This is a genomic window from Acrocarpospora sp. B8E8 (assembly GCF_039871605.1).
Lineage (GTDB): Bacteria > Actinomycetota > Actinomycetes > Streptosporangiales > Streptosporangiaceae > Acrocarpospora > Acrocarpospora macrocephala.
Map to the genome: position 1 here is coordinate 113980 of NZ_JBDPLV010000003.1, position 113639 is coordinate 227618.

Annotated in this window: 109 protein-coding genes (1 of these 109 running past the window's edge); 62 read left to right on the forward strand and 47 right to left on the reverse strand. The window is 68.2% G+C overall.

The features are described 5' to 3' along the window. Window positions 1-169: 169 nt before the first annotated feature. Window positions 170-865, forward strand: a complete 696-nt coding sequence (locus tag ABGB08_RS04620) for a dihydrofolate reductase family protein (protein ID WP_347586604.1) — start codon at window positions 170-172, stop codon at window positions 863-865. A 71-nt stretch (window positions 866-936) separates the two neighbouring features. Here ABGB08_RS04620 and ABGB08_RS04625 read toward each other — a convergent pair whose 3' ends face one another. Then, window positions 937-3159 carry an MMPL family transporter gene (locus ABGB08_RS04625; protein ID WP_347586606.1) on the reverse strand — a complete coding sequence of 741 codons (2223 nt, stop codon included), beginning with the start codon at window positions 3157-3159 and terminating at the stop codon, window positions 937-939. 104 nt (window positions 3160-3263) lie between these two features. On the opposite strand from ABGB08_RS04625, the gene ABGB08_RS04630 reads away from it, so the two are divergent. Further along, window positions 3264-3878 carry a TetR/AcrR family transcriptional regulator gene (locus ABGB08_RS04630; RefSeq protein ID WP_347586608.1) on the forward strand — a complete coding sequence of 205 codons (615 nt, stop codon included), beginning with the start codon at window positions 3264-3266 and terminating at the stop codon, window positions 3876-3878. Window positions 3879-3960: 82 nt separating this feature from the next. Here the strand turns inward: ABGB08_RS04630 and ABGB08_RS04635 are convergent, their stop codons facing one another. After that, the gene (locus tag ABGB08_RS04635) at window positions 3961-4785 is read right to left on the reverse strand and encodes an alpha/beta hydrolase (RefSeq protein ID WP_347586610.1); all 825 of its coding nucleotides are present in this window, start codon (window positions 4783-4785) and stop codon (window positions 3961-3963) included. Between the two features lie 176 nt (window positions 4786-4961). On the opposite strand from ABGB08_RS04635, the gene ABGB08_RS04640 reads away from it, so the two are divergent. The 5 genes from ABGB08_RS04640 to ABGB08_RS04660 all read left to right on the forward strand — a co-directional run bounded on the left by ABGB08_RS04640 (window position 4962) and on the right by ABGB08_RS04660 (window position 10599). Beyond that, a complete protein-coding gene (locus ABGB08_RS04640) occupies window positions 4962-7694 on the forward strand; it encodes an AAA family ATPase (protein ID WP_347586612.1) in 2733 nt (910 codons plus the stop codon). A gap of 82 nt (window positions 7695-7776) precedes the next feature. After that, window positions 7777-8601, forward strand: coding sequence for an alpha/beta hydrolase (locus ABGB08_RS04645; RefSeq protein WP_347586614.1), 825 nt, complete (start codon window positions 7777-7779; stop codon window positions 8599-8601). A gap of 12 nt (window positions 8602-8613) precedes the next feature. Next, window positions 8614-9447 carry an alpha/beta hydrolase gene (locus ABGB08_RS04650; RefSeq protein WP_347586616.1) on the forward strand — a complete coding sequence of 278 codons (834 nt, stop codon included), beginning with the start codon at window positions 8614-8616 and terminating at the stop codon, window positions 9445-9447. Between the two features lie 26 nt (window positions 9448-9473). Further along, window positions 9474-10253 (forward strand): MBL fold metallo-hydrolase, encoded by a 780-nt coding sequence (locus ABGB08_RS04655; RefSeq protein WP_347586618.1) that lies wholly within the window; start codon window positions 9474-9476, stop codon window positions 10251-10253. Window positions 10254-10311: 58 nt separating this feature from the next. Continuing rightward, a complete protein-coding gene (locus ABGB08_RS04660; RefSeq protein WP_347586620.1) occupies window positions 10312-10599 on the forward strand; it encodes a hypothetical protein in 288 nt (95 codons plus the stop codon). 176 nt (window positions 10600-10775) lie between these two features. On the opposite strand, the gene ABGB08_RS04665 is transcribed toward ABGB08_RS04660, so the two are convergent. The 6 genes from ABGB08_RS04665 to ABGB08_RS04690 form a co-directional block, all read right to left on the reverse strand. Further along, entirely contained in the window at window positions 10776-11786 is a 1011-nt protein-coding gene (locus tag ABGB08_RS04665) for an alpha/beta fold hydrolase (RefSeq protein WP_347586622.1), read from the reverse strand. Window positions 11787-11830: 44 nt separating this feature from the next. Then, window positions 11831-12595 carry an SDR family oxidoreductase gene (locus ABGB08_RS04670; protein ID WP_347586623.1) on the reverse strand — a complete coding sequence of 255 codons (765 nt, stop codon included), beginning with the start codon at window positions 12593-12595 and terminating at the stop codon, window positions 11831-11833. Continuing rightward, a complete protein-coding gene (locus ABGB08_RS04675) occupies window positions 12592-13611 on the reverse strand; it encodes an NADP-dependent oxidoreductase (RefSeq protein ID WP_347586846.1) in 1020 nt (339 codons plus the stop codon). Before ABGB08_RS04675 ends, ABGB08_RS04670 begins: the two co-directional genes overlap by 4 nt. 5 nt (window positions 13612-13616) lie before the next feature. After that, window positions 13617-14774, reverse strand: coding sequence for a serine hydrolase domain-containing protein (locus ABGB08_RS04680; protein ID WP_347586624.1), 1158 nt, complete (start codon window positions 14772-14774; stop codon window positions 13617-13619). 96 nt (window positions 14775-14870) lie between these two features. Then, complete coding sequence (locus ABGB08_RS04685; RefSeq protein WP_347586625.1) at window positions 14871-15014, reverse strand: acyl-CoA dehydrogenase C-terminal domain-containing protein; 144 nt, start codon at window positions 15012-15014, stop codon at window positions 14871-14873. 56 nt (window positions 15015-15070) lie between these two features. Beyond that, window positions 15071-15658: a QsdR family transcriptional regulator gene (locus ABGB08_RS04690; protein ID WP_347586626.1), complete on the reverse strand. Its 588-nt coding sequence runs from the start codon at window positions 15656-15658 to the stop codon at window positions 15071-15073. Between the two features lie 127 nt (window positions 15659-15785). Between ABGB08_RS04690 and ABGB08_RS04695 the strand changes: the two genes are divergently transcribed. Together ABGB08_RS04695 and ABGB08_RS04700 are read left to right on the forward strand one after the other, a co-directional pair. Then, complete coding sequence (locus ABGB08_RS04695) at window positions 15786-16463, forward strand: haloacid dehalogenase type II (protein WP_347586627.1); 678 nt, start codon at window positions 15786-15788, stop codon at window positions 16461-16463. Window positions 16464-16745: 282 nt separating this feature from the next. After that, window positions 16746-17495 carry a zinc-binding dehydrogenase gene (locus ABGB08_RS04700; RefSeq protein ID WP_347586628.1) on the forward strand — a complete coding sequence of 250 codons (750 nt, stop codon included), beginning with the start codon at window positions 16746-16748 and terminating at the stop codon, window positions 17493-17495. Window positions 17496-17587: 92 nt separating this feature from the next. On the opposite strand, the gene ABGB08_RS04705 is transcribed toward ABGB08_RS04700, so the two are convergent. Further along, the gene (locus ABGB08_RS04705; RefSeq protein ID WP_347586629.1) at window positions 17588-18010 is read right to left on the reverse strand and encodes a PIN domain nuclease; all 423 of its coding nucleotides are present in this window, start codon (window positions 18008-18010) and stop codon (window positions 17588-17590) included. Then, complete coding sequence (locus ABGB08_RS04710) at window positions 18007-18222, reverse strand: type II toxin-antitoxin system VapB family antitoxin (protein WP_347586630.1); 216 nt, start codon at window positions 18220-18222, stop codon at window positions 18007-18009. Before ABGB08_RS04710 ends, ABGB08_RS04705 begins: the two co-directional genes overlap by 4 nt. 202 nt (window positions 18223-18424) lie before the next feature. Between ABGB08_RS04710 and ABGB08_RS04715 the strand changes: the two genes are divergently transcribed. The 3 genes from ABGB08_RS04715 to ABGB08_RS04725 all read left to right on the forward strand — a co-directional run bounded on the left by ABGB08_RS04715 (window position 18425) and on the right by ABGB08_RS04725 (window position 21357). Beyond that, entirely contained in the window at window positions 18425-19606 is a 1182-nt protein-coding gene (locus tag ABGB08_RS04715; RefSeq protein ID WP_347586632.1) for a cellulose-binding domain-containing protein, read from the forward strand. A gap of 257 nt (window positions 19607-19863) precedes the next feature. Next, window positions 19864-20358 (forward strand): peroxidase-related enzyme, encoded by a 495-nt coding sequence (locus ABGB08_RS04720; RefSeq protein ID WP_347586634.1) that lies wholly within the window; start codon window positions 19864-19866, stop codon window positions 20356-20358. Between the two features lie 114 nt (window positions 20359-20472). Beyond that, window positions 20473-21357 (forward strand): hypothetical protein, encoded by an 885-nt coding sequence (locus tag ABGB08_RS04725; RefSeq protein WP_347586636.1) that lies wholly within the window; start codon window positions 20473-20475, stop codon window positions 21355-21357. A 3-nt stretch (window positions 21358-21360) separates the two neighbouring features. Here the strand turns inward: ABGB08_RS04725 and ABGB08_RS04730 are convergent, their stop codons facing one another. The 3 genes from ABGB08_RS04730 to ABGB08_RS04740 form a co-directional block, all read right to left on the reverse strand. Continuing rightward, a complete protein-coding gene (locus ABGB08_RS04730) occupies window positions 21361-22764 on the reverse strand; it encodes a HAMP domain-containing sensor histidine kinase (protein WP_347586638.1) in 1404 nt (467 codons plus the stop codon). Then, entirely contained in the window at window positions 22761-23453 is a 693-nt protein-coding gene (locus ABGB08_RS04735) for a response regulator transcription factor (protein WP_347586640.1), read from the reverse strand. Before ABGB08_RS04735 ends, ABGB08_RS04730 begins: the two co-directional genes overlap by 4 nt. A gap of 61 nt (window positions 23454-23514) precedes the next feature. Continuing rightward, the gene (locus ABGB08_RS04740) at window positions 23515-24039 is read right to left on the reverse strand and encodes a hypothetical protein (RefSeq protein ID WP_347586642.1); all 525 of its coding nucleotides are present in this window, start codon (window positions 24037-24039) and stop codon (window positions 23515-23517) included. A 207-nt stretch (window positions 24040-24246) separates the two neighbouring features. Here ABGB08_RS04740 and ABGB08_RS04745 point away from each other — a divergent pair, with 207 nt between their 5' ends. Together ABGB08_RS04745 and ABGB08_RS04750 are read left to right on the forward strand one after the other, a co-directional pair. Continuing rightward, the gene (locus ABGB08_RS04745; RefSeq protein ID WP_347586644.1) at window positions 24247-25143 is read left to right on the forward strand and encodes an ABC transporter ATP-binding protein; all 897 of its coding nucleotides are present in this window, start codon (window positions 24247-24249) and stop codon (window positions 25141-25143) included. After that, entirely contained in the window at window positions 25140-26729 is a 1590-nt protein-coding gene (locus ABGB08_RS04750; RefSeq protein ID WP_347586646.1) for an ABC transporter permease, read from the forward strand. The genes ABGB08_RS04745 and ABGB08_RS04750 overlap by 4 nt, the downstream gene beginning before the upstream one ends. 26 nt (window positions 26730-26755) lie before the next feature. On the opposite strand, the gene ABGB08_RS04755 is transcribed toward ABGB08_RS04750, so the two are convergent. From ABGB08_RS04755 to ABGB08_RS04765, 3 genes are read right to left on the reverse strand one after another with little or no spacing between them, the layout of a single operon-like run. Beyond that, window positions 26756-27235: a nitroreductase/quinone reductase family protein gene (locus tag ABGB08_RS04755; protein ID WP_347586648.1), complete on the reverse strand. Its 480-nt coding sequence runs from the start codon at window positions 27233-27235 to the stop codon at window positions 26756-26758. A 4-nt stretch (window positions 27236-27239) separates the two neighbouring features. Then, entirely contained in the window at window positions 27240-28211 is a 972-nt protein-coding gene (cydB, locus tag ABGB08_RS04760) for a cytochrome d ubiquinol oxidase subunit II (RefSeq protein ID WP_347586650.1), read from the reverse strand. An 8-nt stretch (window positions 28212-28219) separates the two neighbouring features. Beyond that, window positions 28220-29599 carry a cytochrome ubiquinol oxidase subunit I gene (locus ABGB08_RS04765; protein ID WP_347586652.1) on the reverse strand — a complete coding sequence of 460 codons (1380 nt, stop codon included), beginning with the start codon at window positions 29597-29599 and terminating at the stop codon, window positions 28220-28222. A 198-nt stretch (window positions 29600-29797) separates the two neighbouring features. Between ABGB08_RS04765 and ABGB08_RS04770 the strand changes: the two genes are divergently transcribed. The 4 genes from ABGB08_RS04770 (at window position 29798) to ABGB08_RS04785 (ending at window position 32537) form a co-directional block, all read left to right on the forward strand. After that, window positions 29798-30841, forward strand: coding sequence for a zinc-dependent alcohol dehydrogenase family protein (locus tag ABGB08_RS04770; protein WP_347586654.1), 1044 nt, complete (start codon window positions 29798-29800; stop codon window positions 30839-30841). Between the two features lie 75 nt (window positions 30842-30916). Then, window positions 30917-31345 (forward strand): hypothetical protein, encoded by a 429-nt coding sequence (locus ABGB08_RS04775; protein WP_347586656.1) that lies wholly within the window; start codon window positions 30917-30919, stop codon window positions 31343-31345. An 11-nt stretch (window positions 31346-31356) separates the two neighbouring features. Beyond that, window positions 31357-31572 carry a helix-turn-helix transcriptional regulator gene (locus ABGB08_RS04780; protein ID WP_347586848.1) on the forward strand — a complete coding sequence of 72 codons (216 nt, stop codon included), beginning with the start codon at window positions 31357-31359 and terminating at the stop codon, window positions 31570-31572. After that, window positions 31569-32537: an NAD(P)-dependent alcohol dehydrogenase gene (locus tag ABGB08_RS04785; protein WP_347586658.1), complete on the forward strand. Its 969-nt coding sequence runs from the start codon at window positions 31569-31571 to the stop codon at window positions 32535-32537. Before ABGB08_RS04780 ends, ABGB08_RS04785 begins: the two co-directional genes overlap by 4 nt. Before the next feature lie 2 nt (window positions 32538-32539). Here the strand turns inward: ABGB08_RS04785 and ABGB08_RS04790 are convergent, their stop codons facing one another. After that, entirely contained in the window at window positions 32540-32671 is a 132-nt protein-coding gene (locus ABGB08_RS04790; protein WP_347586660.1) for a hypothetical protein, read from the reverse strand. Window positions 32672-32978: 307 nt separating this feature from the next. After that, a complete protein-coding gene (locus tag ABGB08_RS04795; protein WP_347586662.1) occupies window positions 32979-33530 on the reverse strand; it encodes a helix-turn-helix domain-containing protein in 552 nt (183 codons plus the stop codon). A gap of 57 nt (window positions 33531-33587) precedes the next feature. Between ABGB08_RS04795 and ABGB08_RS04800 the strand changes: the two genes are divergently transcribed. From ABGB08_RS04800 to ABGB08_RS04820, 5 genes are all read left to right on the forward strand, one after another. Further along, the gene (locus ABGB08_RS04800) at window positions 33588-34340 is read left to right on the forward strand and encodes a glucose 1-dehydrogenase (RefSeq protein WP_347586664.1); all 753 of its coding nucleotides are present in this window, start codon (window positions 33588-33590) and stop codon (window positions 34338-34340) included. Between the two features lie 20 nt (window positions 34341-34360). Beyond that, window positions 34361-35998, forward strand: coding sequence for an FAD-dependent oxidoreductase (locus tag ABGB08_RS04805; RefSeq protein ID WP_347586666.1), 1638 nt, complete (start codon window positions 34361-34363; stop codon window positions 35996-35998). 178 nt (window positions 35999-36176) lie between these two features. Beyond that, window positions 36177-37088 (forward strand): GNAT family N-acetyltransferase, encoded by a 912-nt coding sequence (locus tag ABGB08_RS04810; protein WP_347586850.1) that lies wholly within the window; start codon window positions 36177-36179, stop codon window positions 37086-37088. 63 nt (window positions 37089-37151) lie between these two features. Next, window positions 37152-37376 carry a hypothetical protein gene (locus ABGB08_RS04815; protein WP_347586668.1) on the forward strand — a complete coding sequence of 75 codons (225 nt, stop codon included), beginning with the start codon at window positions 37152-37154 and terminating at the stop codon, window positions 37374-37376. A 575-nt stretch (window positions 37377-37951) separates the two neighbouring features. Next, complete coding sequence (locus tag ABGB08_RS04820; protein ID WP_347586670.1) at window positions 37952-38800, forward strand: hypothetical protein; 849 nt, start codon at window positions 37952-37954, stop codon at window positions 38798-38800. Between the two features lie 60 nt (window positions 38801-38860). On the opposite strand, the gene ABGB08_RS04825 is transcribed toward ABGB08_RS04820, so the two are convergent. The 13 genes from ABGB08_RS04825 to ABGB08_RS04885 all read right to left on the reverse strand — a co-directional run bounded on the left by ABGB08_RS04825 (window position 38861) and on the right by ABGB08_RS04885 (window position 52952). After that, window positions 38861-39106, reverse strand: coding sequence for a cellulose binding domain-containing protein (locus ABGB08_RS04825; protein ID WP_347586672.1), 246 nt, complete (start codon window positions 39104-39106; stop codon window positions 38861-38863). Continuing rightward, complete coding sequence (locus ABGB08_RS04830; RefSeq protein WP_347586675.1) at window positions 39103-39609, reverse strand: hypothetical protein; 507 nt, start codon at window positions 39607-39609, stop codon at window positions 39103-39105. Before ABGB08_RS04830 ends, ABGB08_RS04825 begins: the two co-directional genes overlap by 4 nt. Window positions 39610-39658: 49 nt before the next feature. After that, window positions 39659-40093 carry a hypothetical protein gene (locus tag ABGB08_RS04835; RefSeq protein ID WP_347586677.1) on the reverse strand — a complete coding sequence of 145 codons (435 nt, stop codon included), beginning with the start codon at window positions 40091-40093 and terminating at the stop codon, window positions 39659-39661. A gap of 5 nt (window positions 40094-40098) precedes the next feature. Further along, entirely contained in the window at window positions 40099-40407 is a 309-nt protein-coding gene (locus ABGB08_RS04840; RefSeq protein WP_347586679.1) for a hypothetical protein, read from the reverse strand. A 194-nt stretch (window positions 40408-40601) separates the two neighbouring features. Then, entirely contained in the window at window positions 40602-41444 is an 843-nt protein-coding gene (locus tag ABGB08_RS04845) for a DeoR/GlpR family DNA-binding transcription regulator (RefSeq protein ID WP_347586681.1), read from the reverse strand. Next, the gene (locus tag ABGB08_RS04850) at window positions 41441-42874 is read right to left on the reverse strand and encodes an alpha-glucosidase/alpha-galactosidase (RefSeq protein ID WP_347586683.1); all 1434 of its coding nucleotides are present in this window, start codon (window positions 42872-42874) and stop codon (window positions 41441-41443) included. The genes ABGB08_RS04845 and ABGB08_RS04850 overlap by 4 nt, the downstream gene beginning before the upstream one ends. A gap of 41 nt (window positions 42875-42915) precedes the next feature. Beyond that, on the reverse strand, window positions 42916-44415 hold the full coding sequence (locus ABGB08_RS04855) for a glycoside hydrolase family 36 protein (RefSeq protein WP_347586685.1): 1500 nt from the start codon (window positions 44413-44415) through the stop codon (window positions 42916-42918). A gap of 52 nt (window positions 44416-44467) precedes the next feature. After that, a complete protein-coding gene (locus tag ABGB08_RS04860; protein ID WP_347586688.1) occupies window positions 44468-45799 on the reverse strand; it encodes a sugar ABC transporter substrate-binding protein in 1332 nt (443 codons plus the stop codon). A gap of 69 nt (window positions 45800-45868) precedes the next feature. Further along, window positions 45869-46780: a carbohydrate ABC transporter permease gene (locus ABGB08_RS04865; protein WP_347586690.1), complete on the reverse strand. Its 912-nt coding sequence runs from the start codon at window positions 46778-46780 to the stop codon at window positions 45869-45871. Between the two features lie 8 nt (window positions 46781-46788). Beyond that, entirely contained in the window at window positions 46789-47718 is a 930-nt protein-coding gene (locus ABGB08_RS04870; RefSeq protein ID WP_347586692.1) for a sugar ABC transporter permease, read from the reverse strand. Beyond that, window positions 47715-48518 (reverse strand): DeoR/GlpR family DNA-binding transcription regulator, encoded by an 804-nt coding sequence (locus ABGB08_RS04875; RefSeq protein WP_174900166.1) that lies wholly within the window; start codon window positions 48516-48518, stop codon window positions 47715-47717. Before ABGB08_RS04875 ends, ABGB08_RS04870 begins: the two co-directional genes overlap by 4 nt. A 159-nt stretch (window positions 48519-48677) precedes the next feature. Next, entirely contained in the window at window positions 48678-50738 is a 2061-nt protein-coding gene (locus tag ABGB08_RS04880) for a DUF4832 domain-containing protein (RefSeq protein ID WP_347586695.1), read from the reverse strand. Between the two features lie 18 nt (window positions 50739-50756). Further along, entirely contained in the window at window positions 50757-52952 is a 2196-nt protein-coding gene (locus tag ABGB08_RS04885; RefSeq protein ID WP_347586697.1) for a DUF4832 domain-containing protein, read from the reverse strand. A 228-nt stretch (window positions 52953-53180) separates the two neighbouring features. On the opposite strand from ABGB08_RS04885, the gene ABGB08_RS04890 reads away from it, so the two are divergent. Continuing rightward, window positions 53181-54551, forward strand: a complete 1371-nt coding sequence (locus ABGB08_RS04890) for a DUF4832 domain-containing protein (protein ID WP_347586699.1) — start codon at window positions 53181-53183, stop codon at window positions 54549-54551. Window positions 54552-54759: 208 nt separating this feature from the next. Here ABGB08_RS04890 and ABGB08_RS04895 read toward each other — a convergent pair whose 3' ends face one another. Together ABGB08_RS04895 and ABGB08_RS04900 are read right to left on the reverse strand one after the other, a co-directional pair. Then, on the reverse strand, window positions 54760-55767 hold the full coding sequence (locus tag ABGB08_RS04895) for a hypothetical protein (protein ID WP_347586701.1): 1008 nt from the start codon (window positions 55765-55767) through the stop codon (window positions 54760-54762). Next, window positions 55676-57127, reverse strand: a complete 1452-nt coding sequence (locus tag ABGB08_RS04900; protein ID WP_347586703.1) for an NACHT domain-containing protein — start codon at window positions 57125-57127, stop codon at window positions 55676-55678. Before ABGB08_RS04900 ends, ABGB08_RS04895 begins: the two co-directional genes overlap by 92 nt. A gap of 263 nt (window positions 57128-57390) precedes the next feature. Between ABGB08_RS04900 and ABGB08_RS04905 the strand changes: the two genes are divergently transcribed. After that, window positions 57391-58428 carry a DUF6777 domain-containing protein gene (locus ABGB08_RS04905; RefSeq protein ID WP_347586705.1) on the forward strand — a complete coding sequence of 346 codons (1038 nt, stop codon included), beginning with the start codon at window positions 57391-57393 and terminating at the stop codon, window positions 58426-58428. Between the two features lie 194 nt (window positions 58429-58622). On the opposite strand, the gene ABGB08_RS04910 is transcribed toward ABGB08_RS04905, so the two are convergent. After that, on the reverse strand, window positions 58623-59069 hold the full coding sequence (locus ABGB08_RS04910) for a hypothetical protein (RefSeq protein ID WP_347586707.1): 447 nt from the start codon (window positions 59067-59069) through the stop codon (window positions 58623-58625). A 261-nt stretch (window positions 59070-59330) separates the two neighbouring features. On the opposite strand from ABGB08_RS04910, the gene ABGB08_RS04915 reads away from it, so the two are divergent. The 9 genes from ABGB08_RS04915 (at window position 59331) to ABGB08_RS04955 (ending at window position 71822) form a co-directional block, all read left to right on the forward strand. Next, window positions 59331-59468, forward strand: coding sequence for a hypothetical protein (locus tag ABGB08_RS04915; RefSeq protein WP_347586709.1), 138 nt, complete (start codon window positions 59331-59333; stop codon window positions 59466-59468). Between the two features lie 173 nt (window positions 59469-59641). Next, the gene (locus ABGB08_RS04920; protein WP_347586711.1) at window positions 59642-63967 is read left to right on the forward strand and encodes a cation-translocating P-type ATPase; all 4326 of its coding nucleotides are present in this window, start codon (window positions 59642-59644) and stop codon (window positions 63965-63967) included. 192 nt (window positions 63968-64159) lie between these two features. Next, a complete protein-coding gene (locus tag ABGB08_RS04925) occupies window positions 64160-64753 on the forward strand; it encodes an SRPBCC family protein (protein ID WP_347586714.1) in 594 nt (197 codons plus the stop codon). Next, on the forward strand, window positions 64740-66353 hold the full coding sequence (locus ABGB08_RS04930; protein WP_347586716.1) for an FAD-dependent oxidoreductase: 1614 nt from the start codon (window positions 64740-64742) through the stop codon (window positions 66351-66353). Before ABGB08_RS04925 ends, ABGB08_RS04930 begins: the two co-directional genes overlap by 14 nt. Before the next feature lie 33 nt (window positions 66354-66386). After that, window positions 66387-67892: an aldehyde dehydrogenase family protein gene (locus tag ABGB08_RS04935; RefSeq protein WP_347586718.1), complete on the forward strand. Its 1506-nt coding sequence runs from the start codon at window positions 66387-66389 to the stop codon at window positions 67890-67892. Window positions 67893-67933: 41 nt separating this feature from the next. After that, window positions 67934-68932, forward strand: a complete 999-nt coding sequence (locus tag ABGB08_RS04940; RefSeq protein WP_347586721.1) for an ABC transporter permease — start codon at window positions 67934-67936, stop codon at window positions 68930-68932. Beyond that, a complete protein-coding gene (locus ABGB08_RS04945) occupies window positions 68919-69845 on the forward strand; it encodes an ABC transporter permease (protein ID WP_347586723.1) in 927 nt (308 codons plus the stop codon). The genes ABGB08_RS04940 and ABGB08_RS04945 overlap by 14 nt, the downstream gene beginning before the upstream one ends. Further along, a complete protein-coding gene (locus tag ABGB08_RS04950; RefSeq protein WP_347586725.1) occupies window positions 69842-70849 on the forward strand; it encodes an ABC transporter ATP-binding protein in 1008 nt (335 codons plus the stop codon). The genes ABGB08_RS04945 and ABGB08_RS04950 overlap by 4 nt, the downstream gene beginning before the upstream one ends. Continuing rightward, a complete protein-coding gene (locus tag ABGB08_RS04955) occupies window positions 70833-71822 on the forward strand; it encodes an ABC transporter ATP-binding protein (protein WP_347586727.1) in 990 nt (329 codons plus the stop codon). Before ABGB08_RS04950 ends, ABGB08_RS04955 begins: the two co-directional genes overlap by 17 nt. On the opposite strand, the gene ABGB08_RS04960 is transcribed toward ABGB08_RS04955, so the two are convergent. Further along, window positions 71819-72607 (reverse strand): IclR family transcriptional regulator, encoded by a 789-nt coding sequence (locus ABGB08_RS04960; protein ID WP_347586730.1) that lies wholly within the window; start codon window positions 72605-72607, stop codon window positions 71819-71821. The two genes, ABGB08_RS04955 and ABGB08_RS04960, sit on opposite strands and share 4 nt — an antisense overlap. A 355-nt stretch (window positions 72608-72962) precedes the next feature. Here ABGB08_RS04960 and ABGB08_RS04965 point away from each other — a divergent pair, with 355 nt between their 5' ends. From ABGB08_RS04965 to ABGB08_RS04985, 5 genes are read left to right on the forward strand one after another with little or no spacing between them, the layout of a single operon-like run. Beyond that, window positions 72963-74207: an alcohol dehydrogenase catalytic domain-containing protein gene (locus ABGB08_RS04965; protein WP_347586732.1), complete on the forward strand. Its 1245-nt coding sequence runs from the start codon at window positions 72963-72965 to the stop codon at window positions 74205-74207. Window positions 74208-74230: 23 nt separating this feature from the next. Further along, the gene (locus ABGB08_RS04970; RefSeq protein ID WP_347586734.1) at window positions 74231-75853 is read left to right on the forward strand and encodes an ABC transporter substrate-binding protein; all 1623 of its coding nucleotides are present in this window, start codon (window positions 74231-74233) and stop codon (window positions 75851-75853) included. After that, entirely contained in the window at window positions 75853-76842 is a 990-nt protein-coding gene (locus ABGB08_RS04975) for a PhnD/SsuA/transferrin family substrate-binding protein (RefSeq protein ID WP_347586736.1), read from the forward strand. Before ABGB08_RS04970 ends, ABGB08_RS04975 begins: the two co-directional genes overlap by 1 nt. 8 nt (window positions 76843-76850) lie before the next feature. Next, window positions 76851-77573, forward strand: coding sequence for an SDR family oxidoreductase (locus ABGB08_RS04980; RefSeq protein WP_347586738.1), 723 nt, complete (start codon window positions 76851-76853; stop codon window positions 77571-77573). 37 nt (window positions 77574-77610) lie between these two features. Next, complete coding sequence (locus tag ABGB08_RS04985) at window positions 77611-79221, forward strand: NAD(P)/FAD-dependent oxidoreductase (protein ID WP_347586740.1); 1611 nt, start codon at window positions 77611-77613, stop codon at window positions 79219-79221. Window positions 79222-79313: 92 nt separating this feature from the next. Here the strand turns inward: ABGB08_RS04985 and ABGB08_RS04990 are convergent, their stop codons facing one another. Continuing rightward, window positions 79314-80111 carry an IclR family transcriptional regulator gene (locus ABGB08_RS04990; protein WP_347586742.1) on the reverse strand — a complete coding sequence of 266 codons (798 nt, stop codon included), beginning with the start codon at window positions 80109-80111 and terminating at the stop codon, window positions 79314-79316. 127 nt (window positions 80112-80238) lie between these two features. On the opposite strand from ABGB08_RS04990, the gene ABGB08_RS04995 reads away from it, so the two are divergent. From ABGB08_RS04995 to ABGB08_RS05010, 4 genes are read left to right on the forward strand one after another with little or no spacing between them, the layout of a single operon-like run. Further along, window positions 80239-81408, forward strand: coding sequence for an FAD-dependent monooxygenase (locus tag ABGB08_RS04995; RefSeq protein WP_347586744.1), 1170 nt, complete (start codon window positions 80239-80241; stop codon window positions 81406-81408). 18 nt (window positions 81409-81426) lie between these two features. After that, window positions 81427-82497: a cupin domain-containing protein gene (locus ABGB08_RS05000; protein WP_347586746.1), complete on the forward strand. Its 1071-nt coding sequence runs from the start codon at window positions 81427-81429 to the stop codon at window positions 82495-82497. Further along, window positions 82494-83285, forward strand: a complete 792-nt coding sequence (locus tag ABGB08_RS05005) for a fumarylacetoacetate hydrolase family protein (RefSeq protein WP_347586748.1) — start codon at window positions 82494-82496, stop codon at window positions 83283-83285. The genes ABGB08_RS05000 and ABGB08_RS05005 overlap by 4 nt, the downstream gene beginning before the upstream one ends. 2 nt (window positions 83286-83287) lie before the next feature. After that, the gene (locus ABGB08_RS05010) at window positions 83288-83992 is read left to right on the forward strand and encodes a maleylpyruvate isomerase family mycothiol-dependent enzyme (RefSeq protein ID WP_347586750.1); all 705 of its coding nucleotides are present in this window, start codon (window positions 83288-83290) and stop codon (window positions 83990-83992) included. On the opposite strand, the gene ABGB08_RS05015 is transcribed toward ABGB08_RS05010, so the two are convergent. Further along, window positions 83970-84398, reverse strand: a complete 429-nt coding sequence (locus ABGB08_RS05015; RefSeq protein WP_347586752.1) for a hypothetical protein — start codon at window positions 84396-84398, stop codon at window positions 83970-83972. The two genes, ABGB08_RS05010 and ABGB08_RS05015, sit on opposite strands and share 23 nt — an antisense overlap. Before the next feature lie 97 nt (window positions 84399-84495). On the opposite strand from ABGB08_RS05015, the gene ABGB08_RS05020 reads away from it, so the two are divergent. The 3 genes from ABGB08_RS05020 (at window position 84496) to ABGB08_RS05030 (ending at window position 88135) form a co-directional block, all read left to right on the forward strand. Then, the gene (locus ABGB08_RS05020) at window positions 84496-85485 is read left to right on the forward strand and encodes a GlxA family transcriptional regulator (RefSeq protein WP_347586754.1); all 990 of its coding nucleotides are present in this window, start codon (window positions 84496-84498) and stop codon (window positions 85483-85485) included. A 201-nt stretch (window positions 85486-85686) separates the two neighbouring features. Further along, window positions 85687-86865, forward strand: coding sequence for an FxsB family cyclophane-forming radical SAM/SPASM peptide maturase (locus tag ABGB08_RS05025; RefSeq protein WP_347586756.1), 1179 nt, complete (start codon window positions 85687-85689; stop codon window positions 86863-86865). A 10-nt stretch (window positions 86866-86875) separates the two neighbouring features. Next, window positions 86876-88135 carry an HEXXH motif domain-containing protein gene (locus tag ABGB08_RS05030; RefSeq protein ID WP_347586758.1) on the forward strand — a complete coding sequence of 420 codons (1260 nt, stop codon included), beginning with the start codon at window positions 86876-86878 and terminating at the stop codon, window positions 88133-88135. 3 nt (window positions 88136-88138) lie between these two features. Here the strand turns inward: ABGB08_RS05030 and fxsT are convergent, their stop codons facing one another. Next, complete coding sequence (fxsT, locus tag ABGB08_RS05035) at window positions 88139-90682, reverse strand: FxSxx-COOH system tetratricopeptide repeat protein (RefSeq protein WP_347586760.1); 2544 nt, start codon at window positions 90680-90682, stop codon at window positions 88139-88141. 146 nt (window positions 90683-90828) lie between these two features. Between fxsT and ABGB08_RS05040 the strand changes: the two genes are divergently transcribed. From ABGB08_RS05040 to ABGB08_RS05055, 4 genes are all read left to right on the forward strand, one after another. Then, window positions 90829-90984, forward strand: a complete 156-nt coding sequence (locus ABGB08_RS05040) for a hypothetical protein (RefSeq protein WP_347586762.1) — start codon at window positions 90829-90831, stop codon at window positions 90982-90984. Between the two features lie 100 nt (window positions 90985-91084). After that, a complete protein-coding gene (locus ABGB08_RS05045) occupies window positions 91085-93082 on the forward strand; it encodes a tetratricopeptide repeat protein (RefSeq protein ID WP_347586764.1) in 1998 nt (665 codons plus the stop codon). A 39-nt stretch (window positions 93083-93121) separates the two neighbouring features. After that, window positions 93122-94528 (forward strand): MFS transporter, encoded by a 1407-nt coding sequence (locus ABGB08_RS05050; protein ID WP_347586766.1) that lies wholly within the window; start codon window positions 93122-93124, stop codon window positions 94526-94528. 61 nt (window positions 94529-94589) lie between these two features. Further along, a complete protein-coding gene (locus ABGB08_RS05055) occupies window positions 94590-97316 on the forward strand; it encodes a P-loop NTPase fold protein (RefSeq protein WP_347586769.1) in 2727 nt (908 codons plus the stop codon). 36 nt (window positions 97317-97352) lie between these two features. Here ABGB08_RS05055 and ABGB08_RS05060 read toward each other — a convergent pair whose 3' ends face one another. From ABGB08_RS05060 to ABGB08_RS05070, 3 genes are all read right to left on the reverse strand, one after another. After that, the gene (locus ABGB08_RS05060; RefSeq protein WP_347586771.1) at window positions 97353-98102 is read right to left on the reverse strand and encodes an SDR family oxidoreductase; all 750 of its coding nucleotides are present in this window, start codon (window positions 98100-98102) and stop codon (window positions 97353-97355) included. Window positions 98103-98178: 76 nt separating this feature from the next. Next, window positions 98179-99336, reverse strand: a complete 1158-nt coding sequence (gene chrA, locus ABGB08_RS05065; RefSeq protein ID WP_347586773.1) for a chromate efflux transporter — start codon at window positions 99334-99336, stop codon at window positions 98179-98181. Between the two features lie 83 nt (window positions 99337-99419). After that, window positions 99420-99722 carry a PadR family transcriptional regulator gene (locus ABGB08_RS05070; protein WP_347586775.1) on the reverse strand — a complete coding sequence of 101 codons (303 nt, stop codon included), beginning with the start codon at window positions 99720-99722 and terminating at the stop codon, window positions 99420-99422. 209 nt (window positions 99723-99931) lie between these two features. Here ABGB08_RS05070 and ABGB08_RS05075 point away from each other — a divergent pair, with 209 nt between their 5' ends. Next, a complete protein-coding gene (locus ABGB08_RS05075; RefSeq protein WP_170322459.1) occupies window positions 99932-100633 on the forward strand; it encodes a DUF433 domain-containing protein in 702 nt (233 codons plus the stop codon). Beyond that, complete coding sequence (locus tag ABGB08_RS05080) at window positions 100608-101039, forward strand: hypothetical protein (RefSeq protein WP_347586778.1); 432 nt, start codon at window positions 100608-100610, stop codon at window positions 101037-101039. The genes ABGB08_RS05075 and ABGB08_RS05080 overlap by 26 nt, the downstream gene beginning before the upstream one ends. Window positions 101040-101310: 271 nt before the next feature. Here the strand turns inward: ABGB08_RS05080 and ABGB08_RS05085 are convergent, their stop codons facing one another. Continuing rightward, on the reverse strand, window positions 101311-102153 hold the full coding sequence (locus ABGB08_RS05085) for an aldo/keto reductase (protein WP_347586780.1): 843 nt from the start codon (window positions 102151-102153) through the stop codon (window positions 101311-101313). A gap of 67 nt (window positions 102154-102220) precedes the next feature. On the opposite strand from ABGB08_RS05085, the gene ABGB08_RS05090 reads away from it, so the two are divergent. Continuing rightward, window positions 102221-102847, forward strand: coding sequence for a helix-turn-helix transcriptional regulator (locus tag ABGB08_RS05090; protein ID WP_347586782.1), 627 nt, complete (start codon window positions 102221-102223; stop codon window positions 102845-102847). Here ABGB08_RS05090 and ABGB08_RS05095 read toward each other — a convergent pair. Beyond that, entirely contained in the window at window positions 102842-103282 is a 441-nt protein-coding gene (locus ABGB08_RS05095) for a MarR family transcriptional regulator (RefSeq protein WP_347586784.1), read from the reverse strand. The genes ABGB08_RS05090 and ABGB08_RS05095 overlap by 6 nt on opposite strands. Window positions 103283-103462: 180 nt before the next feature. Here ABGB08_RS05095 and ABGB08_RS05100 point away from each other — a divergent pair, with 180 nt between their 5' ends. Both ABGB08_RS05100 and ABGB08_RS05105 read left to right on the forward strand, forming a co-directional pair. Then, window positions 103463-103711, forward strand: a complete 249-nt coding sequence (locus tag ABGB08_RS05100; protein ID WP_347586786.1) for a hypothetical protein — start codon at window positions 103463-103465, stop codon at window positions 103709-103711. A gap of 155 nt (window positions 103712-103866) precedes the next feature. Then, the gene (locus tag ABGB08_RS05105) at window positions 103867-104958 is read left to right on the forward strand and encodes a DUF5685 family protein (RefSeq protein WP_347586788.1); all 1092 of its coding nucleotides are present in this window, start codon (window positions 103867-103869) and stop codon (window positions 104956-104958) included. A 13-nt stretch (window positions 104959-104971) separates the two neighbouring features. Here the strand turns inward: ABGB08_RS05105 and ABGB08_RS05110 are convergent, their stop codons facing one another. After that, on the reverse strand, window positions 104972-105421 hold the full coding sequence (locus ABGB08_RS05110) for a lamin tail domain-containing protein (RefSeq protein WP_347586790.1): 450 nt from the start codon (window positions 105419-105421) through the stop codon (window positions 104972-104974). Between the two features lie 373 nt (window positions 105422-105794). Here ABGB08_RS05110 and ABGB08_RS05115 point away from each other — a divergent pair, with 373 nt between their 5' ends. The 5 genes from ABGB08_RS05115 to ABGB08_RS05135 all read left to right on the forward strand — a co-directional run bounded on the left by ABGB08_RS05115 (window position 105795) and on the right by ABGB08_RS05135 (window position 108473). Then, window positions 105795-106262, forward strand: a complete 468-nt coding sequence (locus ABGB08_RS05115) for a hypothetical protein (protein ID WP_347586792.1) — start codon at window positions 105795-105797, stop codon at window positions 106260-106262. Beyond that, on the forward strand, window positions 106259-106693 hold the full coding sequence (locus tag ABGB08_RS05120) for a MerR family transcriptional regulator (RefSeq protein ID WP_347586794.1): 435 nt from the start codon (window positions 106259-106261) through the stop codon (window positions 106691-106693). Before ABGB08_RS05115 ends, ABGB08_RS05120 begins: the two co-directional genes overlap by 4 nt. 56 nt (window positions 106694-106749) lie before the next feature. Next, window positions 106750-106992 (forward strand): hypothetical protein, encoded by a 243-nt coding sequence (locus ABGB08_RS05125; protein WP_347586796.1) that lies wholly within the window; start codon window positions 106750-106752, stop codon window positions 106990-106992. 4 nt (window positions 106993-106996) lie between these two features. Further along, window positions 106997-107329: a YnfA family protein gene (locus ABGB08_RS05130; RefSeq protein WP_347586798.1), complete on the forward strand. Its 333-nt coding sequence runs from the start codon at window positions 106997-106999 to the stop codon at window positions 107327-107329. A 100-nt stretch (window positions 107330-107429) separates the two neighbouring features. Beyond that, the gene (locus ABGB08_RS05135; RefSeq protein ID WP_347586852.1) at window positions 107430-108473 is read left to right on the forward strand and encodes an acyltransferase family protein; all 1044 of its coding nucleotides are present in this window, start codon (window positions 107430-107432) and stop codon (window positions 108471-108473) included. A gap of 4 nt (window positions 108474-108477) precedes the next feature. Here the strand turns inward: ABGB08_RS05135 and ABGB08_RS05140 are convergent, their stop codons facing one another. After that, window positions 108478-111288: a CHAT domain-containing protein gene (locus ABGB08_RS05140; protein ID WP_347586800.1), complete on the reverse strand. Its 2811-nt coding sequence runs from the start codon at window positions 111286-111288 to the stop codon at window positions 108478-108480. A gap of 87 nt (window positions 111289-111375) precedes the next feature. Between ABGB08_RS05140 and ABGB08_RS05145 the strand changes: the two genes are divergently transcribed. Both ABGB08_RS05145 and ABGB08_RS05150 read left to right on the forward strand, forming a co-directional pair. Next, the gene (locus ABGB08_RS05145) at window positions 111376-111897 is read left to right on the forward strand and encodes a SigE family RNA polymerase sigma factor (protein ID WP_347586802.1); all 522 of its coding nucleotides are present in this window, start codon (window positions 111376-111378) and stop codon (window positions 111895-111897) included. Window positions 111898-111920: 23 nt separating this feature from the next. After that, a complete protein-coding gene (locus ABGB08_RS05150) occupies window positions 111921-112751 on the forward strand; it encodes a hypothetical protein (RefSeq protein WP_347586804.1) in 831 nt (276 codons plus the stop codon). Between the two features lie 52 nt (window positions 112752-112803). Here the strand turns inward: ABGB08_RS05150 and ABGB08_RS05155 are convergent, their stop codons facing one another. Together ABGB08_RS05155 and clpB are read right to left on the reverse strand one after the other, a co-directional pair. Next, window positions 112804-113007: a DUF418 domain-containing protein gene (locus ABGB08_RS05155; RefSeq protein ID WP_347586854.1), complete on the reverse strand. Its 204-nt coding sequence runs from the start codon at window positions 113005-113007 to the stop codon at window positions 112804-112806. Between the two features lie 222 nt (window positions 113008-113229). Further along, on the reverse strand, window positions 113230-113639 hold the end of the coding sequence (gene clpB, locus ABGB08_RS05160; protein WP_347586806.1) for an ATP-dependent chaperone ClpB. The gene runs 2158 nt beyond the window's last position; only the last 410 of its 2568 coding nucleotides appear in the window; its start codon lies beyond the right edge, outside the window; the stop codon is at window positions 113230-113232.

Consider the following 113639-nt stretch of genomic DNA (forward strand, 5'->3'; position numbering starts at 1 on the left):
CGCCGTACGCCACTCGGATTCCGGCCGCAGCCCGGAGACGGCCACCGTACGAGGGCCGCGTAATTCCCGCACACGCGACGGCGCGCATGTAGAGATTCGGTCCGCGGTTCCGACTCTCCCACTGAGTGGGCCCCAACCCAGGGGCCGCCAGAACAGGAGCGAAGCGAACATGACAAAGGTGACGGCACAGATGTCGGTGTCACTCGACGGCTTCTACGCCGGTCGGCAACACAGGGGCGAGGCGGCGGATTGGATGGAGTCGGCGGAGGCTGCGGGCTTCTTCCGGGTCACTCGATGGGTGATCGACGCCATGGCTTGGCGGGAACGGCAGGGCTTCGCGGGCGGGGAGCAGAACGTCAGTTCTGACGTCATCGCTGAGACGTTCGAGGCCGCAGGGGCGTACGTCATGGGGCGACGCATGGCGGACGGTGGTGAAGTTCCTTGGGGTGACGAGCCTCCGTTTCGGGCGCCGGTGTTCGTCGTGACCCACCGGCCCCGCGAGGTACTGGTGCGACAAGGCGGGACTAGCTTCACTTACGTGACCGACGGTATCGCCAGCGCCGTGGAACAGGCTCGCGCCGCCGCGGGGGGCAAGAATGTGGCGGTCGCCGGAGGGGGCAGCCTGCTCCGCCAGGTGATCAAGGCCGGGCTGCTGGACGAGCTGGAACTGCATATCGTCCCGGCCGTGCTCGGCACGGGGATGCGCCTGCTCGATGCCGACCTCGACCTCGCCGAGAAGGAAGCGATCGAGCTCACGCCTACCCGAGTGATCCACACCCCTGAGGTCACGCACATCCGCTACATCGTCAATGGACGGGCCGCCCTCGTCCTCGACGACCGCGGCAGTGGAACCGACGCACCGTAGCGAAATCGCCGCGAACGCCGGGGAGACTCCGACAGGTCTCCCCGGCCGCGACATCTGGGTCCGAACCGGAGTTACCCGACAGTCGGGGAGGTGCGTTGCCGTCGAAGGTCCTTGCCGGTGGACGGGGGGATGGAGGCGTGCGGGTCGATCCGGCGGTGAAGCCGGCGCAGCGGAGCGGGGGCCCACCAGTTGGCTCGCCCGGCGAGGCGCATGACGGCCGGTACCAGCACGGCGCGGATGATGGTCGCGTCGACCAGGATCGCGATCGCGACGCCGATGCCGATCATCTGGAGATACATGACGCTGCCGGTGGCGTAGAGGGAGAACGACACCGCCAGGATGGCGGCCGCAGAGGTGATCAGGGGAGCACTGCGCTGCAGCCCTTCCAGGACCGCACGCGTGTTGTCGCCGGTGGCCTCGTACCGCTCCTTGATCCGGGACAGCATGAACACCTCGTAGTCCATCGATAGTCCATACGCCACGCAGAACATCAGGATCGGGAAGGCTGGGTCCAGCGTGCCGATCGGGGTGAAGCCGAGCAGCGACGAGAACGCTCCTTCTTGGAAGACGAACACCAGCGCGCCGAACATGACCGAGAGGCTGAGCAGGTTCAGCACGGTGGCCTTGACCGGGATGAGCAGGCTGCCCGACATCAGAAACAGCAGCACGAACGTGATGGCCAGGATCAGCGCGGCGACCAGCGGTACCCGCTCCATCAAGGTGGACCGGAAGTCGGTCAGCTCCGCCGGATACCCGCCGACCAGCACACGCGCGAACGGCGCCGGCTCGGCCCTGACCCGCTCGACGAGTTCGGAGACCTCGGTGCCGGCGAGCACCTCGCGGGTCGGGATCGCCTCCAGGCGGGTGCCCGCCGCACTGGTCAGCCGCTCCGGGTGGGGCGCCTGGCGCACCAGCGCGCCGTCGACAAAGACGCCGGCGGCCGAGTTGACCTGGGCGATGCCGTCGATGCGGGAGAGTCGGCCGGCGTACGGGGCGGCGGCGTCCGGCCGGCCGGCCGGGGCGACGATGTGAATGGCGTCGTTCGGCTCCTGGGCGAAGTTGGCCCGTAGCTCGTCGTACGCCTGCCGGGTAGACGCCGACGGCGGCAACACTCGGTCGTCGGGCAGGCCGATCCGCAGCCCCAGTGCCGGTGAGCCGAGCACCGCGATCAGGACGAGCCCGGCGGTGGCGAACCACAGCGGCCGGCGCATCACCCGGGAACCGAAGCGGTGCCAGCGCCGCCCACCGGCCGCGTCTGGCGCTGTTCCCCGGCGGAGCGCCCGGGGGCCGAGCGCGGCGAGCGCCGCGGGCAGCAGGGTCAACGAGCCGAGCACCGCCATCGCGACGACGAGGACGCCGGCGTAGGCGAACGAGCGCAGGAACGCGTATGGGAACGCCAGCAGCACCGACAGGGAGGCGGCCACCGTGAGCCCGCTGAAGATGACGGTACGACCAGCGGTGCGGACCGTCGTCACCACCGCGTCCGGCACCCGCGCGCCGGCGGCCATCTCCTCGCGGAACCGCGCGATGACGAACAGGCTGTAGTCGACGCCGAGACCGACCCCCATGACCAACGTGATGTTGGCCGCGAACGACGACACCTCGGTAAATCCGGCCAGAAGCCGGAGCCCGGCCAGGGTGCCGGACACAGCGAACAGCCCGATGCCGAGGGTCAGCAGGGCCAGCCGCACTCGCCGGTACAGCGCGAGGAGCAGGACGACCATCAGGGGAATGATCAGTATTTCCGCTCGGACGAAATCCGCCGTCGCCTGCTCGCTGATCTGAGCAGAGACCGCCTCCGCGCCGGCCACCCGCACATCGATCGTGGCTGAGGTGCGCGTGAACGCTGGCAGCAGCCGTTCCCTGATCTCCTCGCGCGCGGTTGTGGCGTCCCCCTCGACGTGGGCCAGGACCAGCGCCTGCCGTCCGTCCGAGCCGCGCAGCATCGGGTCATCGCCCTCCGACCAGTACGACCACACGTCCCCGACGAGCGGCCGGCCCCGCAGGTCCCCGGACAGCTGCTGACCAGCGGTGCGGACCACCGCGCTGTCCACGGTGCCGGTGCGGGCGGTGACCAGCAGGATCAAGTTCGCGTTACCGGTGCCGAAGTCCCGTCGCAGCAGCTCATGGGCCTGCACGGAGTCGGTGCCCGGTGCCTCCCAACGGCTGAGCACCAGGACGCTCATGGCACCGGCTCCGACGACGGCGAACACCAGGGTCACGATCAGACCCGTGACGAGCGTGATCCGATGACGTCGGGCGACGACAGCGCCTAGCCAGCGCAATCCAGACATGGGCATCCTCTGCTACGGTCGGAATACGAGCGATCGCCCGTATTTTCAAAATACGATTGATTACTCGCATTCGTCAACGCCGTCCGCATCGCAAGGAGCTAGGGGTGACTGAGGCACGTCCGGTCAAGCGGCAGGCGCGTGGCCGGCAGCGGATCGCCGATATCCTCGACGCGGCGCTCGCCCTGTTCGCCGAGGCTGGGTATGAGGCGACGACCACTAATGCGGTCGCGGCCCGCGCCGGCATCTCGCCCGGTTCGCTGTACCAGTTCTTTCCGAACAAAGAGGCAATCGCGGAGGCACTGTCCGCCCGGCTGGTGGAGCAGATGCAGGCGGTGCACTCCTCGGCGTTCGACCTGGCGCAGGTCACCGACCTGACGTTGGACGAGCTGATCGACAGGATGCTAGACCCGCTGATCGCGTTCAACCTGGCGAACCCGGGCGCGAAGGCCCTGTTCGGGAACACCGACATGCCGGCCCGCCTGGCAGGGGCGGCGCGTCCGCTGCAGGAGGCGGTGGTTGGCAGGGTGGCGGCCATCATCGGAGCCCGCTTCCCCCGACTCCCCGCCACCGAACGGAATCTCGCCGCCCTGGTGACGGTGCGCATCGTCGCGGCCATGATGCCGCCCATCGTGGCCGCACACGGCGTCGACCGGGACGCGCTGATCGCCGAGCTCAAGAAGGCGCTGCGCGGCTACATCGCCCCGCTCGACGCCCACTGAGGAGGGCTATGACGTTGGCTGATGTGTACCAATCGCGGCCAAGCCGTCCGGCACCGAGCGTGCCCGGTGCCGGACGGCTTGGTTAGCGGGCCGCCCGCAGGATCAACTTCGTCACCACGTCGGGGTGGCTCATCATCGCGACGTGTGAGCTGTCGATCTCGACGGTCGTGGCGCGGGCTCGCTTCGCCATCGCGCGCTCGGCTTCGGGCGGGATGATCCTGTCCTGCCGGGCGACGAGGTACCAGCTCGGCACCGATTTCCAGGCCGGTGGACCGGACGGCGTGACGAGCGCCGCCAGCGCTCCGGGCCGCTGGGTGGCGGCCATGATGCCGGTGGTGCTCCGCGGCAGATCCTGCGCGAACAGGCGGTGGAAGTAGGCCGGGTCGATGTAGGCGTCCCCGTCTCCAGGAGCGGCGCCCGGGTAGGGCCGCACGATGAGATGGTTGGTCACATCGGTGTGGCCGCCGCCCAGCGCGTTCGCCGCGGCGACGCTCTCGCCTTCGTCGAGGGCGTACGCCGCCACGTAGACCAGGGCCTTGACGTTCGAGTTCCCCGTGGCGCCGTTGCTGATCACCGCCCCGCCGTAGGAATGGCCGACGAGTACGACCGGACCGTCGATGGCGGTCAGGAACTGGCGGAGGTACTCGCCGTCCGCCTGCGGTCCGCGTAGCGGGTTGGAGAACGAGACCACCTGGTAGCCGGCCGCGAGCAGCCTGCCGGCGACCGCGTTCCAGCCGCTGGAGTCGGCGAAGGCGCCGTGGACCAGGACGATCGTCGGCTTCGCCGTTGACGTTCGGTCCGCGTGTCCGGCGACGGCGCGGAGATCGGAGGACGCGTTCGCGGAGGTCGTGGACCCGGTGAGAGCGAGCCCGCCCATGAGGACAGTGGCGGCGATTGTCTTGAGCAACCGGCGACGCGGACGGGAGCGCACAGGGGGACCGGAGTTGTGGGATGCCATAAGGAACTCCTCAAGTCGATGAGACCCGCACATCGTCGACTGGTAGACGTGAGCACCGGACCACGTGATGTTCGTAGTTTTCTCACGCTGGTGCTGTCCGCGCCGCGTGACCTAACGTCGTCCATATGACCAGAGGGCTCTTCGGTCGCGATGACGAGCGGCGGCGGTTGGGTCTCCTGCTCGGCAATGCGCGCAACGGTCGCGGTGGATCGCTGTTGATCACCGGTGAACCTGGAATCGGCAAGACGGCGCTGCTTGAGGCATCCGCTTCAGGCGCGGCCGGCCTGTCGATGCTCCGGGTCGACGGTTTCGAGTCGGAGATGACGCTCCCCTTCGCGGCCATCCAGAGGCTGACCATCCCGCTAAGCGAACATTTGCCCGCCCTGTCCGAGCGTCAGCAGCAGGCGATCCAGGTCGCCTCGGGCCTTGCCGAAGGCCCGCCACCCGATCGTTTCCTGGTGGGGCTGGGAGTGCTCGGACTCCTTACCGCGGCTGCCGCCCAGACGCCCGTCGTGTGTGCCGTGGATGACGCACACCTGCTGGACCAGGAGAGCCTGAACGTGATGGCGTTCGTGGCTCGACGTCTCGCCGTTGAGCCGGTCGCGATGCTGTTCGCCGCCAGGGACGAGAAAGAAGTCGCCGCTCGCTTGGGCGGCGTTCCCGAGCTGGTGCTCGCGGGGCTCAATCAGGAGTCCGCCATCGCTCTGCTCAGAAGGTCCCTCGCCGCTCCCATCGACCCGGCCTCAGCGGCCGCGATCGCCCGGGCCACGGGAGGAAATCCGCTCGCGCTCATCGATCTCGCCGAGGACCTGTCCACGCGCGGGCTCGGCGGGCTCGGCCTCGGCGACGATCCGATCCCGGTGGGCCGTCATCTCGAGGCGCACTACGCACGGCGCGTGCGGCAGATGGACACCCAGGTCCAGCAGTGGGTTGTGCTGGCCGCCGCGGACACCACAGGCAACGTCGACCTCATCACCTCCGCGGCACACGCGATGAATCTGGGTGATGACGTCGTCGATCAGGTCGAGCACGCCGGGCTGGTGGAGCTGCGGGAAACGGTCCGGTTCCGGCATCCACTGGTGCGGTCCGCCATCTACAACGCGTCCTCGGGCGCGGACCGCAGGCGAGCACATCGAGCCCTCGCCGAAGCCGCTGACCAGCTCGGGATGATCGAGCTTGAGGCATGGCATGCCGCGAAGGCCACGCTCGGAACGGACGCGCACGTGGCCGACCGGCTGGAGCACACGGCGGACCTCGCCGCGCGCCGTGGTGGCTTCGCGTCTCGGGCGAGCATCCTCACCCGTGCCGCGGAGCTGACTCCGCCCGGCCGCGTCAAGAACTCTCGCCTGGTCGGCGCGGCAGAGGCCGCGCTCGCTGTAGGCGCCGCCCAGATAGCCCACGAGCTGCTCGAAAGGATCGATGCGGGCTCCGCCGATCGGGTGGATCGAGGGCGCATGATCGTCGTTCGCTGCGCGCTCGGCATGTTCACCGCGGATCCAGCCGTCCTGCTCCCCGCGCCAGCCGAACTCGTCCGCGCGGCGGATGACTTCCACGGACTCGACACTGAGCGGGAACAACGAACACTCATCAAGGCCTTCGAGTTCTGTGCGACCGTCGACCGGCTCATGCAGGGCGTCTCACAGGACGCCTTGGGCCGACGTTTTGAGGCGGCGGTGACGTTGCGGAGCGGAGTGGACGCGACCATCCTGGCCGGCCTCGGATCGCTCATCCTGAAGCCCTACTCGGAGGCGGTTCCCCGGGTCCGGGCAGCATTCGATGCGATCTTGGAGCTGCCGGACCACGAGATGATGCACATGGGCACGGCGATCGCGTCGCTGGGGACCTTCCTGTGGGATGAGGCCGGTCGCAGGGCCGGGCTCGCCCGGGCCGCCGCGGCGGCCCGCGACCACGGGGCGCTTCAGGCCCTCGACTTGTTGATGTGGGCTACTTCGCTCGCTGAGCTGACCGGCGGGACCGTGAAACGTGCCGAGGAGTCCATCCAGCAAGTACGCGAGGTACGGCTCGCGATGGGCTATGACGCGGAGAACGTGATCAACGCCGCCTTGATGGCGTGGACCGGTTCGCCGCGCCATATCGTCCTGGCCATCGCGGACGGCGCCAACGCCGCCGGCTTCGGTGGTGTCAGCGCTTCCGCGATCGCGGCCGTTGGCCTTCGCGACCTCGCCGAAGGCAACTACCGCGACGCCTACGACCGCCTCCAGCCGCTGGTCAAGAACCCGTTTCTGCACGTGACACCCAACCAGTACCCCGACTTCGTGGAAGCGGCGGTCCGGAGCGGACACGCGCACGAGGCACCGCCATACGTCGACCTGCTCCTCGACCGGGCCGCGGTGAACGGCTCCCTGTGGTGCCATGGAGTCGCCGCCCGCGCTCGCGCGTTGATCAGCGAGGACTCGGCGGCGGAGCCCCACTTCGTGGCCGCGATCCAGGCGCTCGATCAGACCGGCGCGGAGATCGACCTCGCAAGGGCCCATCTGCTCTACGGCGAGTGGTTGCGGCGGATGAGACGTCGCCGTGACGCGGGCGAGCAGCTGCAGCTGGCGGTCCAGCACTTCGAACGTAGCGGCGCCTTGATGTTCCTGCAGCGGACCCGCGCCGAGCTGGAGGCCGCCGGCATGAAGCCGGTGGCCCACCGCGACTCCGGCACACCCGATCTGACCACTCAGGAGCTGACCATCGCCCGGCTGGCGGCGGTCGGACGCACGAATCCGGAGATAGCGGCCAATCTCTTCATCAGCGTGAACACGGTCGACTACCACTTGCGCAAAGTGTTCCAGAAGCTCGGCATCTCCTCACGGCGTCAGCTCGCAGACAGGCTGACGGCCGCCGACCGCTGAGCGACTACGTGAATCACGTGGTCCGCGAGTGCGGGCGCGGGCGGCAGGCTCGGTCCATTCCATCGAGCCAAAGGAGGCCACCGTGCCCTACGTCACCGCCGACGACGGAGCCCGGATCTTCTACAAGGATTGGGGGATCGACGGATCCCCGGTCCTGCTCAGCCATGGCTGGCCGCTCAACTCCGACGCGTGGGAAGCGGCCGCTCTCTTCCTCGCCAAGCACGGGCACCGTGCCATCGCTCATGACCGGCGTGGCCACGGCCGCTCGTCGCAGACCTGGCACGGCAACGAGATGGACACCTACGCCGACGACCTGGCCTGTCTGATCGACCATCTCGACCTGCGGGACCTCACCTTGGTCGGGCACTCGACCGGTGGCGGGGAGGTCGTGCACTATATCGGTCGCCACGGCAGCAACCGCGTCTCGAAGGTGGTCCTGGTGTCCGCCGTACCGCCGCTGATGCTGCGCACCGGCGACAACCCCGAGGGGCTCCCGATCGAGACCTTCGACGCGATCCGCGCGGGCGAGGTCGCGAATCGGTCCCAGCTCTACCGGAACCTGGCCGACGGCCCGTTCTTCGGGCACAACCGCAGGCAGGACGTCGATCAAGGCTTCCGGGACGCGTTCTGGCTGCAGAGCATGGCATGCGGGCACCGAGCCGCGTACGAGTGCATCGCCGCCTTCTCGGCCACTGACTTCCGGCCGGATCTGGCGAAGATCGACGTCCCTACCCTGGTCATCCACGGCGACGATGACCAGATCGTGCCGTTCGAGGTCGGGGGGAAGCGGTCGGCCGAAATGATCGACGGCGCCATCCTGAAGGTCTACGAGGGCAGCGGACACGCCTTGCCCGACACCGACCGCGACCGCCTGCACGCCGACCTGCTCGAGTTCATCGAAGCCTAAGGAGCCCTCATCATGGACCACCGCTTCCGTCCCGACACCGTGGTACTTGTCCACGGCCTGTGGATGACACCCCGCAGCTGGGAGAACTGGGTCACGCACTACGAGGCCAAGGGCTTCACCGTGCTCACCCCCGCCTACCCGGGCTTCGAGATCGAAGTCGAGGCACTCCGCGAGAACCCGGACGTCATCGCCAAGCTGACCGTCCCCGAGACCGTCGACCACCTGGCCGCCGTCATCGAGGCCGTCCCGACCCCGCCGATCATCATGGGCCACTCCTTCGGCGGCACGCTCACCCAGCTGCTCCTGGCCCGCGGACTGGGATCAGCGGCGGTGGTCATCGACTCCGCGCCCACCGAGGGAGTCCGGGTCAACCCGCTGTCGCAGGCGAGGTCGCTGTTCCCCGCGCTGAAGAACCCGGCCAACCGGCACAAGGCCGTCGGCTTCACTCCCGAGGAGTTCCACTACGCCTTCACCAACACCCTCACCGAGGAGGAATCGCGCAAGGTGTGGGATCGCTACGCCATCGCGGCGCCGGGCCACTGGGTGTGGGAGTACGGGCTGTTCGCGAACTTCAAGCCCGGCCACCAGGACACCTGGGTCGACTACTCCGCCGACCGTGCTCCGCTGTTGTTCATCGGCGGTGAGAAGGACCACATCATGCCGCCGTCGGTGAACAAGTCGAACGCCAAGCACTACCAGAAGTCTCCCGCGATCACGGAGTACTACGAGTTCGAGGGCCGTGACCACTGGACCTGTGCCGCGCCCGGCTGGGAGGCCGTGGCCGACTACGGCCTGGCCTGGGCGCTGGAGCACGCGACGTCCCGCGGCACCCACGCGGGATCCTGATCCATGTGGACAAAGGTGGCCCGCCCATGACGACCCTCACCCACGTGGGCGGGCCCACCGTCTTGCTGGAGCTCGACGGCTGGCGCGTCCTCACCGACCCCACCTTCGACCCGGCAGGACGGCGGTACGGATTCGGGTGGGGCACCTCGTCCGTCAAGCAGCGTGGCCCCGCCCTGGCGGCCGAGGACGTCGGCCCCGTCGACGTCGTTCTGCTCAGCCACGATCATCACGCCGACAACCTCGACGACCTCGGCCGGACCCTGCTCCCCAGCGCGGCGACGGTCGTGACGACGAGGTCCGGAGCTCGCCGCCTGGCCCTGCCCAACGCTCGCGGCCTTGCGACAGGCGGGACCACGCGCCTCACGGCACCGGGAAAGCCACCGTTGACCGTCACCGCCACCCCCTGCCGGCACGGACCACCCCTGAGCCGTCCCGTCGTCGGAGCCGTGGTCGGGTTCGCCCTCACCGTCGGCGACCGGCCGGGCGTCGCGGTGTGGATGACGGGTGACACCGTTCTGAACCGGCCGCTCCGCCGGGTCGCGCGCGAGCTGGACGTCGACGTCCTGCTCCTCCATCTCGGCAGCGTCCGCTTCCCGCAGACCGGCCCCCTGCGCTATTCCATGGCCAGCCGGGACGCCGTCGAGCTGCTTGCCCTGTCGCGACCGCGGGTGGCTGTTCCCGTCCACTACGAAGGATGGTCGCACTTCTCCGAACCACCGGAACACCTGCGCAGCACGCTGGCCACCGATCCCGGTTCGCGTTCCGTCGTCCGCTGGCTCGAGCCCGGAATCCCGATCGGCCTGTGAACGTGAGTGGCACGAGTGACCGCGTCAGCCGGCTGCTGGTCATGCCGCGCAGCGCGAGGTGGCCGGGCAGGTCGGCGGCCTCGTCCCGGACGGCTCCCGGCCAGTCGCCGTGCAGGAGCGCGGCAGTCGCGACGTCGCGGTCGAGCAGGTCGACGGCCGGGGCCTCCGCCACCTCGCTCAGGATGTGAGCGAGATCTGCCAGCGGGTCGCCGAGCCCCGCCTCGCGCCAGCCGAACACGTTGAGCGGCCGGGCCGTGCGGAGCGAGGCGGAGAAGCGGCCGTGGATCAGTGTCGTCCGCCGACTCGCGCGCTCCCGGCCAAGGGCGTCGCGCAGGAATGGGTATGAGGCCTGGTCCAGTAGTGCGGCGGCGTACGCGGCGTGGCCCGACATGGACTCGTCGGCCAGCCAGGCAGTGGTCTTGGATCAGCTCGGGTTCGGGAGGCCCTGGAACTCGGGCAACCGTCGTTCCGCGTACGCCGCGACTCCTTCGCGTACATCCGGACCGGCGAAGGAGTCGAGCATCAGCCGGTCGGCGTCGGAAACCGCCTCGTCGAAGTCCTGGACGGCAGCGGCCCAGAGCTGGGATTTGATGGTGAACATCGACCAGGGCGAACTGGTGTCGGCCAGTTCCGGCGGGAGAACGCGGTCATGAGCTTGGCCGACGGGGTGGCGAACCGGACGTCGCAGTACAACGCCTCGACAAGACCGAGCCCGCCGGCGCCGCTGACGGTGTGCGAGTGGAGTCGCCGGAAGCCGCGGGCGGAGCGATCGGCCGGCATGAATGCGGAGATCGGGTCTTCGGTGCCGGTGACGAACAGCGACGGCGCCTCGATCCTGTGCTGGTCGCGGCGGGTCGCCAGGCGCCAGTTCGCGTCGATGTTGCGGTAGTAGTTGAGGCCGCCGCCGAAACCGGTGCGTTCGAACTCGCGCACGTACGTGTCGAGCACGTCGTCGAGCAACCATGCGGGCGCGCCGATCACGTCATCGGAGTCCAGCTGGTCGACGCGCCCGGACAGCACGGCGACCAAGGTGCGGCTGACGTCGCGTTCGAGCATCGCTTCCGGTGTCGCTTTCTCCTGAAATTTCAGCATGTAGAAGTCATCACCGAAGCGGCTGCGGAAGATCCCCATAGGCGCGACCGGGGCTGGCACGGTGTACGGCACGCTGAGCCCGGTCAAGGACAGGACGCGGCCGGGGTGAGTCAGCCCCAGCGGCCAGACCGAAGCGGCACCCCAGTCGTGCCCGACGAAGTGCGCCCGCTCGACCTGCTCGTGGTCGAGAAGCGCGATCAAATCCGCCCCGACGGTGTCACTGTCGTAGCTGTCCGGCGAGCTCGGGCGCGAGCTACGCCCGTAACCACGCATATCCGGAGCCACCACGCGATAGCCCGCCTCGACCAGCGCCGGCACCTGGTGGCGCCAGGTGATGGCCAGGTCGGGGAAGCCATGGGCCAGCACGACCAGAGGTCCGGAACCCGCGATCGTCACGGCGAGGTCGATGCCGTTCACCTGCCACGTGTCGTGGTCCCTCACGTGCTCTCCGTTTCACGGCGGCGATGCGCCTCGGCTCCTTTGTGCTACCGCGCATAGGTGGCGGCGCCGTCGACGACGAGGGTCTCGCCGACCACGTAGTCGCCAGCTCGGGATGCGAGATACACCGCGGCCCCGGCCATGTCGTCGGGCTTGCCGATGCGTCCTGCGGGGATCAACGTCTCGATCTCGTCGGCGCGGTCCCGCGCGTCGCGGTTCATCTCCGACGCGAAGGCGCCGGGGGCGATACCGCTCATCACGATCCCGTCCCGCACCAGCCGCAGCGCGAGGCGACGGGTGAGGTGGATCAGGCCCGCCTTGCTGGCGTGGTAGGAGTACGTCTCCAGCTCGCTCATGGAGATGCCGTCGATCGACGCGATGTTGAGCACCTTCGCGGGCCGTTCGTCGCGTGTTCTGCGCAGCATCGGAAGCAGCCGCTGGGTGAGGAAGAACGGCGACTTGAGGTTGAGGTCGGCGACCTTGTCCCACCCCGACTCAGGGAACTCCTCGAACGGCGCGCCCCAGGCGGCACCTGCGTTGTTGACCAGGATGTCGAGTCTGCTCTCGTGCCGCTCGAGAGCGGACACGAGCCGCTCGATCCCCTCCAGGGTGGACACGTCAGCCGGAAGCGAGACACAAGCCATCTCCCGCGCCGCCGCGTCACAGGCGGCCGCCTTGCGCGCGCTGATGTAGACCCTCGCGCCAGCGGCGAGAAACCCTTCAGCGATCATGCGTCCGATCCCCCGCGAGCCGCCGGTCACCAAGGCGGCTCGCCCTTCGAGGGAGAAGAGCTCAGCGTGGCGCACGGTCACGTCGCGTCCGGGTTGAGCCGCACGAGCATCTTGCCGACGTTGGCTCCGCCGAGCAGACCGAGCAGTGCGTCGACGGAGTGCTCCAGGCCCTCGACGACCGTCTGCGTCGAGGTCAGCGACCCGTCCTCGAGCCAGCCGGAAGCCAGATCGACCCACTCGTCGCGGCGGTCGGCGTGGTCCATCACGATGAACCCGCGCAGCGTGAGGCGCATGCGGACGGCCTGCAACAGGTTCGTCGGACCCGGCGTGGGCTTCTCCGCGTTGTACTGGGAGATCGCTCCGCACAGCGCGACGCGCCCCCCGATCCGCAGGGACGACAGCGCTGCCTGCAGGTGGTCGCCTCCGACGTTGTCGAAGTAGACGTCGATGCCCTCGGGCGCCGCATCGCGCAGCGCTCGCGAGATCGGTCCGGCCTTGTAGTCGATGGCCCGGTCGTACCCGAACTCCCGGACGAGACGTCCGGCCTTCTCCGGCCCGCCCGCGGAGCCGATCACCGTAGCCGCGCCGAGGTGACGGGCCACGCGAGCGGCGACCAGGCCGACCGCCCCGGCCGCACCGGAGATGAAGACCACGTCGCCCTCGCGCACACCGGCGATCTCCTTGAGCCCGACGTACGCCGTGAGCCCAGGCATTCCGAGCACGCCCAGATAGGCCGAGGCAGGAGCTTTCCGGGTGTCCACCCGAAGCGTGTGCTCGCCGTCCAGCACCGCGTAGTCACGCCAGCCCAGGCGATGAAGCACCTGGTCGCCGACCGCGAGATCGTCGGCGTGGGACTCGACGACGGTGCCCACGGCGCCGCCCTCCATCGGCTCGCCGAGCCGGAACGGCGGGACGTACGAAGGGACGTCCCGCATCCGGCCGCGCATCGCCGGGTCGACCGACATCCAGTCGTTGCGTACGAGAACCTGGCCCGGGCCGGGATCGGGCACCGCCAGCTCCTCGATCCTGAAGTCACTGTGCGCGGGCAGACCCGACGGTCGTGCCACGAGACGCACCTCACGACTCTTGATGGTCATCATCGTCAGCGGGCCACGACGGCGGACGCGCAGCGGCTGATCACGTCGCAGTAGGCGGCCGACACTTCTGAGCCGATCACTCCAGGCTGCATCTGGTTCATCATGTAGCTGATCGTCATCCGCCGGTCGAGGTCCATGATGATCAGAGAGCCGCCCCAGCCGCCCCAGAAGCAGACCTTGCCGACCGGCACGAAGGGCACCCCCTCGGGCTCGGGCAGGGCGTAGCCGATGCCCCAGCGCAGCGGGAGGCCCAGGAACAGGTCGGGGCCGTGCGCCTGCTCGCGGAAGATGAGCTCGATGGTCTCCGGCTTGAGCAGGCGGACGCCGTTGGTCTCGCCGCCCAGGGAAATCGCCGACATGATCTGGGCGACCGAGCGCGCGTTGCCGTGGCCGTTGCAGGCGCCGATGTCGGCCCTATACCACTGTGTGGTGTTCGCCAGGGTGGGGTCGTTGTAGGAGCCGACGAGGGTCTTGTAGAAGACGCTGTCGGGGTCGGGGGCGGGCATCTCGAGCGTCGCCGTCCCGGCGGGCAGGAGCATCGTCGCGATCCGATCCCAGTCGGCCTCCTTGGCGCCGATCTGGAAGTCGGCTCCGAGCGGACCGGCGATCTCGTCGGCGACGAAGTCACGCAGGCTCTTGCCTGCCACCCGGCGTACGACCTCGCCGACGAGGTGGCCGAAATTACTGGCGTGGTAGCCGCTGGCCGTACCGGGTTCCCACCAGGGCGGCTGGGCGGCGAGCTTGGCCGCGGCGGCGGCGAAGTCGTAACTGTCCTCGGGCGCGAACGGCTGCGCCCAGGCCGAGACACCGGAAGTGTGGCTGAGCAGGTGCCGGACCTCGACGTGTTCCTTGCCGCCTGCGGCGAACTCCGGCCAGTAGTGGGCCACGGTCTCGAAGGGGTCGAGCAGCCCTCGGTCGACGAGCATGAGCGCGGCCAGGCTGGTGATCGTCTTGGTCGTTGACCAGACCGTGACGATGGTGTCCTCGGTCCAGGGCCGGGTGCGCTCGGCGTCCATGTGGCCGCCCCAGATGTCGACCACATTGGTGCCGTCGACGTTCACGACGATGCCGGCGCCGACTTCGACTCCGGCGTCGAGGTTCGCCGCGAGGGCGTCACGGACCTCTCGGTACTGCTCCGTCACCTGTCCGAAAACCTCTGCCACGGCTGATCCCTTCTCCGAGGCTGTTGCCCCATCACGGCGGGACGGTGCAACGTTTGTGGATATGTTGCGCAGCGTGGCATAACGTACGTCCCGCGGTCAAGACCAGAGGTCGATCATGGTGCGGTCGCGGGACGCGAGCAGCGCGAGGGAGGGCGCGATGGTCGGCAGCTCATAGGTGAAGAAGTAGCGGGCGGCCAGGCGCTTGCCGTCGTAGAACGCGCCTTCATGCCCGTACGCCACCAGCTCCTGCTCAAGCCGGCTACGTCACCGGCTCGGTGCTGCCGGTTGACGGCGGGTCATAGCTCCACGTGGAGGAGGGCTGCCACCGAGGCACGGATCTTGGTGGCGTCCGGGCTGTCACCGATGATCGTGTCGGCGTAGATGAACGACTCGATGATCCGCACGATGAGGTAAGCCAGGTCGTGGGAGTCGAGCGCGTGGGTCAGGTTGCCCCGGTCGCGCTCCTGCTCGACCATGCGCTCGAAGATACTGACCACGTATCCCTGCACCGGGCTCGCCTTCGAGGTGAGCAGCCGCAGGGCTCGGTCCGACTCGCGCTTGAGATAAGCCTGGAAGAACTCCGAGTCGATGAGAGCCTGGGCGTAGTGGTACGCCGTGAGCGCGATCCGGGCTCCCCCGGTCTGCTTCGACTTCGCGTCGGCGTCCCGTATCGCCGACTCGGTCATGGAGATCAGGATCGCGGCCACGAGCTGGTCGCGGTTTCCGACCCACCGGAACAGCGTGGACCGGTCGACTCCCAGCTCGGCCGCGAGAACCTGCATGTCAAGCCGCTCACCCGCGACGAACCGCCGCCGCGCCAGCCGGAACGCACGTTCGGCGTCGGCGTGCCGCGCGAACGGAATCGCCTGCGGGGGACTCGACATGCTGCGGATTCTAGGCCAGTTCCGCCACGGGCTCCGCAACGCGACTGCCGATCATCCCCGTGGACGATGACCTGATGCTCCAAGGGCTATACGAGGGCAAATACGTCCATATGGGTAGGAACCAGTCATGACCAGAGTCATCGCGTTCGATGTCAACGAGAGTCTGCTTGACCTCTCTGCGCTCGACGAGGCCTTTGAGGTGCTGCTGGGGTCGGCTGCCCTTCGGGAGCAGTGGTTCAGGCAGATGCTGCAGATCACCTTCGTCGGTGGGCTGACCGGTGATTACGTGGACTACAGCACGGCCCAGCATGCCGCGTTGTTGATGCTGGCCGAACGGCACGGCAGGAAAGTCTCGGCGGCGGATGCGGCTGGGATTGTCGAGCGGATGAGCTCGCTGCCTGCCCATCCTGAGGTCGTCGGCGCGCTCCAGCGTCTACGGACCAGCCCGCTCAAGATGGTGGCGCTGACGAACTCTGTGGGCCCGGTCGCCGAGGCGCAGCTCACCAACAGCGGCATGCGCGGCTACTTCGACGCTGTGATCTCGGCCGACAGCGTGAGACAGCTCAAACCGCTGCCCGAGCCCTATCAGGCCGCCGCGAAGGTGTTCGGCGTGGACATTTCTGAGGTTCGGCTGGTGGCTGCGCACTGGTGGGACACGTGGGGTGCGCTCGCCGCGGGTTGCAAGGCGGCCTTCATCGCGCGGTCCGGCATGGTCCTCAGCCCCATCGGCCGGCGTCCGGACATCATCGGCGCCGACCTGTCCGCCGTCGTCGACCAGGTCCTTGAGGTCGATGTAGCCCCTTGAGGCGAGGATCATGATCGCGAAGCTGTTGTCGGTAAACGTCGGGTCGGGAGGGCCGACATGCGTGCCATCGTTATCGAGAGATTCGGAGGGCCGGAGTGCTTGGAATATCGGGAACTGCCGGAACCTGAGCCCGGAGCCGGACAGGTCGTCATCAAGATCAAGGCCTTTGGCCTCAACCATGCCGAAATGCATATGCGCAGAGGTGAGTGGGCCGAGGCTGCGCCGGTGAGCGGCATCGAGTGCGTTGGCCTCGTGCATGCCTGTCCCGGTGGGGAGTTTCCCGTGGGAGCCAAGGTCGCGGCGCTGATGGGCGGTCTCGGGCGTACGATCAACGGCAGCTACGCCGAATACACCCGGGCCCCGGCCTCGAACGTGGCGCTCATCGATTCCGACCTGCCGTGGGCCGAGCTGACCACCATCCCGGAGACGTACGCCACCGCCTGGACCTGCCTGTTCCCCAACCTGCAGATCACCCGGGGACAAACGCTGCTCGTCAGGGGCGGTACTTCCTCTTTCGGGCAGGCCGCGATCGGCCTCGCAGTCGATGCCGGGGCGCGGGTCATCGCCACGACACACGACCGTACCCGCTTCGGCCTGCTGGAAGACATCGGCGCGGAACGCGGCGAAGTGGAGGGGCCGGCGCTCTCCCTGCGGATCCCCGAGGCCAAGCAACTCGACGCCGTGCTCGACCTGATCGGGAACAGCACCATCCTCGACTCGCTGGCGATGCTGCGCCGGGGCGGGCGCGCCTGCCTGGCGGGATGGCTCGGCGGCCTGGACCCAATCGCCGACTTCAACCCGCTGGCGCAAATGGCGAGTGGCGTCTATCTCACTTTCTTCGCCAGTTTCGTCTTCGGCACCCCCGGCTTCCCGCTGTCCGACGTACCACTCCAGGCGATCGCCGAACGGGCGGCGGCCGGCCACCTGCGGGCCAAGCCGTCGCGCGTGTTCGGCTTCGACCAGATCCGCGAGGCCCATCGCGTCATGGAGGCCGGTACGGCCAGCGGCAAGATGGTGGTTGTCCACGAGTGAAGCATGCTGCGGCACCTAAGCGACATCCGATCGTACCTGCGACCTGCATGGATGGATTGTCGACGGGGCAGCTCAGCGAGCATGTGTGCCGTTCACTTGCCGACCGGAGGTCCGTACCACTGGAGTGCTTGTCCGGTCACGGCCGCGATGCATTCGAAGTCCCGGTCGCGATGCAGCAACGTCAGGCCCCGCAGTTCCGCCGTGGCGGCGATGACCAGGTCCACCGCCCCGGCACTACGGTGCTGTCCACGCCTGGTCAGCGCGCCCTGGACCTCCCACGCCCGGTCGTAGGCACGATCATCGACCGGAACCCATCCGAACAGCGACCGCATGTCCTCGATCCCCCGGATACGATCCGCGATCGAACGGGCGCTGAAGAAGAATTCGAGTTCGGTGATGGGGCAGACCGCGATCAGGCCGGCCGCCACCGCCTGGTCCCAGCCATACTGCTCGGCATCACCACGCATGAGCCGGGCCAGGGCACTGGTATCGATCAGGAACTGTGCCGGATTCACCGGCGGTAGCCCCTCTTGTCCTCAAAGACCTCAAGATCGAAGGCTCCCTCGCCGGCGGCCTCACGCAACCGGGCGAGCGCCAGCGCCCGGCGCCGATTCTCCAGCACTTCCCGCAGGGCGCTGTTCACCGTCTCCTTCTTCGTACTGGTCCCCAGCGCCTTGGCCACCTCCGCGACCAGATCATCATCCAGATCGATCACCGTACGACTCATCGACGCCTCCCGTATATCAAGTACTACATCGATGATATCGACCGAGATACCCACACGAAAGAATGCCAGTGCCGCCGTCGGGCAGTTCCGCTGCGGCTCCAGAATGAAAGTTACAGAAAACCTTTAGCGTAAGCCCAGGCCCCAGGTCATGGGCTAGTTGGTTGACTGTACGAACATATTCCACGCTCATACCTTTTCAGGCATGAGATGGATTCTGGCGATCTTGATGCTGGCCGCGACCACCGTGGTCGCCACGGCCACGTCGGCAGCGGCCGCGGTCGCATGCGGCGTCACGTACACGACCAACGACTGGAACGGCGGCTTCACGGCCAGCGTGACCGTCAAGAACCTGGGTGACGCGTGGAACGGCTGGACGCTGAGGTTCGCGTTCTCGGCCGGGCAGACGTTGACTCAGGGCTGGTCGGCGAACTGGTCGCAGTCGGGCGCCAACGTCACCGCGACCAACCTGGACTGGAACGCCGCCCTCGGGACCGGCGCGTCCACCTCCCTCGGCTTCGGCGGCACCTGGACCGGCTCCAACCCGAAGCCCTCGTCGTTCACGGTCAACGGGGTGACCTGCACCGGCTCGACCCCCACTGCCACCCCGACACCGACCCCTACGCCGACTCCCCCGCCTACAGGGAACGTGTGGAACCCGCCGAGCAACCTGGTCCAGCCGCTCAACCAGGTGTGGAGCCACGTCGAGTCCACTTACCCGAACCTGTACGGCTTCAGGAACTACATCTGGGACCAGATCATGGCCGGGCGGGGCAACATCAACTACTGCGTCCGATGGGACTCCGGCGCGACGGTGACCGCGGCGCTGCGCGACCAGATCCACGCCAACCTGGCCCGCATGTTCCAGAAGTGGGTCGACCAGCTCGCGGGCTGGAACGGCTGGCCGTACCCGACGGTCAACGTGAAGGTGGTGGGCTGGGCGGTACGGAACAGGGCGCAGCTGCAGTGGACGGACAACTCTGTCGACATCTACGTCAACGACATCAACGAGAACGCTCCGCAGTGCGCGCCGCCCTGCGGGCGCTTCTTCCACCAGGACGGCAACTACTCGGGCTGCCCGGGCGGGGCGAGTCATCACTATGACATGTCGCTCTGGCTGACGGCCGGGATGAGCGGTGGCGCGGGAGGCGACTGGGGTCAGCGGATCGGCAGCGAATACTTCGTCGGCGCGCTCGGCTCGGCCAACATTCACATCCTGTTACATGAAATAGGACATGGGTACGGGCTCGACGACTTCTACGACTGGACCCCGAGCGGGGTGTGCTGCTTCATCATGAAGGCGGGCTCGGCATCGCAGATCACCGAGTTCGACGGGTGGATGCTGCGTGACTGGTGGCGGCACCTCAAGAGCCGCTACAGCATCTAGTGCGGCAGCGTGGTGACACGCCGATCAAGGTCCCACCTTGGTCGGCGTGACCGCTTCAGACTCCGCCGCCCAAACGCTCCGGCCCGCTGCAGTTACGACTTGTTGCTCTATATGGCGAAAAATGTTGACGGGGTGGAGGTGATCGCGAATTCTGCGTTCGGAGTGTTCGCGAGCCGAGGGAGGCACAGCCCATGCCGCACATCACCCTGGTGTCTGACGAGCCGGGAATCCGGGGACTTTTCAGGTTTCGTCCGGAGATGGCTCGGCCGTTGAACGAGTTGGTCGAGGCGTTGCTGCGCGCGGACAACACCTTGACGCGCGGGGAACGGGAGCTGATCGCGGCGTACGTGTCGGCGCTGAACGAGTGCCGTTACTGCTTCTCCTCGCACGCGGCGTACGCGGCGGCGCAGCTGGAGGGTGGGATGGAGCTGGTCGAGCAGGTCCGCGCGGACGTGGGAGGGGCGCCGATCTCGCCCAAGCTGCGGGCGCTGCTGGGCATCGCGGCGGCCGTACAGCAGAGCGGGCTGCGGGTTACGGAACGGCTCATCACCGCCGCGCACGAAGCGGGCGCGACCGACGTGGAGATCCACGACACCGTCCTGATCGCGGCGGCGTTCTGCATGTTCAACCGCTACGTCGACGGGCTGGGCACGATCGCCCCAGACGACCCTGAATCCTACGCGGCGCGGGCCAAGCGCATCGTCTCCGACGGCTACCTCGCCCTATTGGCCGAATCCCAGCGCAAAGCGTAGCGGCCGTTGTCGGTTCGCTTTATCTGGTCAACACTTGATCTACCGATCATCTGACTGGTTCGGTCAGGCGGTGGCGGCCACAAGGGTCGCCGTGATCGGTCAAGGGGGCGCTGGATGGCGAATCGCCGGTTGATCGCGGTGCTGACAGCGATCATCGCCGTGCTCGTCGCGGTGATCGTGGTAATGATCGTCAACGGTGGGGACGATGATCGTGCCTCCCCCGCGGGCGCGGTCTCGACGCCCTCTCCTGTGTCACCGTCCGCGCAGACACCGGTCGCGTCGCCTGCCGTACAAACCTGGGCCAAGGGACAGTGCCTGAACGCGGCGTACACCGTGAACGCCTCCCCCGGAGTCGTCTCCGTCGTGCCCTGCGAGGATGCCCAGGCGAAATCGCGGATCATCGCCGTGACCGCCCAATGCCCCGCGGAGACCGACGGGCTGCGGCACGGCCCGGAGGTGCCCACCGGGCGGACCGCCTGCGTACGCAACCTCGCCGCGCCGCATCCGGGCGATCCGGGCAAGGGCGGCGGCATCCTGCGCCCGGGCGACTGCGTCTACATCGCCGAGCCGTCCGACACCAAGGACACCGATCCCCAGGAACGCCCCTGCCACGACCGGTACGGCCCGGGCAAGATCTGGAACTTCTACCAGAAGAAGTCCCAGTGCAAGGACGCCGACGGCTTCCTCGACAATCACTACACCAACCGTCGCGACCACCCGACCAAACCCGTCATCTGCACCACCGGGGGCTATGACGTCGAAACCCCGGGCGCCCAGTACGCCAAGGGCATCTGCGTCCGCAAACCGGCGAGCTTCGCCGGCGGAGTGCCCGGTTGGCGGAACGTCATAGGCGGCCTCGACGAGGTCGGCTGCCGCTCCAAGCGCGCCTGGGCCAAGGTCGTGGGAAGCGTCAGCGCGCAGAATTGCCCATCCGGCACGACGGACACCCTGTCCAGCATCGACTGGTACCCCGGCACCACCTGCCTCCGCCGTTTGTGACGCTCAGAGTTTCTGGTGCGCCGACAACCAGGACAGACCATCGCTGGGGCCGTCCGGGCGCCACGAGATGGGGAGCTGCACCAATACCGACAAACCCGTGCCGGGAGGTTCGATCTCTACTTTGCCGCCGTGCAGGACGACCTGCTGATGGATCAAGGTCAGACCCAGGCCCGATCCGGGGCTGCCGACGCGACGGCTGAAGCGGTTGAAGGCCTCCTGGTGGAGTTCCGACGGCATGCCAGGACCGTCGTCCGCCACGCGCAGGAGCGCGAAGGTGCCCTCCACCTTCACCGTCAGGTCGATGCGTACAGTGCCCCGAGGGCCGACACCGTGAACAGCCGCGTTGTCCAGGAGATTGTCGACGATCATGCGCAGGCCCTCGGCCCAGCCCCGGACGATCGCCTGCTCGGGGAGGTGCGCGACGATCCGCGCGTGCGCGTGACGGCGGGTGGCCTCGTCCACTGCCACTCCGCTCAGGGCCGCCAGGTCGACCTCCTTCAGGGAGTCGGGTTCCATCAGCTCGCCCCTGGCCAGCTGCCTCAGCATCGTGATCAGTCGCTCCACGCGGGCCTGCTCGCCAGCCAGGTCACGGATGACCTCCCCGCGATCCTCCGGCGGCAGGTTGGGATAACCCAGCAGGGCGATGTTGGCGCCCATACTCGTCAACGGCGTGCGCAGTTCGTGGGCGGCGGTCGCGGCGAAGGCGCGGGCCGTCTCCAGCGCCTCGGCGGTACGGTGAACGGCCCTGTCACGGCGGTCCAGGAGCCCGTTCACCAGGCCCGCCAGCTCGTCGATCTCCGGAACGCGGGAGTTGCGGGTCAGGCGGCCTTCCCCGGCGCGTACGTCCACGGCCGCCGCGTCCTTCGTCAGGCGCGTGAGCGGGCGCAACGCGAAACGGCCAAGGGCCAGACCCGTGGTCGCGCCCACCGCCAAGGCGATCAGCGTCACGATCAGGTGCTGACGGTACATATGGGAGATCCGGCCGGTCAGTGGCGCTTCCTGTTCGAAGACCCAAAGCCGACCCCGTCTGCCGTTGACGCCCAAGGGGGTGCTTACGTAGCGCCAGGCGCCGTCCGGCGAGGTCACGGGGCCGGGCACCGGCGTGGGCAAGGACGCCGGGACGGTACCCATGATCAGCGGGGTGCCCCTGGCAGGGGCCACGTAGACGCCCTCCTCGCCGATGGCTGTCGGCGTGACGCGAATCCTGGCCGCTCGCGCGGGGGCGGCCTCGCGCTGGGCGTACGTCAAAGCGAGAGGTTGGAGGGACTGCATCCGCTGCGCCAGCCGCACATCGCGTTCGGCACGCAGGTCGTCGATCGACAGGCGGATGATCAGCAGGCCCGACAGGCCGACCAGCAGCGGAACCATGACGGCCAGGCACAGCGCGAACCGGGTCGACAGCCTCATGACGGACGGCCCCGCAGGACGTAACCCACTCCCCTGACCGTCTCCAGGATGCGCGGCTCGCCGGCGGCCTCCAGCTTGCGGCGCAGGTAGCCGATGAACGTCTCGACCGCGTTGTGGGTGACCGCGAAGTCATAACCCCAGACACGTTCCAGCAGGACCTCGCGGGACAGGACGATTCCGGCGTTCCTGGCCAGCACTTCGAGCAGATCGAACTCGCGCCTGGTCAGGGTCAACGGCCGGCCACCGATGACGGCGTCACGACCGGCCGCGTCCAGAACCAGGTCGCCGACCCGTACGGCCGAGCCCGCGGTCCCCGCACTCGTCGCGCCAGACCTGCGCAGCAGCGCTCGAAGCCGTAACGCCAGCTCGGTCAGGTCGAAGGGCTTGACCATGTAGTCGTCGGCCCCAGCCGACAGGCCGGCCACCCGGTCGGCCACCTCGTCCAGAGCCGACAACATCAGAATCGGAACTTCGGAACCGCGCCGGCGCAGTTCGGCGCACACCTCGATGCCCGACATGCGAGGCATCGACACATCCAGGACGATGGCGTCGACCTGATCGGCTATCTCCAGTGCGGCATGGCCTGTGCCGGCGGCCTCCACGCTGAAACCCTCCAGGGTCAGCCCGCGCCGCAGCACCCGCAGGATCGCCGGGTCGTCGTCCACCACCAGGATCCGGTGTGCGCCCATCTGCTTTCCTCCTCCGGCCGTGGCCCGGCATCATACGGGGACCACGGCCGGACCTGGCATATTAGGCCTTACGGTGCACCGTGAACGGAATCGATGCCGGGTGCTGGCGGTACTTGCCCAGGTAGACCTTGCCGGTCGGCAGCGCGTTGCCGTTGATCTTCAGGTCGGAGACCGTGAGGGTGTCGGCGCAGGAGGTCTTGAAGTTGAAGCCGTCGATCAGGCCGTGGTTCACGACCGTGAAGGCGATCGTGAGCTTGTCGGCCGACAGCTCGACCTTGTCCTGCTTCTCAAGCTTGACCCACTTGAAGCCGACGATCGGGGTGTTCGAGGTGATCGTCCCCGAGTAGGTCTGGGTCTTGCTGCGCTTCTGGGTGACGCGCAGGTGGAAACCGTACTTGTCGTGCCAGAAGTAGTCGCCGCTGCGGGAGTGGATGCCAAGACCGGCAGGTCTGCCTTGAACCTGGCCGATCCAGGCGGCCTTTTCGCAGGTGCCGCCGGTTGTGGCGGAGGCGGGAGAGGCGCTGATCAGCGTCGCGCCGATCAGAGTCGCGCCCAGGGCAGCGGGAATGAGGGTGCGTCGCCGCATGGGTTAACCCTTTCGTGTGTGCGAAACCTAGCGCGCAGGACGATAGAGATGCTTCTTGGCAACAACCTGAGATTCCGGCTCAAACTCCAGACGGCGGTCGGCTCGGGGAGTTCTGGCGCCGCGCACCCGCGAGGAGTAACGTCAAGGGCGGTGCGCCGGGAAGCCTGGTCGGCAAATGTCCTATCCGATCGGCTTCGGGAGCATCCCATGTCGTCAGAGTTCGCCGTGCTCATCAACGGCCTCACCAAGCGGTTCGGCCACGTTCCCGCCCTCGACGGCCTCGACCTGGACGTACGGACCGGTGAGGTGCACGGCTTCCTCGGCCCCAACGGCGCCGGGAAGACCACCGCCCTTCGCGTCCTGCTGGGGCTCCTGCGCGGCGACTCCGGCCATGCCGAGATCCTCGGCTCCGACCCGTGGCGGGACGCGGTCGCCCTGCACCGGCGGCTCGCCTACGTTCCCGGCGACGTGACGCTCTGGCCGACCCTGTCCGGCGGCGAGGCCATCGACCTGCTCGCCCGGTTACGCGGCGGGATAGATCCACGGCGACGCGCCGCCTTGATCGACCGCTTCGACTTCGACCCGACCAAGAAGGGCCGCGCGTACTCCAAAGGCAACCGGCAGAAAGTCGCGCTGATCGCGGCCCTGTCCGCCGATGTCGAACTGCTGCTGCTCGACGAACCCACCGCGGGCCTGGACCCGCTCATGGAGGCCGCGTTCCGCGAATGCGTCGCCGAGGAGCACGCCGCCGGTCGCACCGTGCTGCTGTCCAGCCACATCCTCACCGAGGTCGAAGCCCTCTGCGACCGCGTCACCATCATCCGGGCAGGCCGCGCTGTGGAGACCGGGACATTGACGCAGCTACGGCACCTGACCCGCACCTCGATCACCGCCGAGCTGGCCGAACTTCCCGCCTCCCTCGCCGACCGGCCCGGCGTGCACGACCTCGCCGTCAACGGCAACCAGGTGAGCTTCGAGGTCGACGCCGAGCACCTCGACGGTGTCATGCGGCTGATCAGCCAGGCGGGACTGCGCAGCCTCACCTGCCAGCCGCCCACGCTGGAGCAGCTGTTCCTGCGCCACTACCAGGTGAGCGCGTCGTGATCGGAACCGGCGTTCTCGTCCGGCTCGCGCTGCGTCGCGACCGCCTGCTGCTGCCCATCTGGATCCTGGTGATCGTCGCCATCCCGGTCTCGATCGCCTCCGCCATCGCCGAGCTCTACCCCGACGTCGGGCAGCGCCTGGCGCTGGGCGCCACCATGATGGCCAACCCCGCGCTCCAGGCCCTCACCGGGCCCATCTTCGATCCCGCCTCGGTCGGCGGGTTGACCGCCTGGCGGGCCACGACCTTCGCCGCGGTGCTGGCCGGTCTCATGAGCATCATGCTGGTGACCCGGCACACCCGCGCCGAGGAGGAGAGCGGGCGCGCCGAACTCATCGGCGCCGCGCCGGTCGGCCGGTACGCGCTTCCCGCCGCCGCCGTGATCGTCACCGGCCTGGCCAACCTCCTCGCCGCGCTGCTGTTGGTGGCGGGCCTCGCCGGGCAGGGGCTGCCGCTGGCCGGATCGATCGCGTTCGCCGGGGCCGTGGCGGGCATGGGCTTGGTCTTCACCGGGATCGCCGCGGTGACCGCGCAGCTCACCGCGAACGCCCGCACCGCCAACGCCCTCGCCGTCGCCGTCCTGGGCCTGTTCTTCCTGCTCCGCTCGGCCGGGGACGCGTCCGGGGCCGAGGCCGTGTCCTGGCTGTCGCCGCTGGGCTGGGCGCAGCGGATCCGGGCCTTCGCCGGCGAACGCTGGTGGCTGCTGGCAGGATTCGCCGCCGTCGCCGTCCTCTTGGTGGCGGCGGCCGATCTGCTGGCGCGGCGGCGCGACATCGGCGCGGGATTGCTGGCGGCCCGCCGAGGACCCGCCGCCGCTTCCGCGTCCCTGAGGTCGCCACTCGCGCTCGCCTGGCGGCTGCAGCGGGGCATGCTGTTCGGCTGGGCCGCCGGATTCGCCGTGGTCGGCGGGGTGTTCGGTGCGCTGGCGGCCAGCGTGGGAGACATCGTCGAAGATATCCCCCAGATCGCCGACATGCTTGCCCGGCTCGGCGGCGCCGGCGTCCTGGTCGACACCTTCTTCGCCACCCAGCTGGGCCTGTTCGCCCTGGTGGCCAGCGGCTACGCCGTGCAGGCGGCCTCGCGGCCACGCGCGGAGGAGACGATCGGGCGCGCCGAACCGGTGCTGGCCGCCTCGGTGCCGCGCTGGCGCTGGCTCGCCGGCCACGTGGCCTGCGCCCTGGCCGGATCGGCGCTGATCCTCCTCATCGCCGGCCTGGCCGCCGGTCTCGCCCACGGGCTGCGCGTCGGCGAACCCGCGACGCAGGCGACGCGCATCGCCGGCGCCGCTCTCGCCCAGGTCCCCGCCGTGTGGGTGGTGGCCGGTATCACCGTCCTGCTGTTCGGGCTCCTGCCTCGCATGACCGCCGTCGCGTGGGCGTTCCTGGTCGCCTTCTTCCTGCTCGGCCAGCTCGGGGAGCTGCTCCAGATCGACGAGACCATCCGCCAGTTCTCCCCGTTCGCGCACGTGCCCGCGCTCCCGGGCGGAACGGCGACCGCGACGCCGATCGCGCGCCTCTGCCTCGCCACCGGCGTCTTGATCGTCGCTGGCGTCGCCGGATTCGGCCGCCGGGACCTGAAAGCCGACTGAGCCGCCGCCATCGATCGCGGATGCCTTCATGTGGCCGGCGTTATCCGGAAGACGGGGTGGCGTGCGGCCACAGCCGCGAAGGACGCGAGTGGCGCGGTTTTCTCGGCGGGGATGTGGGGGCGTGCTCCTGGGGCCAGCGCCAGGTATCGGCGGATGATCGGGGCCCGTGCCCCGATCTCCACCTCCTCCAGGGCCACCTGCTCTGCCGTACCTCGTCGTAGGACCGCGCGGCCGCCGGCGGCCCGGACGTTGCGCACCCAGTTCGCGTCCTCGCCGAGCATCGACACCAGGTAGCGCTCGCCCTCGTAGTCGGCCACCACCACCGGGACGGAGACGAGGCGCCCGCTGGTGCGGCCGCGGACCTCCAGGGTGACGGCGCGGCGGGGAGACAGCAGGGCCGCGCCGTACTGGCGGGCGTCCATCCGGTTCATCGCCCGGGCCAGGCGGCCGGGGCGGTTCGCGGGGTACATCCGCCGTTTCAGCGAGTACAGCAGCGATCGGATCATGGGTTCAGTCCAATGTAAGTCGTTTGCGGAACACCCAGTAGGTCCAGCCCTGGTAGAGCAGCACGACGGGCGTGAATATGGCGGCCACCCAGGTCATGACCGTCAGCGTGTACGGCGTGGAGCTGGCGTTGTCCACGGTCAGGCTGTTGGCGGGGTCCAGGGCCGGCATGACGTTCGGCCACAGGTTGGCGAACAGGGTCGCCGTGATCGCGACGATGGCCAGCGCGTTGGCGGCGAACGCCCAGCCGTCGCGGTCACGGCCCAGGGCGATCAGGGCGCCCGTGATGCCGGCGGCGGCGATCGCGGCGATCGGCCAGGTGAGGGGCTTGCCCTTGTCGAGCTGGGTGATCAGCAGGAACGCGCCGCCGATCAGCAGGGCGAGCAGGCCGATCTGGCGGCCCAGCCGGATGGCGGTCGCGCGCAGTTCGCCTTGCGTGCGCAGGGCGAGGAAGACCGCGCCGTGGAAGGTGAACAGCGTCAGCGTGGCCGCGCCACCGAGCAGGGCGTACGGATTGAGGAGGGTGAACAGGCTGCCCGTGAACTCGTGCGCGGCGTCGAGGGGCACGCCGTGGACGATGTTGGCGAAGGCCACGCCCCACAGGAACGCGGGCGCGAGGGAGCCCCAGAAGAAGGTGCGGTCCCAGCCGCGCGTGCTGTCGCTCTTGTTGCGGTACTCCAGGGCGATCCCCCGGGCGATCAGCGCCAGCAGGATGAGGAACAGCGGCAGGTAGAAGCCGCTGAACAGGGTGGCGTACCACTCGGGGAAGGCGGCGAACGTGGCGCCGCCGGCGACCAGCAGCCACACCTCGTTGCCGTCCCAGACGGGCCCGATCGAGGCGACGACGAGCCGGCGGTCGGATTCGTCGCGGGCGACGAACGGCAGCAGCACGCCGACGCCGAAGTCGAAGCCCTCCAGGACGAAGTAGCCGGTCCACAGGACCGCGATGAGCGCGAACCAGACGGTGGTGAGTTCCATGGGGACCTTCAGTACGAGAGGGCGGGAATCGGCTCGGCCGGGGCGGACTCAGGGTCAGGGCCCATGCGGATGAACTTGAGCAGCAGCCGGACTTCGACGGCCGCCAGCGCGGCGTACACGAGGGTGAAGCCGACGAGGGTGAGGGCGACCTCGGCGACGTCGGCGCCCGGGGAGACGGCGGCGGCGGTGCGCATGATCCCGAAGACGGTCCACGGCTGGCGGCCCATCTCGGTGAAGATCCAGCCGAGCGAGTTGGCGAGGAACGGCAGGGCGATGCCCAGGACGGCGATCCGGGTGAACCAGCGGCTCTCGGGCAGCCGCCCGCGCCGGGTGAGCCACAGCCCGGCCAGCGCCAGCAGCCCCGCCAGCGCGCCGAAGCCGATCATGAGGCGGAACGACCAGTACGCCAGGCCGATGACCGGCCGGTAGTCGCCGGGTCCGTACTGGGCCTGGTAGCGGGCCTGCACGTCGTTGATGCCCTCGACCTCGCCGTCAAGGCTGTTGGTGGCCAGCAGGCTCAGCCCGTTGGGCACCTGGAGGTTCACGCTGTTGCGCCCGTTCTCGACGTCGCCGATGGCGAACAGGGAGAAGCCGGCGGACATCTCGTCCTCCCACAGCGCTTCGGCGGCGGCCATCTTCATCGGCTGCTGCTCGGTCATGATCTGGGCCTGCCAGTGCCCGGACAATGCCACGCCCACGGCCGCGACGAGACTGACGACCATGGCCACCCGGCCGGACGTACGGAACAAAGCGACGTCGCGCTTCCTGGCGAGCTGCCAGGCACTGACGCCGGCGACGAACGCGCCCGCGGTGACGAACGCGCCGAAGATCACGTGCGGGAAAGTGGCCAGAGTGGTGGAATTGGTGAGCACCGCCCAGATGTCGGTCAGCTCGGCCCGCCCGCTGACAGGGTTGAGCCGGTAGCCGACCGGGTGCTGCATCCAGGAGTTGGCGGCCAGAATGAAGTACGCCGAGATGGCCGTGCCGATCGACGCCAGCCAGATCGTCGCCAGATGGATCTTCCGTGGAAGTTTGTCCCAGCCGAAGATCCACAAGCCGAGGAACGTGGACTCCATGAAGAAGGCGATCAGCCCTTCCATGGCCAGCGGCGCCCCGAAGACGTCACCCACGAAACGCGAGTACGCACTCCAGTTCATCCCGAACTGGAACTCCTGCACGATGCCCGTGACCACGCCCATCGCGAAGTTGATCAGGAACAGCTTGCCCCAGAAGCGGGTCATGCGCAGGTAGGCGGGGTTCTCGGTGCGGTACCAGGCGGTCTGCATGCCCGCCACGATGAGCGAGAGCCCGATCGTGAGCGGGACGAACAGGAAGTGGTAGACGGTCGTGATGCCGAACTGCCACCGCGACAAGTCCAAGACGTCCATCGGGGACTCCAGGTCATAGGGAACTCCCCGAAGCGTCGATCATCCGAGGTGGTGGGCTATAGAGCCGGGAGACCCGTCCGGACAGGACCTTGGTCCTTCCGCGGGTGGCGCCAACTTTCGGCGGCGATCGAGAGGACCAAGGGCCCTGACCGGCCCGTCACCCCAAGTCCAGCGTGGAGGTGACGAAAGGAGCAGAAGATGAAGGCTCTCGTGTACCAAGGTCCCGGCAACCGATCATGGCGTGACATGCCGATGCCGGAGGTCGTCGATCCGGGCGACGCCGTCGTCCGGGTGGACGCGGTGACCATCTGCGGCACCGACCTGCACATCCTCAAGGGCGACGTGCCCACCGTCGATCAGGGCAGGATCCTCGGCCACGAAGCGGTCGGCACGATCGTCGAGACCGGGTCCGGCGTCACCACGCGCCGGCCGGGCGACCGCGTGCTCGTCTCGTGCGTCACCGCGTGCGGGCGCTGCCGCTACTGCCGGTCCGGCATGTACGGCCAGTGCCTCGGCGGCGGCGGGTGGATCCTGGGGCACCGGATCGACGGCACCCAGGCCGAGTACGTCCGCGTCCCGTTCGCCGACACCTCCACGTACCTGGTGCCGGACGGCGTCGCCGACGAGAGCGTGCTCATGCTCGCCGACATCCTGCCGACGTCGTACGAGGTGGGCGTGCTCAACGGGCGCGTCCAGCCGGGCGACACCGTCGCCGTCGTCGGCGCCGGACCCATCGGGCTGGCCGCCATCACCGCGGCCCGGCTGTTCACCCCCGGGCACATCGTCGCGATCGACCTCGCCCGGCCGCGCCTGGACGCGGCGGCCCGCTTCGGCGCCGACGCCGTCACCGAACCGGCACAGGCCCAGGAGACCGTCGCCGCGCTCACCGGCGGCCTCGGCGCGGACGTGGCCATCGAGGCGGTGGGCGTCGCGGACACCTTCGAACTGTGCACCCGCCTGGTACGGCCCGGCGGGCACGTCGCCAACATCGGCGTGCACGGCGGCCCGGCGACGCTGCACCTGGAAGACCTGTGGATCCGCAACATCACGATCACGACCGGGCTGGTTGACACCTCCTCCACGCCCACCCTGCTGCGCATGATCGAGGCCGGCCGGCTGGACACCGGCGCGTTCGTCACGCACCGCTTCGCCCTGGCGGAGATGGAGAAGGCGTACGAGGTCTTCGCGGACGCGGCCACGACAGGCGCCCTCAAGGTCGTCCTCACCCGCGAGGCGGTGTAAAACTTTCTAGACATCAAGTAAAAGATTTGCTACCTTCGGGATGTCAAAGATTCTGTACATCCCGAAGGTAGAGGCATGACACTCGAGGAGAAGCGGGCGTGGATCCGGCTGGTGGTGGCCGTCGCCGCGTACGGCGGATATGTGGCCGTGGTGTTGAGCCAGGCCGGCGGGCGACCGCTGGCTGAGGCGCCCTACGGCGCGGCCCTGCTGGGGAGCGTGGGGGCGGCCATCGCCGCCGCGATCGTGATCGAGATCGTGGTCAACGCGCTGGATCGGCAGGCGTCCCTGGTGAAGGACGAGAGAGACCGGGAGATCGGGCGGCTGGGGGACCATGTCGGCCAGTCGTTCGTGGTGATCGGCGGCGTCGCGGCGATGCTCATGGCAATCGCCGAGTGGGAGCAGTTCTGGATCGCGAACGTGGTCTACCTGTGCTTCGTGCTGTCGGCGATCCTCGGCAATGTCACCAAGGTCATCGTGTACCGCAGGAGCCTCCCGCAGTGGTGAAGCCGACCAGCGTGACCAACCGCATCCGCGCGCTGCGCTTCGCGAACGGCGAGATGACCCAAGCCGAGCTGGCCGAGCGAATCGGCGTGACCCGGCAAACCCTCATCGCGATCGAGCAGGGACGCTATTCGCCGTCCCTCGAAATGGCCTTCCGGATCGCCCACGTGTTCAAAGTTCCACTCGAAGAAGTATTCCAATACCCCAACTCCCAGGAGGAGACCAAATGAAGGCGATCGCCCAGGACGCGTACGGCTCGGCGGATGTGCTCCAATTACGCGACGTCGACCAGCCGTCGATCGGAGCGGACCAGGTGCTGGTCCAGGTACGTGCCGCCGGGGTGGACCCGGGCGTCTGGATCTGCATGACCGGCCGGCCGTACGCGGCGCGGGTCGCGTTCGGGCTGACCAAGCCCAGGGTGGCGGTGCGCGGCCGGGCACTCGCCGGGGTGGTCACGCAGGTCGGCGCCGACGTGCAGGGGTTCCAACCCGGTGATGAGGTGTATGGCACCACCAGCAGCGGCACGTTCGCCGAGTATGCGGCCGTCTCCTCGAAGCGCCTTGCGCCCAAGCCGCCCAGACTGTCGTTCGAGGAGGCCGCGGCGGTGCCCATCTCCGGGGTGACCGCGCTGGAAGGCGTCCGCGGCCGGGTCAAGGCCGGGCAGAAGGTCATGGTGATCGGCGCGGCCGGCGGCATCGGATCGTTCGCGGTGCAGATCGCCAAGGCGTTCGGCGCGAACGTGACCGGCGTATGCGGCACCAGCAAGGTGGACCTGGTGCGATCCCTGGGCGCCGACGAAGTCATCGACTACACCCGCGAGGAGGTCGACCGCGACGGCCCACGCTACGACGTGATCATCGACACCGCGGGCTGCCGCCCACTGTCACTGCTACGGCGCGCCCTGACTCCCCGCGGAACCCTGGTGCTGGCCGGCGGAGGGCATGACGCGGGCGGCCTGTTCGGTGGCTACACCCGCCAGATGCGCGCACCCCTGCTATCGCTGTTCACCAGCCAGAACCTGCAGGGCCTGACATCCCACGAACGCGCCCAGGAACTGGAGGAACTCAGCCAGCTCATCGAATCCGGCAAGGTCACCCCAGTCATCGACCGCACCTACCCTCTCGCCGACGCCCCCGCCGCAATCCGCTACCTAGCCGAAGGCCACCCCGCCGGCAAGGTCATCATCAAAATCTGACGTCACGCGACCGCGATGAGTGCGGCGATGAGTCCGTACTCGATGGCCGTGGCGGCGGACGCGGCAGTCTGTGTGACAACGATGGCCGCCAGAGCGACGGTGATCGTGATGACGAACCTGACAGAAGTACGCATTGCATCACCTTCAAAGATCTAAGAGCCGGTTCTCCTCGGTATTCGGTGCCGGGCGGGGCTTGGATTGCGGCGACTCGGGTGAATTTCCAGCGATGACCCCAAGCGACGAGGACTTAGCCTTAGGCCCGAATGTGCTGCCAAGCCAGACTTGGAGCATGAGGACATCAGGCAAGCCCGATGGCTACCTTTCTCGGCTCGTACCGCATCGCCACTACCCCCGAGCCGAACTCCAGCCGGCCGGCAGGGCTTTCGACTTCACGCGAGCCTTCAAACGCGGCTCCGGCTGTGCCTTGCCTTCGTGACCGGATCAGGTGAGGGCGCGGCGTAGTAGGAGCCAGGCGCGGGTGGCGGTGGGGCGGCGGGAGGGTTCTGGGGTTTTGGCCAGGAGGCTGGCGATCATGCTGATTGCGAGTCGTAGTTCGTCGGTTCCCACGTCGGGTCTGATTACGCCGGACTGCCGGGCCTGGTCGAGTTTGTCGGCGAGTGCGCGGGTCATCCGTGCGTCGATGCGGGCGAGGTCGGCTTCCAGCGAGGACGGGCTGATCATGTCGATGAAGGCGGTCGAGGCGATGGCCTGGTCGGTGAGTAGGGCGAGGATGTCCTCCAGGGTGGAGCCGGGCTCGGCGGCCAGGGTTTCCATGGCGGTGATGTTGTCCTCGAACACGGCCACGGCGAGGCTCATGCGGTTGGGGAAGTGCCGGTAGAGGCTGCCCTGGCCTACGCCTGCCCGGCGGGCGACCGCGCTGAGGGGTGCGTCGTACCCGGCGGTGGCGAAGACCGCGCGCGCTGCCGCGATCAGCGCCGCCCGGTTCTCGGCGGCGGCGCTGGGCCCCCTGTTGACGCGCTGCGCATTCGTCATAGAAGCTACCGTATCAACCGGACAATGCTGTCCGGTTGGTACGGAAGGGATCGTGTCATGACCGACCTAGCCGACAAGACCTGCCTGGTGACGGGCGCGGGTTCAGGGATCGGGCGGGCGATGAGCCGCGCCTTCGCGGAGGCGGGCGCACGTGTGGTGGTCTGCGATATCAACGAGGTGTCCGCCCAGCGGACCGCCGCGGAGATCGGCTCCGCCGCCCTCGCGGTCCAGGCCGACGTCGGCGACGAGGCGTCGGTCAATGCGCTGGTCGAGCGGGCCATCGGCGAGTACGGCCGGATCGACGTGCTGTGCAACAACGCGGGGATCCTCGACACCATGGCGCTGCCCGCCGACATTTCGGTCCAGACCTGGGATCGCGTGCTGCGGGTGAACCTGAGCGGCACCTTCCTGCTCACCCGCGCCGTCCTGCCGTACATGCTCGGCCAGGGGGGTGGGGCGATCATCAACACCGCGTCCGAGGCCGGCATCCGCGGGGGTGCGGCTGGTGTCGCGTACACCGCGTCCAAGCACGGTGTCGTCGGTCTGACCCGCAGCGTGGCCTGGGCGTACGCCAAGGACGGCATCCGCTGCAACGCCATCCTGCCGGGCCCCACCGAGACCGGCATCGGCGAGTCGTCCGGCGGCTTCGACCCCGCGGGCGCCGCGCGCCTGGGGCCCGTGCTCGCGCTCGGTGAGCGGCTGGCGCAGCCCGAGAACATGGCCAGTGTGGCCGTCTTCCTCGCCTCTGACGCCGCCGCGTTCGTCAACGGGGCGCTCGTCCCCGTGGACGGCGGCTGGTCGGCGGCCTGAACGATCGGAGGGTCAGCACGATGGAAGCGCAATGGGACAAAGTCGTCGACATCCTGGTCGCGGGATCGGGTGCCGCGGGGCTGACGGCGGCCATCACCGCCGCCGATGCGGGGCTCGACGTCCTGGTCGTGGAGAGCACGGCCAAGTGGGGCGGCACCACGGCGATCTCCGGTGGGGGGCTGTGGATGCCGGTCAATCCGCTCATGGTCCGGGCGGGTGTCGCCGACTCCAGGGAGGAGGCCCTGCGGTACATGCAGGAGGCGATCGGTGAGGCGGGTCCCGCGTCCTCGGGCGAGCGTCGCCGGGCCTTCCTGGACAGCGGGCCCGAGGTGGTCCGGCTGCTCGGCCGCCTGGGCGTACGGTGGCGGCGCTCGCCCGACTACCCCGATTACTATCCCGACAGGCCTGGCGGCAAGGTGGGGCGCGGGATCGAGGTGGCGCCGTTCGACACCAAGCGGCTGGGGTCCTGGTATTCGACCTCGCGAGCCGCCGACGGTCTGCCCGCGCCGGTGATGACCAATGACGTGTGGCTGCTCGCGCGGGCCTGGTCCACGCCGAGCGGGTTCGTGCGTGGGGCGCGCTTCGTGTTCCGTACCCTCGCCGGACTGGCGACCGGCAAGCGGCTGGTCGGGCTGGGTGGTGCGCTGAGCTGCTCGCTCATGTGGATCGTGCGGGATCAGCAGACCCCCGTCTGGTTGTCCTCCCCGATTGTGAACCTGGTTGTCGAGGATGGCGCCGTGGTGGGCGCGGTGGTCGACAAGGAGGGGCGTCAGGTGCGCGTACGGGCCCGGCGGGGCGTCGTGCTGGCGGCCGGTGGCTTCGCTCGCAACAAGGAGTGGCGGATGAAGCACCACGGCATCCCCGGCTACTCCGCCGCCCCGGAGGGCGACCTTGGCACCGCCATCGGCATCGGCGCGGGTGCGGGTGCGGCGCTTGAACTGATGGACGACGCCTGGTGGGGCGCGGGCACGGTCGGCCCGGACGGCAGCCACGGTTTCATCCTGTCGGAGCGATCTATGCCCTTCTCCATCGTGGTGGACGCGGCCGGCGACCGCTTCACCAACGAGTCGGCGTCCTACATCGATTTCGGCCACGCCATGCTGGGGCACACCGTGCCCGGGCCGACCTGGCTGATCACCGACGTACGGCATGCCCGCCGCTACCTGTCCACGTCCTACCTGGGCCGCAAGAAGCAGTGGCTGGCCGCGGGCATCCTGGTCGAGGCCCCCACGCTGAAGGAACTGGCCGAGCGGATCGACGCCGACCCCGCACGGCTGGCCGCGACTGTCGAGCGGTTCAACGACTTCACCCAGACCGGCGTCGACGCCGACTTCGGCCGCGGCAGGACCGTCTACGACAACTACTACGGCGACCCCAGGGTCAAGCCGAACCCCAATCTCGGCCCGCTGGAGCGCGGCCCCTTCCGCGCGCTCCGCCTGTATCCGGGCGATCTGGGCACCAAGGGCGGCCTGCTGACCGACGCCGACGCCAGGGTGCTGCGGGAGGACGGCTCGGCCATCCCCGGCCTGTACGCCGCCGGCAACACCACCGCCTCGGTCATGGGCCGCACTTACCCAGGCCCGGGCTCGACCATCGGCCCGGCGGTCGTGTTCGGCTACCGCGCCGCCCGGCATGCCACGACAGCCACGCTCGCCTGAAAAGGGTTTGCGCAGCTGGTGGCAGGTCCGATAGAACGTCTCGTCCGAACAACGAAAGGAGGGATGAGCCGATGCGTGCCACGACCGTCGTGCCAGTTCCTTCCTGGGGTACGGCCGATAGCTGACCCTGGGGCGAGCGGGCACACCTGCCAAAGGAAGTGCCTTGAACGACCTGACCATGCGCCCGATTGTCGGGCGCGAAGAACTCGACCTTTTCTGCCGCCTGCCGTACGTCCTCGATGACGAGCTGGCGGGCGACCTCGATTCGGGCCGGCGGCGGCCTGAATGGATGTGGATCGCGCTGCGGGGAGACCGCCTTGTCGCCAGGCTGGCCTGGTGGGCACGGCGTAAGGACGATCCGCCGTTCATGTTGGACACCTTCGATCTCGACGAGGCCGAGGGGCTCGACACCGGGGTCCGGCTGCTGGAGACCGCGATGGCCGCGACCCTGCCTTCAGGCGCTGTCCCGCCTGAATACAGCAGGTTCGTCCCTCCGGGGTGGCGGGACGACAGCACGTCCAGGCGTGCCGTCGAAGACCGGCTGGCCGTACTCGAACGGGCCGGTGCCCGGCTGCTCGTCGAGCGGCTGCGCCTGGAGTGGCGTCCTGGGACGCCGATTCCCGAGCCGAGCGGGCGCCTGAGATTCCGGCCGGTCGGCGACCGGGAGGAGCTCGTCGACCTGATGACCGCGGTCCTGGACGGCACCCTCGATGCGCACAGCCGCGCTGACCTGGACCGCAGTCCGGCCGCCCAGGTGGCGGCCGAGCAGTACGACGGCGAACTGATGGACTACAAGGGCCCACGGAACTGGTGGCGGATCGCCACGACGCCCGGCGGCGAACCCGTCGGATTCGTCATTCCGACGCGGAACAGCTACAACCCGATCATCGCGTACATAGGCGTGCTTCCCGCGCATCGAGGAAACGGCTACATCGACGATCTCCTCGCTGAAGGGACGCGGATCCTCGCCGCACAGGACGTGCCCCGGATCCGGGCGTCCACCGATGTCGGCAATGTCCCCATGGCTCAGGCGTTCGAACGTGGCGGTTACGTCAACTTCCAGGGTGAGATCAACATGACTTGGAGCTGAACCGCGACATGGTTTGTCGTGTTCTGTCGCGAAAGTTATCGCCGGAGGCACATACTGGAGGGGATGAAGCCAGCCAGTGAACCCCGTCGTCACCTGCCCACCAGTCCCTTCAAACGCCCGCGTCCCGCGCCGCCCGCCGAGCGGTTCAGCGTGAACGACCAGGTGACCCATGATCGGTACGGCCTCGGCGTCGTCATCGGCGTAGAAGACGAGATCGCCGTGCTGGTCGATTTTGGATCACAGCAAGAACGAATCACGACACCATTCCACAAGCTGTACAAGCTCTGAGGCCGCAGGGAAGCACACAGCGCCAGCGGTGTGCTTCCCGGGTCATCGGCTTCCCGGCTGGTCGATCCGTCGATCCGTCAGGGAGACAGTGGTGAGACTCCTCGATCAGGATGCACTCGAACGCTCCTCAGTGGCGGCCAACTGCGCGATGAATCGGGAGCGTCGCCTACCCGGTTACAACCGCGAGCTCGGCCTGAAGCGGCGCGGTGGTTGGCCCCGGACGGTCTGTTCGTCGCCAACTTCGACGCTCGCAGCATCCGCCGCGAGCACGGGACTCCGGCTGGTTCGCCTCTGGTCAGAACGCTCCGAGCCTCAGGGCTGAGCTACGACTCCCGAAATAAGCGGATCAGCTGTCGTGGATGGCGAGAGATCCGCATGCCGTACGCCTTCGTGGGCTCTGACGACCAGGCGGGGCCGAACTACACCGGACAACCTGCGGTCAACTCGCACTACGCGCGTGCCTTCGACTGATCTCACCTGACCGGTCGGAGATCTGGGCGACTGTGTCAACCGGGTGGCGGTGCCCCTCGTCTCCCTATACGCCCCCTATTCACCAGGACTCGTCAGGAGTCACCTTGTCCGCCCGTTTGGTCCTCCCCGGCGCCATCCTGCTCTGCGGCCTGATCTCCTTGGGTCTTCCGGCGCACGCCACCACGCTCGCCACCGACATCGTCGAGTACTCCTGCACGCCCGACGGGGCGGCGGCCCAGACCGTCCGGATCAGGGTCGAGCTCACCATGCCGGTCAATCCGGTCACCGGGCAGCAGATGACCATCGGCCACCGCGCGACTTACGCCGAGGGCACCACGCTGGTGGCGCCTGCCGGACTGCCCAGCGACACCAAAATGTACGCTTACGTGTCCATCAGCGGGCTTCCCGGGCTGACGTCCGGCACCGGGGTTGGCGGCACGGTAGGACCGGTCGCCGCAGGTCAGGCCGTAATACTGCCAACGCAGTCGACCTCGGTGCTGACCACTCCGAACAATCCGGGGACCGCCACCATACGACCGGCGGCCATCAACTTCGGGCTCAGGCCGACCGAGCCGCTGGTGGAGTGCGAGGTAGAGAATGCGAGCGAGCTCACGACTCATCAGTTGACGATCACGGCAGGCGGCACGAATTCCAGCCCTTCGCCCACGACCACAATCACCTCAACGGAGACTGAGACAGAAACCGCTACCGAAACAGCGACGGAAACCGAAACCGCGACCAGAACCGCGAATTCCACCGTGACCGAGACCTCAGATGTGATCGAGACACCGTCAGGTGGGGTCGCGACCGGCGGTGGCGGAGAGGCGGGGCCCGATGCGAGAGCGCTCATGCTCGTCGGGTCGGTAGTGCTTCTGGCCGCCACATCCGGCCTTGTTCTCCGCCGCCGGGCCGTACTCACCCGGAGAGGTTTCCCCGCCGGTCCGGGAGGATGACCGCGTCGTGGATCCAGACCTGCGAGAGCCGGGAGGTGGAACACCTCCCGGCTACTCGACCTAAGGGCTGGTGCAGGTGACCGAGGTCGGAACCGCGTTGGCACTGCCGTTCCAGCTACCGAGGAAGCCGAACATGGTGGTGCCGTTCGCGGGTACGGACCCGTTGTAGGAAACGTTTCTCACCGCGATGTTGGCGCCGTTCGCGGTCGCGGTGCCGCTCCAGATCTGTGTGATCGTCTGGCCATAGGCGAAGGCCCACCGGACGGTCCATGCGCTGATCGGCGCGTTGCCGGCGCGTACCGTCACCTCACCCTGGAAGCCGCCTGGCCATTGCGAAATAACGCGATACCGCTCTTCTGTCCCGCGCCCACCGCGCGCCGGGTCGTCCCGTTCGGACCGGGGATGTCGTAAAGGTGCGTCCCATCACCCGTGTCATGGTCCGGACCCGGATCCGGGCAGTTGTTCGGCGGGAACCCCGGCAGGCAGGCAAAGTTCCACTCATCGAAGCGCGGCGGCCCCGTGTTCCACTTGATCGCACCCGTGGTGAGATCCATCGCGACAATGGCGTCCTTGGCATTCCACGACGGCAGACACTGCTGCGGCGTGCCCCCGTTGTCCTGGCACTGCCTCGCGCTCTCCGGAATCGAGTAGTTCTGCCCAGTACCAATGAAGATCGTGTTACTAGCCGGGTCGATACTCGGCGTCGTGCCCCACACGGACGCGCCGCTGAAGATATCCCCGCCCGCGCCTTGGTTCGGCAGGGTGTACGACTTCCACCGCTGTGCCCCCGTAGCCGCGTCGATCGCCACCAGACTGCCGTGCCGCCAGGGACCCGTATGACGAGGCCTCCACTATGGGCTACTTCTCCGCTTTGGTCTTCTTCTTCCGTCCGCGATGGGACGATCTGAGGACCAATGATTGAGCGCTTTCACTTGGCGGGTCATCGACTCTGATGCCGCTACGCTCCAGCAGCGCCACGATGTTATGAACCGAATCTTGAAGCTGCCTGGTCTCACTTCCCGAGAGCACAGCCGCAGGCGGGCTTGAAGGTGCCGTCGCCGCAGCCTCCAATCCGACCTTTCGGAGCCATGCGCTCAGCTTCATGCCGACCGCCTCGGCCGCTGCGACCAGCACGCCAAGGTCATCTGGGCTGACCCGCACCGAGACGACACGATCAAGAGCAGTTCGGGTGGCGTCCGTCGCCACCTGCTCACGATTGTCGTAGAACCACTGGCCACGCTCAGCCTCGCTCATCTCAGCGATATCCTGCGCGGTCGGCTCATCTTTATCCATGATCATCATTTTCCTTTGGGTGTGTCGTAAGCAGTGATCGGTCTGGCGATCTCCATTTCATACTCGCCCCAATCGCGTATCTTCGTCACGGGATAGAGCGCCACCACAGTGACCCTCCGCCCGGCGTCGGTCACCCCTTCCAACAGGTAGTGATCAAGGATCGGTTCCCCGTTTTTGCGTGACTGGTAGACATCAGGCTCATTACGAACAACCTGCTCAATCTCCTCCCGAGTGACCCCATGCCGTTGGGCGTGATCGAGATTCGCCTCATCCCAGTCCAATGGCAACTCGATGATCGGATACGGCTTGCCCATCCACAACCTTCACGTCATACAGACTACCCCGCCTTTGTCATACGAAACAGTCTACGCGCCTGTCCGCGCCTGGGCATCCGACACAAGCCCCCTGGTCAGCGTGGACTTGGGTTCAGCAGGCTGGAACGACCGCGTTCGCGTCATTGACCAGGTTGGCCGTGCCGGTGGTCTCGCGTGGGCGTGGGTGCCGGGCGTCAGGTCACCAGGTCGACGGCGGTGCCGTGTTCGCGGGCGGCGGTCACGAAGTCGGGGGGTGCGTCGGCGCCGGTGATGAGGAGGTTCACTTCGGGGAGGTCGCAGATTGGGGCGAGGCCGATTCGGCCTAGTTTTGCGGTGTCGGCGAGGACGATCTGGCGTTGGGAGGCGTTGATCATGCGGCGTTTGAGTTCGGCTTCGAGGAGGTTCACGCCGGTGACGCCGGATTCGAGGTGTACGCCGTGGCAGCCGAGGAACACCGTGTCGGCGTGGATGCGCTCCAGCATGGGGGCGCCCAGTGGGTCCACCAGCGAGTGGGTCACGGGGCGCAGGGTGCCGCCGGTGACCAGGACGGAGAAGCGGGGGATCGCGGGCTCCAGTTCTACCGCGACGCGCAGGCTGTTGGTGAAGACCACGATGTCGGACAGGTCGCTGCGGGCTACGAGCGCGCGGGCCAGGAAGGTGGTGGTGGTGCCGGTGTCGATGATGATGCTCTCGCCGTCGGACACCAGGGCGGCGGCGTGCCGGGCCAGCTGGATCTTCTCGATGGCCGAGTCGCCCAGCGCCACCTCGTACGACGGCTCGGCCGGGGGCGCGGACTTGACCTGCATCGCGCCGCCGCGGACCCGCCGGAGCGCGCCCTGACGGTCGAGCAGTTCGAGGTCACCGCGGATGGTCACGCCGGACACTCCGAAGATCTCGGCCAGGTCGGTGACCCGGACGAACTCGTGCTCCAGCACCAGCGCCACGATGCGGTCACGCCGGACCGAGGCCGCGACATCGGTGGCAGGGGAGGCTGGGGATGCCGGGGACGCAGCCAACGGGGCGGCGGCCTCCTTCATCGGCCCCCCTCGCGGTCGGTGATTGTGGCCGAATCACCGTAAGCGAGTCGGCCCGCTTCGCCGTTGGCGATTCGGCCCGCATCGCCGTAAGTAAGTCGGCCTGCCGCGCTGTGAGTGATTCGGCCCGTCTCCCCGCGTGTGATGCCTGCGGGGAGGAACGCCGCGTGCGCCTGGACGAGCTCGTCGCACACCGCCTCGATGGCCGCCAGGGGAAGGGTGGCCGAGGTGTTGGGGTCGAGCATGGCTGCCTGGTACACCGCCGATCGTCGTTCCTCGAGGGCCGCTGTCATGGTCAGCTCTACCACATTCAGGAACGTCCGGTTGAGCGCGGCGAGCTGGACGGGCAGCGACCCGACCGGCAGCGGGCTGATGCCCCCGCCGTCCACCCGGGCCGGCACCTCCACGCAGGCGCCCGGCGGCAGGTTGTCGATCAGGCCGTCGTTGGGGAGGGTGAGCTGGACCTCGCGCGGCATGCCGGTGAGCATGGAGTGGATCACCTCGGAGGCCATCTCGAAGTGTTTCCACCGGGCCAGCACCGGCTCGCCGGCGGCCAGCGCGCCGCGCAGCCGCTCGTACGCGTCGAGTTTCCTGGCGCGGCGGCGCAAGCTCTCGTTGAGCGGCAGGTCGAGCCGGAGCACCTCCTTCTCGTGCGGCAGGAACCAGGGCACGTATTCGGCGGCGTGCTCGCTCGACTCGGTGGGGAAGTAGCCGAACCGCCGGTAGATCTCGGCCCGGGCGTGGCTCCGCAGTTCCGGGTCGTCGGCCATCACCAGGTCCAGGTCCCCGTACAGCGACTGGCCGCCGCTCTCGAAGCGGAGCACGAACGCCTGGTGGTTCAGCCCGGCGGTCAGGAAGTCGATGTCGCCGAGCTCGCGGCCGATCAGGTCGGCGAGCAGGGCGTGGGTGTCCCGGACGGAGTGGCAGAGCCCGGCCACCCGGCGCAGCGGGGTGCCCGCGATCACGGCCGCGCACAGGGTGGCCATCGGGTCGGTGTAGTTGAGCAGCCAGGCTCGCGGGCACAGCCGTACCATGTCGCGGGCCAGCCCGAGCAGGACGGGGATGGCGCGCAGCCCGCGGAAAATGCCGCCGAGGCCGAGCGTGTCGCCGACGGTCTGGCGCACGCCGTAGCGGCAGGGGATCTCGAAGTCGGACAGGGCCGCGTCGTAGCCGCCCACGTCGATCTGGCAGATCACGAAGTCGGCCCCGGCCAGCACCGCCTCGCGGTCGGTGCCGGCCTCGATGACGGCGCCGGCGGCGGTCTCGGCGTCCAGGCGGCGGGCCAGCGTCTCGGCGGTGGCGAGGCGGGCGGGGTCGATGTCGTGCAGGGCCACGCGCAGCGTGCCGGCCAGCTCGGGACTGGACATCAGGTCGGAGAGGATCTTGCGGGTGAGCTCGACGTTACCCGCCCCGACGAAGGCCAACTTTGCCATCCGAAACCTCCTGAAAGCAGGAGACTACCGTTTGAAAAGGTTCACTTCACCAGGAGCCGGTCCGAGATCCGTCCGGCCGGATTCACGTACGGCCCGAAGTCGACCTCACGCCCGTCGACCAGGAACCGGTGCCGGTCCAGCCGATGGATCTCCGGGCTGCCGGTGAGGAAGGCCACCAGGGCGCGCCGCTCGGGCTCGTCCAGCCACGCGATCGGGTCGGACACCGCGCGGAACCCGCAGATCCCGGCCAGGTCGGTGAGCAGCTGCTTGCACGCGTCGTCCAGCAGGTTGTACCTGGTACGGAAGAACACCGGATCCGGATCCACCTCCAGCAGCGGGCGCAGCCACAGCCGGTGCAGCGACGCGATCACCGCATTGCGCGCGCCCGCGCCCGAGTAGTCGTCGGAGCGTTCGCTGTTGTCCCAGTACGGCGCCACGTCCGGGCTTGCCCGTACCCCGTCGAGCACACCGATCGACGGGATGATCGGCGCCCCGCTGCCGAGCAGGTAGGTGTCCTCCCCGGCGACCTCGCGGAACAGCCGGATGGCGTCCCGGTAGGCCTGCTCGCGCGGCACGTCGCGGTGACGCGCCCCCGACAACGCCCCCGCGTACGCGAAGTCCAGCTTGAGATACCGGTAACCCCAGTCGCGTACCTGCGCGAACGTCGCCGCCAGGTGGTCACGCGTCTCCGGCAGGGTGGTGTCCAGCGCGAAATAGGAGCCGCCCCAGTTGAACCCGGCCGGTTTCGGGTCCCCGGCGGCGTCGCGCAGGAACAGGTGCGGCCGGGTCTGGAAGATCTCCGAATGCGCCGGTGCGATGAACGGCGCCAGCCACAACCCGGGCACGAAGCCGTGGTCGCGGATCCGCGCCGCCATGTCCGCCATGCCGGAGGGGAAATCGGATCCCGGCTCCCAGTCGCCGACCGCGGCCTGCCAGCCGTCGTCGAGCTGGACCACGTCGAACGGGTAGCCGCGCAGGTCGTCCAGCACCTTGTGGATGAGCGGCTCGGTGATGTCCTCAAAGAAGGAGTACCAGCTGCACCAGACATTGCCCGCCCGGGTGGTACGGCGGCCGAGCCGCTCGCCGAGCAGCTCCGCGTAGCGGGCGAAGACCTCCTCCTCGGGGCCGTACCCGAGGAACCAGTCCGCGTCCGGGTGCTCCCAGTGCCCGGCGAGCAGCCGGTCGTCGGCTTCCACCCGGGGCACGTCAAGCCCGAGGCCGCCGAGCAGCAGCACGTTCCCGCCGCCCGCGTCCAGCGCGCCGACGGCGCTGCCCGCATGCCGGTACGGACTGTCGTTGTCGATGTCGTCGGCGGTCAGCATGCGCTCAGGCCCGGGAATGCGCAGCGGCGGCCCGCCGAGCGGCCACCACGCGGTGGGACTGTAGGAGTTCCACCCATGCCGGTAGAAGTCCACCGCACCGAAGGGGTGCAGGATGCGGACGTCCCCGGCGGGGACGATCAGCCCTCCCGGCACGTGACGCGGCTCCCCGGGGAGCACGGCGGGCAGCTGGTGGCCCCCGAACTGCAGAATCGTCTCCATCGCTGTCCTTCTCGGGAGGCCGGGCCGGCACCGGAGCGCCGGCCCGGCGGGGTTACTTGAGGATGCCGGCCACGCGCGTGTCGAGCTCCTTGAGCGCGTCGGCGGGGACGACCTTCAGCTCCTGGATCTGGTCGATCACCGCCTGCGCCTCGGTGTTGATCTCGTTGGCGCTGCCGGTGATCGGGTAGTACGACAGGCTGGCCGGGTCGGCGGCGATGTCGGTGAACGCGGACACGTCGACGCCCTTGGCCCGGTGCGACTCGGCGGCAGCGGCGGCCGCGGTCGTGATCGCGGGGAACACCACGGCGCGCTTGGCCACTAGGTCCTGGCAGGCGGGCGAGCCGATGAACTTGACCCACTCCCAGGCCTGGTCGGGGTGCTTGGTCCCGGCGGTGATGGACGGGGCCAGGCCGTTGATGATGGTCTTGCGGCCCTGCGGACCGCGCGGGAGGGGGGCGAACGCGAACTTCTGCTCCGTGCTGCCGGCCCAGGTGCCGATGCGCCAGGATCCGTCCGGCACCAGGGCCGCCTTGTTGGTCTGCATCATCGGCTCCAGGCCGAGGCGTCCGGCTTCCTCGCGGGGCAGCACGTACCCGGCCTTCATCTGGTCCTGCCACCAGGTGATGGCCTCGGCCAGGCGTGGGTCGTCCAGCTTGTAGTCGGTGCCGAACGGGTTCTTGTCCAGATACTGGAAGCCCATGGACAGCGGCATCCAGGACCACTGGGTCTGGCCGACGACCCCGCCGCCCTGCTCCAGGCCCCAGCCGTAGGTGGCGACCTTGGTCTTGTCGAACCCGGCCTCGTCGCCGCGCTTGCCGTTGACGTCCACGGTGAGCTTCTTGATCAGCTCGCCGAACGTGCCGCCGTCGGCGGGGTTCCAGGTGAGCTCCTTGAGGGTGGCCGGGTCGATCTTGGCGTCCTCGACGTCCTTGACGTTGTAGACGAGCGCGATGGTGTCCCAGTCCTGCGGCAGGCCGTACCGTTTGCCGTCGCGGACCCAGAGCGAGGCCAGGTCGCCGGTGTAGCGGGTCAGGTCCACCTTGTCCCGGTCCACGAAGGGCTGGATGTCCAGGAGCTGGTTGTTGGCGGCCAGCTCGGGATAGTACGCGACGTGGTTGGTGATCACGTCGGGCGCGGTGCCGGACACCAGCGAGGTGGTGATGCCGTTCCAGTAGTCCTCCCAGCCCTGCTGGGTGATCTTGACCTGGATGCCGGACGTGGCGGTGAACGCGTCGGCGCACTCCTGGTAGGCCGGCAGCTGGTTGGGGTCCCAGAGACTGTAGGTGAGGGTGACCTTCTCCGCCGCCTCGGGGGTCTCGGAAGAGGTGCCGCAGGCGGCTATCGCGACCGCGAGAGCCAGGAGGGCGATCGGCTTTCTCATCATGGTTCTGCCTTTGCTGGATTTCGGGCAAGGTCGGCTACCGGCACCGCGCGGCACCGGTCGCGGGGGGTGCTACTTGATGCCGGTGAACCCGATCGAGTTCACGAGTCTGCGTCCGAACACGATGAGCAGCAGGAGGACCGGGATCACCTGGAGCGTGGCCGCGGCCATCAGCCCGGCCCAGTCCGGTGAGGAGGTCGGCGAGGACTGGGCGAACACGCCCAGCGCCACGTTGAGCAGCCGCACTCCCTCGTCCTTGCCGACCAGTTGCGGCCACAGGTACTCGTTCCAGGCGAACACCGCCGTGATCACCGCCAGCGTGCTCAGCGGGGCGGTGCTCATCGGCAGGATGATGCGCCAGAACACGGTGAACTTCCCGGCGCCGTCGATGGTCGCGGCGGACTCGATCTCGGGCGGGATGCCGAGGAAGAACTGGCGCAGGAAGAAGATCGCGAACGGGGTCATCAGCAGGTACGGCGCGAGCAGTCCCGGGAACGTGTCCAGCCAGCCGAGGTCGCGGACGAGGGCGAAGTTGGGCAGCACCGTGAAGATCGGCGGCACCATCAGCCCGGCCAGGAACACCGCGAACAGGGTGTCCCTGCCGCGGAACCGCAACCGGGCGAAGGCGTACGCGGCGGTGGCGCTGAACCCCACCTGCCCGATCACGATCACCGTCGTGAAGACCACCGAATTGCGCAGGTAAAGCCAGAAGTCCACCTCGGCTCCGCTGCCGCCAGCCGCGATCGACTCCTCTGGCGTCGCGTGACCGAGTACCCGGGAGAAGTTGATCAGCGTGGGGTCGGCGGGGATCAGCGAGTAGTCGCCGTTGAAGATCGCCCGGTTGCCGGTGAACGCCGTGCGCAGCATCCAGACGAACGGGTAGAGCGTGACCAGCAGCAGCACGGCCAGCGCCACCCAGGCGAGGATCCTGCCTGGCCCGGTACGGCGGCGCGGCCTGCGCCGGGAGATGGGGGAAGTTGCCATGGCCGTCCTCACCGGAGATCCGAGCTGGAAGCGCGGAGCAGACGCATCTGGGTGGCGGTCAGCGCGATGAGGATCACGAACAGCGTCGCCGCCATCGCCGCCGCGTAGCCCATATGGAACTCGTTGAACGCTTTTTGGTAGATGTAGTAGTAGATGACCCTGGTCGCGTCGGCCGGGCCGCCCTTCGTGGTCACCGCGACCGTGTCGAAGATCTGGAACGAACCGATGATCGACACCACCAGGACCAGCACGGTCACCGGCCGCAGCAGCGGAAGCGTGACCCGGCGGAACATCGTCCACTCCCCCGCGCCGTCCACGGCCGCCGCCTCGTACAGGTTGCGCGGGATCATCTGCATGCCGGCGAAGAACAGCAGCGCCGTGTAGCCCATGTTGCGCCAGGTGTTCACCAGCGCGATGGTCGCGATGGCCTGGTCGGAGTCGCCGTAGAAGGACTGCGGCTCGAAGCCGAGCACGTCCAGGATGTGGTTCACGAAGCCCACATTGTGGTCGAGCATGAACAGCGTCACGATCGCCACCGTGACGTTCGGCACCAGCCACGGGACCACGATCGCCGCGCGTACCAGCACCGAGCGGGTGAGCCGGTCCATCAGCACCGCGATGGCCAGCGCGAGCACGGTCTGCGAGCCGATGTTGATCACCACGTACTCGGCGGTGATGCGCAGCGCGTTCCAGAACTTGTCGTCGGCGAGCATGTCGCGGTAGTTGTCCAGGCCGACGAAGCGCGGCTCGGAGAGCAGGTTCCAGTCGGTGAAGCTGATCCAGAAGCCGCGGATCGTCGGGGCCAGGTAGAACACCGTGAACCCGAGCAGCGCCGGCAGCAGGAACAGCCAGGCCACCACGGGGTCGCCGGCCGTCCTGCGGCGGCCGCGCGCGGGTGCGATCTTCGGCGGGCTGGATCTGCCGACGGTCAGTGTCACGGGCCCACCACCTCGACGCGCAGGCCGCGCTCGCGCAGCGCGGCGAGCACGTGCGGGTCCGCGGACGGGCCGGTGATCAGCAGGTCCACCTCGCTGATCGGCGCGACGGCGGCGAGCTGGATCTGGCCGACCTTGGAGCCGTCGGCGACCACGACGCGTTGAGCCGCGGCCCGCAGCATGCGCTGTTTCATCTCTGCCTCGGGAAGGTTGATGTTGGTGATGCCCGCCTCCGGGTGCACCCCGTTGCAGCCGAGGAAGACCGTGCAGGTGTTGATGCGGTCGAAGATCTGGTGGGCCAGCGGATCCACCAGCGAGTGCTGGCGGCGCCGCAGCGTGCCGCCGGTGAGCACCACGGTGAGGCGCGGGATCGCGCCCTCCAGTTCCAGCGCGATGTTGAGCCCGTTGGTGAACACCACGACCTCGGCCAGCTCGGTACGGGCGGCCAGGGCCCTAGCGATGAACGTGGTGGTCGTGCCCACGTCCAGGGTGATGCTCTCACCGTCGTTGACCAGGGCGGCCGCGGCCTCGCCGATCAGCGCCTTCTCGATCGCGGACGTGCTGAGCGCCTCCTCGAACGACGGCTCCTCGCGCAGCCGCTTGCCGACCGCCATCGCCCCGCCGCGCACCCGGCGGAGCATGTTGCGCCCTTCCAGGGCGTCGAGGTCGGCGCGGGCCGTCACGTCGGAGATGCCGAAGGCCGTGCTGAGGTCGGCGACCCGCACGAACTCCTGCTCCAGCACCATCGCGAGGATCCGCTCCCGCCGAACCTCGGCGGGGACCTGCTCGAACACGTTCGACATGGGGGCCATCTTCGAAATATTTCAAACACTTGTCAATGGGAAAGTGCGCAGTTGCCGTTACGAAGGGGTAACGGGAGGTGGGTGCTTAAATCGTGCTTCTGATGTGAAGGCATGCTGCCGCAGGGCCACGTCGTTGTGGCCCTGCGGCGGTTTGTACGGCTACTCGAAGCGGATCTCGTCGATGCTGACGGTGGAGTTGCCGCCGAACCAGAAGCCCATGGCGAGCTGGCTGGGACTGTTGCGGTTGATGCCGTTGGCGGCCATCGGGATCTTGATGTCCTGGTAGGAGGTGGTGATCGCGGGGTGCCCGCCACCGTCCAGGGTGTAGTCGGCGAACAGCTTGGTCGCGCCACCCAGGCCGAGGTTGAAGTGGTTCTGCTCACCACCGGAAGCACCTTTGACCCGGACCACCAGATAGGTCTTAGAGGTCAGGTCGACACCGACGTCACTGCCGAACCAGCCGCAGTTGTTGTAGCGCAACTGCAACGCCCCCGAGGCAACCGTCCCAGAGCCGCCGCCGTCCAGGAAACAGTTCGCGCCCGTCCATTTACCCAGGTCATTGAGGTACGCCGACGGATAGACCGGCGAACCATCAAAGTTGTCCAGCACCAGACCATTGGGCGGCGGACTCGGGCTCGGAGAAGGGCTCGGACTCGGGCTCGGTGAAGGACTCGGTGACGGGCTGGGGGAAGGGCTGGGCTCGTTGGTGGGGCAGGTCGGTGTGCACGGCCCCACCGTGAGGTTGCCTGCCAGCACGTTGTAGCCCTTGGTGGCGTTCCAGGTGCCAGAGTTGGCGAGCCGGATGGCGTACTCCGGCCGGGATCGCAGGCTTGTGGCCTGGTCGGGCAGCCACAGTGCCAGCGCGTACGTGCCGGGAGCCACGTTCGACGGCACGGTCACGGTCTGGGTCGGCACGGCGTGCGCGCCGGGTGTCCACGTTCGCGGGTCCAGCGCCGGGAGCGGCAGGTCGTAGCGGTGGGTGCCGTCGTCGAGCACCAGGAACGCCGGCCGCCGCTTGACCGGCCCGGACCAGCCGTCGTTGCTGAGGTTCGCCGAGAAGGTGAGCTGCCCGCCGGGCTGCACGGAGTCGGAGAAGCTCGCGCTCACCAGGCGCAGCCGGTAGCCGAGCTTGCGCTCGATCCGGGTGAACGCGGTCTCGGCCGGGTCGTTGCCGGCGGCGGCCAGCTGGGTGGCCTTCCACTTGTCGGTGTTGACCGCCGCGTAGTCCTCGTTGATCTCGGTGAAATTCAGCTTGGCCATCTCCGCCTGCACGTTGACGCCCGCGGCGTCGTTGTAGCCGTCGGAGTTGCAGGTCTCGCCACCCATGATCGTGTTGTGGCCGGTGGAGGTCTGCCGGTCATACATCCACTGCTTCTTCTGCTCGATGGAGAACCAGCCCATCCACGAGTTGTTGTCGTAGGTGCCCATGTCGTTGTAGTCGGACAGGAAGCAGTCGTTGTGGAAGCCGATCCTGTCCTTCTGCGCCTGGGTGAGCGTGCACCCCTCCGGCACGACACACGAGGTCGGGTCCACGATCTCCTTGATGAAGATCGGGTAGCGCATGGCCAGCGGGATCGTGTCCGGCGTGGTTTCCAGGATCTTCTTGATCACACGGTATCGGGTCGCCGCCTGGTCCTGGTTGAACGGGTCGGCGTAGTTCCCGGTGTGCCACTCGCCCCAGGCGCCGAGATAGCCGGCTTCCAGGTGCATGACGACGTCGGCGTTGGCCGTCAGCACCGCGCCGATCTGGCCGATGTGCCGAAGGATCTTGGTCTCGGTGGCGTCCGACCAGCCGTCCCAGACGTACGTGGGACGGAAGACGATCTTCATACCGGCGGCGCGGATCGCGTCGAGACCGGAGTCCAGGTTGTCCAGCAGCGCCTGCGGCAGGTCGTCGGCGTTCTTGAAGTTGTCCAGGTGCAGGTAGCTGTGGATCAGGGTGTTGCCGTTGGTCTTGGCCCGGGCGAAGGTGCGGTCCAGCAGGTCCGGGTTGAAGCCGGGCACGTTGGCGCCGCTGTTGGCCCAGTCGTTCACGGCGGGGTCGTTGATGATCTCGTATCGGCTGTGGAAGCCGCGTTCCGGGTTGGCGATGACGGTGGCGAAGTCAGCCGTGTAGGTGCGGGTTTGCGCGTCCGCGACCCCGCCCACCGCGACGGCGAGGCTGACGAGCAGGGCGGACGCCGCGAAGGCGCTTACCCGACCTCTGAGGGATAACGACATGCGGATCTCCATGAGGGGTTACTCGAAGCGGATCTCGTCGATGCTGATGGTGGAGTTGCCGCCGAACCAGAAGCCCATGGCGAGCTGGCTGGGACTGTTGCGGTTGATGCCGTTGGCGGCCATGGGGATCTTGATGTCCTGGTAGGAGGTGGTGATCGCGGGGTGCCCGCCGCCGTCCAGGGTGTAGTCGGCGAACAGCTTGGTCGCGCCGCCCAGACCGAGGTTGAAGTGGTTCTGCTCGCCGCCGGAGGCGCCCTTGACCCGGACCACCAGATAGGTCTTAGAGGTCAGGTCGACACCGACGTCACTGCCGAACCAGCCGCAGTTGTTGTAGCGCAACTGCAACGCCCCTGACGTGACCGTCCCGGAGCCGCTGCCGTCCAGGAAACAGTTCGCGCCCGTCCATTTACCCAGGTCATTGAGGTACGCCGACGGGTAGACCGGCGAACCATCAAAGTTGTCCAGCACCAGACCATTGGGAGGCGGGCTCGGAGAAGGGCTCGGGCTCGGTGAAGGACTCGGTGACGGGCTAGGGGAAGGACTCGGTGAAGGGGAAGGGCTGGGCGAAGGGCTCGGGCTGGGGTCGACGGTGCCCGAGGTGGAGATCGGGCCCAAGTTCACCCATCCGTCGGTGCTCTGGTTGGCGTTGGCGAAGGACAGCGGGTAAGGCGCCCGGTGCTGGTCGATCACCCAGTCGGAGAGCCGGGACGCCGCCGGACGGGCGCGCAACACGGCCGGAGTGACCGCTTCAAGCGGATTGCGTACCTTCAGGACCAGGCTGTAGTTACCTGCCGGAACCCCCGAGGTGCTGAGGTTGGCACTGAAGTTCACCGGCCGCCCGAAGTCGATCCGGGTGGGGTTACCGGAGAGGTTCCAATCAGGAAAAGTCCGGATCTGCAGCGGCTGGACCGTCCGCAGGTTCCAGTCGGTGTCCCAGGTCTTCACCACAGCGCCGGAGCTGTTCTTCAACCCGACGACAACAGTCCATGGGTAGTAGAACGGGGCCACGCCGTCGTTCTGCATCGTCACGCCGACCTTGAACGTGCCGCCCGCGGAGCCGTTGAAGTTGGCCTGCGGAATGTGCAGGTTGTAGCCCATCTTCCGTACCCCGGCCGCGACCTTCGGATCCGTGGCGCTGTAGCCGCCCGCCCCCGTCTGGTTGATCATCCAGCTGATGTGAGTGAGCTCGGTGGCCGCCAGCACGTCATCGACCTGCCCGCTACCACCCGGCCAGTTCGCGTACAGAGATCCCTGGATCTCAGGCCGGGCCTCGCCGCCGATCGACTGGGTGGTCCACCGGTTCTCCAGGTTCTTGTTCAGCAGCAACTGGGTGAACGCGTCTTCCCAGCCACCCATCGACTGCGGCAGCGTCATGCTCTTCAGCTGACCGTTCCGCCACTCCCGATACGGCCAGGAGTCGTCGTGGAACCCGATCCCCGGCGAGTCCGCCCCGGCCAGCGGATAGCGCACCTCCAGCTGAATGTTGTCGAAGGCCGCGTCGAAAGCGTGGATGAGCGTGCTGATCGTGGCATCGGTGGGCATCAGGTCGGGATAACCGTCCGCCAGGTCCCGGTCGTACGGCCAGGTGTGCCACTCGCCCCACAGCCCGACCAGGCCTAACGACATGAAGCCGACACGCGGATCGGCGGTGCCACCAGGACCGGCGTGGTCATACCGGGCGGCGAAGGAGTTGATGAAGCTCGTGAAGGCCGCGATCACGTCGGGGTCGTCGTAGTCCGGGCTGACCGTGCCCCACTGGCCGTTGGTGCGCAGCGCCATTTTGCCGTTCAGGCAGGGCGGGATGCCGTTGCCGGGATGCGAGGCGGTGCCGCCGGGATACTCCACGTAGAACCGGAAGGCCAGCTGGCGGCCCCACACGGCGGCCTCGTCCAGCGCCTTGTCGAACACGCTCCAGTCGAACACCGAGCAGCTGGCCGGGTCCTTCATCACCTCGTTGAGCGCGAAGTAGCTCCACATCACGCCGCCGGGATACTTGCTGGTGTAGTTGTCGCCGGGGAACAGGTAGGGCGCGAAGCCCTTGAGCGGCTGGCCGACCGGCGCGTCCGCGTACGCATAGGTGTGCGTGGTGAGGCCGGTCTCCGGCCCCGGACCGGCGGACGGCCGGGATGGAGGCCCCGCGACGGCGGTCGCGGGGGTCGCGGCAACGAGCACCGCGGTCAGCGTGAGCAGGATGGTCGAGAGTCTGCGTCTCATGAATCCCCTCCGGGAGAGAGAGGCACAGGCGTGGGGGCGCCCGGCGAACCACATGAGACCAGAACACTTGCCCTATCACAAGAGTTCACCTTGCGATAAAGCAATCGTGTTACAAGGTTGCTACCGCCAACAGGACACTAGCAGACAATTCTCCCTTCGATACCGCAGCGCTACATCTTGCGTTTACTTACGTTCTTCTGTTTTTATGCGCTCGACACCTCTAGGAGAATGATGACCCGAGCCATCAGGGCCGCGCTCGCCGTGGCACTCGCCCTCATCGCGGTGGCCGCCGCCCCCGCGTCCGCCACCTCCCCGTGGACGCCACTCCCCTACCAGCAGGCGCCCGCCGACAACCCCCTCAAGGGCTTCATGCCATACGCCGGGAGCTACCAGACCTTCCCGCACAGCATGGAATGGTTCTACCTGCCCTTACGCGACGTCATGACCGGCCCCGCCACCTTCGACTGGACTCCCCTGGAACGCCAGCTCAACACGATCGCCCGGCGCGGCCACCACGCGGCGTTCCGCTTCTACCTCGACTATCCCGCCAAGCCCACCGGCATCCCGCAGTTCCTCCTCGACCAGGGCCTCGTCACCCACCCGTACCAGGACCACGGCAACAACGGCGTCAGCCTCGCCCCCGACTACGACGACCCGCGCCTAGTCGCCGCCCTCGACCGCTTCATCACCGCCCTCGGCCGCCGGTACGACGGCGACACCCGGATCGGCTTCATCCAGCTCGGCCTGATCGGCTTCTGGGGCGAATGGCACACCTGGCCCTACGACGGCACCACCCGCCCGGAGAACTGGATGGCGTCGGAGGCAACCCAGGCGGCGGTCCTGAACCGGTTCGAGAGCGCGTTCAAGCGAACCCGACTGCTGGTCCGCTACCCGTCCGCGCTCAACAAGGACCTGCACCTCGGCTACCACGACGACTCGATGGCCTTCGAGACCCTCCCGCCGACCCCTTGGCACTTCGTCCAGCGACTGATCGACAACGGCGTCACCGAGAAGTGGCGCTCCGAGCCCATCGGCGGCGAACTCCGCCCCGAAGTGCAGCCCTGTATCTTCGACCAGCCGGTGAGCTGCGCGCAGTACGAGGACTACGCCGAATCGGTGTCACGCTCGCACGCCTCCTTCCTGCTGAACCAGACCCCGTTCGAGGGCCCAGGCCTCACCGGCGACGAATGGTTCCGCACCGTCGCCGGAGCCAGATCCCTCGGCTACGAGCTCACCGTCACCGAAGCCGCCCTGCCCACCGGCCCGGCCCGCGGCCACGCCAAGATCGGCGTACGCATCGCCAACCGCGGCATCGCCCCCTTCTACTACGACTGGAACATCGAACTGACCGCCATCGACGCCACCGGCCGCATCGCCAGGCGCTGGCCCGTCCCATGGTCGATCACCGGCATCCAGCCTGGCGCGACCCCCACCGAACTGACCACCCAGCTGAACCTGCACGGCCTCACCAAGGGCGACTACCAGCTCACCCTGCGCGTCGCCAACCCCCTCCCCGGCGGCAACGACCTGCGCTTCGCCAACACCGCCCAGGACGTCCACTCCGGCCTGCTCACCCTCGGCCGGCTCACGGTCGGCTGACCCGCCATCCAGGGCGGTGGGCCCTGCCCGAAGCCCACCGCCCGCGCCGCTCAGGAGGAGCCCGGCTACCGCTTCGGGAAGATATCCCGCGCGGGCGAGCATCGGAGGGACACCGCCGTTGATGATGATCAACGGCGCGGTGCTGTTCCTGCCCGTGCTCTGGATCCTCAACCGGCTGGCCCGAGGTGATCGCGGCGCCATAAGGGCTTCAGGAGAGAGGGGCTAGGAGGAGGATCTCGTTGGGCGGCCGGGGGTTCTGGTCTTCGGCGAGGACGATCAGGGTGCCCAGGACTCTGGCCAGGTGTTCGGCCGGTTTCTGTTCTCCCGGGAGGGTGTGCAGGATGGCGAGACCGGCCAGCAGCGCGGTGGCGGCCGAGATGAGAACACCCCGGTTGAGGGGCGCGCTGCGATTCAGGAGCGGATCGATCAGACGCTGGGCGTTCTCGATCAATAGCGCGAGATGCGGATCGGCGTGGCACTGCGGGCTCAGCCGGCTCAGAATGTCGCGTAGCTCGCTGGCGGGGTCCTCGGCGGAGCGCGCCATGGCGGGGAATGACGAGCACAGCAGGTCGGTGAGGGAATCCGCGAAGGATTTGCCGGAACGGCGGGTGGAGCCGGTGCAGGCCCCCCGCCGGAGAACGCCGCAGGCGACGGTCATCGCCAGGAGCTTTCTCGCCGATCGGAATTGCTGGCTGGGGCCGAATGCCCGGGCGATCGCGCGAGCATAGGCGCGATCGGGCTTCAGCCCGAGCGACAGATCCAGGAACAGGTCGGGATCGGCGTCGAGAGCGGGCCCTTCGTCCAGGACGTATTCCTGTTCGAGGATGCGGTCCAGGATGCGATCGAGAGCGAGCACGCGGTCGGGACCGATCCCCCGGTGCAGGGTGCGGTCCAGGGCGAGGTCGAGGGCGTGATCGAGGTCGAAGGTGCGATCGAGAGCGAGGAGGAGGGCCAGGTCAAGGTCACGGGAAAGATCTTGGGCGAGAGCCCGGGCGAGGCCGAGCACCCGCTCTCGGCTCTGCTCCTGATTGAAGGCGCCGGCCAGGTCGCGGGCGGGCGCACGGTCGAGCTTGAGCGCGCCGATTCGTGCGTGAATGCGGAAGTAATCGGGGTTGAGCGCCCGATCAGAGCTGCGGGAAAGGTTCTCGACGATATCGATGGCGAGGAGGAATTGCCGGAGCGGCGTGTGCGGATGCTCGGTGAGAAGGATGTGCATGTAGGTGAGCGATCGGCGCAGATCCGCAAGGCTCGCCCCGGTTTGGATCAGCCGGATGAACAGATGGCCGTGCTCGAGAATGGCACCGGGGAACCGGGTGAGCTGCTCCGTCGTGGGGGCGTACGGCCAGGCGACGGACTCCGGCTGGTGAAGTCGGAGAGCCCTCTTGTCCTTTATCCACAGGGTGTGGATAGTGGCTGAGGGGATCAGCTTGATGTTGGTGTGCGTAGAGGGTGGCCCGGGTTCCGGGCAGCGCGCCCCGGTAGTAGTGCACGTTCGCGATCATGGTGAGCAGGAGCGGATTCGCGGCCAGATCGTAGAGGGCAGGCTGGCGACGCAGCCGGGTGAGCAGATCCTCGGCTTTCTCCTCGGACATCCGCCTGATGTCCTCGGCCGATTCCGGGGATTGGCCGGCCTCCGGGTCGTGGCGGGCGCGATGCTCGACCGCGTGGTACCAGCGGTGCAGGAACTGCGAGATCTGGTCGGCGGTGAACCGCTGAACCTGGAGGACCTCCGCGCTCGGGAGCGGGTTGGACAGGTAGCCGTACGGGCGTGAGGTGATGACGAACGTGCTCTTGGGATAGCGGGCGATCTGTTTGCTCACCCAGAAGACGAGACGCTTGCGATGGTCCTCGTCGGCGATTTCATCCAGCCCGTCGAAAAGGACCACGCAATTGCGCCGGTCGAGCTGGCGGGCGAGCCACCAGGCCGGGATCATTTTGTGCAGCCAACTCGCCGCCACCGCGATATCCGGCAGGTCGGCGGGATCCTCGCTCAGCAGTTCCTTCGTGTGATCGCGCAGGTAGAGCAGGACGGGCAATTGTTTGCGCCACCCCGATCGGCTTTGGCACATCGCCATTGCCTCGTGCCTGAGCAAGGTGGTCTTTCCCGATCCCGGCCGGCCGATCACCGCGAAGACATGCCCCGGGCCTCCTTGGTCGATGAATTCCCGGAGCGAGGCCCGCTTCAGCCTCGGCACCTGGTCACGGGAGACAACCCCCGTGTCACCGGCGATGTCCTGTTGCGGGCGCGGGCACAGGGCCAGGTCCACATACACCTGCCGTGACCGCAGCACGTACACGCTGGAGGTGGACACCCCCACCGTCTCCATCCGGGCGACGGATGTCAGCAACTGCCGCCGGTAAGCCCGATGCGGCAGCCAGGGCATCCGCTCCCCCGAAGCGCTGGCCGGCTGGCTGACGACGGCGACCCACATTCCGGTGAGCGTGCACGCGAATGCCAGGTACGCCCATGTCCAGCTCAGCTGCCCGTCGTTGAGAACCTGATTGGCCGCGACGTTGCCCGTCATCGTCAGCCCGGCGACCGCCATCATCACCATGGCCAATTGCAAACGCCGCACGTGCACTCCCCGCCGAACCAGCCAGGACCCTCGGAATCAAACGGCTAACACTCAACACGGCTATCCCCCGGACGGCGCGATATTCGCCAATCTGTAACTGATCGGCCAGCACTTTTGTCAATGTGTAGAGCTCGGATTGATTACTCTCCGTGCACTACGACGGTGCGGTTGATACGCCTGGTGTGACCGCGACCCCGCCGCCGGAAATTCTGAGTAACGAACTACTCAGGCTGATCGCGCCGCCACGGCGGAGCGTTTGACGCATGAGAAAAACAGCCGCGGCACTGACCGTGCTCCTATTGCTGCTCTCTACGGGCTGCGTGGCCCTTGCGAAAAGCGTCGAGATCATCGCCATCGCGGTCGAGACCATCGGCGAGGACCCGTTCTTCGAACTGCCGATCCCCGAAAAGCCCATCACGCCAGGACCCACCGGCGGCCTCCGCCCTGGCGACACCCCCGGCCTGTACGGCGGCTCGCTACGCAAACGAACCTGCGACAAGGCCCTGCTGACGAGATTCCTCACCGACCCCAGAAACCTCGCGAAGGCGACCGCCTGGGCCGCCGTGCGGAAGATCCCCGTCAAGGGCATCCGTGACTACATCAAGAAGCTGACCCCGGTGATCCTGCGAAACGACACCCTCGTGCGCAACCACGGCTTCGCCGGCGGGGTGAGCACGGCGGTGGATGCCCTGCTCCAGGCGGGCATCGGCGTGCTGGCCGACGATCAGGGCCAGCCGGTCGTGAAGTGCAACTGCGGCAACCCGCTGGCCGAGCCCCAGGCGACCCTGGACGACGTCCAACCGGACATCATCGTCCAGCCCGAGTGGCGCCTGCGGTTCGACAAGCGCAAGGCGACCCGGATCAAGCCGCCGAAGCGGCGGATCCGCGCGTTCTCCCTGCTTAACGTGGACACGGGCAAGGGCATCCGCCGCCCGGTGGGCAGCGATGGCCGCGACGACAAGACGCTGCCCTCGGCCGAACCCGCCATCCTCGGCTGGTGGCAGTCCGGCGAGCCCGCCTCGGTCGTCGAGGTGACGGCCACCGGCGAGCAGGCCTACGCGGGCACGCTCGCCGACGATCTGACCGTCACCGACGACTGCACGGTCAGCGCGGGCACCCGGACCTGGACGGTCAAGGGCCGCGATCCCGACTACACCGGTTCGCTGTATTTCATCGACCTCGGCACGTGCGAGCCGCAGAATCCCGTACCGGCGCGATGGCGGGTGATCGACCAGAACAGGATCACGATGTGCGCGACGGTTCTCGGCCAGGAGCAGTGCGTCGAGCTCACCCGGGCATGACGATCAAGCGAAGGGCGGGGACGACCACAGCGGCGTCCCCGCCAGGGCCGCCCCATCGGCCAGCGGTCAGGCCTACTTACGGACAGGCCTCATGCCGTTCGACCCGGCATCAGGCAGGTTCGCGGACACGCCTCGTGCCGTTCGGCCCGGCGTCACCCAGGTTCGCGGGCACGCCTGTGCCGTTCGACCCGGCGTCACGCGGTTTTGCGGACGCGCCTCGCGCCGGCCTTCGCTCTGGCGGTCGGCCGTGCCGGCGTCTTCGCCGGTGGTGCGGGCTTCGCGGCAGGTTTGGCCGCGGGTTTGGCCATCTTCGCGCCGCCTGCGGCCCGGGACGCGATCATGGTTCCTACCCCGATCGCCGCCGCGATCGGCCATTCGACCGCGCCGAGGACGGCGAGCACACCGAGTCCGCCGTAGTAAACCAGCTGCTCCGGCGGCGGAATTGCCGCCCTTCCGGTCCGCATCATGCGCTCGGCCCACGAGGTGTCCATGTGCGGGACGTGCATATGCGGCCGGTGCACCTGGAGGCTGACCATCGGCAGGTTGAGCTCCAGCAGCTCTTCGTCCGGCCCTCCCTTCGCCATCGAAGCCTTCTCGACGGTGCCCTTCATCGACCGGTTCTTGGTCTCGGTGACAGTCATAGCCCCCTCTTCCCCCATCGATTGCGACACTCTGCGATCGTTCCCGCGTGGACCCGGAAGAGCATGATCAACGTTCACTTTTGAGGCCGTATATGCCGAAATATCGGGGTTCAATGACCCTGGACCAGCACAGACGCAGCCGCACCAGCCCGACCCAAGAGGTCACCGGAAGTTCACCGCACGTACAGATACATGAAGATTATGTCCTCTTTTTGGGTGAACTGTGGTAGAAAATGTCACGTCGTCTATGAGAGGTACCCAATGCCCAGTTTCCTTGGTTCGTTGCTCGCCAAGGCGGCGGTCATCGCGCTCGAGGCGTTCGTCGCCCACCTGGTCCAGGTTCTGATCCAGACCGCTGTGCGGCAGTTCGCCCCGAAGTGCGGCGCCGCGACCGCCTAGAGCCGTCTCACCCACCCTGTCCGCTTCAAGGGCATGGGTGACAAGTGTCATCATTGCGCCAACCCTGAAGGATTCGCCGGGTAGATCGCCTGGCGAGCCTTTCGTATGGCCTAACATCAGAAATCTTCCCCCGAGAGATCGGTGTCTTGGGGGGTCGTGGCATGTTCGGGCGGATGCTGACTTTGGCCATCGGTATGGTGCGATGGCTGCCGGTTCCCGAGCTGGTCCGGGGCGAAGCCAGCAGGCTTGGCACGATGGTGGATTCCCTGCCGGTCCCGGGCCGTCGACGCGGGCGGCGCAGCGGGCCGGCCGAAGCGAGCGGCCTGTGCGTCCACGTGCGGGGCTTGCACCTGCCCGGCATGGAGCCCGCGGTCGAAGCACTCGAACGGCGCCTCAAGGCGACCGGCGGGGTGACGCGGACCGAGGTCAACCGGGCGCTGGGATACGTCTTCCTGGCGGGCGAGGCGCTCGACGAGGACAGCCTGATCGGGCTGATCGAAGAGGTGGAGCGCGAGCACGCTCTGGACAACGCGCCGTACGCCGGCGGGGTGGCGCTGCCGGACGCGCCCGCGGCGTTGCTCGGATTCGGGGTACGGCTGGCCGGGCTGGGAGTGTCGGCAGCCGGCCGCCTGGCGGGCGCACGCGGACTGCCCCCGGCGGTGCCGCTGGCGGTCGCCCTGGCCGACTCCTACCCGTGGCTGCGGAATGTGATGGCCAGGCAGTTCGGGGAACAACCCACCGACGCCCTGTTCGGGATCTCGACCACGCTCGCCAACGTGCTGTCGTTCCGCCCCGTGGGCCAGCTGATCGACACCGTCGGCGCCGGTCTGCTGCTGGCCGAATCCCGGGCCCACCACCACGCCTGGACCAGGGCCGCGGTCGACGCCGTCTCGCACCGCTCCGAGCCGCGCGTGCGGCTCGACCGCCCGGTCCCGCTTCCGCCGGGCCCGATCGAGAGCTACAGCGACCGGGCCATTCCCGTCGCCTTCGGGGCGTACGGCCTGACGGCCATCCTGAGCCGCGTTCCCGGCCGTGACCTGGCCTTCCTGGCGGCGGCCGCGCCGAAGGCCGCGCGGCTGGGCCGGGACGGCTTCGGCGCCGAGCTCGGCCGGGGCCTGGCCGAGCGGGACGTGCTGGTGCTGGACCACCGGGCGCTGCGCCGCCTGGACCGGATCGACACCGTGGTCGTCGACGCCGACGTGCTGCTGACCGGGAACTGGTCGGTTCACCGCGTGTCCGAGCTCGGCCCGGACGACGATCCGGCGGAGGTGCACGCGGTCGTCCATGAACTGGTCGATCCGGCCGATCCATGGCAACGGCGCAAGCAGGCGGCCTGGGCCGTCGAGCCGAGCGGCACGCAGGACGACACGCTCACGCTCACTAGGAACGGGCGCACCGTCGCCCAGGTGACCATGATCGCCGAACTGCACCCCCTGGCCAAGGCCCTGATCGAGGCGGCCGAATCGGCGGGGACCGTCCTGCTGGCCGGTGGACCGCGGGACGCGGAGCATCGGCTCGGCGTGACCGGCGCCCTCGCCGGTGGGCGGCGGCTCGCCGCGGAAGTGCGCGCCCTGCAGGTCGACGGCCATGGCGTGGCGGTGGTCTCGGCCGCCGGCCGGGCGGCGCTGGCCGCCGCGGACCTCGGCGTCGGCATCGGCTCGGCGAAGCACAAGCGGTGGACCGCCGATGTGAGCTGCGACCTGGCCGGGGCGGTGCTGCTGCTCGGCACGGCCGGCGCGGCCCGGCAGACCAGCAAGCGCAGCGTGCGGCTCGCGCTGGCCGGCTCGTGCTGCGCGGTGCTGCTGGGCCTGGCGACGCCCGGCGGCGGCCGTACGGCTTTCGTGACGGTCAACCTGGCGGCGGGAATCGCGCTCGCGACGGGCATGTGGACCGCACGGCAGATGCTCCGGCGCCCCGCGCCGATCCCGCATGACCCCACGCCCTGGCACATCATGCCCGTCGGAGCCGTGCTCGACCGGTTGCGCACGAGCATCCAAGGGCTGCCGGACGGCGAGGCCGAACTCCGCCGGGTCGCCCCTCCTGCCAATGGCGGCCCGCCCGGCTTTTTCAAGGTGTTCTGCGAGGAGCTGGCCAATCCGCTCACTCCGGTCCTGGCGGCCGGGGCCGCGGTCTCGGCCGTGGTGGGCTCGGTGGCGGACGCCGCGCTCATCGGGGGCGTGCTCGGGGCGAACGCGCTGATCGGCGGCGTGCAGCGGCAGGGCGCCGACCGCGCGCTGCACAGCTTGCTGACCACCACCGCCGTACAGGCCCGGCTGCGCCGCGACGGCCACCTGCTTGAGACGCCGGCGGACCGCCTGGTCCCCGGGGACGTGGTCGAGCTGGAGGCGGGCGACTCCGTGCCGGCCGACTGCCGGCTGATCGAGGCCGACAACCTGGAGGTGGACGAGTCCGCCCTCACCGGGGAGTCGCTGCCGGTGCCCAAGACCGCCCGCCCGGTGGCCGCCGATACCGTGGCCGACCGGCATTCCATGGCCTACCAGGGGACGATCGTCGCGGCTGGTTCCGGCGTCGGCGTGGTGGTGGCCACCGGTGAGGCGACCGAGGCGGGACGCAGCGCCAGGACGGCCATGGACGGTCCGCCGGCCGGGGGCGTGGAAGCCCGGCTGAACGAGCTCACCCGGCGGATCCTGCCGCTGTCGCTCGGCGCCGGGGGCCTGCTGATCGTGCTGGACCTGCTGCGCGGGCGCACGCTCGGCGAGTCGCTGGGGCAGGGGGTGAGCCTGGCGGTCGCCGCCGTGCCGGAGGGGCTGCCGTTCGTCGCCACGGTGGCCGAGCTGGCGTCGGCGAAACGGCTGTCCAAGCGCGGCGTGCTGGTGCGCAACCCCGGCACGATCGAGACGCTGGGCCGGGTGGACGTGCTGTGCTTCGACAAGACCGGCACCCTGACCGAGGGGCGCATCCGGCTGCGCCGGGTCAGCGACGGGCGGATCGACTCGCCCCTCTCCCGGCTCACTCCAGAGCTGCGCCGGGTGCTGGTCACCGCCGTACGCGCCTGCCCGACGCCGGGCGACGCGCTGCCGCACCCGACCGACCGGGCCGTGGTGGACGGCGCGGCCCGCGCCGACGTCGGCATCGGCGCCTGGCGGCTGGTCGACGAGATGCCGTTCGAGCCCGGGCGCGGCTACCACGCCGCTCTCGGCAAGGTGGACGGCGAGCAGCGGCTGAGCGTGAAGGGCGCGCCCGAGATCGTGCTGGAGCGGAGCGCGCGCTGGCTGATCGACGGCGCCGAGGTGCCGCTCGGAGACAAGGAGCGCGAGGAGCTCTACCAGAATGTGGACCGGCTGGCGCGCCAGGGCTACCGGGTGCTCGCGGTCGCCGAGCGGCCCGCCTCCAACCGCCGCGACCTGGACGAGTCACGCATCGACGGGCTGACCCTGCTCGGCCTGCTGGCCCTGGCCGATCCGGTCCGGGCGACCGCCGCCATGGGCGTGGCCCGCCTGCAGCAAGCCGGGGTACGGCACGTCATCGTCACCGGGGATCACCCCAGCACCGCCGAGGCGATCGCCGCCGAGCTCAACGCCCTCAACGGAGGGCGGATCCTCACCGGCGCCGATCTCGACGCCCTGGCGGACCCGGAACTGGCCGAGCTGCTGCCGGAGGTCGCGGTGTTCGCCCGGACCACCCCCGCCCACAAGGTACGCATCGTCAAGGCTTTCCGCGACAGCGGCCGGGTGGTCGCGGTCACCGGCGACGGCGCGAACGACGCCCCGGCCATCCGCCTCGCCGACGTGGGCATCGCCCTCGGCGAGGGGGCGACCCAGGCCGCGCGCGGCGCGGCCGACGTGGTGGTCACCGACGACCGCATCGAGACCATCACCGACGCGATCGCCGAAGGCCGCGCCATGTGGACCTCGGTGCGCGACGCCCTGGCCATCCTGCTCGGCGGGAACCTCGGCGAGGTCGCCTACACCGTCGGCGCGGGCGCCCTGGGCGGCGCGGCCGCCCTCAACGCCCGCCAGCTGCTGCTGGTCAACCTGCTCACCGACATGCTCCCCGCGCTGGCGGTGGCGGTACGGCCCCCGGCCGGAACCAGCCCCGAGCAGCTGCTGGCCGAAGGCCCCGAGGCCTCCCTGGGCGAGCCGCTGGGCCGCGACATCACGCTCCGCGCGGGCGTCACCGCCGCGGCCGCCACCGCCGCCGCGCTGCTCGACGGCATGATCGGCCCGCGCTGGAACACCAGCACGGTCGCCCTGGTCGCGCTGGTGTCGGCGCAGCTGATGCAGACGATGACGATCAGCCGCGGCGACCGGACCATCCTGGCGGCCGGCGCCGTCTCCCTGGGCGCCCTCGCTCTGATCGTCACCATTCCCGGCGTGAGCACCCTGTTCGGCTGCCGCCCGCTCGGCCCCTGGGGGTGGATGATCGCCATCGGCACCGCCGCGGCCGCCACCACCATCGGCCTGCGGCTGTCGAACGCCCCGCAAATCCCGCAGGTCCCGCAGGTCCCGCAAGCCCTGCAGGTCCCGCACGTCGGCTAGCGTCACGGCCTGCTCGGCGGGGAGTTTCGCCGAGCAGGCCGATAGCCCGATCTTCTGGACAACAGAACTGCCCAGGTGTACCCGAACCGGTCATCTGGGACGCCTCTAGGCTCAGCCGCATGGCCGTCATCGATTCCGATGTCAGCCCGGTTTCAGGTCGAATGTCCGTACCAGCAAGATCGGATCGTATACATGATCGGCGGGCAGCAGTCGGTTGACCTCGACATCGGTGTCGAGGAGCTGTGGCTGTACATGGCGAACTACCAGAACTGGGCCGAGTACGTGATCGGCTTCCAGAAGCTCCAGGTGATCGACGAGAGCCGTACTATCTGGACGCTCCGCGGCGATGTCGGGATCCTCGCCCGAGAGGTGGACATCCAGGTCGATCTGGTCAGGCAGGTGCCGAACGAGGTCGCCGAGTTCGAGCTCACCGGGCTTACCGAGCGGCTCACCGGCAGCGGCTCCTTCCGGGTGGCGCGGTTGGACGCGGCGGCCGACGGTGCTCCCGTGCCGCCGGTGATCGTGACGCCGTCCCGATGGCAGCGGTTCTGGTTCCGCCTGATCAGCCGGATCATTCGCGGCCGCTCTCAGCGCAGCGCGGTTCCCGCGGCTCAACCACCCACTGGCGAGGCGCGCAGCCGGTTGACGTTCACGCTGGAGGTCAGCCCGGGCGGGCCGATGGCTCCCATGCTCGAACTACTCATGAATCCGATGTTGAAACCGGCGGCGGACGACATCTGCACCCGCATCCGGAACGCCCTTGGAGGGGATCATGACAACCACTGATGTCGTAGTCGTGGGATCCGGTGCGGCGGGCCTGACCGCGGCGCTGGTGGCGGCGGCGGAGGGCCTGCAGGTCATCGTCGTGGAGAAGGCACCGGTGATCGGGGGGACGAGCGTCGTGTCGGGCGGGTCGATCTGGGCGCCCGCCAATCGGTATCACACGGATCAGCCCGACTCCCTCGACTCGGCCCTGACCTACCTGCGCGAGATCACCATGGGCCAGGTGGACGAGAAGCTGCTCACCACGTTCCTCGATTCGGTCAACCCGATGCTGGACACCGTGGTCGAGCACACCGGGATCAGCTTCGAGGCGAACCTGGATCACCCCGACTACCAGCCGGGCCTGCCGGGCGCGGTGGCCGGGGGGCGGACCATCCAGGGCGACCTGTTCGACTCCACCCTGCTCGGCGACTTCAAGGACAAGCTGCGTTCCCCGCACAGCGGCGTGCCGATCACCCGCCTGGAGGTGGACGCCTGGGGCCAGGACACGCTTGATCGCTGGGACTGGGCGCTGATCGCGGACCGGGTGTCCCGGGGGATCGTCGGCATGGGCGCCGCCCTCGTGGGAGCGCTGCTGCACGGATGCCTGAAGCTCGGCGTGCGCGTCCATGTGTCCAGCCCCGCCAGGGAACTCTTCCTGGGGCCGGATGGCAACATCTCCGGCATCGATGTCGACCTCGACGGCCAGCGGACCCGGATCGACGTGCGGCGTGGCGTCGTCCTCGCCTCCGGTGGATTCGAGTGGGACCAGGAGCTGGTCACCCAGTTCCTGGGCAAGCCGATGGACTCGCCCGCCAGCCCGCCCGCCAACACCGGCGACGGTCTGCGCATGGCGATGGGCGTGGGCGCCGCGCTCGGCAACATGAGCGAGGCCTGGTGGACCCCGACAATTCATGCCAAGGGTGACACCTACGACGGCGCGCCCCTGTTCCGCCCGACGAGCAGCCTGCGCGCGCTGCCCGGGGGCATCATGGTCAACCGGCGTGGCCGTCGCTTCGTCAACGAGGCGATGAACTACAACGACCTGTGCAAGGCGCTGGCCACCTTCGATCCGCAGGAGTACCGCTACGCCAACCAGCCCTGCTGGCTGATCTTCGACCAGAGGTTCAGGGCGTCGTACTCGGTGGCGACCTGCACCCCGGATACGCCCACGCCGTCCTGGATGCCGACCGCGGACACGATCGCCGAGCTGGCGGAGAAGGTCGGGATCGACGCGGACGGGCTTGTCGATCAGGTGGCTCGGTACAACGAGTATTCGGCGCGCGGGGTGGATCCGGAGTTCCATCGGGGCGAATCGCCTTATGACACCTACCGGGGCGATGCCAAGGTCAGCCCGCATCGTAATCTGCGGCCACTGGAGGATGGGCCGTACTACGCCGTAGAGATCCATCTGGGCGCGCTCGGAACCAAGGGCGGTCCCGTGACCGACGCCACCGGGAACGTGCTGCGTGCCCTCGGCGGGCCGATCGGCGGGCTGTACGCCTGCGGCAACGTCGCCGCCAGCGCGTTCGGCACCGGGTATCCGGGAGCGGGGGCGACCCTGGCCGCCGGCATGACGTTCGGCTACCTCAGCGCGCGGGCCCTGGCCGGTTCCGGTGCCTGACCGCCTTCCCCCACGATCATCTGGAGTTCATCCGTGACGAGTACCGCGAGCGGGGTCGACCAGCTCGTTATCAAGAGCCTGGTCGACAAGATCGCCGATCACCCGTGGCGACTGGCGATCGGCGGCCGGCTCGTCGAGGCGGTCTCCAGCCGTACATATCCGACTCATGACCCGAGCACGCAGGCCCTCCTCGCGTACGTCCCGGACGGCGACGAAGACGACATCGACCGTGCGGTCAGAGCGGCCACGAAGGCGGGGGCGGAATGGGCCGGGATCGCCCCCCGGGAACGAGCCCGGCTGCTGCGTGAGCTCGCCACGCTGGTCGACGAGCACGCGCTCGAACTCGCCGTCCTGGACGCCGTGGACCTCGGCAGCCCGCTGCGATCGATGACTCTGGACGTCGAGCGGGCGACCGATTCGCTGCGGATGTTCGCCGACTGGGCGCTCCAGCTGACCGGCGAGGTCATTCCGGCTTCGGCCGAGCACCTCCACTACACCAGGCGCGAGCCGTACGGCGTGGTGGGCCGGATCCTGCCCTTCAACCACCCGGTCATGTTCGCGGTGGGCAAGTCGGCGGCCCCGCTGCTCGCCGGAAACGCGCTGATCATCAAACCCGCGCACCAGACGCCGCTGTCCGCGCTGCGGTTCGGCGAGCTCGCCCAGCAGGTCCTACCCCCGGGCCTGGTGAACGTGGTCACCGGGCGCGGCCCCGAGACCGGCGCGGCCCTGGTGGCGCATCCCCGAGTGCGGCGCCTGGCCTTCATCGGCAGCGAGCGGACCGGGCGGACCATCCAGGCCGCCGCCGCCTCGTCGGCGGTGAAGACGGTCAGCCTGGAGCTCGGCGGCAAGAACGCGATGATCGTCTTCCCGGACGCGAATCTGGACGCCGCCGCCGACAGCGCGGTGCGCGGCATGAACCTGGACGCGAGCACCGGCCAATCCTGCGGCTCCACCTCCCGGCTGCTGCTGCACACGAGCATCGCCGATCGGGTCCGCGCGGACGTGGTGGCCGCCTTCGCCGCGCTCCGGGTGGGCCCGGCCCTGAACGAGTCCACCGAGGTGGGACCGCTGGTGTCGGCCCAGCAGCGGGACCGCGTACGCGAGCTCGTGGACGAGGCGGTCGGCGACGGGGCGTTGCTCGAATGCGGCGGCCCCGCGGACACCGGTTCCGGCTACTTCTACCCACCGACGGTGCTGTCCCAGGTGAGCGCGCACATGAGAGTGGCCACCGAGGAGATCTTCGGTCCCGTCCTCAGCATCTTCACCTTCAGCACCGAGGACGAAGCCGTCGAACTGGCCAACAGCCTGGACTTCGGCCTGACCGCGAGCGTGTGGACGCGAGACCTGAACCGGGCCCACCGGCTCGCGCACCGGCTGGAGGCCGGCTTCGTGTGGATCAACGGTTCGTCCCAGCACTTCCCCGGCGTGCCGTACGGCGGGGTCAAGGCTTCCGGCATCGGCCGGGAGGAATGTCTCGACGAGCTCCTCAGCTTCACCCAAGTCAAGTCCGTGAACGTGATGGGGGCGTTGCGGCCCTAGCCCGCCACGTTGAGAAGGAGAGCGTTCAGAGAAGGAGAGCGATGGTCAACGACGTCGAGGCGCCGCGCCGCGCACCAAGACCGAAGCGTGCTCGCCGGGCGGCCGGCAAGGCCGCCCAACTGCTGGCGGTGCTGCTGATCGTCAGCTTCGGCACGTTCATGCTGTCGGCTCTCCTCCCGGGTGATCCCGCGGTGGCGATCCTGGGCGAGGGCCATCCCCCGGAGGCCTACGAGCAGGTGCGCCAGGAACTCGGACTCAACGATCCCCTGCTGAGCAGGTATGTCGAATGGCTGTCCTCCGTGGTCCGGGGGGATTTCGGCACCTCGCTGATCCCCCCGCAGAGCGCGGTGTCCAGCCGCCTGGCGTCCGCCTTCCCGGTAAGCCTGCAACTCGCGGTGATGGCGCTGATCCTCGCCCTGGTGATCTCCATTCCGCTCGCCATGGTGTCGGCCTACCGGGCCGGCGGCGTGGTCGACCGGATCGTCAGCGCGATCACCTTCGGCATCCTGTCGGTGCCGAGCTTCGTGGCGGGCCTGCTGCTGATCGCGATCGCGGTCAACCAGTTCGAACTGTTCCCCCGGGCGCACTGGGTGCGGCTGACCGACTCGGTGCCGGACAACCTCTACCACGCGTTCCTGCCGGTGCTCACGATCGCGCTGCTGGAGATCCCCACCTTCACCCGGCTGCTGCGCAGCGACCTGGTGAACACGCTCCAGGAGGACTTCGTGCTCGCCTCCCGGGCCAAGGGCATGCCGTCCTGGCGGATCATGCTGTTCGACGCCTTCCGGCCGTCGTCGTACTCCATCATCACCGTCGTCGGGCTCGCCCTCGCCTCGCTGATCGGGAGCACGGTCATCGTCGAGACGCTGTTCTCGCTGCCGGGCATGGGCTCGCTGGTCGTGCACGCCGCCGGGCAGGGCGACCTGCCGATCGTCCAGGGCGCGGTGCTCGTCATCGCGGTTACCTATGTCGTGATCAACACCGCAGTCGATGCCGCGTACAGCATCGTCGACCCGAGGATTCGCCGTGCCCAGAACTGAGCCCATCTCGGCCATCACTCCCCCAACGGCCGGCGCGACGACCGCGCCGCCCGGTCCGGCCGCCGAGACCCGGCCCCGCGGCGCCGGTTTCGACGTGCTCACCCTGATGTGCGGAATCTGGCTGCTCACGCTGGCGGTGGTGGCACTGGTGGCGCCGCTGCTGCCGCTCGGTGAGCATCAGGACTCCGCGCTGACGCTGGCCGAGCCGATCTACGCACCCCCCGATCTCTCCTCGGCGCATCCGCTGGGCACCAACGCTCTCGGCCTGGACCTCCTCGCCCGGGTGATCTACGGGGCGCGGATCTCCCTGGTCGTGTGCATCAGCGCCGTCCTGATCGGCATGGCCGTCGGCGGGATCGTGGGAATCACCGCGGGCTACCTGCGCGGCAAGGTGGACGTGGTGATCGGCGTGCTCACGAACTCGCTGCTGGCCGTACCGACCCTCATCATGCTGATCGCCCTGGCCAGCGTGCTGCGGCCGACGCCGCAGAACATGGTGATCGCCCTGTCACTGGTGGCCATTCCGGGCATGATCCGGGTGGCCCGCGCCCAGACGCTGGCGCTGTCCCAGCGGGAGTACGTGACAGTGGCGCGGGCGCTGGGAGCCCGGCGGAGCAGGGTCATCCTGCGGGAACTCCTGCCCAACGTGGCCCTGGCCATCATCCCGCTCGGGATGATCTACATCTCGGCGCTCATCGTGGCCGAGGCGTCGCTGAGCTTCCTCGGCATCGGCATCCGGCCACCCCAGCCCACCTGGGGGAACATGATCGCTGAAGGCCAGGACGGCAAGATGGAGCAGTATCCCTTCCTGGTGATCGTGCCCGCCTTCTTCCTCTTCCTCACCGTCTTCTCGTTCAACCTCATCGGTGAACGGCTGCGCAAGGTGTGGGACACCCGGCAGGTGAAACTGTGATCAAACCATTGCTGCACGTCCGCGACCTGCGGACGGTGTTCCAGACCGCGCGCGGCGCCGTCCCCGCCGTCGCCGGCGTCTCCTTCGATCTGCAAGCCGGTGAGACGCTCGGCATCGTGGGCGAGTCGGGTTCCGGCAAGTCCGTACTCGGCCGGACGATCATGGGGCTGGTGGCCCCGTCGCGCACCACGGCCGTGCACGGCACCGTCGAGTACGACGGGACGGACCTGCTCCAAGCCTCGCCCCGGCGGCGGCGCGCCCTCCTCGGCGCGGAGATCTCCATGGTCTTCCAGGATCCGCTCAGCTCGCTCAATCCGGTCAAGCGCATCGGGATCCACCTCACCGAAACCCTCCGCCAGCACCGCGAGCTCAGCCGGAGCGAGGCACGCAAGCGCGCCATCGAGCTCCTCGACATGGTCCGCATCCCCGAGGCGGCCCGGCGGTTCGACCAGTACCCGCACGAGCTCTCCGGGGGCATGCGGCAGCGGGTGATGATCGCCATGGCGCTGTCCTGCGACCCGAAGCTGCTCATCGCCGACGAGCCGACGACCGCGCTGGACGTGACCGTGCAGCGGCAGGTGCTCGACCTGCTCGCCGTGCTGTGCCAGGAACGCAAGATGGCCACCATCCTCATCAGCCACGACCTCGGAATCGTGTCGGGCCGCAGCGACCGGGTCGCCGTCATGTATGCGGGCAGGATCGTCGAAAGCGCGACCGCGGAGGACTTCTTCCGCCACCAGCTCCACCCGTATCCGCGCGGCTTGCTCGCCTCGACTCCCCAGCTGGACAGCCCCGCGCGTACGGTTCTCACCACCGTGCCCGGGCGGCCCCCGGACCTGGCCCGCTGGCGCGGAGGATGCCATTTCTCGCCACGGTGCCCGAACGTCCAGGAGCAGTGCCGCCAATTCGAGCCCCCCGTCGAGCAGACCACGGACGGGCGCACGCTCGCCTGCTTCCACCCCGTCGCCCCCAAGGGAGGAGAGGTCAATGGCCGGAACAGGTAAGGCGCACCTGCGCGACGGCGGTGCCCGGCTGACCGTCAAGGACCTGGTGGTGGAGTTCCGTACCAAGGGCGACCAGCGGGTGCAGGCGGTCTCCGGCGTCAGCTTCGACGTGCTCCCCGGCGAGACGCTGAGCATCGTGGGCGAGTCCGGCTGCGGAAAGTCCTCAGTGGCCAAGGCGGTTATGCACCTCCCGGCACCCACCGACGGCGCGGTCCAGCTCAACGCCCTCGATCTCGGCTCGCTCGACAAGAAGGCGCTGCGCCGCAGCCGGGTCGCCATGCAGATCGTCTTCCAGGACCCGGTGGCGTCCCTGAACCCGCGGCGCAAGGTCAAGGACCTGGTTCAGGAGGGCGCCTCGATCTGGGGCCGGGGTACGGCGAAATCGCGCGATCGCGACGCCCGCGAGGTGCTCGACGCGGTGGGCCTGGATCCGGACGTGGTGTGGAACCGCCGCCCGCACGAGCTGTCCGGCGGGCAGTGCCAGCGGGTGTCCATCGCGCGTGCCCTGGTCATGGAGCCGGACCTGCTCATCTGCGACGAGATCCTGTCCAGCCTGGACGTGTCCATCCAGGCGCAGATGCTCAACCTGCTCCGGGAGACGAAGGCGCAGCGGCAGCTCAGCATGTTGTTCATCGCGCACGATCTGGCGGTGGTGAAGAACATCAGCGACCGGATCCTCGTGATGTATCTCGGCAAGGTCTGCGAGGTGCTGGACGTGGAGGCGCTGGATCGGCCCGCCACCCACCATCCGTACACGCAGTTGCTGCTCGAATCGGTGCCGACGGTCGGCTCCAGCCGGGTGGTGCCGTCGAAGGCTCCGGCGGGGCAGGATCTGCCGTCACCGCTGAACCCGCCGTCGGGGTGCCGGTTCCGTACCAGATGTCCGCTGGCCACCCCACGCTGCGCCGTGGAGGAGCCGCGGCTGGAGCGCAAGAGCGACGATCAGTTCATCGCCTGCCACGAAGTGGTCTAGCCGACGGTCTGGTGCTGGGTCGGCAGAGAGACCAGGGATGCCTCGATGGCGCGGGCGGTCCTGGCGAGCTCGAACGCGACATCGGGGATCAGCGCGTCCGGGCAGCGCAGCAGCGGGATGCCCGTCGCCACGGCCGCGATGGGCTGATCGTCGGCGTCCAGCACGCAGACGCCGATCCCGATCAGGCCGCGCTCGCTCTCCTCGTCGTTGACGGAGTAGCCGTTACGGCGGATCACCGCCAGCTGCCGTTTGAGCGTGCCCATATCGCAGGGCCCCGGTCCGTACGTCAACGGAAGGCCCCGGGGATACAACGCCGCCAGCTCGGTCGGCCGGAGGCGGGCGAGAATGGCCTTACCGGCGGCGGTGCAGTGCGCCAGCATTGACATTCCCGCACGTGAGGTCACATGGACCTGGTGCCGCCTGACGGATTCCACGCCGTCCAGGAACATGGCCGCCGTGCCCTGGAGCCGTACCAGATGGACGGTCTCGCCGAGCCGCCGGCTCAGCTCCACCAGATGATCGTGGGCGAGGGCCGCCAGCTCGTTCCCCGGCGGAGCGGCCACCGCGCCCCGCAGCGCCCACCCCCGCTGGTACGTCCGTCGCGCATTCTGCTCGGCGAAACCATGATGAACAAGCATCACCATCAACCGGTGCGCCGTGGAGGGCGCCACGCCCAGGGCGCGGGCCGCGTCGGTGACCCTGAGCTCCCCGGAGTCCCGCAGGAGATGGATCAGCCGAAGTGCATTCCCGACGGACTCGATGGGATACGCGACAGTAGGCTCCATGTCCGGAGTATGACAATCGCGTTAATTGGCGCGACAGAGCGCATCTCAAGATTTCTGCCTGCTAGAAAGAGCCTGCCGCCCGTTTCCACATCCCCGCTGCCATCAGGCCGGATAGGGCGGACCGCAGGGTCGGAGACGGAGCGTCCCTGCCTCCTCAGCGGCGGAAGATTCTGTCCGCCAGAATCTCGCGGGCCCTTTCCTGGCGCCGATGAGCCGAACCATATGCTCGGGACGAGTCAAGGCTGACGTGCATGGACAGGGCAGCGGCAGCGAGCCCCCGCCCCCCGCCGCGACGCTCAGCACCGGATCGTCCCGCGTTCGACCGCGACGATGCCGACCAGAAAAGGGAAATCACATGACCGACGACCCCACCGAATTCCGAGGCTGGGTGCGACACGGCAACGTCCTGGAAATCCTCCCGATGCGACTGCGGCCCCGACGGCCCACCGATGTGGTGGTACGGAACCTCGCAGCCCAAGCATGTTACACAATCGTGTCCAACGTCCTGGATTCGGCCGACCAGATCCCGGGCCACGCCGGTCGCGCCCGCAGCCCGGGCCACGGCGCGATGGGGGTCGTCGTCGAGGTCGGTCCGCAGGTGCGCCGTGTCAAGGTCGGCGACAAGGTGGTCACCCCGGTCCTGCCCGCCTGCGGAACGTGCTACAGCTGCGTCCGCGGCGAGTGGCACGCCTGCGGCCACAAGAACGACCTCGATTTCGCCACCCCCGACGCGCCGCCGTTCGCCGAGCTGGAGGACGGCACCCCGGTCTGGCAGGACCACACCGGCGGCTTCGCCGAGCTGGCCGTCTGCCCGGAGCCGTGGGTGGTTCCGGTCAACGAGTCGACCCTGTCCAACGTCGAGCTCGCGACGCTCGCGTGCGTGCCGGGCCCCGGCTGGACGTTCGGGCTCATCGGCGCGCGGATCGAGATCGCGTCCACGGTGGCCGTGCTCGGCGCGGGACCGCTCGGCCTGTCGATCATCCAGGCCGCGAAGATGGCCGGCGCGCGCCTGATCATCGCGGCGGAGCGCATCCCGCACCGCCTCGACGCGGCGAAGAAGGCCGGCGCGCACGTGGTGCTCAACACCGACGAGATCGGGGACACCCTGGTCGAGCGCATCCACGAGCTCTGCCGCCCCGAGACGGAGAACATGGCGGCGGGCGGCAAGCCCATCGTCGGTTTCTACGGCGGCACCGGAGCCGACCACGTCTTCGAGGCGGCGGGCGCCACCTTCGGCAACCCCACCACCGGCATGCCCGCCGACGAAACCGGGGCCCTCCTGGTGAGCCAGGGCGTGCAGGCGACCCGCCGCGGTGGGTTCTTCGTGCACACCGGGGTCACCAAGAAGACCAACGATCCGAAGCTGTGGACGCCGGCCCCCGGCCCGTTCGACTACAACGGCAAGCGCTACCTGTCCGCCGCCTACGGCGGAGGCAACGTGCTGCGGGACATCCCGCGCCTGGCCAAGCTCATCGAGATGGGCTACCTCGACGCGATGTCACTCGTGGACCCCGTGCTGCCCTTCGAAAAAGGCGACGAGGCGATCTGGTCCTCGCTCAACCGGGACAAGCTCCTCCCCATCATCACCTACCAGGACTAGGGATTCCCACGAAGGGAAAGCCGATGACAACCACCACTCGCCGGGCCATCCTCGCTCTCGCCACCACCTCGCTCCTCCTGGCCGGATGTTCCGGAGGTGGTGGGGGAAACACCGCGTCGACACCGAGCCAGGGCGCCACCGCTCCCGGGATCGCGCGCGGCTTCGTGCAGAACGACGCCCCCGCCGGTGAGCCCGTGCAGGGCGGCACGCTCACCTATGCCCTGGGCGTGGAAGTCGACAACCTCGACCCGGCCACCGAGTTCGGCGCCGGCAGCGCCGGCGGGTCGGAACTCGCCGCGCTCTACGATTCGCTGGTCCGCTACGACGCCACCTCGGGCAAGTACCTGCCCCAGCTCGCGGAGAAGCTGGAAGCCAACGACGACAACACCGAGTGGACGGTGACCCTCCGCGACGGCGTCAAGTTCACCGACGGTACGCCCCTGGACGCGGCGGCGGTGAAGTTCAGCGTCGAACGCTACATCGCGGCCAAGGGCGGCTGGGCGGGCTTCATGGACGACGCGCTCGACTCGGTCACGGCCGACGGCATGACCGCCGTTTTCAAGCTCTCCCGGCCGTGGGCGGACTTCCCGTTCATGCTGGCGCAGGCGCCGGGCAACATCGTGTCACCGGCCGGGGTGAAGAAGTTCGGTGCGGAATTCGTCCGCAACCCGGTCGGCGCCGGGCCGTTCAAGCTGGAGCGCTGGTCGCCCGGCGAGGAGCTGGTCCTGAGCGCGAACCCGGACTACTGGAACGGCAAGCCGTACCTGGACACGCTCCGGTTCGTGCCGGTGGCCACGCCTCAGGCGCTCGGGGACCTGATGAACACCCAGGGGGCCGACGCGGCGTTCCTGACCAGCCCGCAGGTGATCCGTACGGTCCTGGACGGGAAGTTCGGCGGCTACGTCGACCTGATGAACACCGGCTCCATCCTGCTCATCAACAACGGCATCGGCGACAAACCCCGCCCCGGCGAGGACGTCCGGGTACGGCAGGCGATCGCGCACGCCATCGACGCCAAGGTCATCGACCAGCGGGTCAACAGCGGCCAGGGCCTGCCCGGCACCGAGATCTTCCAGTCCAGCTCCCGCTGGGCCAACTCGGTCGGCGGACCCGCGTTCGACCAGGCCAAGGCCAAGGACCTCCTCGCACAGGCGAAGGCGGCCGGATTCGACGGCAAGCTGGTCATGGTCACCCCGCCGACCCAGCCCGAGCTGGGCCTGACCATCCAGGCGATGCTCAACGCGGTCGGCTTCCAGGTCGAGGCCGCCCCGGTGCAGACCGTGCAGGACCTGATCCGGCGTGTCCTCGTCGAGGGCGACTTCGACATCGCGGTCTACGGCTGGTCGGTGCCCGACGAGCCCGGCGAGGTCTTCGCCCGGTACTTCGACCGGGTGGGCCGCGAGGGCAACCCAATCGGCTACGACGGCGCCAAGCTCCGCGAGCTCCTGCTCGGCTTCGCCGCCACCGGCGACGAGGCGGAGAAGAAGTCCATCGTCACCCAGCTGCAGCAGGTCTGGAACGAGACGATGCCCGGCGTGCCGCTGGCCCAGACGGCGCAGATGGTCGCCTGGCAGGAGAACGTGCACGGCATCAAACCCTCCTCGCAGCTGATCCTGCAATTCGACAAGGCCTGGATCGCCAAGTAATGACGCAACTCAGCCTCACCTTCGCCTGCCTCGACTACGACCGGACGCGCGCGCTCCAGGACGGCCGGGTCAAGCCGGAGGGCATCGACCTGAACTTCCTCGCGCTGCCGGTGGAGGAGACGTTCTTCCGGCAGCTGAGGTACCAGGAATTCGACCTCGCCGAGATGAGCCTGTCCTCCTACGTCCTCACGCTCGACCAGGAAGATCCGCCGTTCCTGGCGATTCCGGTCTTCCCGTCGCGCTACTTCCGCCACCAGTCCATCTTCGTCAACGCCCGCAGCGGGATCGAGCAGCCGGCCGATCTCGCCGGGCGGCGGATCGGAGTGCCGGAATACCAGATCACGGCTGGTGTCTGGCAGCGGGGAATGCTGGCGGACGAGTACGGGGTCGACCCCTGCTCCCCGCAGTACTTCAGCGGCGGGGTCGAGACGCCCGGGCGGGAGGAGAAGATCACGCTCGATCTGCCGGACGGGCTGAAGGTCCAGCCGATCGGGCCCGGCCAGACGCTGTCGGCGATGCTGGCCAGCGGGGAGATCGACGCCCTGATGAGCGCTCATGTGCCGTCGTGCTTCGGCCGGGCCCCCGACGTCCGGCGGCTCTTCGCGGATCCGAAGGCCGCGGAGAAGGCGTATTTCGCGAAGACGGGCATCTTCCCGATCATGCACACCGTGGTGATCAAGCGCGCGATCCTGGCCCGGCATCCGTGGGCCGCCCGGTCGCTGACCAAGGCGTTTCAGGCGTCCTTGCGGATCGCCAAGGAGGACCTGTTGTACCGCAGCGCGCTGAAGGTCATGCTGCCCTGGCTCGACGACCACGTCGCCGAGACGATCTCCGCGCTCGGCGAGGACTACTGGTCGTACGGGGTCGAACCGAACCGCCACGTCCTGGAGGTGTTCCTGCGCTACTCCCACGCCCAGGGGCTGGCCAAACGGTTGCGTACACCCGACGAGCTGTTCGCCGGTTCCGCCGACACGGGCTACGCGATATGAGCGGCCGGGTGGCGGTCGTCACGGGCGCCGGTCAGGGCATCGGCGCCGCCGTGGCGCGTGACCTGGTCGACCAGGGATACCGGGTGGCCGTACTCGACCTCAACGGCGGCGAGAAGGTCGCCGGCTCCCTCGGCGAGCACGGGCTGGCGGTCGAGGCCGACGTCGCGGATGAGGACTCCATGGCCGCGGCACGCACGCGGATCCTGGACGCGTTCGGGCGCGTGGACGTCCTCATCAACAACGCCGCGATCTTCTCCACCCTGGAGATGAAGTCCTTCGAGGACATCTCCGTGCCGGAATGGGACAGGGTGATGGCCGTGAACGTGCGCGGCGTGTTCGTCTGCTGCCGCACGTTCGCTCCGGATCTGCGCGCCGCCGAGCACGGCAGGATCATCAACCTGTCCTCCGGCGCCGTGCTCCTGGGCCGTCCCGGTTACCTGCACTACGTCGCCTCCAAGGCGGCCGTCATCGGGCTCACCCGCTCGCTGGCGCGCGAGCTGGGCGGCAGCGGCGTGACGGTGAACGCGATCGCGCCGGGCTCGACCGAGACCGAGGTGCCGCGGGCGACGGTCACGCCGGCCGACGTGGCGGCGATCATCGCGGGCCAGGCCATCAAACGTCGCCAGACCAGCGCCGACCTGCTGGGGGCGATGGCCTTCCTGGCCGGTACGGCAAGCGGCTTCGTCACCGGCCAGACGCTCGTGGTCGACGGCGGCATGACGTTCAACTGATAACGATCGTTTAGAGATCGAGCAAGGAGTTTTCATCATGGCGTCGGCGAGTGCGTACGACGGGATCATCATCGGAGCGGGCCAGCACGGCCTCATCCTGGGCAGCTACCTGGCCAAGGCCGGCCTTCGCGTGCTCCTGGTGGAGCGGCGTCTCGGCTACGGCGGCGGGCTCTCGACCGAGGAGCGCACGCTCCCCGGCTTCTACCACAACCTTCACTCGATCAACCACTTCAGCATCAGCGGCACGCCCTGGTTCAAGGACCTGGACCTGGCGGCGAAGATGCGTTACATCGTGCCGCGCTACGAGTTCGCGCAACCCCATGCCGACGGTTCCGCGCTCGTCTTCTCCCGCGACCTGGACGAGACCGCCGCCAACATCGCCCGCTTCTCCGCGAACGACGCCAAGACCTTCCGCGAATGGAACATCAAGGCGGAGGAGATGACGAAGAAGATCTTCTTGAAGGAGCGGTTCGCGCCGCCCCTCAGCGAAGCCGACCGGGCCGAGGTGCTGGGCAGATCGGCGCTCGGCAGCGAGTTCCTGGAGCTGACCAAGAAGCAGCCGCTGGACGCGGTCAACGAGCTGTTCGAGAACGAGTACGTCAAGGTGCTCTTCCTGTTCAAGCTCTCGCTCTTCGGCACGGTCCTGCACGAGGCGCTGAACACCGGCAGCCCGGTCGGCTCGCTGATCCGCGCCTTCGACCTGGCGACCGGCTACGAGCTGGCCCAGGGCGGGAGCTGGAACCTGGCCCGCTCGCTCATGGAGATCTTCATCGCCGGCGGCGGGGAGTTCAGGAACCAGACGCAGGTCGAGCGGATCGTGGTGGAGGGCAACCGGGCCACCGGTGTGGAGCTCGCCGACGGCACCGTGATCAAGGCGCGGCAGTTCGTGGCCAGCACGATCGACGTCTACCAGACGTTCGAGAAGATGGTCGGGCGCGAGCAGCTTCCCGCCGAGACCCGGGAGAAGGTCGCCAATCACAAGTACACCCCGTGGACGCTGTTCGGCCTGCATCTCGCGCTCGCCGACGCGCCGCGCTACCGGGCGGGGACGTTCGATCCCCACGTGGACACGGCGTTGAAGTACAACATCGGCTCGGAGACGATCGCGAGCCTGCTTGAGGCGCACGACCAGGTGGAGCAGAAGAAGGTGCCGTCCAACGCGCAGTTCGGGGCCGGTGCGCTGAGCGTGCTGGATCCGCTGCAGGCGCCTCCGGGTAAGCACACGGCTTATGCGTGGCAGGTCGTGCCGTACGACATCGATTCCGATCCGGACGCGATCGACGGCGTGCGGGACCAGCTGCAGGAATCGATACTGGAGAAATGGCGCGAGTATGCGCCGAACATGACGCCGGACAACGTGCTGGGCTCCTATACCTACACGGCGAAGGAGTACACACAGGAGATCACCAACATGCGCTATGGCGACATTTTCATGGGCGCGCTGACCTCCGATCAGGTCATGTACAACCATTTCGGATACCGGACGGCGATCGACGGGCTCTACATGGCCGGTTCGCCTTGCCACCCGAATGGCGCGATCACCGGCGGCGCCGGATATATCGGGGCGGGCGTGATCGCCTCCGACCTCGGGATCACCCCGTGGTGGACGCCGATGGACGCCCGGTCGGAGCTGGAAGGGCTCGAATAGCTACTAATGGGAAACCTGCTCATTAGCCTGCCACCCCACTGTTGTGCCTGGTCAAGACCGTAGTGGCAGTCCATTTAGCAACTTTCCCATTATCAGCGGGAGTCGGGCTGCTCAAGCCCGGCATCCCGCAGCGCCCTCGTCATGTCCTGCTGGGCCTCGAACAGGTGGGCCAGCGAATCGGGGGTGAGCAGCCGGTCGAATCGTGAGATCGGGGTGGCGAGCGAGAACGCGGCGAGGGGGCGGCCGGCGGAGTCGAGGACGGGCAGGCCGATCGCGCCGAGCCCGCTCTCGGACTCCTCGCGGTTGGTGGCGTAGCCCCGCGCCCGCACCGTGGCGAGTTCATTGAGGAGCTCGGAGAATTCGCCGGGGGAAAGCCGGTGCTCGGCGGTCCCATTGCCCAGATAGAGCCGCGCCAGGTAGTCAGGGCTCTGGTAACTCAGCAGCGCTTTCCCGCCAGAGGTGGATCGCGCGGCGAGGACGGACCCGGCCCGATCCCCGACCCGCAAGATAGCCGTGGCTTCGACCGAGTACAGGAACCGGACGTGCGCTCCCACCCGGACCATGAGGTTCGCCGTCTCGTCGAAGCGCGCGCACAGCGCCTCAAGCGCGGGTTGCAGCACCTGGCGCACCTCGCGGTGCCAGGTCGAACTCACCGCTCCCACCCCGAGCACCGGGCTGGGAGCGTAACGCTTGGAGTCCTCCTGGATGGCGAACCCCCGATACACGAGCATCGCCATCAACCGGTGCGCGGTCGACACGGCGACACCCAGATCGGTGGCGATATCCGTCAGCCGGACGCTGCCCTGATCGCGAAGGATCTGCAGGATGCGCAGCGCGTTGTCCACCGAGGCAATCGGGTACGGCGGCCGCTGGATGTAGTTCTTCTGCACCCCAGAAGAATAACGCGCTTGAAGCCCGGCGAAAGCCCGGCCAAGGAACACTGATTCTGTGAGCCAGCGGAGATGCCTAGGTGGAGACCGCTCCCGGCGCAATGGACGTTAAACGAGGGGTTCTGTTGTGAAGAAAAATAGGCGACCGGTTATCGTCGTCGGAGGGGGAATCGGTGGTCTCACGGCCGCGCTCGCGCTGAGATTAGGCGGGGTCGAGGTCACGTTGCTGGAGCGCGCCGACGAATTCGGCGAGGTCGGCGCCGGGCTTCAGCTGGCCCCCAACGCCACCAGGATTCTGGCCGAGTGGGGGCTGCTCGATAAGACGCTCCAGCTGGGTTACGAACCTCGCAGCATCGTGTTGAAGGACGCGGTCGACGGCTCGGAGCTGACCCGTCAGGACCTCGGCGAGGAGTTCCGGGCCCGTTATGGTGCGCCGTACATCGTGATTCACCGCAGTGACCTGCACACCATTCTGCTGGACGCCGCCCGGGCCGCCGGGGTGGAGCTCATCACCGGAGCCGAGGTCGAGTCCGTCACCGACGGACTCGACGGGGCGAGCGTCTCGGTGGCGAACGGCACCACGTGGCTGGCCGACGCGTGTATCGCGGCGGATGGCCTGACGTCCCGGGTGCGCGACGCGATCGTCGGCGATCAGCCCGTCTCGTCCGGATACGTCGCCTATCGCGGCACCCTGCCCCGGGGCGACGACACGTTCGAGGACGTCGTGGCCTGGCTGGGTCCTGGCTGCCATTTCGTACGCTATTCGCTGCGCAACGGCGAAATGCTGAACCATGTCGCGGTGTTCCGCTCGCCCCGCTTCGCGGCCGGGCACGAGGAGTGGGGCGGCGTGGACGAACTCGACACCGCCTTCGCCGAATGCTGCGCCGAAGTCCAGGAGGGCGTCGCCCACCTGTGGCGGGACCGGCGCTGGCCGATGTACGACCGCACGCCCACGCCGCAGTGGCGCCGCGGTTCGACCCTGCTCGTGGGCGACGCCGCCCATCCGATGCTCCAATATCTGGCCCAGGGCGCCTGCCAGGCCATCGAGGACGCCGCGACGATCGGCCGCGCCCTCGACCGCCACAACGGAATCCCGGCCGCGAACGACTGGCCGTCGATCTTCGACCAGGTCGTCGGCGAACGCGAACCTCAGACCACCCTGGTCCAGAACTCGGCACGCGTCTGGGGTGACATCTGGCACACCGACGGACTGGGCCGGCTCCTGCGCAACGAACTGATGCGACGCAGGGACACCAAAGATTTCCGCTACAGCGACTGGCTGTACGGCGCTCGCTGACCAATGGGAAGGAATGACATGACCGCAGAACCGGACGAAGCGGCGCTGAAGCAGCTTTACGCCGACTTCGAGGCGAACGATCTCACGCCCCTGTGGACTCAGTTGAACGACCTCATGCCCCTGGTGCCGGCGCCGTCGGCGAAGGCGCACGTGTGGCGGTGGTCGACCCTGCATCGGCTGGCCGAACGCGCCGGGGATCTGGTTCCGGTCGGGCGAGGCGGAGAGCGCCGTGCCATCGCGCTGGTGAATCCGGGCCTGCCGGGCACCGCGTACATCGCGCCGACGTTGTGGTGCGCCATCCAGTATCTGGGGCCGCGTGAGACCGCGCCGGAGCATCGCCACAGCCAGAACGCGTTCCGGTTCGTCGTCGAAGGCGAGGGTGTGTGGACGGTCGTCAACGGGGACCCGGTCGCGATGCGCCGGGGTGACTTCCTGCTGACGCCGGGGTGGCATTTCCACGGCCATCACAACGACACCGACCAGCCGATGGCGTGGATCGACGGGCTGGACATTCCGTTCTCGCGCTACACCGACGTGGGGTTCTTCGAGTTCGGCTCCGAGCGGGTCACCGATGAGGCGTCGCCCGCGGTGTCGCGCAGCGAGCGGCTGTGGGCGCATCCCGGGCTGCGGCCGATGTCGGAGCTGGATCCACGGACATCGTCGCCGCTTGCCGCGTATCGCTGGGAGCACACCGACGCGGCGCTCACCGAGCAGCTCACCCTTGAGGATGAGGGCCATCCAGCGACGGTCGAGCAGGGGCACGCCGCGATCCGGTACGTGAATCCGACGACGGGCGGGGACGTCCTGCCGACGATTCGCGCGGAGTTCCACCGGCTGCGAGCCGGAACCCGGACGCGTACGCGCCACGAGGTCGGCTCGTCGGTCTGGCAGGTTTTCGAAGGCAGCGGGTCGGTCGTTCTCGGCGGCGAAGAGCGGTCGGTGTCGACGGGTGACCTTTTCGTCGTTCCTTCCTGGGTTTCGTGGTCGATTCAGGCGGAGACGCAGCTTGACCTGTTCCGTTTCAACGACGGGCCGATCATCGACCGGCTCGGTTTTTCTCGTACGTTCATTCCGGAGGACGGCTCGTGAAGATCGGCACCATCCGAACCGGCACGGGAACCGCGCCCGTTGTCGTCGGCGAGCACGACGTGACGGTCATCGAATCGTTCGATGATGTCGGGGCGCTGCTGGCGAGCGGCCCGGGCTGGCGGGATCTCGCGGACAATGCGGGCGGCCCCACGATCCCCCTGGCGGAGCTCGAACCGTCGCAGTGGGCGCCGGTGATCCCGCGACCAGGCAAGATCATCTGTGTTGGGTTGAACTACCGGAACCACATCCTGGAGATGGGTCGTGAGTTGCCCGCATATCCGACGCTTTTCACCAAGTACCCGGAGACGTTGATCGGTCCCTTTGATCCCATCCAGTGGTCCTCGCACTCCACAGACCTGGACTGGGAGGCGGAACTGGCGGTCGTCATCGGCTGGGATGCCGCTATTGCCGGATATACGATCATGAATGATGTCACGCTGCGGGATTTCCAGTACCACACGACCCAGTGGCTGCCAGGGAAGAACTTCGCCGGGACCACGCCGCTGGGGCCGTACCTGACGACGGCCTTCACCCACGGGCGGATCAGCACGACCGTGAACGGCGAGCTCATGCAGGACTCGTCAACGTCTGACCTGGTCTTCTCCCCCGCCGAGCTGGTCGCCTACATCTCCCGGTTCCTGCCCCTCGCACCCGGCGACGTCATCGCCACCGGCACGCCCGGCGGCGTCGGCCATGCCCGCAAACCTCCCGTCTACCTGCGGCCGGGCGACGTCGTCCAGACCGAGATCCACGGGCTCGGGTCCCTGCGCAACGTCGTCGGAAGCTGACCATGGGCGCGCGAGTCGACCGCACCTCGGATCCGGCGATCCTCGCGAATCTGCTCCTCGCGAGGAGAGGCACGGCCTACTTCCTCCGCAAGCTGAGAGAGCTCCCCGACGGCGAGTTCGGCGGGGACTCGCTGCTCGCCGGATGGACGCGCAGCCACGTGATCGCCCATGTCGGCTACAACGCCCGCGCCCTGTCCCGGCTGGTCAACTGGGCGGCCACGGGCGTGCAGACCCCGATGTACGCCTCGCCCGCCGACCGCGATCACGAGATCGAGTTCGGCGCGACGCTCAGCCCCAACGCCTTGCGGAACCTCGCCGAGCACTCCGCCGTACACCTGAACGTCGAATGGCGGGATCTCGCGCCCTCGCGCTGGTCACAGCAGGTGCGTACCATCCGCGGACGGGCGGTCCCGGCGACGGAGACCGCCTGGATGCGGGCCCGGGAGGTGTGGCTGCACGCGATCGACCTGGACAACGGGGGCCGATTCGAAGAGCTGCCGGAGGAGTTCCTGCGGCGTCTCCTCGACGATGTCACCGCCTCCTGGGCGGCTCGGGACGTGCCGTCGTTCTCCCTGCGCACAGGCACCGAGACCTACGACGTCCGCCCGGCCGACCACCCGATCCCGGTAACCGGCACCCTGCCCGTCTTGGCCGCGTGGGCCACCGGCCGCCGGCAACGGGATGTCACAGCGCCTCGGTGGCTCTAGCACCTCGGTGGGCGTGGTGGGTGTACTCCGCACGGCGAAGGAGCATCACGCCGAGCATGAGGGGGAACATCGCGATGTGCGCGGCCATCATCAGCGTTCCACCGCCGATGACATCCAGCCAGAGCAGCGGGAACAGGGGAACGGCGGGGGCGAACATGACGGCGCACATTTCCAGGGTGGGCCGCCAGGCGTGCCCACGAAAACGCATCCAGACGGCCATCCCGACGGACATGTTGAAGGCCATCACCAGATAGCCAAGATCAGGGTGCTCCGTGTGGGAGATGTCGAGCCCGACGGCGGACTGGAGGGATCCCAGCGCGAACATGCCGACGAACATCGCGATGATCATCTCGACGTAGTGGAGGGTGAACCGCAGCCATCCGCTGCGCGCTTTCGTCGCTGTCATGGTCCGACTATGTGACCAGAGGCGGGCATGCCCAAGAAGGGCGACCAGGCTGGTCCGGAATCTTGGGCACCCGGTCCTTTCGGCTTAGAGTCAAGCCATGAGCGCGCGGCATTTCGTGGTCGTCGGATACGACGCCGCAGAGCTACTGGACATCGCCTGCGTGGTCTCGGCCCTGGAGTCCGCGAACGTGCAAGGCGCTTCCCCCTACTACAAAGTCCGCTTCGTCACCCCCGGCGGCCGCCCCATCGACTGCGGCCCCACCGTGACCCTGCACACCAGCGAAACCCTCGAACGCGTCACCGGCCCCATCGACACCCTGCTCGTCTCCGGAGGAATCGGAAGCGAGGACGCGGCCGCCAACCGGCTGCTCCTCGCACACATCCGCCGGCTGGCCCGGGAAAGCCGCCGCGTGGCCTCCGTCTGCACCGGAGCCATGATCCTGGCCGCCGCCGGCCTCCTCGACGACCGCCGAGCCACCACCCACTGGCGATGGGCCGACCAAATCGCCGCACGCCACCCGAACGTCCACGTGGACCCCAACCCCATCTTCATCCGGGACGGAAACGTCTACACCTCGGCCGGCGTCACCAGCGCCCTGGACCTCACCCTCGCCCTCATCGAAGAGGACCACGGCCCCGACCTCGCCAGAACCGTGGCCCGGCAATTGGTGGTCTACCTCCAGCGCCCGGGCAACCAGGCCCAGATGAGCATGTTCACCGCCCCGCCCTCACCCGCCAACAGCCTGGTCAAACGCGTGGTCGACTACATCACCGCCCACCCCGACGCCGACCTGACCGCCGCCACCTTGGCCACCAACGCGGGCGTAAGCGAACGCCACCTGACCCGCCTGTTCCTCAAACACCTCGGCCAGCCCCCCGGCAAGTTCGTCCGCCTGGCCCGCACCGAAGCCGCCGCCCACCTCCTCACCTCCACCACCCTCCCCATGCCCGCCATAGCCACCCGCTCCGGCTTCGGCACCCCGGAAACCCTCCGCCAGGCCTTCATCGACTGCTACGGCATCCCCCCGTCCCAATACCGCCTCACCCAGTCCCGCATCACCCCACGTGCCACCGGATCACATCCCTGACCAGGCCCGAAATGTGGCATTAGTGATCAGACGCATTCTCACAATCCAGCCACTTATCCCATCGCCTGAGAAAGTTACCAAGCTCCCTATTGCGTCATATCTGGGGTAAAGTCATAAATTACCCATAAGGATCCCTGATGGGTGCGGGGTGTTTCCAGGTTGATATCCAACGCAGGGGACCCAGCGCAGGAATGGCCCGACATGATCGATGTCGATGAGCTGCTGCGGCGGGGATGGCGCGCTCATCCGTTCCGGCAATTCCTGCTCAAGGTACACAGCAGATGCAATCTCGCCTGTGACTACTGCTACGTCTACACATTGGCCGACCAAAGCTGGCGCTCCCAGCCGATGATCATGGATCCCGCGCTCATCACGGTGGCCGCCCATCGAATCGCCCAGCACGCCGACGATCACGATCTGACCTCGGTCCGGGTGATCCTGCACGGGGGCGAACCGCTCCTGGCCGGGCACGGCTACCTGGCGAACATCGTCGACACGATTCGCAAGGAGGTCGGCGGCGGTCTCCGGGTCGACGCCGCGATCCAGACCAACGCCGTCCTCCTCGACGCGGCCGCGTTGCGGTCATTCAGCGCGCTCGACGTGCGGGTGGGTGTGTCACTCGACGGCAGCCCGCGCGGCAACAACCGCAACCGCCGGTTCGCCGACGGCCGCGGCAGCTACGACGCCGTCGCCCGGGCCCTGAGACTGCTGGGGAGCGAGCCCTTCCGCCACCTCTACAGCGGCCTGCTGTGCACGGTCGACCTGGCCAACAGCCCGATCGAGACCTACGAGGCGCTGATCGAGTTCGAGCCGCCGGCAATCGACTTCCTGGTCCCGCACGCGACCTGGGACTCGCCGCCGCCGACGCGCGATCCCGATGCGACCCCCTACGCGGACTGGCTGATCACGATCTTCGACCACTGGTACGGGAGCCGTGGCGAGACCGTCATCCGGCTCTTCGAAGAGATCATCAATGTCCTGCTCGGCCGTTCGTCCGCGACCGAGGTCATCGGGCTGACCCCGTCGTCCCTGGTGGTGATCGAGACGGACGGGACGATCGAACAGACCGACTCCCTCAAGGTGGTCCAACAGGGCGCCGCGGCGACCGGGCTCAACATCGTGGACCATTCCTTCGACGCCGCCCTTCGCCACCCCGGCATCGTGGCACGGCAGCTCGGCTGGGACGCGTTGAGCGACACCTGCCAGGCGTGCCGGTTCGGCCGCGTGTGCGGGGGCGGCCTCTACGCCCACCGGTACCGGACCGGCAGCGGCTTCCGCAACCCCTCGGTGTACTGCGACGACCTGTACCGGTTGATCGAGCACATCCGGGCCCGCCTCGTCGCCGACCTCCGACGGTCCACTGGACGCCCGATCACCTGACGGAGTAGCCATGGAATTGCATTCACACCGGCTTTCCCCCGAGATCCTGGGTCGGCTGGCCCGGGGCAGCGGCGGCGCGCAGGCCATCGCCGAACTGTCCGCTGCGCAGTACAGCAGGCATCTCTCGTTGATCCTGGGTGTGCTCGACGTATCGGCCCGCCGCCACCACCCCCGCGCGAAAGACGTGACGCGCGCCTACGACCTGCTCACCGACCTGTCGCGGCAGGCCCCCGAGGCGGTGAATCAGTTGATCAGATACCCGGCCGTGGGCGCCTGGGCGAAGCACACCCTCCGGGCGCTGCTCGATGACCAGGCCACCGCCCTCGCCCCCGCCCACCTCGGTTCCATCGCCGTCGCCGCCGCGATACGGGCGCGGATCCCCTGTGACATCCGGGTGCCCGTCCGCCAGGGCGGGATCACCCTGCCCTCGATCGGCCGCATCGACCTGGAATCGGGCGAGGAACGGATGGTCGATCTCCAGGTGACCGGCGCGGACGCGGTGACCGTGGACGGCGTGCGCGGCCCGCTGACGCCCCTGCGGCATCTCACCTCGGCGGACGGTGCTCTCGACCTGGTCCTGGACGATCTGGATCCGCATCGATGGGATCTGACCCGGGTGATCGACGGGCGGCTCCCCGCCGATGAGGCGGCCTCGTGGCAAACCTGCCTGGATGAGGCCTGGCGCCTGCTGTCGGACCCGCATCGGACGATCGGCGGAGAGCTCCGGTCGCTCGTCTCGGCACTGACTCCCATCAAGGCCCCTGCCCGCGGGAGCAGCAGCGCCTCCGCGCGGGACAGATTCGGCGCGGTCGCCCTCTCCACGCCACCGGACGGCCGCTGGCTCGCCGCCACCTTCGCCCACGAGCTTCAGCACACCAAGCTGAACGCGGTCCTGGATGTCGTCGATCTCCTGCGGCCCGATCAGCGCCTCTTCTACGCGCCGTGGCGCGACGACCCGCGCCCGCTCGCCGGGCTGCTCCAAGGTGCGTACGCGTTCACCGGCGTGGCCGGATTCTGGCGACGCCAGCGCCAGATCGACGACGACCTGCGCCCGCACCTCGAGTTCGCCCGCTGGCGCGCGGCCGCACGGGACGTCACCGGCACGCTGCTCGGCAGCGACATCCTCACCGAGGCGGGCGAGCGTTTCGTCACCACGATGCGAGGAACCCTGTCGGCCTGGATGGACGAGCCGGTCCCCCAGGCCGCCCTTGACGGCGCCGCAGACGCCGCCGCCGCGCATCGCGCGGCCTGGCTGGCCAGGAACAGCTGATGGTTACAGCGGCGGCGGATCGAAATCCCAATCGATCCGTTCGCCCTTGAGGGCCCGGGCCAGATCGGGATGATCCGGCCCCAGCTTCTCCCGATACGTCTGGACGGTCTCGGCCCGGAGCTTCTTCTCCTCGGCCTCCATCCCCGCGTTGTCCAGGTCGACGGCGAGATTCACGGCGCCGGCCAGGGTGAGGTGGTGATCCTCCCCGAAGAACGCCCGAAGCCCGGCCAGCGTCTCCTCACCCTGGCGGACCGCCGCCTCGGTGTCCCCCATCGCGGCGAAGTCGCTGGCGAGATTCACGGCCACGCAGAAGGTGTACCCGTGATTGGCGCCGAGCCTGCTCACCAACCCCTCGTACGCCTCCGCATCCTCCTCGCGTGCCCGGGCCGCGTCCCCGCGACGCCGGTAGAGGAGAGCCAGGTTTCCCTGGCAGCCATAGGTGTACGGATGGTGCGCGCCATAGACGCGCCGGTACCGGGGCAACGTGTCCCTGGTCAGCGCGAACGCCTCCTCGATGGCGCCCGCCTCACGCAACGTGTTGGCCAGCGCGATCGCGGCCGCCATGGCGTCCGGGTTGTTGGGTCCGAACAGCTTGTGGAACCTGCTGTGGATGTCCCGGGCCATGGCGAGAGATCGGGAGATGTCGCCGGTGCGCCGCAACGCGATCGACAGATCCTTGCCCGTCTTGAGGGTCAGGGGATGTTCCGGCGTCAGCTCCCGGATGCCGAAGGAGTACGCGTCCTCGCCCATGGTGCACGCCTCTTCGAAATCGCCGCAGAGCCGGATGACCAGGGCCAGGCCGTTCCACGCGTTCAGCACCTCCAGCTTGCCGATCCCCGTGGCACTGCTCATCTCCAGATACGTGAGGTTCTGCAGGTCCCTGGCTTTCTGGTAGTCGCTGAGCAGCACGTTGTCCAACCCCAGGTTGTTGATCACCTGAAGGGTGGTCGGGTAGGTCGCCCCGAACTTCCGTTCCAGGGCGTCCATCGTCACCTGGTCCCGCTCGCGAGCGGCCTCGAAGTCGCCGAGCGCGCGCAGGTTGGCTCCGTAGGAGTTGGCGACTCTGAGCGTCTCCTCGTCGTCGGGTCCGAACGTCGCCTCCATCAGCTCCAGCGTTTCCTCGTTCAGGTGATGGGACGCCGCGTACTCGCCGAGCTGCCAGAGCACGTTCCCGAGCTGCCGGCGCAGGCGCAGCACGTCCGGGCTGGACTCCCCCGACTGCTCGGTCCACGCGGCGAGGAACTGCTCGGCGAACGTCCTGGCCGAGGTGTAGTCGCCGATTCGGTAGAGATAGCGGAGGAGGTTGATCCCGAGCACGCGCGCCGGCCCTTCGACGCAGCGAACGAAGCCGGTCGGCTCGATGTGCGGAAGGATCTCGCGGAAGCTGCGCCACATGGAGGTGTTCTGCGGGTCGGAGGGCGCGCCTCCGGCGAGCAGCAGGTGGACCTCGTGCCTGATCTTGCTCCGCTCCTGCTCGCTCAGCGCATCTCTGAGCAGGGCCTGGACCAGGCGATGGACCTGAACGGTGCCCGCCAGGGAGTCAACCTTGATCAGGGCGAACTTGTTGAGCTCTCCGAACGCCTTGTTGAGCAGCACCGGATCGGCCATCATCGGGGCGATGCTCTGAATGCCCGCGGTCTTGTTGCCCCGGCGGAACACGTCCCTGGGGATGGGGTCGGGCCCGAAGAAGGCCAGGCACCGCAGCACCACAGCCGCTTCCGGCATCCTTTCCTCGATCACCTGTACCGACAGCTGCCAGGCGGCCGTCATCGACCGGGGATACTCGCTCGACTTCCCCATCGTCAGCACTGACCTGGTCTGCTGGCCGAGCGCGAGGATGTACTCGTCGGTCGACATCCCGGTCGTCAGCTGCAGGGCGGCGGCTTGCTCCAGAGCGAGCGGAAGGTCACCCAGCGCTTCGGCCAGGCCATCGGGCTCCTCCGGGGGCATGTCCCGCTTGAGCCTCTTGCGGAGGAAGGCGATGCTCTCCTCGCGGTCGAAGACGTCTACGGCGATGCTCTCGTTGTTCTCGCTCCAGCGAGTGTTGCGCGAGGTGATGAGCACGTGCCCAGGGCCGCCGTCCGGAATGAAGTACTTGATGGACTCCGGCTCGTCCGCGTTGTCGAAGATCAGGAGCCACCGGTCGAACGGGTCGCCCTGCTGTAGCGCCCTGCGGACCACGGCCGCGGACTCCTCGACACCGACGGAGCTCGCCGGGGGCAGGCCGAGCTCCGGAGCGAGTGCGGCCAGCGCCGCGGACAGCAGGGCCGGCTGGTCCGCGGCAATCCACCACACCACGTCGTACGAGCTGCGGTACTTCCACGCGTACTCGGTGACCAGCTGGGTCTTCCCCACCCCGCCCAGGCCGTGCAGGGCCTGCGGCACATTGGTGTGGGCGACGATGGCCGTGGTTCGCGACATGTCCATGTTGAGCCGCAGGCGCTCCAACATGCCCTCTCGCCCGGTGAAGTTCAGGTTCCTGGCGGGAACCCGCCCCCACACCGGAGGCATCCGCATGGGGGCGTAGTCGTTGACCTGCTCGTTCACGTATGCCTCCGGCCGCCGTCTGTACTATTTCAAATCCTAGGATTGATTCCCTGGAAATAGCGTCACAGAATCACAAATAAGCACGGGAGTGGGAACAGTCCGACCGATAATCGTGATAGTGGTTAGCCACAAACCCAGGGGAAAGTATGAGCGAAAACACCTCCGCCGGCCTGATCGACATCAATGGCCTCGATCTTGGCTTCCTCAAGACCGCGGAGTCTCCCGCGCTGCGGAGGGTCTACGAAAAGGCCGCGCAGGATCCCGACCACCCTTCTGTCGCCGGATTCCAATCGGCACTCTGATCCCGGACCTGGCCACATATCAATTGCGATAATTCTCCATCCACGCGCTGACGACGCACGAATCGCTGGCACAATCGAGGGCGATGGGCGGGACACCGTGATGAAGACCACCGGCAGCGAACTCTCCCCGGCGCGGCCGTTCGTCGCCGCGCGCGCCTTTCGCCGGGAGGATTCGGTCCGGTTCTTCGGGCGTGAACAGGAAGTTCGCGAACTGGCCGGCCAATGGCTGGCCAATCCCGTCACGATTCTGCATGGGCCGCCGGCCGTGGGGAAATCGTCCTTGCTCGCCGCCGGCGTGCTTCCGATGCTTGATCCGCGCAGCACGGATGTGCTTCCGATCGGGCGCTTCTCGCGACCGCCGGCCGTGCCCGCGGCGCTGGTCGGGGAGACCGGCAATCCCCTGGTCTTCACTTTGCTCGCGTCCTGGTCCCCCTATCGGGCACCGACCGAGTTATCCGGTCTGACGATCTCCCGGTTCCTCCGCGGCAGGCCGCCCAAGCTGGATTCGTTCGGCGACCGCGTGCCCATCCTGGCCGCCATCGACCAAGCGGACGACCTGTTCACCTATTCCGGCGACAGAGCGGCACACTGCGACCAGTTGGTCGAACAGCTAGGCGAGACGATCGACAGCGATCTGCCGTTCCGCCTGCTCGTCGTGGTCGGTGACAATTGCTTCGACCAGCTGATGGAGCGGCCGCACCTGCGCGGCCCGCTTGACGGCCACACGTACCGGCTGCGCCCGCTCAGCGTGGCTTCGGCCCTGGACGCCTGTCGCAGACCCGTCGAGGACGGCAAGCGGGTCTTCCTCCCTGGCGTGGCCGAAGCGCTGGTCGACGATCTTCGTACCGTCCGCCTCGGCAGCGGCGCGCACGAGGTCGTCCACGTGCGGGAGAGTGTGGAACCGCTCCTGCTCCAGGTCGCGTGCGCCGCCCTGCTGAATCCGCTCCCAGCGGATCACAGGGACATCACGTTCGAGGACGTGGCGAGCGTGGACCGGTCGATCGCGGATTTCTGCGACCGCATGATCGGCGAAGTCGCCGCTGACCACTTCCACGGTGACACCGAGAAGCTCAGAGCGCAGCTCCTGGAAACCTTCGTCGACCCCGCCGGGGCGCAGGCCACGGTCCACCGGCGGTTCGGCCTCGCCGGCGGGCTGCCCGACCGGCCGCTCAAGGCACTGACCAGCCGCCACATCCTCAGGGTGGACAGGACCGGCGAACGCTACCGGATCTGGACTGACCGGCTGGTCACCCCGCTGATGCTCGGGGGCTCGGGGAAGCCCCGGCGCTTCAGCGCGTCCAGCCATCTCCGGCTGGCGGAGTCCGCACTCCGCGCGGGCCAGTTCGACATCGCCACCCGGCATGCCGCCGAAGCACGTCGGCTGGGGGGCGGAGACAGTCACCTGCCCGCCCGGATCGAGTCATTCCTCGGGGATGCGGCCTACCTGGACGGCGGTCTCGACCGCGCGGTCGAGCACTATCGCGCGGCGGCCAAACTGCTGACCACCCTGCCGGGCAATGAGACGGCGGTCGCGACCTTGCTGACGGCGATCGGCCAGATTCTGATCAAGCAGGGAAAGCCCAGCTCCGCGATCAAGGATTTGACGGCCGCGGTCCGGCGCAGCCCGGACGATCCGACCATTCAGACCGAGCTGGCCTGGGCGATGTGGTTCAGCGGGCACGAGGTCGGCGCGGTGGACATCCTGGACGACGCCCTCGCCACGGTGGGGAACGCCCCCGAGGCGCTGCGGGCCCGAGGCGAGATCATGTCGGATCTCCGGCGGCCGGAGCGCGCCCTCCGCGATCTGGAACGGGTGCGCCCGCTCCAGCGGTCGTCCACCAGAGCCGCATACGCGCTGGCCCTGGCGCTGAGCGGAGACCTCCCCAACGCGATGCTCGCCATCCCGCCGATGGACACCGAGCAAGACGGTTCCACCCTGCTGCGCGCCGCCCGCGTCATGGAGGCCGCCGGGAACCGTTCCGAAGCGGGACGGCTGGCCCGCAGGGCCCGGCAGACCACGGCACAGCCCACGCTCCCGCCCCGGCTCGCCGCGGAAGCCGACCGCCTGAGCGAGCCGGAGCACGACCGCCGAGCCTGATCACCACATCCCGGCAATCTCACCGTCCCGTATTTGCCAATGCTTTACTCTCTGACAGTGCAGCCATCCTTACTCGCCGACCCGGGCGCGCGGAACAATATCGCCGAGGCCCAGGTGGTGGGGGATGGGGTAGTGACGGGCGGACAAAGAGTATGGTCGGCCTGGGTTCTCTTCACTAACCGGGACTTTCGGCGATCTTGGACGGGGTCGGCGCTGTCCATGCTGGGCACCCGGACGCTGACGGTGACCTACCCGCTGCTTTCCTACGCCCTCACGGGTACGTCAGCCTGGATGGGCTGGGTGGTGTTCGCGGCGACGGCTCCCGCGCTGCTCACCTATCTTCCGGCGGGAATGCTGATCGACCGGCTCAGTCCCCAGCGCGTGATGGCCTGGAGCGAGGCGGGACGGGGCCTGCTCCTGGCCTCGCTCTGCGTGGCCATGGTCCTCGGCCAGCCGCACATCTCCTTACTTCTGGCCGTCGCATTCGTTGAGGGCGGGCTGGCGGTCCTGTCCTCAGTTGCGGAGACCGCGCTCATCCCAGCGACGGCGCGGAAAGGGGAGACGGACACCGCCCTGGCCGTCCACGAAGCCACGGTACACACCCTGGCCCTGGCCGGGCGACCGCTCGGCGGCGTGCTCTACGGGCTGGGCATGCTCACCTCGTTCTTGACGAACGCCTTCTGTTTCCTGCTCGCCGCGGCCGCGCTGTTCCGGGTGCCGGCCGGCGAGCCGCCAGATCGAACACTGCGGCAGCCATTCGTCCGGGAGATCCGTACCGGTGTGGAGGAGGTGCTCAAGCATCGGTTTCTCTTTTCCGCGACCCTCCTGACGGCCCATATCAACCTGGTGATGCAGTCTCTCACCGTCGTCTTCATCGCCCACATGTCCACGACCGGACTCAGCCCGGCGGTCATGGGGATGTATCTCGCGGCGTCGGGAATCGGCGGCATCATGGGCGCCCTCATTTCGCCCAAGCGGCGAGACATCTCCAACAAGATCCAAGAAACGATCGACCGTAATTGGATCGCGGCGCTGGCCGAATGGGTCGGGCTCACCCAGAGCGGTCGTTCCACCCTGCTGGTCCAGATCTGGCTGTGCTCGGCCGGACTTACGCTGATCTTGTTCGCCGACCTGACACCGTGGGCTTTCGGGCTGGCGTTGCTCCTCAACGGTATGGGCGGCGCGCTGAGCAATGTGACGATTCGCACGGAGTTCAATAGCATTCCCGCCGATAGAACCGCGCGTGTTGTCAGCATTTCCCGGCTGGTGGCCTACGGCTCGATCGCATTGGGGCCCGTGGTGGCCACCCTGCTCTACGAGAGTGCGGGCCCACACGCCACGGTAATGATCCTGGCCCTCTTGATGGTGGCCTCGGCCCTGGCCATGACATTTACTCCCTCCTGGCGGCGATGTCTGTCTCCGAACTGGCAGCCCGTGGAGCCGTAGCGCCGATAATCTCCTGGCCATACCCCGCACACAGCCATCGTTTTTCCAGTGAAATTGGTATATGACGCGCTTGCTGTGGATATTGGCGGTTGTCGTCGGGATGGCGGGGACGGCAGAACCGGAGTTCCTGGACCAGGGCCCGCTTTCCATTCCGCTTGAGCGCCTGGTGCCCGGAAACAACTGGAAGATCACGCTCGTGAATCCGGGGGTCGCCACGGACGCGCACGTTCAGCTCTCCGGATCGATCGCGACCGCCCTGAGCGTCGAGGGCACCGGCCGGGTGTACCTCGCGGCGGGAGGCACCGCGACGATCGTGCTGGTGCCCGGTCCGAACCGGCAGGCGTCGACCGGCCAGCTGGTTCTGACCGCGCCAACCGGCATCGACCGGCGGCAGATCGCCGTGGTCGGCCCGTCATTCCTCGCGAGATACCGCGTCCTCCTCATGGGCGCCGCCGCCCTCCTGCTCCTGGCCGCGGGCGCGTTCTGGTGGCGGCGGCGCCGATCCCGCCAGGCGGTCGACGCGCCAGGAACCGGCGAGCAGGAGGGCCAGGAGGGCTTCACCCACAACGACGAGCCGTCAGCGAGCGATCTCCTCAACCGGGCTGAGTACGTCCAGGAGCTGGCGCAGCTGGCCGGGGCGGCGACTCCGCCGATGGTCATCGGCGTGTTCGGCGAGTGGGGCACGGGGAAGACCTCCCTGCTGATGCAGGTCAGGGAGCTGCTCCAGGAGCGGCACTCGCACTGCGCGCATGTGTGGTTCGATCCCTGGCCGCACCAGCACGACGTCAATCCCGTCCTGCCCCTGCTTCACACGATCGTCACCGATCTCGGGCTCGCCGGGCGGGCGGATGTCAGGCGGACGCTCCGGACGATTTCCGAAGTGCTCGGATCGCTGGTGCTGACGGCATCGCTCAAACTCACCGTGGGTGATGTGCGCAAGTTCACCGAGGCGTACGACGAGTCGAATTTCCGGGCCCGATCCGAGCGCACCAGGCTGGATCAGCATCTCAGTTCACTCATCGGGCAGGCCCTCGCCGCGAGCGGAAAGAAGCGGCTCATCGTGTTCATCGACGACCTGGACCGATGCGAAGCCGATCACATCACCTCGCTGCTCGAAGCCCTGAAAATCCACTTCAACCGCAACAACTGCGTCTTCTTCCTCGCAGTCGCCGAGGAACCTCTGATCGCCGCGGTTCGCGTCAAGTACGGAGACCAGGGAGTGGACAACTACCTGGACAAGATCGTCCAATTTCCGTTCTGGATGCCCCGGCTTTCCGACAGCGACTTCCACAGCTATGTCGACAAACTGCTACGGGACCCGATCAAACCAGCCGCGGACCTGCTCAAAATCGGACTCGCGCACAATCCTCGCGCCATCAAGCGGTTCATCAACGTGCTGATCCTGCAGGACAGAGTAGCGAGGGCGAGAGTCCTGGCGAACTATGACATATCCATACTGGCTGCGGTTCTCCTGATCCGAGACGGCGACCGCGAGTTCTATCGCCGGCTGGCAGACGACCCCACGCTGCTCAAGCGCATCGAGGAAGACCTCGAGACGGCCGAGAACGAGACCCTTCCGGACTGGGGGGTGCTCCCCCTGCGGATCGTCCGTTGCTTCCTCGACCGGCAGCGTGAGATTCCCACGGACGTGAGCCCGTACATCGATCTGGTGAAGGCTTCGCCGACGCTGCCGGCGGACTCGGAGATAACGTCCGCCGAGCAGGCCGTTCCCCGGCATGACCAGAGGAGTCGCAAGGAGTTCCTGGGCACCCGCTCGGTGCTCGCCGATCGGGTCAATCGGCAGGTCAAGCAGTTGGTGGAGGAGGACCGCGTGCTTGCCCCGCTCCTTTGCCTTCCTGGCGAGGACACCCCGCGTCCCCTGGCCGGGCTCGCAGAAATCATCGCGCTCTGGGACGAGAAGATGCTCCTGGCCGGTACGGCCGGCGTCGGCAAGACGGTCCTCGCCGCGCGAATAGCCCAGCACCTGCTGGAGCAGGCGACGAACCCCGATCAGCCGATACCCGTGTTCCTGCGGTTGCGTCTGCTACGGACCGATCGGACGGGATTCGAGCTGTCGTTGACGCACGCACTGGTGGGCGAGTACCGGATTCCGCTCTCCGAAGCGTTCGCCATGGTCACGCGTGGACGCCTGATCTACATACTCGACGGCTTGGACGAAGTGGAGGATTCCGACAGGCTCGTCGACACGTTACTGAGCTGGCAGAACCAGACCGGTGCAAAGATCATCATGACTGCCCGCGCCAAATCCACCCGAGATGCCCTGACGAGATATCCCTCATTCGACCTTGTGGTCGTGCACGGCATCGCGGCGGAGGAGGCCGAGCGCCGGTTGCGGAATGTGCTCGCGGAGCACGGCGTCGACCGCGAACGTCTGGCCCTGCCCGCTGAGGTCATCCATTCCCCGGAATTCCTGGCGACGTTGACCACGCGGACATCCTGGATCAGTGATCTGCCGACAGGTCCGGTCGATTTCATCAAATGGTATGCGGATTGGGCACGGTCGAAGTCCGCAACCGCCGAGTTCACCACCCCACAGATCTCGATGGTCCTTCAGGGACTCGCCAGGCATTTGCGCGTCAGCGGGGACGACATGTTCTCCAGCGAGGACCCGCTGGTCAGAAGCGTTTTCCGGCGTAACGGCGTCATCGGGGTGAAGGTGTCGTCCGCGATGACAACAATGATCGAGACCGGCCTCCTCCGCGAGGTCAGCCCAAAGCGATACCGCTTCGTCCACCCTCTGCTCGCGAAGGAGTTCGCGGGCACCTGACAGCGTTCCCGCTCTGCGGCTGTCAAGGCCTGATGTTCAGACCGCGCTGCGTCCGCCGTCCACGGCGAGGATGGTGCCCTGGGTGTAGCTGGACTCGTCGGAGGCGAGGTACGTGATCGCGGCGGCGATCTGTTCTGGCGATGCCACGTACCCGGCGGGTGCCTGTTCGGCGAGGTCGTCCGGGATGTCGCCGGACCGGTCCGCCATGGGGGTGCGGACCGGGCCTGGGGCGACCGCGTTGACCCGGACGCCCTTGCGGCCGTATTCGGCGGCCCAGTTTCGGGTGAGCTGGTTGAGCGCGGACTTGCCGGCGCCGTACGCGGCCGAGTCGGCTATGCCGATACTGCCCGAAATGCTGGTCACATTCACGACGGAGCCGCCGCCGCGTGCCGCCATGGCTGGGGCGATCTCGCTTACCAGGTAAAACGGCGCCTTCACGTCCGTGGCCATGATCGCGTCGAAGGACTCCTCCGGGAAGTCCTCGGTCGGGCCGAACGCGGCGACTCCGGCGTTGTTCACCAGGATGTCGATGGGGCCGACGGTCTCGGCCGCGCGGTGGGCCAGTTCCTTGGCGCTGGCGGCGTCGTGCAGGTCGGCCGGGATGAAGTCGGCTTCGCCGCCGTTGGCGCGGATGGCGTAGACGACGGCCATCCCGCGTTCCTTGTCCCGTCCCGCGACGGCGACGCGGGCCCCGTTCTCCGCCAGCATCAGCGCGGTGGCCCTGCCGATCCCACTCGTCGCACCCGTCACCAGTGCGTTCTTACCGGTCATGTCGTATGAAGCCATGATGTTCCCCCCTTTCCACGCTATTCGGCGACCTCAGGGCTGTCCAACGGCCGGAGCATGCGCATGCCGCCCGATGTCAGGTGAGCAGGGTGTGGGCCAGGCCGATGGCGGCGCCGCCGGCGATGTACCAGGCGCTGTTGAGCCTGGTCTTCCACAGCAGGCCCAGGGTGAGCAGGGCGATGGCCGCCGTCAGCGGGTCGATGATCGCGGTGAGGCCGAGCTGGTAGGACACTCCGGCCATCAGGGCGAGCGCGGCGGCGTTCACGCCGTCGAGCAGGGCGGAGGTCCACGCCGCCGAGCGCAGCTTGTCGGTGAGCTTGGTCAGCAGGCCGACGAACACGAATGACGGCAGGAAGATGGCGACCGTGGCCAAGAACGCGCCGATCGGTCCGGCGATCACGTAACCGAGGAAGGTCGCCGTGGTGAAGACCGGGCCGGGGGTGACCTGCCCGATGGACACCGCGTCGATGAGCTGCTGCTCGGTGATCCAGCCGAGCCGCTCGACGAAGTCGCCGCGCAGGAACGCCAGCAGCACGTAGCCACTGCCGTACAGCACAGCACCGATCTTCAGCATGGTCGTGAACAGCTGGACCAGCTGGCCGCCGGCGGGATCGCCGAACACGGGGGAACCGGCGAGCAGCGGGGCGGCGAGCATGCCGTGCGCCTGGTCGCGCGATGGGCGCGGCATCCGGGCGGCGGCCGCCAGCAGGGCCCCGCCGGCGAGCACGAGCAGCTCGTTGACGCCCAGCAGGTAGGCGACCAGAGCGGCGACGGCCAGGATGCCAAGCCAGATGTTCTTGACCGCGGTGCGCAGCAGACCGAGCAAAGCGTGCGCGATGATCGCAATGACCGCGGGGACTATGCCATACAAGATGCCTTCGACCGCGGGTGTGTGGCCGTAGGTCACGTACGCCCATGCCAGCCCGGTGACCATAAGCGCGGCCGGGAGGATGAAACACACTCCCGCGGCGATGAGGCCACGCCAGCGGGCCCGGTCGAAGCCCAGGTGAATGGCCAGTTCGGTGGAGTTGGGGCCGGGGATCAGGTTGGTGGCGCCCATCAGGTCGACGAAGCGCTGGTCAGTGACCCAGCCGCGACGCTGGACCAGCTCATGGCGCATCATCGCGGTGTGGGCGACAGGCCCGCCGAAGGCGATGGTCCCCAGCTTGAGGAACAGCAGCGCCACTTCACGCCACGACGCCTGGCCGGGAGGTGCGGGCGGTTCCTGACTCATGTGGGGGTTCTTTCCTTACGAGGACCGATATCGCCAGACGATATCAAGGCGCCCATGACAGGACGGTGAACACCGTACGACGATCAGGACTGCTTGGGGAGGACCTCTCGGGCCAGCTCAGCCAGCGCGGCCCGATCCTCGGCGAGCGCCGCATGCCCGGCCTCGGTGGCCCGATATACCCGCCGAACGCGACCATCAACGGTGCGCTGCTCGGAAATCAGCAGCCCGTCGGCTTCCAGCCGATGCAGCGTGGGATACAACGTCCCCGGGCTGATCGCATACCCATGCCGGGCCAGTTCCTCGGTCATCCAGGCACCGTGAATCTCCTGCTCGGCCGCATGATGCAGGATGTGCAGCCGAACCGCACCACGCAGAAACTCCCGCATCAGACCAGCCCTTCCCCACCCGAGCCGTCCACGGACCTGACCAAAGAGGTGACGAATCCGATATCGGCTTCCGATACTACCTGCGACCGTACCCCGCAGGCAGCGGTTAGCATCGTGGCCGCCGGGAGGCAATCGGCCGCTAAACCGACGAGCGACATCATTGAAGTGACAGAATCGGCTGAGATCACGAGGCAAAACGGGAGGTGAGCGTGGCGATCAATCGGTTCACGACACCGCTGTATGGCATCGCCGAAGCGGCGGGCTATCTCGCCGTGCCCCCGTCAACCTTCACCACGTGGGCCTTCGGTTACGAACGTCGTCTGCGTGACGGCCGAACCGTCCACGGCACCCCCGTGATCACGGCTGCACGACCGGACCGCCCCAACGAGGCGTCCGTGCCGTTCATCGGCCTAGCCGAAGGATACGCGCTGGCCGCCTTCCGGCAGGCGGGAGTGCCCCTCCAGCGGATCAGACCCGCCATCGACGCGCTCCAGCGCGAGCTCGGACTGGAGCACGCCCTGGCCAGCCGACGCCTCTTCACCGACGGCGCTGAAGTGCTCTACGACTACGCCGAGCACGTCGGCGACGAGTCCGCGCGAGAGCTGGTCGTCGTCCGCAATAGCCAGCTGGTGTTCTCCGAGATCGTGGCCAGCTATCTACGCCGGGTGGACTTCGCCGCAGACGGATACGCCCAGGTCATCACTTTGCCGCAATACCGGGTCGCCGACGTGCGCGTCGATGCCGATCACGCGTTCGGCCGCCCCCGCTTCGCCCGAGGCGGTGCCAAACTCGAAGACGTCATCGACCTGTTCCAAGCCGGCGAGCCGGTCGACGTCGTGGCCGAGGAGTACGGACTCAGCAGAGACGAAGTCGAGGACGCGCTCCGTGTCGCCACCCGAGCAGCAGCCTAAGTTCTTCGTCGACCGCAGTCTGGGACGAGTAGCTGTCCCAGGACTGCTCCGCGCTGCCGGTTGGGATCTGATCACCCTGGCCGAACACTACGGCGTACCCGAAGACGAAAAGGTCGAGGACACCCGCTGGATCGAGGACAGCGCCAAGCTCGGCTGGGCCGTACTGATGAAGGACAAACGCATCCGCTACCGGCAGGCCGAGATCGAAGCCGTCATCGAACACCAGGCCCGATGCTTTGTCATTACCCGCGGTGACCTCACTTCCGCCGCCTACGCCGAACGATTTGTGACCAACCAGAAAGCGATCTTCGCTGCCGCCGTCACGGCAGGCCCCTACATCTACGCCGTTCACGCCGATCGGCTCGAACGCCTATATCCCCCACGCGACCAGATGCCACCTGCTTAGAAGTGATCACCGAGCACGTGCCCTGATATCGCCCACTGCGAACGGGTATCGCCCTCGCTGGTCGGCGTGGATAGCGGGGTAGGCGAGGGGCAGGTCATTCTTCTGAGGGTGTAGGGGCGGTTCTTGGGCTCTTAGCACCACTGCGACCGCGAATGCCGCGGCCACGCAGGCGAACGATGTGACGGCTGTTGGGGTGCTGGTTAGGTCGGCGAGGGCGCCCATCGCCCGGCGCGGTCTGCCACGCGGCCTGGCGTGAGTCCCTGATCTTCCGCTAACCGAGGTCGGCGAGATCGTCCGGTGTGAGGTTGATGCGGTCGGCGCGCATGTTCTCCTCCAGGTGGGCGAGGGAGCCGGTGCCCGCGATGGCCAGTGTCACCGGTGAGATGGCCAGGAGCCACGCGAGCGCGATCTGCGCGGTTGTCGCGCCGTGGCGGGCCGCGACCTTCTCCAGCCTGGTGGCGTCGATCGGGCGAAAGCCGCCGCCCAGCGGGAAGAAGGGCGCGAACCCGATCCCCGCCTCCTCGCAGGTGGCCAGCAACGCGGCGTCGCCACGATCGTGCACGTGGAAGGCGTTCTGGACCGCAGCCACCGGGGCGATCGCGCGGGCCTCGGCGAGCTGGGCGGCGTCCACGTTGCTCATCCCGAGGTGCCGGATCAGTCCTTCTTCCCGGAGCTCCGCAAGCACCGCGAACCGGTCGGCGATCGAGACGCCACCAGGCCCGGACATCCCGCCGACGCGCAGGTAGACCAGGTCGAGGCGGTCCACGCCGAGATCGCGCAGGTTCCCCTCCACCAGCCCGCGAAGCTGCTCCGGGGCCGCCTCCTCGCTCGGCATACCGCCGGGGCCGAGCAGCGGCCCGACCTTGGTCGCGATCACCAGCTCCTCCAGGTACGGCGCGAGCGCCCGGCGGATCAGATCGTTGGCCCGTACCTCGCCCCGCAGGTAGAAGCCGGCCGTGTCGATATGGTTCACGCCCAGCTCCACCGCACGGCGGAGGACGGCGATGCCGGTCGCGGGATCGCGTACCGGCCCCTGGAAAGTGCCCGTGGGAAGGCGCATCGCGCCGAAGCCCAGCCTGTTGATCGTCAGGTCGCCACCGAGAAGGAATGTCATGGCCGCAGCCTGCCGACCGGCCAGGCATGAAAGCGACAGCGTGGCAGCTTGCTGCCAGACTGGCGGCATGGAGGTCGTTACGGTTCACGGTGACCAGGAGCTGATACTTCGGGCGGGCCACCTGTTCGAGGGTGTGCGTGACGAGTTCGTCTGCGCGGCTGTGGACCTGGACACCTGGTCGCGGCGACCGGCACCCAATCGCATCCTCACCGGCCTCGCCGTGCGAAAGCTGTTCACTCCGGCGGCGCTGATCGGCGAGCCGGACCGTCTGCATCTGCGCCAGATCGCGAGTAAGGGCGTGCGGGTGCGGATCAGCTCCAGCCCGCTGCCGCACGAGACGATCATCATTGACCGGCGGGTGATGATCCTGGCCGGTGAGGCCACGCCAACCGGCAGGCAGTACACCGTGACCACGGTGCCCACCCTGGTCGGCGGCGTGCACGCGCTGTTCGCGGCGGCCTGGGATGCGGCCACCGACCTGGACGCCTACTTCCGCGGTGAGATCCCGCACCTCGATCCCGCCGACCGCCCGGTCCTGCGCGCCCTCGCCGACGGGCTCACCGACCAAACCGCCGCCCGGCGGCTGGGCGTGTCGCTCCGCACCTACCGCAGACGCGTCGCCGACCTGATGACCAAGCTGGACGCCGACTCTCGCTTCCAGGCCGGGCACCGCGCGGGAGCGCTGGGCCTATGAGCTGTCGTCGTTTCCGGTGACGAGGGATCGTAGAAGGCGCACTGCCTGCTCCAGCGTTCGCCGGTCGTCGTCGGGAAGCCGTTCGAGCCGCGCGGCCAGGACGCCGACCCGCCGTGCCCGGCCGCGTTCCATCACAGCTCGGCCTTTCTCGGTCGCGTGAACGACCATGGCGCGTCCGTCGTGCGGATGCTGGCGCCGTACAGCCAGACCGGCGGCTTCCAGAGCCGCCACGATGCGGCTCATCGTCGGGCCCGCGACCCGCTCCGCTTTGGCCAGTTCCGAGACTGTACGCGGGCCGCCCAGCGCCACGACCGACAGCGCCGACAGCCTGGCGGGCGTGATGCCGAGCTCGGAGTCCACCTCCCGCACCTTGCGCAGCAGGTGTATCGCGGCCGAGTGCAGGTCGGTCGCGAGCCGTTCCACGTCGTGGTCCATGACGGCAATTTACATAGCCTTGCTACGCGTCTAATACCCAGAGCATTGCTACGTAGTTTGGCCGGCGGAGAGAGATGCGATGAACGGGCAGCCATCCACCCTCGGGCAGGTCGCGCAACGCGCCCACGATCTCGACCGGGCGACCACCTTTTACCGATCGCCACCTACGACCCTCCGGGCTTGGTCTTCTTCGACCTGGGCAACACCCGCCTGCTGATCGAGAAGGCCGCGCCGTCGGCACGCCTCTACCTGCGGGTGAGCGACATCCACGCCGAGACCGCCCGCCTCAAAACCCTGAACGTGGAGATCGTGGAGGAACCCCAATTGATCTTCTCCGATAGCACCGGCACCTTCGGATCCCCGGGCGCCGAGGTCTGGATCTCCGCCTTCACCGACTCCGAAGGCAACACCCTCTGCCTGATCACCTGACGTCCTGCGGAGGGGCGCCACCAACGCCGACCCGGCACGTGCAAACCGGCTCGATCTTCTAACGGGCACCGAGCCCCCGCTCGACGTCGCCGTTTGCAAGTGTGCGACAAGTGGCGCCTGGCAGGCTAAGCGGCGGATGTTCAGGGAAGGGGCCTATGTTCGGGATCGTTCGCCCATGCCGGCACGGAATGTGCGGTGGACTGTTCAAGCAGTGGATGGCGCATCTGTGCGGGCTCTGCCTGGCGCTCAGGGACGAGCACGGGCACGCCGCCCGGCTGGTGACCAACTACGACGGCCTGCTGGTGTCGGTGCTGACTGAGGCGCAGACGCCGGCCGCCGCCCCTCGGCGGCGCGCGGCGGCCTGCGCTCTGCGCGGGTTCAAGGGGGCCGACGTCGTCGAGGCCGAGGGGGTACGGCTGGCGGCGGCGGTCTCGCTGATCCTGGCCTCGGGCAAGCTCAGAGACCACATCGAGGACGGCGACGGCCTCTACGCCCGCCGGCTGGTGGCGGCCGGCGCGGGACGGTTGGCCGAACGCTGGTCGTCCGCCGGTTCCGGCACGGCCGCCGCGCTCCGGTTCGACCCGGCCCCGCTGCTGGCGGCGGTCCAGGAGCAGGCCCGGCTGGAGCGCCTGCCCGCTGCGGGCCTGCTCCAGCTCACCGCCCCCACCGAGGCCGCGGTCGCCGCCGCCTTCGGGCACACCGCGACGCTGGCCGGAAAACCGCGCAACCGGGAGGCGCTGGAGGAGGCCGGGCGATACTTCGGCCGCCTGGCGCACCTGCTGGACGCCGTCGAGGACCTGGCCCGCGACCGCGCGAATGGCGTCTACAACCCGCTCGCCGCCTCGGGCACGGATCTGGCGGCCGCGCGGCGGCACTGCGACGACGCCGTGCACGGATTGCGGCTCGCGGAGGCGGAACTGGACCTGGAGCGACGCCACCTGGTCCACGCGCTGCTGGTCAGGGAGACCGGCCGCGCCACCGCCCGGATCTTCGGGGAGGCCGAGCAGGAGAGCCCCGAGGCACCGCCGCGTGATCCTCGGCTGAAGCCGGACCCCGGCGGGCTGCTGTCGCTGCTGTGCCTGTCGGCGTCCTGCTGCACCTGCGGGCTGTACCGGCCACCGTGGGACGAGGACCGGTACAAATCGTGCGGCGACCGGTGCGACCCCGGTGGCTGCGACGCCTGCGGCCAGTGCTGCAACGCGTGCTCGGGTTGCTGCGACTGCTGCAGTTGCAGCTGCGACTGCTAGCGGGCCGGCATCGTCAGCTGCAGTTGGTGTAGCCGGGCTTGAGTTTGGTCCATCCGCAGGTGTCAATCTTCTTGCCGGTGGCGTTGCGGAGGGTCGCCGTGTCGCCGTCGTTGTTCCAGACATACTGCTTGCGATTCCAGTACACGGTGGTGGTCGTATCCGTCCCCTGGCCGGTACGGACAATCAGGCGTTTCCCGGCTCTCAGCGTGACCTGGCCGAAGATGTATTTGTAGCCGGTCTCATCGCGGAGAACCCAGTTCTCCAGGTCGATCACCTTGCGCGTGGTGTTTTTGATAATCACGTACTCGGCGTTGAGGCTGCTGTTGCTGCGGTAGTCCTTGCCCGGGCTGTCGTACCAAACCCGAATGAACTGGACGATCGGCGTGGCGGCGTGGGCCGGCTGCGCGGCGATGAGCGCGGACGCTGCGAGAGAAACCGCAAGCGAGGAGTAGGCGAGACGCAACGTGCTTCCCTTCAAGGGCAATATGGGGCGCTATTCAAGACGCCCCCCGCCTCGCGAAGGTTGACACGAATTGTCCGCATTACAATTAGTCAATACCGGCGTGAGCCCCTAACCGGACAACGAGCAGGTTTCCGCGCTCAAAGCAGCAGATCTGCATATCATCAACTATAAGCTTGAGATGCTAATAGATTATATGCCCGAGTCGATCAGTGACGCTCCGAAGCCCGGCGTCGTCTTGCCGTGATCCAGACGTGCGGGCAGGGGCGGTGGACGCATCGGATGTGATGCAGATCACATTCACTCGTCTTGAATTCGGTACCTAGGTACGGGCTTACGGTCGAAGTACGACGGACCGAAGGGCTGGAGCCTACTGATGTCGAATCTGATGCAGGACGGCGGTTGCGCCTGCTGCTCGTCGGCGGAGCCGCTGTCGATTAATGACCGGTTTGCCAATGCGGCGCGGCGGCTTGGTCTCGGTGCCGAGTTGGTCGGGGGTGGGGATCCGGCAGCTTCCGTTTTGGAAGGCGGATCGCGTGGTGAGCCGGCCATCGTGTGCACCCTGGAAGGTGCCGAGGCCATGCGTGAGCGGCTCAGCGAATGGGAGCAGGTGATCGGTGCGGCCACCGGACGGGAATCCGCCGATGGCGGGATCACCTTGACCTTCGCGCAGGACGGGCGGACGGCGGTGGAGTTGGCGCGGCTGGCCGTGGCCGAGTTCGAATGCTGCTCGTTCTTCACCTTCGCCCTGAGCGTCGGCCCGGCCGGGATGCGCTTCACGGTGACCGCCCCGGATGAGGCACACGATGTGGTCACCGCCTTGTTCGGCACGGCGACCTCATGACGTACGAGATCGAGCGGCGACTGCGCACCGGGCAGGTTGCCGAGCGGGCCGGAGTCAACGTCCAGACTTTGCGCTACTACGAACGTCGCGGGCTGATCGCGGAACCGCAGCGGAGCCCGGGCGGGCACCGGACCTACCCGCCCGACACGGTCACCCTGCTCGTGGTGATCAAAGCCGCGCAGCGGCTCGGGTTCACGCTCGATGAGGTGGCCGAGTTGCTGGAGACCGGCCGTCGCGGGCATCCCAGCGCCGACCTGCGCGAACGTGCCAAAGCCAAGCTGGCCGAGATCGAACGCAGGATCACCGACCTGGCAACCATCCGCGACGCGCTCAACCAGGTGGTGGCCGCCCGCTGCGACAGCCTCACCCACTGCACGTGCGCGGACTGCCCCCTGCCGTACGCCGAACTCGCCGAGGAACAGACCCGATGACGCGACACGACGATCGTCCAGCCACCCTCGCCGAACCGCGCGCATGCCATGGGCGGGTGAATAGCTCTCCCCCGAAAAGCAGCAAGATCGCCGCCGGTTTGGCCGCGCTGGCCTGCGCGGTGTGCTGCGCGCTTCCCTTCCTGATCGCCGCCGGGGTTCTCACCGGTGCCGGCGCGGCGATCGCGGAACAAGGGCTGCTGGCGGCCGCCGCTCTCCTGCTGGCCGCCGCCGGCGCGCTGTGGTGGGGCCGGGCAGCCCAAGCGAGCGAGTGCGGCTGCGGATGCTCGCCGGGAACATAGTCCTATGACGATCATTCGCTCGCTTGTCCTGTTCGCCCTGGCCGCGGTGTTCGAGATCGGTGGTGCGTGGCTGGTGTGGCAGGGCTGGCGCGAGAACCGCGGCCTGGCCTGGATCGTGGCCGGAATCCTGGCGCTGGGCGCGTATGGATTTGTGGCCACGTTCCAGCCCGACGCCCATTTCGGCCGCATCCTGGCTGCCTACGGCGGGGTTTTCGTGGCGGGTTCGCTGGTGTGGGGCATCGTGATGGACGGTTTCCGCCCCGACCGCTGGGATGTGATCGGCGCGGCGATCTGCCTGGTCGGCGTCGCCGTCATCATGTACGCCCCACGCGGCTGACCACGCGAAAGCGTACTTATCCACACTGAGGATTCCGCCATCCTCATTGTCTCCGTACCAGCACAAAGTTGCCCTACTCAGCGAGAAGGGCGTGGTGGAGATGGAGAACCCCCGGGCGGTATGGGCGGATGTCGCGAAGGGCGTCTGCATCCTGTTGGTCGTGCTCTGGCACGCGGTCACCAAGCACTACCTGCAAGTGGACTGGCAGGCCGGCGGGGCTATCCCGGCCATGTGGGGATTCTTCGGCGACCAGCTGATGACCCTGCGGATGCCGCTGTTCTTCACCATCTCCGGCATGTTCGCCGTCAGCGCCTTCCACCGCCCCTGGCGGGTGGTCGTACGCTCCCGTGTCGCCAAGTTCCTCTACCTGTACCTGGTCTGGATGCTCATCCACACCGCGATCCTGTGGTTCACCCCCAGCTTCGACACCCTCAGCGCCCGCAGCCTCGGCCAATTCGCCGAACAGCTCACGATCACCCCGCCCAACCTGTGGTACCTGTACGCGCTGGCCCTCTACTTCGTCGCCGCCAAGGCGCTCAAGCGGGTGCCGGTACCGATCCTGCTCGGCGCCGCCGCCCTGCTGGCCGTCGTGGCCGCCGCCGACCTGATCGCCACCCCCGGCAACCGCGGCTCACTGCTCCAGAACTTCGTGTTCTTCCTGCTCGGCCTGCACCTGCGCCCCCACATCGAGCGCCTGGCCCAGCACACCAACTGGCGCCGGGCCGGCGCGATAGGTGCGGTGTACGCGGTCGCGCTGCTGGCCATGGCCGCCACCGCCACCCAGCAAACCCCCACGATCTGGACAGCAGTCTCCCTGATCGCCACCGTCTTCGGCCTCAGCGCCGCCCCCCTGGTGGCCCGCTGGACCCACATCGGCGCGGCCCTGTCCTGGCTCGGCCGCCGCACGCTCCCGATCTACGTCATCCACATGCCGATCCTGGCCCTGCTGCACATGGCCGTGGCCGCCCCGCTCTCCCACGCGAGCCCGGCCGCACAGACCGTGCTCGCCGCCACATACCCGCTCATCGTGACAGCACTGCTCGTGGCGACCTGCCTGCTCATCGAGTACGGCCTGAAGGCGGCCCGGGCGACGTGGCTGTTCGACCTGCCCACCCGCCGCGCCCTCGTCGATTCCCGCAGGTAACCGCTCACGCGCCGGAGTGCACGTGGGCGGCCCAGAGGGAAGGATCGTCAGGGGCGTACTCCCGGGCGGCACGGACAGCGTGGTGGAGAGCGTGCGATGGTGTGCCTCCCTCGGTCAGGGTGGCGTAGAACGTGTCGGCGATGTCGAATGCGGCCCGGTCGTTGACCTTCCACAGGGTGCCGATCACGTGGGGATATCCGGCGAGCTGGAAAGCGGAGGCCAGATGGATGGCTTCGTCGACGAGTTCGGTGTTGCTGGTCAGGGCGGTCTCGCAAGCCGACAGGTACGCCAGCCGCGGCGACCGCAGCCGAACCGGTCCGAGCGAGGCGACGGTGAAGGGATCGCTCGCGTGATCGTGCAGGAGCAGCTTGCTCCGGGAGGGATTCGTGGCATCGCTGGTGCCGTGGCAGGCGAAGTGCGCGATCGAGCAGGCCGGCAGCTCATCGAGGACGTTGGCCTTGGTCGGCAGCTTGTCCGACTCGTTCTTTCGCCAAGGGCGGGTCGGCCCGGGGTGGGGTTCGCTGAGCACGACCGCGCCCGGGAGGCGCCTGCGGAGCATCTCGCGTTCCGCGGGCACCTGCCACAATCGCCCGGACTTGCCCGGGGTTGTGGGCATCGCGACGATCAGCGCCCGCGTCCCCGCGGATCTTCGCGCCTGCTCGCGGGCATAGCGCAGACCTCGTACGGTCGGCGTGTACGACGAGACGACCCGATCCAGAACGGAGTCGCCCTGGCGGCCCGCGGCATGTAACGGCAGCAGGCCGAGCAGCCCACCCGGCGCCCACCACAGCCGAGGCCAGGCACTGGAATCCCGACCCAGTCCGAGGACAGACAGGACAGGCCCGGCCACCACCTCCCAAAGCCACTCCAGCACCTGAAGCTGCCGCTCCTGGTCTTTATCGCTCAGGGCCTCGTGAAAGGTGTTGATCTGGCGGATCAAGATCTCGGGCGCGAGATCGGGAAGTTCATGCGCCACGACGCCGCCGGTGGTGACAATCAAGGCGTCGCTGCGATAAGTGCTGACATTCAGCACCGCCACCGGCCCGTACGCGGCCTCGGCGAGGATCTCCTCGGTGGACGGCGGGCTCATGAAACCCGCGAATCCGTCCAGCCGCCGGATCCTGGCGATGAGCGCGCTGAATTCCGCGGCCAGCGCGTGCCGGTCCCGCGTCGTGGCGCCGGGTGGCACGTCGGACGAGATGGTGATGGCGGTCGCGGGCGTCCGGTCCAGCAGGTCACGGAGTTCGGTGAACCGGGAGGCCAGGTCAGGGTGGCTTTCCCGGAGATCGCTGAGGTCGCTGCGGGTGTCCATCGCCTGGCTCAACAGGATCGTCCGGCCCTGCTCCAGAAGATGCAGGGCACGGCTCGCGCGTTCGGGGTTCCTGGTGTCGGCCAGCGTGAGAGCGGCGGCGTCGGCGGCCAGTCCGGCGAAGCCGCCGAGCGCGTACTGCTGGTTTTCTCGATCGAGTTGGCGTGGCGCCACCTCGGGTAGCAGGTGGACGGCGGTCTCCATGAGTTCCGCTGCCCGTGGTCCGATCCTGGCCGCGGATCGGGCCGCCTCGATCCGTACCGACGGGGCGGCTGAGGCGGTGCGCACGGCCTCGGCGTAGACGGAGAACACCGAGTCGCGGCGGTGTTCTGGCTGGCTCTGCAAGGCCCGGCCCAGGTTGATGAGCCGGGCCGCGCGTTCGGGATGGTCGGCGGGTGTGGCGTCGACCGCCTGCCTGAGCGTGGCGACAGCGGTAGCCAGGTCCGTACGGGCGGACGTGCGGCCGAACCGGATGAGCAGGGCGTTTCCCAGGCCGGCGAGAACGGCCGCGCGATCCTCGTGGTCAGCGGGGCTGACCTGGGCGGCCTCGGTGAGCCGGTCGATCGCGGTGTCGAGGTCCGCCTCCGCGCCAGGACGGCTGGAGCGGGTGAGCAACACGTTCCCCAGGTTGAACAACATCGCCGCGCGCTGGCCTGGATCGCCTCCGGACGTGGACTGCAGCAGCGCGCGCATGATCTCGTTCAGATCCGCCGGCAGTTCCGGCGGCGCAGCCTGAGCGAGGGCCAGCGCCTGATCGAGATGGCGGATCGCGTCGTCGAGATCCTCCCCACCACCGGAACGACCGAATCGGGCCAGCAGCGCATTCCCCAGGTTGTTGAGATATATCGGCAATTCGATGTCGTCAGGGATGTTCGTGGCTTCCGTGAGCAACTGGATCGCACTGTTGAGATCCGCGATGTCACCAATGCGCTCAAAGCGGCTCTGGAACGCGTTGGCGAGATCATTGAGATACTCGCCCCTGTCCTCGGCCAGGCTGGCGTGCAATGCTTCCCGTCCGGCCTCGATCGCGGCATTCAGATCCGCGAGTACGCCGGTCCGCTGAAACCGCGTCCGCAACGCCACCCCAAGCTCGGACAGCCACATCGCCCGCCATTCAAGGTCATCCGGCGTGACACGCAAAATACGCTGATAAAGCTGAATGCTGTGGGAGATGTCACGCCCGGGATCGTCGAGCGCCTGAGCGCGCCAGTTCATGGCGGCGAGATAGGCCCGCTCGGCCACGTCGGGCAGCAGGGGCGTGGGCAACTCGTCGTCACCAGCGACAAAACAGCGAATCAGCATCTCGACCGCCGCGTAACGCTCCCGATCATCGCCGCCCGCCTGATAGCGGTACCAGTGCAGCCAGCCGAGCAGCCGCCACGCCTCCAGATTGCCTTCGTCCGCGCGCACCAGATCGCCGAGCCGTACAGCCAGCTCCTCCAGCGACAGATCCCCCGCGGACTCGCCCACCAGCGCCGCGACCGCGGCAAACCATTCCGGATCCACGATTCCTATCATCGACCGATATGTCGTCAACCTGGGGTGGGACTTAGGGCGTGTCAGGGGTGGCTTTCACCGACGAGAGGAGACCGGGTGGACGCGGATTTCGTGGACTTCGTACGGCGCCGGGGTGACCACCATCTGAGAACGGCGGTCCTGCTCACCGGGGAATGGCACGCGGCCGAGGATCTGGTGCAGTCCAGCCTCGCCAAGTTGTACCAGGTGTGGCATCGGCTGGACACCGGCAACGAGCCCGACGCCTACCTGCGGCGCATCCTGGTCAACACCCACCGATCATGGTGGCGAGCCCGGTGGCGTCGGGAGATCCCGCGCGCTGAACTGCCCAATCTGCCCAGTTCCGGCGACCTGAGCGAGTCCCGCGCCGTGGCGGAGGACGTCCGGAACGCGCTGGCGAAACTCCCGGCCAGGCAGCGTACGGCGCTGGTCCTGCGTTTCTTCGTGGACCTGCCGGAACTGGAGGTCGCCGACCTGATGGGCTGCTCGGTGGGCTCGGTCAAATCCCACACGCACCGCGGTCTACAGGCGATGCGGCGGCTGATTTCGCCCGACATCGTGGTCAACCGAACCGAGGACGAAGGGAGTGCAGTCCGGTGAGAAACCCACACGAGGAGCCGTCCATGACCGAGAAAGAACTCCGCACCCTGCTCATCAGAGCCACCGAGGACCGCCCCCCGGGCATCGACCTCATGCCGGCGCTGAAGCCCAGGCGGATCCGAGTCCTGGTGCCGTCGATCGCCGCGATCGGCATTGCCGCCGCGATGACCGCGATCATGCTGGTAGTCCCCGGAAACCAGCCCTCGGCCCAGGCCCAGGTGGCCGCCGCGATCGAGAACACCAGCAAGGAGAGCTACCGCATCCACACCAACACCGGCACCAGAACCTTCGAAGGCGCCTTCGACCCCGTCAACCGGCTGGGCATCATCACCGAAGCCGGAGGCAGGTCCGAGACCCGCTTCATCGGCGACACGATGTACACCCGGCCCCAGGACGCCACCCTATGGAGCGTCTTTCCCCGCGACGAGGCAATGATCAAAGACGCCCCCGCGGCCACCATGCTGGTCAAACTCGCCCCCCTGGACCCCCAAGCCGCCCTGGAGAAACTCCGCCTGGCCACCGACGTCCGCGAGGACGGCCCCGCCTCCGGCCCCGACTGGACCGGCCAGCGCTTCGCGTTCTCCCTGAAGGACCAGAACTGGCCCGGCTACGACACCAAAGCCGAATCCAACGAAGCCTCAGGCACGGTAGAGGTGGACGACCAAGGCCGAGTCCGCCGCCTGGTCGTCACCTTCAGCGACAACGGCCAGCGCGTCGAAATGAACGTCGACACCTTCGGCACCCCGGTAACGGTCGCTCCCCCACCCACCGACCAAATCAACACAAAGACCGACACCGACCCAACCTTTAACCCCATGAAGCCAATCGACACCTCAGCCCCCAAGAGACCGTGACCCACACACCATGGGCCGGAGCGAACATCGCTCCGGCCCATGGCCTACAGGTTCAGGCCGCATGACGCAGCGGTTGGCGGTGGGACCAGGTGGCCCGGCGCCAGAGCCACTCGATCGGGCCCTGGCGGTAGCGGCGTAGCCAGAGGGTGGACCACAGCCACTGGACGGTGAGGATGGGGCCGGCGATGAGCAGCACCGTCGTCGCAGTCCAGGTGTGGGGCAGGTGCTGATCCTCCCACTCCGATCGATACTGCAGGCTGTCTTCGCACCACTGGGAAGGATGGCGCTCGCCAACTACCTGACCGCCACAATCCTCGTTCTGCTGATCAGTCCCTTCGTCGGCGGCGTGCCCGTATCAGCCCAAAGTAGGGTTCGCGCCGTCAGCGACGTCCTTTCGGCCGGTGTGGCGGATGCCGTACATCGCAGGGGCATCGTCAATCCAGCCGGCCAGGACGTAGGCGGGCGAGGCTCCGGTCTGTCAACCTCCGAACTCGATGACGAGCTCGCCCTCGCTCGCGTCCACGCGGATGATCGTCCCGGGTGGCACGTCCCCGGCGAGGAGTGCTCTGCCGATCCTGGTCTCGACCTCGCGGGCGATGAACCGGCGCAACGGCCGTGCTCCGTAGACGGGGTCGAACCCCTGGCGGGCGATGTCGCGGCGGGCCACTTCGGTGACCTCCAGGGTCAGGTCGCGGTCGGCGAGGCGCACCCGGACGTCGTCGAACATCAGGTCCACGATCTGCTCGATCTCGGCTTCCGTCAGCGGCTTGAACAGCACGATGTCGTCGACCCGGTTGAGGAACTCGGGCCGGAAGTGGGAGCGCAGTGCGGCCATCACCCGGTCGCGCCCTTCCGGCTTGAGCTCGCCGCCGGGCGTGACCCCGTCCA

What these genes read in the sequence shown, in the direction of transcription:
- ABGB08_RS04620 (WP_347586604.1), top strand. Translation starts at nt 170, where the DNA reads ATGACAAAGGTGACGGCACAGATGTCGGTGTCACTCGACGGCTTCTAC.
- ABGB08_RS04625 (WP_347586606.1), bottom strand. Translation starts at nt 3,159, where the DNA reads ATGTCTGGATTGCGCTGGCTAGGCGCTGTCGTCGCCCGACGTCATCGG.
- ABGB08_RS04640 (WP_347586612.1), top strand. Translation starts at nt 4,962, where the DNA reads ATGACCAGAGGGCTCTTCGGTCGCGATGACGAGCGGCGGCGGTTGGGT.
- ABGB08_RS04650 (WP_347586616.1), top strand. Translation starts at nt 8,614, where the DNA reads ATGGACCACCGCTTCCGTCCCGACACCGTGGTACTTGTCCACGGCCTG.
- ABGB08_RS04655 (WP_347586618.1), top strand. Translation starts at nt 9,474, where the DNA reads ATGACGACCCTCACCCACGTGGGCGGGCCCACCGTCTTGCTGGAGCTC.
- ABGB08_RS04675 (WP_347586846.1), bottom strand. Translation starts at nt 13,611, where the DNA reads ATGACCATCAAGAGTCGTGAGGTGCGTCTCGTGGCACGACCGTCGGGT.
- ABGB08_RS04690 (WP_347586626.1), bottom strand. Translation starts at nt 15,658, where the DNA reads ATGTCGAGTCCCCCGCAGGCGATTCCGTTCGCGCGGCACGCCGACGCC.
- ABGB08_RS04695 (WP_347586627.1), top strand. Translation starts at nt 15,786, where the DNA reads ATGACCAGAGTCATCGCGTTCGATGTCAACGAGAGTCTGCTTGACCTC.
- ABGB08_RS04710 (WP_347586630.1), bottom strand. Translation starts at nt 18,222, where the DNA reads ATGAGTCGTACGGTGATCGATCTGGATGATGATCTGGTCGCGGAGGTG.
- ABGB08_RS04715 (WP_347586632.1), top strand. Translation starts at nt 18,425, where the DNA reads ATGAGATGGATTCTGGCGATCTTGATGCTGGCCGCGACCACCGTGGTC.
- ABGB08_RS04720 (WP_347586634.1), top strand. Translation starts at nt 19,864, where the DNA reads ATGGCTCGGCCGTTGAACGAGTTGGTCGAGGCGTTGCTGCGCGCGGAC.
- ABGB08_RS04725 (WP_347586636.1), top strand. Translation starts at nt 20,473, where the DNA reads ATGGCGAATCGCCGGTTGATCGCGGTGCTGACAGCGATCATCGCCGTG.
- ABGB08_RS04730 (WP_347586638.1), bottom strand. Translation starts at nt 22,764, where the DNA reads ATGAGGCTGTCGACCCGGTTCGCGCTGTGCCTGGCCGTCATGGTTCCG.
- ABGB08_RS04735 (WP_347586640.1), bottom strand. Translation starts at nt 23,453, where the DNA reads ATGGGCGCACACCGGATCCTGGTGGTGGACGACGACCCGGCGATCCTG.
- ABGB08_RS04740 (WP_347586642.1), bottom strand. Translation starts at nt 24,039, where the DNA reads ATGCGGCGACGCACCCTCATTCCCGCTGCCCTGGGCGCGACTCTGATC.
- ABGB08_RS04745 (WP_347586644.1), top strand. Translation starts at nt 24,247, where the DNA reads ATGTCGTCAGAGTTCGCCGTGCTCATCAACGGCCTCACCAAGCGGTTC.
- ABGB08_RS04755 (WP_347586648.1), bottom strand. Translation starts at nt 27,235, where the DNA reads ATGATCCGATCGCTGCTGTACTCGCTGAAACGGCGGATGTACCCCGCG.
- cydB (WP_347586650.1), bottom strand. Translation starts at nt 28,211, where the DNA reads ATGGAACTCACCACCGTCTGGTTCGCGCTCATCGCGGTCCTGTGGACC.
- ABGB08_RS04765 (WP_347586652.1), bottom strand. Translation starts at nt 29,599, where the DNA reads ATGGACGTCTTGGACTTGTCGCGGTGGCAGTTCGGCATCACGACCGTC.
- ABGB08_RS04770 (WP_347586654.1), top strand. Translation starts at nt 29,798, where the DNA reads ATGAAGGCTCTCGTGTACCAAGGTCCCGGCAACCGATCATGGCGTGAC.
- ABGB08_RS04775 (WP_347586656.1), top strand. Translation starts at nt 30,917, where the DNA reads ATGACACTCGAGGAGAAGCGGGCGTGGATCCGGCTGGTGGTGGCCGTC.
- ABGB08_RS04785 (WP_347586658.1), top strand. Translation starts at nt 31,569, where the DNA reads ATGAAGGCGATCGCCCAGGACGCGTACGGCTCGGCGGATGTGCTCCAA.
- ABGB08_RS04790 (WP_347586660.1), bottom strand. Translation starts at nt 32,671, where the DNA reads ATGCGTACTTCTGTCAGGTTCGTCATCACGATCACCGTCGCTCTGGCG.
- ABGB08_RS04795 (WP_347586662.1), bottom strand. Translation starts at nt 33,530, where the DNA reads ATGACGAATGCGCAGCGCGTCAACAGGGGGCCCAGCGCCGCCGCCGAG.
- ABGB08_RS04800 (WP_347586664.1), top strand. Translation starts at nt 33,588, where the DNA reads ATGACCGACCTAGCCGACAAGACCTGCCTGGTGACGGGCGCGGGTTCA.
- ABGB08_RS04805 (WP_347586666.1), top strand. Translation starts at nt 34,361, where the DNA reads ATGGAAGCGCAATGGGACAAAGTCGTCGACATCCTGGTCGCGGGATCG.
- ABGB08_RS04810 (WP_347586850.1), top strand. Translation starts at nt 36,177, where the DNA reads ATGCGCCCGATTGTCGGGCGCGAAGAACTCGACCTTTTCTGCCGCCTG.
- ABGB08_RS04815 (WP_347586668.1), top strand. Translation starts at nt 37,152, where the DNA reads ATGAAGCCAGCCAGTGAACCCCGTCGTCACCTGCCCACCAGTCCCTTC.
- ABGB08_RS04835 (WP_347586677.1), bottom strand. Translation starts at nt 40,093, where the DNA reads ATGGATAAAGATGAGCCGACCGCGCAGGATATCGCTGAGATGAGCGAG.
- ABGB08_RS04840 (WP_347586679.1), bottom strand. Translation starts at nt 40,407, where the DNA reads ATGGGCAAGCCGTATCCGATCATCGAGTTGCCATTGGACTGGGATGAG.
- ABGB08_RS04845 (WP_347586681.1), bottom strand. Translation starts at nt 41,444, where the DNA reads ATGAAGGAGGCCGCCGCCCCGTTGGCTGCGTCCCCGGCATCCCCAGCC.
- ABGB08_RS04850 (WP_347586683.1), bottom strand. Translation starts at nt 42,874, where the DNA reads ATGGCAAAGTTGGCCTTCGTCGGGGCGGGTAACGTCGAGCTCACCCGC.
- ABGB08_RS04855 (WP_347586685.1), bottom strand. Translation starts at nt 44,415, where the DNA reads ATGGAGACGATTCTGCAGTTCGGGGGCCACCAGCTGCCCGCCGTGCTC.
- ABGB08_RS04860 (WP_347586688.1), bottom strand. Translation starts at nt 45,799, where the DNA reads ATGATGAGAAAGCCGATCGCCCTCCTGGCTCTCGCGGTCGCGATAGCC.
- ABGB08_RS04865 (WP_347586690.1), bottom strand. Translation starts at nt 46,780, where the DNA reads ATGGCAACTTCCCCCATCTCCCGGCGCAGGCCGCGCCGCCGTACCGGG.
- ABGB08_RS04875 (WP_174900166.1), bottom strand. Translation starts at nt 48,518, where the DNA reads ATGTCGAACGTGTTCGAGCAGGTCCCCGCCGAGGTTCGGCGGGAGCGG.
- ABGB08_RS04880 (WP_347586695.1), bottom strand. Translation starts at nt 50,738, where the DNA reads ATGTCGTTATCCCTCAGAGGTCGGGTAAGCGCCTTCGCGGCGTCCGCC.
- ABGB08_RS04885 (WP_347586697.1), bottom strand. Translation starts at nt 52,952, where the DNA reads ATGAGACGCAGACTCTCGACCATCCTGCTCACGCTGACCGCGGTGCTC.
- ABGB08_RS04890 (WP_347586699.1), top strand. Translation starts at nt 53,181, where the DNA reads ATGATGACCCGAGCCATCAGGGCCGCGCTCGCCGTGGCACTCGCCCTC.
- ABGB08_RS04895 (WP_347586701.1), bottom strand. Translation starts at nt 55,767, where the DNA reads ATGCACATCCTTCTCACCGAGCATCCGCACACGCCGCTCCGGCAATTC.
- ABGB08_RS04905 (WP_347586705.1), top strand. Translation starts at nt 57,391, where the DNA reads ATGAGAAAAACAGCCGCGGCACTGACCGTGCTCCTATTGCTGCTCTCT.
- ABGB08_RS04910 (WP_347586707.1), bottom strand. Translation starts at nt 59,069, where the DNA reads ATGACTGTCACCGAGACCAAGAACCGGTCGATGAAGGGCACCGTCGAG.
- ABGB08_RS04915 (WP_347586709.1), top strand. Translation starts at nt 59,331, where the DNA reads ATGCCCAGTTTCCTTGGTTCGTTGCTCGCCAAGGCGGCGGTCATCGCG.
- ABGB08_RS04920 (WP_347586711.1), top strand. Translation starts at nt 59,642, where the DNA reads ATGCTGACTTTGGCCATCGGTATGGTGCGATGGCTGCCGGTTCCCGAG.
- ABGB08_RS04925 (WP_347586714.1), top strand. Translation starts at nt 64,160, where the DNA reads ATGATCGGCGGGCAGCAGTCGGTTGACCTCGACATCGGTGTCGAGGAG.
- ABGB08_RS04930 (WP_347586716.1), top strand. Translation starts at nt 64,740, where the DNA reads ATGACAACCACTGATGTCGTAGTCGTGGGATCCGGTGCGGCGGGCCTG.
- ABGB08_RS04940 (WP_347586721.1), top strand. Translation starts at nt 67,934, where the DNA reads ATGGTCAACGACGTCGAGGCGCCGCGCCGCGCACCAAGACCGAAGCGT.
- ABGB08_RS04955 (WP_347586727.1), top strand. Translation starts at nt 70,833, where the DNA reads ATGGCCGGAACAGGTAAGGCGCACCTGCGCGACGGCGGTGCCCGGCTG.
- ABGB08_RS04960 (WP_347586730.1), bottom strand. Translation starts at nt 72,607, where the DNA reads ATGGAGCCTACTGTCGCGTATCCCATCGAGTCCGTCGGGAATGCACTT.
- ABGB08_RS04965 (WP_347586732.1), top strand. Translation starts at nt 72,963, where the DNA reads ATGACCGACGACCCCACCGAATTCCGAGGCTGGGTGCGACACGGCAAC.
- ABGB08_RS04970 (WP_347586734.1), top strand. Translation starts at nt 74,231, where the DNA reads ATGACAACCACCACTCGCCGGGCCATCCTCGCTCTCGCCACCACCTCG.
- ABGB08_RS04975 (WP_347586736.1), top strand. Translation starts at nt 75,853, where the DNA reads ATGACGCAACTCAGCCTCACCTTCGCCTGCCTCGACTACGACCGGACG.
- ABGB08_RS04985 (WP_347586740.1), top strand. Translation starts at nt 77,611, where the DNA reads ATGGCGTCGGCGAGTGCGTACGACGGGATCATCATCGGAGCGGGCCAG.
- ABGB08_RS05000 (WP_347586746.1), top strand. Translation starts at nt 81,427, where the DNA reads ATGACCGCAGAACCGGACGAAGCGGCGCTGAAGCAGCTTTACGCCGAC.
- ABGB08_RS05010 (WP_347586750.1), top strand. Translation starts at nt 83,288, where the DNA reads ATGGGCGCGCGAGTCGACCGCACCTCGGATCCGGCGATCCTCGCGAAT.
- ABGB08_RS05015 (WP_347586752.1), bottom strand. Translation starts at nt 84,398, where the DNA reads ATGACAGCGACGAAAGCGCGCAGCGGATGGCTGCGGTTCACCCTCCAC.
- ABGB08_RS05020 (WP_347586754.1), top strand. Translation starts at nt 84,496, where the DNA reads ATGAGCGCGCGGCATTTCGTGGTCGTCGGATACGACGCCGCAGAGCTA.
- ABGB08_RS05025 (WP_347586756.1), top strand. Translation starts at nt 85,687, where the DNA reads ATGATCGATGTCGATGAGCTGCTGCGGCGGGGATGGCGCGCTCATCCG.
- ABGB08_RS05030 (WP_347586758.1), top strand. Translation starts at nt 86,876, where the DNA reads ATGGAATTGCATTCACACCGGCTTTCCCCCGAGATCCTGGGTCGGCTG.
- ABGB08_RS05040 (WP_347586762.1), top strand. Translation starts at nt 90,829, where the DNA reads ATGAGCGAAAACACCTCCGCCGGCCTGATCGACATCAATGGCCTCGAT.
- ABGB08_RS05045 (WP_347586764.1), top strand. Translation starts at nt 91,085, where the DNA reads ATGAAGACCACCGGCAGCGAACTCTCCCCGGCGCGGCCGTTCGTCGCC.
- ABGB08_RS05050 (WP_347586766.1), top strand. Translation starts at nt 93,122, where the DNA reads ATGCTTTACTCTCTGACAGTGCAGCCATCCTTACTCGCCGACCCGGGC.
- ABGB08_RS05055 (WP_347586769.1), top strand. Translation starts at nt 94,590, where the DNA reads ATGACGCGCTTGCTGTGGATATTGGCGGTTGTCGTCGGGATGGCGGGG.
- ABGB08_RS05060 (WP_347586771.1), bottom strand. Translation starts at nt 98,102, where the DNA reads ATGGCTTCATACGACATGACCGGTAAGAACGCACTGGTGACGGGTGCG.
- chrA (WP_347586773.1), bottom strand. Translation starts at nt 99,336, where the DNA reads ATGAGTCAGGAACCGCCCGCACCTCCCGGCCAGGCGTCGTGGCGTGAA.
- ABGB08_RS05070 (WP_347586775.1), bottom strand. Translation starts at nt 99,722, where the DNA reads ATGCGGGAGTTTCTGCGTGGTGCGGTTCGGCTGCACATCCTGCATCAT.
- ABGB08_RS05085 (WP_347586780.1), bottom strand. Translation starts at nt 102,153, where the DNA reads ATGACATTCCTTCTCGGTGGCGACCTGACGATCAACAGGCTGGGCTTC.
- ABGB08_RS05090 (WP_347586782.1), top strand. Translation starts at nt 102,221, where the DNA reads ATGGAGGTCGTTACGGTTCACGGTGACCAGGAGCTGATACTTCGGGCG.
- ABGB08_RS05095 (WP_347586784.1), bottom strand. Translation starts at nt 103,282, where the DNA reads ATGGACCACGACGTGGAACGGCTCGCGACCGACCTGCACTCGGCCGCG.
- ABGB08_RS05105 (WP_347586788.1), top strand. Translation starts at nt 103,867, where the DNA reads ATGTTCGGGATCGTTCGCCCATGCCGGCACGGAATGTGCGGTGGACTG.
- ABGB08_RS05115 (WP_347586792.1), top strand. Translation starts at nt 105,795, where the DNA reads ATGTCGAATCTGATGCAGGACGGCGGTTGCGCCTGCTGCTCGTCGGCG.
- ABGB08_RS05120 (WP_347586794.1), top strand. Translation starts at nt 106,259, where the DNA reads ATGACGTACGAGATCGAGCGGCGACTGCGCACCGGGCAGGTTGCCGAG.
- ABGB08_RS05130 (WP_347586798.1), top strand. Translation starts at nt 106,997, where the DNA reads ATGACGATCATTCGCTCGCTTGTCCTGTTCGCCCTGGCCGCGGTGTTC.
- ABGB08_RS05135 (WP_347586852.1), top strand. Translation starts at nt 107,430, where the DNA reads ATGGAGAACCCCCGGGCGGTATGGGCGGATGTCGCGAAGGGCGTCTGC.
- ABGB08_RS05150 (WP_347586804.1), top strand. Translation starts at nt 111,921, where the DNA reads ATGACCGAGAAAGAACTCCGCACCCTGCTCATCAGAGCCACCGAGGAC.